This is a genomic window from Pseudokineococcus lusitanus (genome assembly GCF_003751265.1).
Taxonomy (GTDB): domain Bacteria; phylum Actinomycetota; class Actinomycetes; order Actinomycetales; family Quadrisphaeraceae; genus Pseudokineococcus; species Pseudokineococcus lusitanus.
The window spans coordinates 229,748-343,805 of sequence record NZ_RJKN01000005.1 but is presented as its reverse complement, the minus strand read 5'-3'; the positions used below and the strand labels follow the sequence as shown (position 1 = coordinate 343,805).

Below are 114,058 nucleotides of genomic sequence, written 5' to 3'. Positions count from 1 at the left end.
TGGCCGTGTGCCCGGCCGTGTCCGTCACCACGAGGGTCACCTCGTAGCTGCCCGCCGCGGCGTAGGTGTGCTGCGCCGTCGCCGTGCTCGCGGTCGCCCCGTCACCGAAGGACCACGCGTACGTCACCGCACCCTCGGCGTCCGAGGAGCCCGTGCCGTCGACCCGCACCTGCAGGTCCGTCGTCGCCGCCGTGAACGCCGCCGTCGGCGGGCCGTCCACCGGCGCCGGCGCCGTGACCTCCACGGTCCGCTTCGCCGTCGCCGTGTGCCCGGCCGTGTCCGTCACCACGAGGGTCACCTCGTAGCTGCCCGCCGCGGCGTAGGTGTGCTGCGCCGTCGCCGTGCTCGCGGTCGCCCCGTCACCGAAGGACCACGCGTACGTCACCGCACCCTCGGCGTCCGAGGAGCCCGTGCCGTCGACCCGCACCTGCAGGTCCGTCGTCGCCGCCGTGAACGCCGCCGTCGGCGGGCCGTCCACCGGCGCCGCGCCGGGCAGGCCCAGGCGGTGGTGCTCGGCGACCTGCTCGGCCGTGAGGACCGTCGGGTAGACGGCGACCTCGTCGACACGGCCCTCGACGTACTGGCTCGAGTGGCCGCCCCAGCCGGTGTCGCCGCCGACCCGCCAGTAGCCGCGGTAGGGCTCGGCCCCGGTCTGCTCGTTGGTGCCCACGAGGGTGCCGTCGACGTAGAGCTTCATGCCGTCGGCGCCCTGGGTGGCGACGAGGTGGTGCCAGGCGCCGTCGTTGTAGGAGGCCTGGCTCGTCGTCGTGTTCTCCTGGCCGGTCCACGTGCCGAAGCGCACCCGGCCGTCGTCGAGCAGCTCGACGTGGCGGTCGTAGTTGCTGCTCCCGCCGGACGGCGCGGCGCCGAAGCCGATGAGCTTCCCGCCACGGGTCGTCGTCGTGGAGAACCACAGCTCCTGCGAGTAGGTGCTGGGGCCGTCGACCGGGGTGGTCGACGCGACGCCGGCCTCGACGCCGTCGAGGGTGGCCGCCGCGCGGCTGCCGCGGACGCCGCCCGGGGCCTCCGTGCGCAGGCCCCCGAGGACCCGGCCCGGCTGCCGACCCTGCGGGGTGGCGTCCGGCGTCGTCCCGTCGGCGGCCTGGTCGAGCCGCCAGAAGAGGTCCGGCCCGGCGGCGACGACGGCGGCGCCGTAGGCGTCCGTCGGCGCCGGCGCGAGCGCCTGGACCGTCCGCGTGGTCCGCGCCCGCTGGCCCTCGGAGTCGGTGACGACGAGCGCCACCTCGTACGAGCCGCCGGAGCGGTAGGTGTGCGACGCGGTGACGCCCGTGGCCGTCGCCCCGTCGCCGAAGGTCCACGCGTACGTCACCGGGCCCTCGGGGTCGGAGGACGCCGCGGCGTCCACCGCGACGGCCAGGCCGTCGGCGCGGGCCGTGAAGGACGCCGTGGGGACGGCGTCGACAGGCCGGCGGCCGAGGTCGTGGTGCGCCCGGACCCGCTCGGCGGGCAGGACGGCGGCGTACACGGCGACCTCGTCGACGCGGCCCTCGAAGTAGGCGCTCTGGTGACCGCCCCAGCTCGAGTCGCCGCCGACGCGCCAGAAGCCGTCGTACTGCTGCTGGTCCGTCTGCGGGTTGGTGCCCACGAGCTCGCCGTCGACGTACAGCCTCATGCCGTCGCCGCCCTGCGTGGCGACGAGGTGGTGCCACCCGCCGTCGTTGTAGGACCGGTCGCTCGTCGTCGTGTTCTCCTGCCCGGTCCAGGTGCCGAAGCGCACCCGGCCGTCGTCGAGCATCTCGACGTGGCGGTCGTAGCCGCCGCTCCAGCCGGACTGCTCGTTGCCGAAGCCGATGATCTTGCCGCCGCGCGTGGTGGTCGTGGAGAACCAGACCTCCTGCGAGTACGTGCGGGGGCCCGGGACCCGGGTGCTCGAGCCGAGGCCGGCCCACTGGCCGTCGGTCGTGGCGGCCGCCGAGCTGCCGCGCACCCCGCCCGGACGCTCGACGCGCAGGTCGCCCTGCACGCGGCCCGGGTCGGAGCCGGTGGCCGAGGAGTCCGGCGTCACGCCGTCGGCCACCTCGTCGAGCCGCCAGAAGAGCACCGGGTCGTCGGCGCGGACGGCGGCGCCGTACGCGTCGGCCGGCACGGGCGCCGAGGCGGTGACGGTGCGCGTGGTGCGCGCCGTCTGCTTCCCGGAGTCGGTGACGACGAGCGCCACCTCGTAGCGGCCCGGACGGGCGTAGGTGTGGGACGCCGTCACGCCGGTGGCCGTGGCCCCGTCGCCGAAGTCCCACGCGTAGGTCAGCGGGCCCTCGGGGTCGGTGGACGTCGAGGCGTCCACCGCCACCGCGGTGCCGTCCGACGTCGCCGTGAAGGCCGCCGTCGGGGGCTCGTCGAAGGGCACCTTGCCGACCGCGTGGTGCGCGGCGACCCGGTCCGCGGGCAGCACGGTCGAGTAGACGGCCACCTCGTCGATGCGGCCCTCGAAGTACGCGCTCGAGTGGCCGCCCCAGCCGGAGTCGCCGCCGACCCGCCAGAAGCCGGCGTAGTCCTGGGCGCCCGTCTCGGGGTTGGTCCCGACGAGCGCGCCGTCGAGGTAGAGCTTCATGCCGTCCGCGCCCTGGCTGGCCACGAGGTGGTGCCAGCGGCGGTCGTTGTAGGCGCGCTCGGTGGTGATGGTGTTCTCGCGGCCGGTCCAGGTGCCGAAGCGCAGGCGGCCGTCGTCGAGCATCTCCACGTGGCGGTCGTAGCCGCCGCTCCAGCCCTGCTGCTCCGAGCCGAAGCCGATGAGCTTGCCGCCCCGCGTGGTGCCCGTGGAGAACCACAGCTCCTGGGAGTACGTCCGCGGGTTGGTGAAGCGGGTCGTCGACCCGAGGCCGGCCCACTGGCCGTCCGTCGTGGCCGCGGCCGGGCTGCCGAGGACGCCGCCGGGCTCGGCGACGCGCAGGTCGCCCTGCACCCGGCCGACCTCGCGGCCGCTCGCCGACGAGTCCGGCGTGGTGCCGTCGGCGGAGAGGCTGTCGAGGCGCCAGAACAGGTCGGGGTCGTCGGCCGCGACGGCGGCGCCGTAGGCGTCCGTCGGCGCCGGCTCGCCGCCGGCCGTGCGGCCGCTCGCCGCGTAGTGGGCCGCGACCGTCGCGGTGGACAGCTGCGTGCCGTAGACGGCGACCTCGTCGACGTCGCCGGCGAGGTTGCCGTCGCCGTCCGACGGCCAGCCGCCGAGGTTGTCCCCGCCGACGCGCCAGACCCCGGAGTAGGGCTGGCCCGACGTCGTGCCGCGGTCGCGGGCCACGCGACGGCCGTCGACGAAGAGGGTCTGGCCCTCGGCGCCGAGCGTGGCGACGACGTGGTGCCACTGGCCGTCGTTGTAGCCGGGCGCGCTCTGCTGGAGCCGGACGGCCCAGGGGTGCACGCCGAAGGACACGCGGCCGGCCCCGTCGAGGTACACGTGACGGTCGTAGTTGCCGCTGCGGGCGTCCGTGCGGTCGCCGAAGCCGACGACCTTGCCGCCCGTCGTGCTCGTGGTGCGGAACCACGCCTCCACGCTGAAGGTGTCCGGCGCGACCGTGACCGCGCGGCCCGCCGCGGGGACGGTGTCCGTGCCCGGGAAGGTCGTGGCACCGTCGCCGGCCACCGAGCCGTCGGTCGTGCGCGTCGTCGCGCCGCCGAGGACGAGGTCGTCGCCGCCGGCCCAGTCGTAGGCCGTGCCGCCCTCGGTCTCGCCGAGCCGCCAGAAGGAGGTGGCGCCGTCGGCCAGCACGCGCTGGGCGTAGGGGCCGGGGCCCTGCGGGCTCGTGGCCGGGACGGCGACGGTCGTCGTCGCGCTCGTCAGCGAGTTGCCGGCGGCGTCACGGACGCGGACGCGGTAGGTCTGCGTGGTCCCGGCCGGGGCGCTCGGGTCGCGCAGGGCGACGCGGGGACGCGACCACCAGGCCGACCGGACCGTCGTCGTCGCGACGACGGGCGCGGTCGCGGCGTTGCCGCCGCGCTGCAGCTCGTAGGTCAGGGTCGCGTCGTCGCGGTCCCACGAGGCGGTGAAGGAGGCGCGGACCCCGGGACCGGCCGCCGTGACGAGCTCCGGCTTGAGCTCGGGGTAGCCCTGCGGGCCCTCCTTGCGCGGGGCCAGCGCCGACGTCGCGAAGCGGACGAGACCCTGCTGGGCGACGCCGTTGACCCGCGGGAACTCGCCGCCGAGGACGACGTAGCGGCTGTCGCCGGTGACCGTCCAGGCGCCCTGGTACTGCTTGGTGTAGGTGCCCATGCCGATGGTCGGCTCCCAGTGCAGGAGCTCCGGGGCCGGGGCACCGCGGAAGGGGCCGTCGAGGTTGGTGCCGCGGACCGCCGTCGTCGTCGCCATGGCGCGCTGGAAGGTCCAGGGCTCCGTCTGCGGGTGGCCGCCGATGGTCGTGCAGTTGTGCGGGTGGCCCACCGTGTAGAGGACGTCGCCGACCGGCTGGCTGCCGTAGGTGTCGCCCATGCAGCCGGCGACCCAGTGCAGGGCGCCGTCGACGCCGGCCGCGAAGCTGCCCTCGAAGGGGCTGGGCCCGTAGTAGTCGTACCCGGTGCCGTAGACCTGGGTGCCGTCGGTCGACAGCGACCAGATCGCCGAGTCGGGCCCGTGGTTCTTGATGGTGTCGTTGGCCGCCCAGTCGAGGGTGGCGCCCGACGCCGCGTCGAGGGCCCCCATGCCGGGCTCGTCGCCGCCGTTGAGGGTGTCGAAGCGGCCCGACACGACGACGCGGCCGCTGCCGGCCGGGGCCACGAGGCCCATGACCTCGCGGTCGGCGGTGGGCGCCCACGCGAGGAGCCCGCCGGTGCTCGCGCTCACGGCGCCGAGCCGGGTGCGGGCCTGGTCGCCGAGGGTGGCGAAGTCGCCGCCGACGTAGAGCGTGTCCCCCGCGACCGCGAGCGCGCCGACCTTGCCGCGGGCCTGGGCGAAGGAGGTGACCGGGGCGCCCGTCGTCGCGTCGAAGGCGGCCAGCCGCGTGCGGGACGAGCCGTTGACGCGGCCGAAGTCGCCGCCCACGAAGATCCGGCGGCCGTCCGCCGAGGCCTCGATGGCGAGGCCCCGCGCGTCGAGCGACGGGGCCCAGCGGGTGTCGAGCTGGCCGGTGGTGATGTCGAAGGCGAGGAGGTGGTTGCGCACGACCTCGTTGACGCCCGGTGCGCTGCCGGCCGGCCGGGCGCGGGTGAACTCGCCGGTCACGTAGACCTTGTTGCCCACGACGACCTGGTCCCAGACGACGCCGTTGATCTGCACGGTCGGCAGGACGTCGGCCGTGACGGTGGACGGGGGCGGCGTCGTCGTCGACGCCGCCGTGCCCGCGTCGGCCGCCGTCGCGGCGGGCGCCGCCACGAGGAGGCCGACGGCGAGCAGCGCGGCGGTGGTCCCTGCCGCGAGGACGGAGCGGATCGTGCTGGTGGTCATCGTGCCCCCTGGGCGCGCGCGCCACCTCTGATGGTGACGGCCTCCGAGGAGGGTAGGCAGCAGGTGTGACGGCGCGTGACCATTTCCGGGGAAGCAGTGCCTCCGACACCCGGACGATGACGCCGCGTCACCCGCCCGGCCCAGATGTGATCGCACACCCGCGCCGTGACGACGAGCAGTCACCCTCCGCGTCGGGCCGAGTCGTCCGCTTCCGACCGTTCCCGAAGGCGGTGGGCGCTTCGTCCGACGCCCGGGTCCGCTCCCGGCCGGGGTCGCCGCGGGCGGCGGCCCCGGCGGGGACGACGACGCCCCCGGCGCCGGCGGCGTCGGGGGCGGTCGGACCGGTCGGGCGACCGGGCGGGAGGGGCCTCAGGCGGTACGGGCCTCGCGGTCGGCGGACCGGCGCAGGGCGCCGAGGGCGCCGCCGCGCCCCCGGGCCGACGCCCGCGCGTAGACGTAGCCGACGAGCGGCGTGCCGAGCGCGGCCCACCGGCGGAGCTCGTCGCGGGTGCCCCGGTCGTCCGCGCCGTGGGCGACGACGAGGAGGCCCGCGTCGGCCGCCGCCGCGAGGTCGGTGACGAGCTGGCCGCCGCCGAGGGCGGGCAGGTCCACGACGACGGCGTCGTGGTCGCGGCGCCAGCCGCGGACGAGCTCCTCGACGGAGCGGCCGCCGGGGGCGGCCGTGGCGTCCGGGGCGGCGCCCACGACCTGCAGCTCCCCGCCACCCGTCGTGCGCAGGAGCGTCGGGACGGGCGCGCGGCCGCCGTCGGCGAGGGCGGCGGTCCACGGCGTGCCGTCGAGCGCCAGCCGGCTCGTGAGGGCGTGGTGGTCGGTGTCGCCGTCGACGACGAGGACGCGGCGCCCGTCCCGGGCGAGGGAGGCCGCGAGGTTGAGCGCCGTCGCCGTCCGCAGCCGCTCGTCGGCCGAGGTGACGGCCAGCACGCCGCCGGAGGTCTCGCGGCCGACCACCGCGCCGACGAGCCGGTGCGACTGCGTCGGCATCTCGAGCGGCTCGCCGGGGGCGGGCACGTCGAGGTCGCCCGGGCGGCGGAGCTCGCCGAGGAAGGAGGCGTCCGGCTCGAGCTCGTCGGGCGAGGACAGCCGCCGGTGCCGGTCGGCCCGGACCCAGGCCAGCAGGCCGGCGGCGACGAGGCCGACGACGACGCCGAGGAACGCCTCCCGCAGGGGCAGCCCGCGCGTCACGACGGCGTCCAGCCGCGGCGCCTCGACGAAGGACACGCCGTCACCGAACAGCGCGCTGCTCGTGCGGATCTCGCTGGCCTGGAGCCTGAGGTCGGCGAGCGTGGCGGCGACGGAGCCCTGCTGCGCCTCCTCGACCGGCAGCACCACGTCGGTCGAGTCGATGACCTCCTGCTCGCTGGCGGCGAGGGAGTCGAGAGCCTCCTGCGTGAGCTGGTCCACCTGCGCCTGCGTCTGCTCGGCGTAGCTGTCGACGACGGCCGACGCGAGCGCCACGGCCTCCTCGGCATCGGACGACTCGACGGTCACGGTCACGGTGCTCGAGGTGAGGGCCGGCTCGGCGACCACCTCACGACGCAGCTCGGTCAGGTTGTCCCGACCCGTGCGGTCGGCGACCGCGGTCAGGACCGCGTCGCTCGTGACGAAGGCGGCCCGCTGCGCCGTGTAGCGGGCCGACGACGCGTCGCCCTGGGTGCCGGGGGCGAGGACGTTGTCGGGCCCGGGCGGCGTCAGCGAGATGCTCGCGGACACCGTGGCCGCGGGGCCCGAGACCGAGCCGGCGGCGACGCTGAGCGCCGCGACGAGCAGCACGAGCAGCGCCGACGACCAGCGGTAGCGCCAGAGCGCCCCGATCAGCGTCGGTGCGGTGGTGTCCATGCGGTAGGCCCCCCGGGGTGCGGGCCAGCACCTCCGCCGCCGGACGGGTGAGGCCGGGGGCTCGCTGGCCGTCGGTGACGCTACGCGAGCGTCACGACGGACGATGACGACCAGCGGAGGTCGTGCCCCGGACGGCGCAGCCGGACCACCCGCCCGCCCGCCGCCGGTGATCGCTCCGCGGACATATCGGTCGCCGTGCGCAGCAGCCGACCACCGACCGTCACGATCATGGACTAATCCGGTCCTCATTCACCATTCGGGCACGACTTCGGCCACTCTCTGCGGGCACCGATGACCGGACGAGACCCGTCCGTGACCCGGAGGACCTCTCCCGGCACCGCCCGCCCCCCGTCGACAGGACCCCCCATGCCCTTCCCCCCTGCCCTCCCCGGGCCCCGCTCACGCGGCCCCCGTCCCGACGGCGCCGCACCGCGGCGCCGGGCCGGCGCGCTCGGCCTCGCCCTGACCGCCGCCCTCGCGGGCACCCTCCTCGTCGCCCCCGGTGCCGTGGGGGCGGACCGGGTCGTCGCGCGCGACGCCATGGAGCGTGTCGTCGCCGGGGGGCTCGGCGACGCGCTCGTCGGCGGCTCGTGGTCGACGACGACACCGGGCGACCTGTCCGTGGGAGGGGGCGTCGGCACCATCACGCTCCCCGCGCCCGGGACGGCGCGCACGGCGACCCTCGCGTCGACCGGCGCCCGCGACGTCCTCGTCGGGGCGAGCTTCGCCGTCCCGGTGCACGCGCCCGCCGGTGGCGGCTACACGGTCGGCGTCGCGCTGCGGCGCACCGCGGCGGGCGACGCCTACCTCGCCCGCGTCCGGGTCGCGCCCGGCGGCGAGACCCGCGTGGGCCTCGTCCACCGCGCCGCGAACGGGGTGACGACGGACCTCGCGGCCGAGACGTCCCTCGGGCGGCTCGCGCCGGGCACCTGGTTCCGCGTCGAGGGCCGCGCCACGGGCTCCGACGCCGTCGACCTGGGTGCCCGCGCCTGGGTGCGCGGCGGGACGGCTCCCGCCTGGCAGCTCGCGGCCCGCGACACGAGCGCCCGCCGCCTCGCCGCGGCCGGCTCCGTCGGCCTCTTCGCCTACGCCTCCAGCAGCTCGCCCGCGGGCCGGGTGCTCGTCGACAACGTCGAGGCCTCGGAGACCACGGCGGCGACGACGCCCGTCACCCCGCCGCCCGTGACGCCGCCCCCGGTGACCCCGCCGCCCGTCACCCCGCCGCCCGTCACCCCGACCCCCACCACGCCGACGTCCGGTCGCGAGGCCACCCGCGCCGGCGCGACCGTGGGCTCGACCCGCTACGCGGTGCCCTCCGGCGCCGTCGTCGTGGCGCCGTCCGGGGACGACGGCGCCGCCGGCACGGCCGCCGCGCCGCTGCGCACGCTCGCCCGCGCGGTCGAGCGGGCGCCCGAGGGCGGCACCGTCGTCCTGCGGGGCGGCAGCTACCACGAGTCCCTCGTGCTCCGGAAGCGCCTGACGGTCCAGTCCTGGCCCGGCGAGGCCGTCTGGCTCGACGGCAGCTCGCGCGTGGACAGCTGGACGGCGTCCGGCGGCGCGTGGACGACGCGGTGGACCCTCGACTTCGACCCCTCCCCCACCTACACGTGGGGCGCCGGCGAGGCCGGTGCCGCCGCCGGCTGGCGCTTCGTCGACCCGGCGTACCCGATGGCCGCGCACCCGGACCAGGTCTGGGTGGACGGCGTCGCGCAGGTCCAGGTCGGCTCGCGCGACCAGCTGGCGCCCGGGCGCTTCTTCCTCGACCGCCGCGGCGACGTGCTCCACCTCGGCACCGACCCGCGGGGCCGCGAGGTGCGGGTCAGCGACCTCCAGCAGGCCGTCAACGTGCGCGTGGCCGGCGCGACCCTGCGCGGCCTGGGCGTCCGGCGCTACGCGCCGTCCGTGCCGCACATGGGGGCCGTCACGCTCGAGCAGCCGCGCGCCACGCTCGAGGAGGTCGCCGTCGTCGACTCGGCCACCACGGGCATCGCCGTCAGCGCCTCCGACGTCACGCTGCGGCACGTCACCTCCTCCCGCAGCGGCATGCTCGGCGTCACGGCGACGTACGCCGACCGCCTCCTCGTCGACGGCCTGCGGGCCGAGGGCAACAACGTCGAGCGCTTCAACCAGGCGCCCGTCTCCGGCGGCATCAAGGTCGCCCGCAGCCGCGACGTGACGGTGCGCCACAGCACGTCCGCGGGCAACCGCGGCCCGGGCGTCTGGTTCGACGAGTCGGCCTACGACATCGAGGTCGTCGGCAACGACCTGCGCGACAACGCCGGCCACGGCACCTCGCTCGAGCTGTCCGCCAGGGCCGTGTTCGCGGACAACCTCGTGTCGGGCAACGGCCGCGACGGCATCAAGGTCAACAACACGAGCGACGTGAAGATCTGGAACAACACCTTCACGGGCAACGGCCGGACGCTGAACGTCGTCCAGGACCCGCGCCGGGCGAGCGACCGGGGCACCCCCGGCCACGACCCGCGCCAGCCCTTCCCGGACCCGACGATGACGTGGCTGCTCGGCCCCGTGACGGTGCGCAACAACGTCGTGGCCGACACGGCCTCGGGCAACTGCCTGCTCTGCGTGGAGGACTACTCCAAGCAGCGCAGCGCGGAGCAGATCGGCGTGACCGCGGACGGCGACGTCTACCACCGGACGTCCCCCGGGACGCCGACGTGGGCGGTGGTGTGGTCGCGCGGCGCCGGCAACCCGGCCGTCTTCACCGACCTCGCCTCGTTCAGCCGGACGACCGGCCAGGAGGGGCGCGGCGTGCTCGTCACCGGCGCCGACGTCGTCGACGCCGCGGGCCGTCCCACGGGCGCCTTCCCGGGCCACGGCAGGGCCGTGGGCCTGCCCTCCGACGTCGCCGCGCTCGTCGGGCAGCCGGCCGGCACGGCACGGGTCGGCGCCTTCGGGCTCTGACCCCGCGTCCCGGGCGGCCCGCCCGGGAGGCCCCTCGCGGGCCGCACGGCACGGGCAGGGGCCCGCGCACCGACGTCGTCGACGTCCGGGCGCGGGCCCCTGCCGCGTCACCCCTACGTGCCCCCGCGGTGCGCGCGGGCGCCGGGGCCGGCGGCCGGTCAGCCCGCGCCGACGCGGGGCCGGCGGGCCGGGGGCGGGGCGGAGGCCGCGGCCTCGCGCTCGGCGGTGCCCACCCACGCGACGCACGCGACCAGCCACGTGACGGCGACGTTGGCCACGGACCCGGCCCCCTCGTAGACGACGCCGTCGACCATGAGGAAGGTGACGACGCCGAGGACGAGCGCCCGGTCGACCCCGAGGCCGGCGGCCGGCACCCGGGGCAGCGCCCGCGCCCGCAGGACGAGCACCACGACGAGGGCCACCCACACCGCGAGGCCCACCCCGCCCAGCTCGACGAGGACGTTGACGACGGCGTTGTGCCCGCCGCCGAGGCCCGTCTCGTCGTAGAAGATGCCGCGCGCCGCCGTCAGCCCGTAGCCCCACAGGGGCTGGTCGCGGACGGCGTCGAAGGCCACGGCCCAGAGCATCGTGCGGGAGTTGAGGGTGGCCAGCTGGGCCGGGTCCTCGCCGCGGGCGAGGTAGTCCGCGGCGACGGCGCTGCCCGCCACCACCGCCCCGGTCCCGACGACGGCCGCCGCCAGGACCGTGTCGACGAGGGTCCGGCCGCTCTGCAGCACGACGACGACGACGACCGAGCCGATGACGCCCGCGAGGACGGCGCCGCGCGTCTGGGTGGCGAGGAGCCCGCCGCCGGCGACGAGCACGAGCAGGACGTAGACCCCCGTCGGCCAGCGCGGACCGCCCCGAGGCCGCCGCCCCCCGCTGAGGTAGGTCACCGCCACGACGAGGGCGAGGCCCGTGAGGACGCCCGAGACGGTGGGGTGGATGGCCAACCAGGTGAAGCGGCCCTCCTGCAGCCGGTTGGCCGCCGGCGAGGGCACCACCACGCCGTAGGCGATCGACAGCGCGACGAGGACGACGAAGGCGTGCGCGAAGCGGTGGGCGTGCGCGGTCGTACCGCCGCGCACGAGGGCGAGCGCGAGGCCCACGAGGACGAGCATCTGGACGGCGCGGACCGCGGCGTAGACGACGTAGGGCGTGTACGTCACCGAGAGGACGAGCAGCAGGGCGTAGCAGAGGAGCAGCACGACGGGCAGCGGCAGGCGCACCGCCCGGGGCGGCCGCGCACGGGCGAGGACGAGGTACCCGCCGACCGCGCCGTAGACGGCGACCTCGAGGAGCACCGCGAGGTCGAGCGACCCGCTCGTGGCCTCGCCGGGCGGACGCGTCCTCCAGTCGTAGTCGCTGGCCACGACGAGGGCGACGGCGCAGACGGCGAACCACCAGCGCTCCCACCAGCCCTCCGCGGGCGCCGCACCGCGAGCGGCGGGGCCGCCGGGCACGGGGCTCACCGGGCGGTCCCGGCCACGGCCGGGGGGACGAGCGGGACGCCCCGCGCCACGAGCGGCACGAGGAGGCCGCGGCGGACGACGAGGGCGCACCCGAGCGGGCCGAGGCACAGGGCCAGCGGCACCCACGCCGCGCCGACGTCCAGCGCCAGGACGAGCGCGACGGCCCCCACGGAGACGCCGAGCTCGAGCAGGCGCACGAGGAGCACGGCCACGTGCCGGCCCCCGACGGCGGCGAGGCTGGCGTAGGGCGTCAGCGTGGCCGCGGCGGCGGCGTAGGCGCACCAGCCGACGACGGCCACGAGGTCGAGCCCGAAGCTCCCGCCCGTGAGCAGCGGCCCCAGCAGGGGGGCGCCCACGACGGCGACGACCCCGGTGAGCCCGGCGGCGAGGACGAGGACGACGGCGCCGCGGTCGGCGCTGGCGAGCAGCACCCGCATGCCGTCCGCACGGCGGGCGGCGTAGGAGGCGAAGAGGAACCCGGCCCCGCCGCTCAGCACGAGCATGGCGGGCGCGGCGTAGACCCGCGCCGCCTCCAGCTGGCCGAAGGCGACCGTGCCGACGGCGGCGACGACGAGGAGGCGCACGAGGACGAGGGTGCCCGGTCGCACGCCCTGCTGCGCGGCCCGCCACACGCCGTAGCGCAGGACGGCCGGCACGTCGGGCGAGCGCCACGCCGCGGCGCCGCGGCGCTCGGCCCGCGGGACGAGCGCGAGGGCCAGGAGCAGCCCGGCGAGCTGGCCGGCGAGGAGCGCGGCGAAGAGGTCCACGAGACCGAGGTCGGCGGACCGCAGGAGCAGCCAGCCGGCGGTCGCGAGCAGCGTGAGGACGTCGACGGCCAGCACCCGCCCGAAGCGGAGCGCGGCCATGAGCCAGCGCCGCACGAGGTCGCGCAGGAGGAACGAGGCCGTGGCGGCGGCCACGACGACCGCGCCCCCGTCCCCGAGCACCCCGGCGACGCGGACGGCCGCCCCGGCGCCCGCCGACCCGAGCAGGGCCACGACGACCGCGACGACGACGAGGCCGGCGCGCACGCGCGGCGACCGGCGGTCGAGGACGGTGAGCGAGTCGCCGACGAGGCCGCTGGACAGGGCCGTCAGGAGGACGAGCCCGCTGTAGACGAGCGCCAGCACGGCGAGGCCCTCGGCGCCCAGCGCCCGCAGGGCCACGACCTGCAGCAGGAGGCTCGCCCCCGCCTGGGCCAGCTGCGCCGCCACGGCCCCGCCCGCGGAGCCGGCCCGGCGCAGCAGCGGGCGCCGCGGGCGGCGGCCGCCCGGCGCCGGCGCACCCGCCGCGGGCACGTCCGGCGCCGGCGCCGCCGGCACGGCCGGGGCGGCCGCCGCGCGGGGGGCGGTCGAGGTGTCGCCGGCCACGGCCGCTCAGAGCGCCGCGGTGAGGGAGCGGCGCAGCAGGGTGCTGGAGGTCTGCGTCGTGTACGGGAAGTACACGACGCGGACGCCGAGGGCGGCCATGTCGGCCTCGAGGCGGTCGCCCTTGGGGGTGCCGCGCCAGTCGTCGCCCTTGAAGAGGACGTCGTACGGCTGCTTGCGCCACGCGACGGTCTTGTCGGCGGACGTGTCGGGGACGACCTCGTGGACGCCCGTCACGGCCTGGACGACCTCGACCCGCTCGTCGAGCGGCACGACGGGCGCCTTGCCCTTCGAGCTGACCATGACCTCGTCGGTGACGACGCCGACGACGAGGCGCGTGCAGTGCTCCTGCGCCCGTCGGATGATCCGCAGGTGCCCGACGTGGAACATGTCGAACGCGCCGGGCAGGTAGCCCACGACCTCGCGCACGGTGGTGCCTCCCTCGACCGCCGCGCGGTCCTCGGTGGTGACGGTGGGCCGGTCCCCGACGACGGCGCCGGCGCGGGAGCGGGGGACGCTCACTGCTGGACGACGACGACGTCGGGCTGCTCGTTCTGGACGACCTCGACCCGCAGCGACGCTCCCTCGGGCGCGGTGAAGGCGTAGGTGCCCGAGGCCGAGCCGCCCGGGGCCAGCTCGCCGCCGACCGGCTCGGTCGGGCTGCCCGAGACGGCGGGGGCCGGCGAGCCGTCGTCGACGGTCGCGGTGACGGCCACGCCGTCGAGGTCCACGGCGACGTCGGAGCCGTTCTCCAGCTCCAGCCGCACGAGGCGGCCGGGGCCCGAGACGCCGCCGGGCCCGCGGGCCTCGACGTCGACCGCGTCGACGCCCGTGACCCGGGCGACGAGCCCGCCCTCGAAGGGGGCGTCCTCCCCGACGGCGACCGGCTCGGCCGTCCGCACGGCGACCGGGGGCGCGGACGGCGCGGGGGCCGGGGCCTCCGCCGTGCCGTCCGCCGACGGCGTGGCCGCGGGGCCGGCCCCGTCCGTCACGGGGGCGCCGTCGGCGTCACCGCCGGCGGTGGTCGACGCGACGTCCGTCACGTCGGTGCCCGCGGGGGCCGCGGCGTCGTCGCCCGGCGAGGAGCAGGCCCCGAGCACGAGCGCCAGGCCGACGGCGGCGGCCGCCGCCGTCCCGCGCAGCCGCGGGGTCACCGGGCGCCCGCGCGGGCGCCGGCGCGGTGGGCGCGGCTGACGTCGGTGCGCTGCAGCCGGCGGCCGCTGGGACGCCGGGACGGGACGTCCCGCGCGGCGAGGCGCCGGCAGAGGTCCTCGTAGCCGTCGGCGACGTCGTCCCAGTCGTAGTCCAGCGCGCGCAGCCGGGCCGCTGCCCCGCGCGCCCGGGTCTCCTCCGGGTGCGCCTCGCTCTCCTTGAGCAGGCGGGCCAGGTCGCCCGCGTCCGCCCAGTACTCCCCCGCCTCGCCGAGGACCTCGCGGTTGAAGAACACGTCGAGGGCCGTCGTGGGGACGCCCGCGCCGATGGCCCGCAGCAGCGACGGGTTCGTGCCGCCCACCGAGTGCCCGTGGACGTAGCTGCAGGCGTTGGCGTACAGCTGGTCGAGGAGCTCCTGGTCCCACACGCCCCCGAGGAACCGGACGCGCTCGTCGGCGGCGGCGTGCACCGCGGCCGTGTACTCGTCCGCGTACGGCGCCGAGCCGACGACGACGAGGGGCAGGAGCGAGGAGCTGCTGACGTAGCCGCGGACGGCCGTCTCGACGTTGTTCTCCGGCTCGAAGCGCGCGACGACGAGGTGGTAGCCCTGCGGCCGGAGGCCGAGGGGCACGAGCAGGTCCGGCTTCCGCTCGTCGACGAGCGGCGCGCCGTAGGAGATGAGGGTCGTCGGGGCCGCGAACTCGGCGGCGTAGTAGTCGCTGATGCCCTGCGCGTCGGCGATGAGCGCGTCGGACCAGCGGACGGCGAGCGACTCGGCGCGGCGGTAGTACTCGCGGCCGACGCCGCCCCACTTGGCGCGCTGCCACTCCAGCCCGTCGACGTGGGTGGCCACGGGGACGCCCCGGGCCCGCAGCGCCGGCAGCAGCGGCGCGTTGGCGGCGTTGAAGACGAGCGCCGCGTCGGTGCCGCGGCCGAGCACGTGGGCGACGGACAGCGCGCTGTGGCTGAGGGTCTCGAGGCTGCGGCGGCGCAGGGCCGGCAGCGTCACGAGGCGCATGCCCTTGTGCTCGACCGGGTCGGGCCCCGAGGCGCCCTCGGGCCGCCGGCAGTAGACGGTGACGTCGTGGCCGCGGTCGGCCAGCCGCGAGCCGACCTCCTCGACGCAGGTCTCGAAGCCGCCGTACCGCGCCGGCACCCCGCGCGTGCCGATCATCGCGATGCGCACCACTACCACCTCCACCTCGAGGGCCGCCGTCGACCCGTGGAGCAGACAGTAAGCATTCACCCCGACGTCGTCCCGGGTTTCCGACGTCTCCTCACTGTCCGTCAACCGTCCGGCCCTGGGCCGTCACTCGATCGGTGCCTCATCACGCTCGGTGGTCACCTGGCCGGACGTCCCGTCTCCCGTCCCGGGCGGCACGGCCCCCCGCCCCGCCGCTCTGGGACGCTGGCCGTCGCACCCGTCCCGCGCCCGTCCGCCCCACCCCGGAGGACCACCCCGCATGAGCGACGCCCCGAGCACCCCCGGGCGGCCGGCCCGGCCCGGTGCGCCGTCCCTCGCCCCGGGCGGGGCCGTCCTCGCCGACCTCCGGCTCGTGGCGGCGGGCCTGCTCCCGCCGGGGGCCGTCCTCGGCGAGGAGCCCGGCGGGGAGGGCACCGCGACGGCGCTGCGCCCGGACGCGGGTGTGCTCGGCGCCGCGACGGCCGCCGGCGCGCTCGTGCTCACCGACGAGGAGGGCCTGCCCCTGGCGCGGCTCGACGACGTCGTCGCGGACGGCGACCTGGCCCGCGGCCGCCTCGTCGTCCTGCACCCGTCGCTGCGGGCCGACGCCGCCGGGGCCGCCGCGGGCGGCCGGTCCGTCCTCCTGCGCCGCCCGCCGACGCCCGCGGACCTCGACGCGCTGCGGGCGGGCGGCACCGGGCTGCGGCTGCTCGTGCCCACCGGCTCGGCCACGCCCGACGGCGTGCCCCCCGCCCTCCTCGAGGCCCTCGCGCGCGAGGCCGGGGCCACGCCCCCCGAGCTCGTGCCGCTGCCGCTGGCCTGGCGGGGCCCGGCGGGCGACGCCGCGCTGCTCCGGGCCGTCCTGCCCGCGCTCGGGGCGCGGGACGTCGTCGTGCTGCCGGCGGCGGGCGACGACGTCGGCGGGCTGCTGCCGGGGGCGGCCGACGGCGGCGCCGGGAGCTGGCCCGGGACGCTGGCCGCGCTGCGGCGGGGCGACGCCGACCTCCCGGGCGCCGCCCCCGGCGCGGCCGCGCTGCTCCGGCGGCGGTGGCCGCGCGCCGCGGACCGCGGCCTCGTCGTGCTGCTCACCGGGCTCTCCGGCTCGGGCAAGTCGACGCTGGCGCGAGGGCTGCACGCCCGGCTCGAGCGGGGCGGCGAGCGCACGACGAGCCTGCTCGACGGCGACGTCGTCCGCCGGCTGCTCTCCGCCGGGCTCGGCTTCGACGCCGCGGCACGGGACCTCAACGTCCGCCGCATCGGCTTCGTCGCCGCCGAGGTGGCGCGCCACGGCGGGGTGGCGGTCTGCGCACCCATCGCCCCCTACGCGCGCAGCCGCGCCGCGGTGCGGCGGATGGTCGAGGAGGTCGGCGACCTCGTGCTCGTCCACGTCAGCACGCCGCTCGCGGTCTGCGAGGCCCGCGACGTCAAGGGGCTCTACGCCCGGGCGCGCGCCGGGGAGCTCACGGGCATGACGGGCGTCGACGACCCCTACGAGGTGCCGGACGACGCCGACCTCGTCCTCGACACCTCGCGCGTCGCCGAGCACGAGGCCCTCGACCGGCTGGAGGACCACCTCGTCGCGGGCGGCTGGCTCGCCCGGCCGGCGCCCCGCGGCTGAGCGCCGCCCGCGACGGGGCCCGGGGACGCGCGGTCCCCGGGCCCCGTCGGGCGTGCTCGCGGTCGGGCGGCGGGGTCAGCCCCAGCGCCGGACGGGGGCGGGCAGCCCCGTCAGGTCCCAGACGTTGCCGGAGGCCTGCAGGTCCGTCCGGTGCGTCGCGAGGGACGAGCAGCCGAGGATCGACTGCAGGAGCCCGAACCGGTTGTCGCGCAGCTGGACCTGGGGCCCGCTGTCGCGCCCCTTGTGCGAGATCTTCACCGAGCAGGTGCCGCCGTCGAACCAGTTGCCGGAGATGTCCAGGTCCCGGACCTCGCGGAAGTCCTGGGTGACCTGCACCGCGCCGTTGCTCGCGCCGGTGATGCTGTTGCCGCGCAGGGTGATCCGGCTGCCGCCGAGGACCTGGACGCCGTCGTTGTGCGAGGGCCCCTTCTGGTTGGGGTCCCAGGCGAACCAGCGGCTGTCGTGCAGCCACGAGTCCTCGACGAGGACGTCGTCGCCGTGGACCTTGATGTTGTCGACCGTGCCCCAGACGTCGACGCGCCGGGCGGTGAAGTTGCTGCCCTTGATGCCGTCGTACCAGACCGACGCCGTGTCCGGACGGATCGTGCTGTCCTCGATGACGAAGCGCTTCGCGTCCGCGTGGTCGACCGTGACGAGGCCGCGGTTGCCGTCCTTGACCCCGCCCCGGATGAGCGACCGCGTGATGGTCACGTCGGGCGCACGGACGACGACGAAGCCGTGGACGTCGAGGGCGTCGTAGCGGGCGCCGGGCGTCGTGATGACGAGGTCGCCGTCGTGGCGCGTCAGCCGCGTGCCGTCCGGCACACCGGTGCCGGCGGCGCCCGGACGCCCGGCCGGCCGCGTCGGCGTCGTCGGCTCGACGGGCGGGGGCGGCGGCGTGGGGACGACCGGCGGCGGGGGCGGCGGGGTGGGGACGACCGGCGGCGGGGGCGGCGGGGTGGGCACCACCGGCGGCGGCGGGGCCGGCGTCGTCACGGGCGTCGTCCCCCTGCCGACGACGTCGCCCACGGCGACGTGGGCCGCGGCCCTGGCCGAGCCGGACAGGTAGGTCCAGCTGCGGTCGGCGAGCACCGCGCCCACCGGGGAGGTGCCGCCGTCGACCGTCCGGTGCTGCCAGTCGGGGCGGGTGCGGTCGGACGGCCACGCGCGGACGCGCACGACGCCGTCGGCCGCGTGGTGGAAGTCGCCCTCGAGGTTGACGACGTCGCCCGCCTCGACGACGAAGTCCGTCGTCGTGCTGCGGTAGTCGCCCTCGCGGCCGTCCTCGACGGTCGACGTCCCCACGACGAGGCGGCCGTCGGGCTCGACGCGCACGCGGGCGCGGTAGCCGCCCGTTCCGCCGGGGCTGGCGACGTCGACGGCGAGGTAGAGCGTCGCCGTGGGCAGCGCGTCGAGGGTGAAGCCCGCCGAGCGCTGGTCCGCCGTCGCGGCGTCGCCCCACTCGCCGACGACCGCGCGGCCGGGGGCGACGACGACGTCGCCCGCCGCGCCGTCGGCGCCCGTGGCGGACCCCCCGGTGGCCCCCGCCGGGGCGGCGGCGCCGGCCTCGTCGAAGCTGCGGGAGTCGTCCCAGGCGCCGTCCGGCGCGGCGGTGGCCGCGGCCCCGTCGGCGGCGACCGCCGGCACGAGGCCGCCGGCGGCGACGAGCCCGCAGACGAGAGCCGTCACCACCCCGGGCCGGTGGCGCGCGGGGCGCGTGCGCCCGTGCGTCGTGGTCCCTCGACCCATTGCTGCGTCTCCCTGCTGCCACCCGCCGCTCGGCGGTCGTCTCCGTCCGCGGTCGGGCCGCGGCGCCGCGGGAGTTTCGCACGACTTCTGCTTGAAAGGGGGCGCACCGTCACGACCCGGGCACCCGGCCCGGGCCCGGCCGCGCGCGTCGCCGCACGGCAGGGCGTCCCCGGGGGGCCGGGCGGCGTCGGGCGGGGCGTCAGACGGGCGGCGCGGACAGCTGCTCGAGCCGCGCGAGCGCCTGGCGCAGCAGCGTGCTCGAGGTGTGCCGGGTGTAGGGGAAGTAGACGACCTCGACGCCGACCGTGGCCATCTGGGCCTCGAGGAGGTCGCCCTTCGGCGTCCCCCGCCAGTCGTCGCCCTTGAAGATGACGTCGAAGCGGACGTCCTGCCAGGTGTCGACCTTGGCCGGGACGACCTCGGCGACGGCCCGGTCGACGTAGCGCACGCCGGCGACGATCTCGAGCCGCTCGTCGAGCGGGACGACGGGGCGCGCGCCCTTGGCGAGGAGCGCCATCTCGTCGGAGACGACCCCGGCGACGAGCTCGTCGCACAGCTCCGACGCGCGCCGCAGGACGTTGAGGTGGCCCACGTGGAAGAGGTCGTAGACCCCCGGCGCGTACCCGACCCGACCAGCCACCCGGCACCCCTCCCCGGCGCGCCGCGGTCGCGGCGGCCCGGGGGCCGACCCTAGGCCCGCGACCGGCCCGGCCGGCGGCCGCCGCCCCGACGTCACCCGGGTGCCGCGCGGGACGGCCCGCGGCGGGCCGGACGGCACGCCCGGGCGGGCGGCGGCCACGGCCCGACGGGGCTCCCGCCCTATCCTCCGAGCGGGTCCGGCGCCCGGGGCACCCGGCCCGCGGGCCGCGAGACGGCCCGAGGAGGTGCCGTGGACGTCCGCGAGGTGGCGCAGGCGCCACGCCGGCGGTGGGCCCTCGTGGCCCTCCTCGCGCTCCTCGGCGCGCTGGCGGGGGCGGGGTGGTCGCTGGCGTCGCCGGACCGCTACCGGACCACGACGACGCTGATCTTCTCGCTGCAGGGCGGGTCGTCGGTCAACGACCTGGCGCAGGGCGGCACGTACACCCGCGACCTGCTGGCGTCCTACAGCCGCCTCGTCGACCTGCCGGTCGTGCTGTCCCCCGTCGTCGAGCAGCTGGACCTCGGCGTCACGCCGACCGCCCTGGCCCGCCAGGTGGACGTCACGACGCCGTCCGACACCTCGCTCCTGCAGATCGCCGTGACCGACGGCTCGCCCGAGCGGGCCGTGGCGGTGGCGGACGCCGTCGCGGCGCAGCTGACGACGACGGTGGCCGGCCTCTCGCCCGACGAGGTGGGCGGCGAGACGGTCTCCGTGGACGTCACCGTCGTCGAGCCCGCCCAGGTGCCGGACGCCCCGACCGCACCGCCGCTGCCCGTCCTGGCGGCCGCGGGCGCCGTCGCCGGCCTCGTGCTCGGCGTGGCGCTGCTCGTGCTCCTCGCCCTGCTCGTGACGCCCGTGGCCGACCGCTCGACGGCCCGCCGCCTCACCGGTGCCCCGGTGCTGGCCGAGGTGCCGCGGGGCGGCCGGGTGGGCCGTCACCCGGCCCCGACCCGCAGCGAGCCGCGCGCGCCCCGCGCCGAGGCGGTGCGCGTCCTGCGCACCAACCTCCTCGCGCTCCAGCGCGAGCACGACGTCCGCACGGTCGTCGTCACGTCGCCGACGGCGGGCGGCGGCTCGACGACGACGGCGCTCGCGCTCGCGGCCGCCGCCGCCGAGCTGTCCCAGCGCGTGCTCCTCGTGGACGCCGACCTCCGCTCCCCCGACGCCGCGCGCCGCCTCGGCCTCGAGGGGACGCCGGGGCTCGCCGACGTGGTCCGCGGCCGGGTCGGGCTCGAGGAGGCCGTGCAGGCCTGGGGCAGCCCGGGCCTCGACGTCCTGCCCGCCGGCACGCCGCACGACCACCCGGCGGAGCTGCTCGGCGCCCCCCGGACGGCCGAGGTGCTGGCCCACCTCCGGCAGACCTACGACCTCGTCGTCCTCGACGCCCCGGCGCTGCTCGCCGTCACCGACGCCGCGGCCCTCGCGGCGCGGTGCGACGGGGCCCTGCTCGTCGTCGACGCCCGGTCCTCGCGCCAGCGGCTCGTCGTCGACGCCGCCGAGCGCCTGGGGCTGGCCGGGGCGTCGCTGCTGGGCGTCGTGCTCGGCCGGGTGACCGGCACCGGCGGCCCCCGCGGGGCGACGGACGAGCGGGCCGGCGCGGCGGACGTCGCCGTCCCGTGAGGGCGCGCCGCCCGGGCGTCCCGGCGCCGCGGACCTCAGCCGGCGTCGCGCCCCGCGAGCCGGCGGTAGACCTCGGCGTGCCGGGCGCCGCCCACCGACCAGTCGCGCGCGGACAGGTCCGGCGCCCCCTCGAGGTCGGCCGTCGCGGCGAGGGCCCGCGCCAGGTCCTCGGGCCGCAGGGGCCCCTCGTGGGTCAGCACCCAGCGCTCCCCCACCTCGGCCCGCAGCTCGCGGGTCGTCGCGGTGGCCGGCACGAGCACGGGCCGGCCGAGGGACAGGGCGAGCAGGAGCGCGCCCGAGCTGTGGAGGTCGCGGTAGGGCAGGACGACGAGCTGCGCCGCCGTGACCTCCCGGGCCAGGTCGTCGTCGTCGACGTGCTCGAGCCGCGCCCCCACCCGCGGGTCCGCGGCGGCGGCGGCCGCGACGGCGCCCCGCAGGGCGGGGTCGGGCGCGGCACCGACGACCCGCAGCCGCGCGCCGGGGTCGGCGAGGCCGGCGAAGGCCGCGAGCAGCGTGTCGACGCCCTTGTACGGCCGCAGCAGGCCGAAGAAGAGCAGCCGTCCGGGCACGACCTCGGCGCGCGGCGCCCCGGCGTACCAGTCGCCGTAGTGCCCGTGCGGCACGACGACGCCGCCGGCCGGCGAGGGCGTCGACGGCGAGAGCAGCACCCGCTCGCGGACGCGGCGCTCGAGGGCGGCGAGGAGCAGGCGCTCGACGACGTCGCCGCGCTCGTGGGTCGCGGTGTTGTGGACGGTGCGCAGCACCGGGGTGCGCGTGAGGCCGAGGCGCGCGACGAGGAGGGCCGCGCGGGCGCGGGCCACCCAGCGCGCGGGGCGTCCCGCGCGGCGCAGGAGCACCTCGGGCCAGTGGACGTGGAGCACGTCGTACCGGCCGAGCAGCCCACGGGTCCAGGTGAAGAAGCGCACGTCGACGTCCGACGGCTGCGAGCGGGCCAGCTGGACGACGTAGGGGTTGGTCGTCGGGGACGGCCCCCGCACCGAGAGCAGGACCCGCACCGGGCGGGTGCCGCCGCCGGGCGCCCCGCCGCTCGTGCCGCTCGTGCCGGTCACCGCCACCCCCGCCGTCGCCCGTCGTCCGCGCGCCCGAACCTAGCGGCCCGACCCCGGGGGGCCCGGCGTGCGGGCTGAGGCGGCGGAGGACCGCACCCGGGCGGCGGAGCGGCGCGACGCGCGGGACGCCGTCGTGCTCGTCGTCCTCGTGTGGGCCGCCGGGGTGCTCCCCCGGCTCGCGGCGGCCCTCACGGGCCCGCGCGGCTCCAGCGCGGTCGGCGAGCAGGCCGCCGCCGGGCCGCTGCCCGACCTGCTCGGCCAGGTGCTCGTCGTGGCCGTCGGGGTGTGGTGCGCCGCGGTCGTCCTCGTCCGCCGGCGCGAGCTCCCGCGCGACCGCCTCCTCCCGCTGCTGCTGCTGCTCCTGCCGTGGGGCTGGCTGCTCGGCCGGGACCTCTTCGTCGGGGACCGCCCCGACGCGCAGGGCCTGCTGCTGCCCGTCGTCGTCGTCGGCGTCTGGGTGCTGCGCCCGCGGCTGGAGCAGCTGCGGGTGCTCGGCCTGCTCGTCGTCGCGACGGCGGGCCTGGCCGTCGTGATGGGGCTCGCGCTGCCGGGGGTCGGCATCTACCGGACGGGGGCGGGCGACCCCGTCGACGCGGGCGAGTCCCTCGTGCCGCTGGGGATCCTCGCCGGGCCCTACACGAGCGGCAACAACCTCGGGCAGGTCCTCGTCCTCGGCGCCCCGGCCGTGCTCCTCCTGCGGGGGCGCGCGGCCCGGGTCGCCGGCGGCGCGCTCGTGGCCGCGGCGCTCGTGTGGACGTCGTCGCGCTCCTCCCTCGCGGCGCTCGTGGCCGGCGTCGTGGCCGCCGCCGTCCTCGCCGGCGGCGGGCGGGGCCGGGCGGTCCTCGCGGCCCTCGGCGTCGCGGGCGCGGCCGCCGGCTCCGCGCTGCTGCCGCTCGCCGTCCTCGGCGACCCCGAGGCCTTCACCAACCGCGGCCTCATCTGGGCGGGCAGCCTCGCGGCGTGGCGGCAGCACCCCGTCGTCGGGCAGGGCACCGGCTACTACACCGACATCGCCGGCACGACCGACGCCATCGCGGGCAGCGCCTTCCACGCCCACCACCAGGGCCTGCAGACGCTCGTGACCGGCGGCGCCGTCCTCGCGGTGCTCGTCGTGCTCCTGCTGCTGGCGGCCGGCGTCGAGGCCGTGCGCCGGGTGGCGCGGGGGCAGACCTACCCGGCCGTGCTCCTCGTCGTGCTGGCGGTCTCGTGCGCCCTCGAGGTGTCCGTCGGCTTCGTCGACCGCGACCTCTTCCTCGTCGTCACCGTGCTGCCGGTCGCCTGGTCCCTCCTGGGGCAGCGCCCGGCACGGCGCCCGGCCCGCCCGCGGGGACCGTCGGCACCGCCCGCCGCGACGGGCCCGGTGCGGCCGACCCGCCCGGCCCGGCCGGGCGCGACGGCTCCCGGAGCCCCCCGGTGACCCACGCCCGCGCCAGGGCGGCGACGACGGCGGCGAGCACCGCCCCGACGCCGGCGGCCCCGGCCGCGAGCGCCGTCGGCGGGCCCGAGGCGCCGAGGGGCGCCGTCGCCGGCGCGAGCTGACGGACCTCCGAGCGGACCTCGCCCCCGCGGGCCGTCGGCGCGACGGCGTCGACGGCGGCCGTGAGCGACGCCGCCACCGCGTCGGCGGTGGCGAGCGCCCGGTCCCGGTCGGTGTCGGTGACCGTGATGTCCAGGAGCACCCCGTCGGTGTCGTCGCCGCGCACCGTGACCCGCTCGGCCAGGCCGGCGACGTCGGTCGGGAGGTCGAGCTCGCGGACCACCGGGTCGAGGACGACGGCGAGCCGTGCGAGCCGCGCGTACGTCGTCAGCTGGTCGCTCGCGTGCTCGAGGGCGTTGGTCGACTGGCCGACCGACGCGCGCGAGGGCGTCACGACGACGACCACCTCCGTGCTCGCGCGCCACGTGGCGGGGAGCAGGACGAGCGCGACGCCGACGGGCACGAGGACGCAGAGCGCGGCGAGCACCGCCACCACGCGGTGCCGGACCACCAGGGCGAGGTGGTCGGCGAGGCTCACGCGGCGAGTGTGCCGCAGCGCGGCGGACGGGTGGACCTGCGGCGCGGTGCCCGGCGGGCCGGGCCGCCCCGGGCCACCCGGACGGCACCGGTGGCTAGGGTCCCCCGCGTGACGACGGCCACCGGCCTCGGTGACCAGGCCGCGCGGGGCGCGGGCGTCACCCTCGGCGCCCAGCTGCTGCGCGCCGGCCTGCAGGTCGTCGCGCTCGTCGTGCTGGCCCGGCTCCTCGAGCCCCGCGACTTCGGGCTCGTCGCCATGGTCACCGCCGTCATCGGGGTCGCCGAGGTCCTGCGCGACTTCGGGCTCTCGTCCGCCGCCATCGCCGCGCGGGACGTCACCCGCGCGGAGCGGGACAACCTCTTCTGGGTCAACACCGGGCTCGGGCTGGCGTGCGGCGTCCTCGCGACGGCCGCGACGCCGCTCGTCGTCGCGCTCTACGACGAGCCGCGGCTCGCGACCGTCGTCCCCGTGCTCGCGGCCGTCTTCCTCGTCAGCGGGGCCAACACCCAGTACCGGGCGGACCTCTCCCGGCGGCTGCGCTTCCGCGCCCTCGCGGTCGCGGACATCGCCTCGCAGGTGCTGGCGATGGGCGTCGCCATCGGGCTGGCCCTGGCCGGCGCCGGGCTGTGGGCTGTCGTCGGCCAGCAGGTGACGGCGGCGACGGTGCTGCTGCTCGTCAACGTCGTCAGCGCCCGGTGGCTCCCGGGCCGCTACCGCCGCGACGTCCCGCTGCGGCGCTTCTTCCGCTTCGGCGGGGCGCTGCTCGGGACGCAGTCGATCTCGTACCTCACGAAGAACGTCGACAACGTCGCGCTGGGCGCGGTGTGGGGGGCGTCCGTCCTGGGCGTCTACAGCCGGGCGTACCAGCTGCTGATGATGCCGCTCAACCAGGTCAACGCGCCGCTGACCCGGGTCGCGCTGCCCGTGCTGTCGAGGGTGCGGGACGACGGCCCCACCTACCGCCGGTACCTCTCCCGCGCCCAGCTGGTCGGCTGCTACGTCACGGCCACGGGCTTCGCCGTCGGCGCGGGGCTGGCCGAGCCGCTCGTGGCGCTGCTCTTCGGCCCGCGGTGGTCGGCGGTGGCGCCCGTCTTCGCCGTCCTCGCGCTCGGCGGCATCTTCCGCGCCGTCTCGCAGCTGGCGTACTGGATGTACCTCTCGCAGGACCTCACGGGCGCCCAGCTCAAGCAGTTCCTCGTGACCCGGCCGCTCATGGTGCTCGTCATCGTCGCGGGCACGCCGTGGGGCGCGGTGGGCGTGGCCGCCGGGCACTCGATCGCCTACGCCCTGTACTGGGTCGCGTCGCTCTGGCACGTCGGGAAGGTCTCCGGCGTCGACACCGGCCCGCTCCTCCGCAACGCGACGCGGGTCCTGCTGACGGTCAGCGCGCCGTGCGGCGTCCTGGCGCTGGCCGCCACGTGGCTGCCGGTGCCGGCGGCGGTGCAGGTCGTCGTCGGGCTGCTCGCCGCGGCGGCGTGGCTCGGCCTGCTCGTCGCGGTCGTCCCGGCGGTGCGGGCGGACGCGGTGACGGTGCGCTCCTTCGCGCTGCGGGCGGCGGGGCGGCGGCGTGCGGCCTGACGACGGGGTCCCCGGCCCGCTCGGGCGCGTCGTCCGGCTGGTGCGGGTGGTGCGCGGGCGCAAGCGCGAGGTCGTGCGACGGCTGGCTGACGGCACCGCGCCGCGCGCCGGGGGCTGGTGGCGCGTGGGCCTGGACGAGGCGCGGGTGCTGGCCCTGCCCCGCCCGGGCGGGCGTGACGCCGGTCCGGCGGCGGACCACGCCGCGGGGCCGGCCCGCTCCCGGCCGCTGCGGTGGGCCGTCCGGCTCGTCCCCCCGCTCGTCGTCCGCCGGCCGGGCCCGCGCGACGTCGGCGGCGTGCACCTGCTCGTGACGAAGAGCGGCGGCGCCGTGCTCCTCGACCCGGGCGCCGGCGTCGTCGTCCACGAGCGCGCCGTGCCCTTCGACGCCGCGTACGCGGGCCGGCGGGAGGCCGTCGCGGCGTACCTGCCCGTCCGGCCCGGGGCGCTGTCGGCCGACCGGCGGGTCCTGCGCGAGCCGCTCGTCGCCGGCCGGCCGCTGCACCGGGCCGACGTGGCCGCGCGGCGGGCCGTGCTGCGCGACGTCGCCGCCCGCAGCGCCAGCGCCGCGGGGAGCGGCCGGCCCGGCGGGGCCTCCGCGGCGGTGGCGGCCGCCGTCGACGCCGCCCTGGCCGCGGCGCCGCGGCTGCCCGCGGACCTCGTGGCGGCGCTGCGCGCCGACGCCCCCGCGCTGCGCGACGCCGCGGCGACGTGGCCGGCCGTCGTCGCGCACGGCGACCTCACGGGCGAGAACGTCCTGCTGGCCGACGACGGCGCCTGGGGCCTCGTGGACCTCGAGGACGCGCGGCCGCTGCCGTGGTTCGCCGACGCCCTGTCGCTGCTGCTGCGCGACCCCGACCTCGGGCCCTCGTGGGCGGCCGGTCGGGAGCCCGACCTCCTCGCCCCGCTGCACCTGCCCGGGGTGGCGCCGGACGAGCGCGCCTGGGGCCGGGCCGCGGCCCTGCTCGCCGCCGCCCACCACGCCGGGCAGCACGGCGGGGACGTCGCCAGGACGCTGCCGCCGCTCTGGCGGTGAGGGCGGCCGTCGGCGCCGCCGGGAGGCTGCACGAGGACGCGCTCTCCCGCGTGGACGTGCAGCCACCCCCTCGCGCCCACGACCGTCCGGTGACGGCGGACCCGGCGCGTGCGAGCGTCCGGCAGGGCTCTCGGGCGACTGCTCGCGTGCGTGAGGCTCACGGAGGACGAACGGGCGCCTGTTCGCGGCCGGCGAGGGTCCCCGACGACGAACGGGCGCCTGTTCGCGCGTTGCCACCGTCTCCGACGACGAACGGGCGCCTGTTCGCAGCCGGCCAGGGTCCCCGACGACGAACAGGCGCCTGTTCGCGCCGGGCGAGGGTCCCCGACGACGAACGGGCGCCTGTTCGCGCCCTGCGACCGTCTCCGACGACGAAACGGGCGCCTGTTCGCAGCCGGCGAGGGTCACCGACGACGAACGGGCGCCTGTTCGCGCCCTGCGACCGTCTCCAACGACGAACGGGCGCCTGTTCGCGGCGGGCGAGGGCTCTCGGACGACGACGAGGCACCCGTCCCTGTGCGCGCACCCACGGAGGCGTGGGGAGCCGCCTCGGAGATCCTGCCGGCGCACCGAGCGGTGGTCGCCGCGTCGACGGGTCGGCGGAGGTCCGCGGCCCTCGGCCCGCCTGCAGCAGGAGGTCCGTCCAGGCGCACGTCGCCACGCCCGCGTCGTTCGATCACCCGTTCGAGTCGCGTTCATCGCCCCAGGTCAGACGCCTGTGGACGACGCCCGCGGTGAGGTCCGTTGTCGGTGGTCGCCCCTAGCGTGAGCGCCATGACCACCGACGGCGCGGGCACGACGACCGGCGTCGTCACGCCCGTCGCCGTGACGGCACTGGTCCCGGCCGGCGCCCTCGCGGACGGGGTGACGGTGCTGACCGCGGCGGTCGACGTCCTGCTGGCCGTGCCGCTGTGGCAGACCCCCGACGCCGGGATCCGTGAGGCCGTCGTGGAGCTCGAGCGGCAGGCCGCCCGTCTCGAGGCGGTCCGGCTACGGGTCCTTGCGGCCGCCGACGAGCGGCGGGTCGGCACCGTCGCCGGAGCGCCCTCGACGGCGGACTGGTTGGTCGGCGCGACGACGACCCGCGCCGAGCACGCCCGCCGCCGCGTCGACCTCGCCGTCGCCCTGGAGGCCGACCTGGCGGCGACCGGGTCGGCGCTGGCCGACGGGAAGGTCACCGGTGACCAGGCCGGGGTCGTCCACACCGTCATGACCCGGCTGCCCGCGGCGCTGGACGCGGCGACGCGGGCCGACGCGGAGGCGTTCCTCCTGGAGCAGGCCGTCCACCTCGACCCCCGGCGCCTGGCGCAGGTCGGCCGGCGGCTGGCCCCCCGCCTGGACGTCGGCACCGGCGACGACCTCGCCTGGACCGAGGCCGGCCAGGAACGCCGCCGCCAGCTGCGCTGCACCCAGACCGACGACGGCACCTGGCTGCTGTCCGGACAGCTCGACCCCGTCGCCGGCACCACCCTCATGACCGCGCTCGAACCCCTCGCCGCACCCCGCCCCGCGAAGGACGGCGCCCCGGACCTGCGCCCGCACCCCCGCCGGCTGGCCGACGCCCTCCTGCAGCTGTGCGAGGGCCACCTGGCCGGAGCGACCGGCACGTCGGCGCCACGTGCTCGGCTGGTCGTGACCGTGCCGCTGGCGACGCTGCTCGACCCGGCCGCGCCCGGTGCGGACCCCGCGACGCTGCCCGGCGGGCACCCCCTGTCCGCCGAGCAGACCACCCTGCTGGCCTGCGACGCCCACCTCGTCCCCGTCCTCATGGACGACGACCGGCCGCTGGACGTCGGACGGTCGGTCTACTCCTGGCCCGACAAGGTCCGCACCGCCGTCCGCCTGCGCGACCGCACCTGCACCTGGGGCCGTTGCACCCGCCCCGCGGAGTGGGGCCACATCCACCACCTCACCCCCTGGTCGAAGGGCGGGACCACCGCCGAGCGCAACGCCGCCTGCCTGTGCGGCCACCACCACCGCCTCGTCCACCGCGAGGGCTGGCGAGGCGAGCTGATCGGCGCCCAGGTCGTCTGGCACCCACCCGACGGGGGACCGCCCCTACGACCACCACCACCCTGGACGAGAGCGCTCGACCGCGTCGTCGACCGCTGGCGTGCCCGCACGCGACCGCACGCCCGCCGGGCGGCCGCCTGACCCGATGACCGCCAGACCGTGGAGGGCGTCGGCTCGGCGGCGCGACGAGGTCGACGACATGGACGCGCGTGCACGTCTCGGCCCGGGACGCCCCAGCCCTTCTGCGACGAGGGACGGAGCCCTCACCGACGGAGCGGAGGCGTGCGAGCGGTCAGCTGCCGTCGACCGCCGACGGGGGCTTCGTCGTCGGGCGCCGGTACTCGGCGTAGGTCCACCCCAGCGCGCCGCCGAGCATCCCGGTGCCGCGGGCCAGGGCCTTGGCGCCGCGCGCCTGCATCGACGTGTCGCCGCGCACGGTGCCGGCCACCGTCCCGCCGGCGCCCGCGACGACGCGCAGGAGGCCACGCCCGGCGCAGGCGCTCCGCGCGAGGACGCGGGCGGGCGCGGAGGGTGCGACGACGACCTCGACGCGGGCGTGGGAGTTGCCGCTGCGGAGCTGGCGGCGCAGGACCCAGGAGCGGGTCGTGCGCGAGACGGGCACGACGTCGGTGACGACGGCCTCGTCGCACCACACGAGCTCGGCGCCCGAGGCGTGCAGGAGTCGCGTGAAGAGCGTGTCCGAGCCGCCCGAGACGCCGAAGCGCGCGTCGAAGCGCAGCCCGCCCGGCGCGGCCGCCCGGACCTGCGCGAGGTCGAGGAGGAGGTTGTTGGTCGCGGCGACGTCGACCCGGGTCCCCGTCGCGAGGCGCCGCCGGGTGAAGAAGCCCCCGGCGTGCACCCACGGCGCCGGCTCGCCCGGGAAGCGGGACACGACGGGCCCGACGACTGCGCCGCCCCCCTCCGCGCGCCAGGTGGAGAGCAGCAGGCCGAGCCACCCCTCGCAGGGCCGCTCGTCGTCGTCGAGGAAGACGAGGACGTCGTCCCCCGCCCCGTCCGCCGCGTCGAGCGCGCGGTTGCGGGCCGCGGCGATGCCGGGCTCCGGCTCGTGGACGACGTCCACGCCGGCGAGGCCGAGCGCCGCGACCTCGGGCAGCGCCGAGCCGTCCGGGTCGTTGTCGACGACGAGGACGCGCGACGGCGTCCCGGCCGCGGTCTGCGCCGCGCACTGGGCGGCGACCTCGGGCAGCACCTCCCGCAGGTCCTCGGGCCGGCGGTAGGTGAGGACGGCGACGACGACGCGGGGCGCCGCGGCGGTCACCGCGCGGCCCCGGCGGGCGCGACCGCCGCGAGGACGGCCCCGGCGACGGCCTCCCGGTACCCCCCGGGGGCGTGCCGGTCGGCGAGCAGGACGGCGTCGCGGGCGGCGGCCTCGACCGTGCGCGGGCCGCCGGCGAGGACGGCCTCGACGGCGTCGGCGACCGCGCCGGGCTCCCCCGGCGGCACGAGGCGGGAGGCGCCGCAGCCGGCCAGGGCCTCGGGCAGCCCGCCCGTCGAGGAGGCCACGACCGGGCGGCCGGCGAGGACCGCCTCGACCGCGGTGTTGCCGAAGGGCTCGGGCAGCAGCGACGGGACGAGGACGACGGTGGCCGCCGCCAGCCGCGGCCACACCGCCGGCACGAACCCGTGACGGTGCACGTGGCCGACGAGGGCGGGGTCCGCCAGCGCGGCGTCGAGGCGCTCGCCGAAGGCGGCGTGCTCGGCGAAGACGTCGCCGACGAGGTCGAGCGACGCGTCGACGCCGCGCCGCCGCAGCTCGGCGAGGGCCTCCACGGCGACGAGGACGCCCTTGCGCTCGGAGAGCCGGCCGACGTACACGAGCCGGACGGGGGCGCCCGGGGCGGGGACCTCGAGCGGCGTCGGGCCGTCGGGCGGGCCCGCGACGCCGTTGGGGACCACGACGGGCCGCCCGGCCAGCGCCGGCTCGGAGCCGACGAGGACGTCGCCCGCGTACCGGCTGTTGACGAGCACCGTGGCCGCGCCCCGCAGCGGGGAGGCGAGCGCCCGCCGCAGCAGGCGCGCCGCGGCGCCCTCGGCCTCGTGGACGTGCCCGACGACGGGCACCCCCGCGAGCCGCCCGGCGAGCAGCCACAGGGGCTGCACCTGGGTGCTGACGTAGACGGCGGCGGGTCGCCCCGCCCGCAGGAGCGCGAGCGCGCCGACGAGGCCGCGGACGCCGTCGACGGCCAGGCGCAGGGCGCCGGCGGGCCGGAGCGAGGACTTGCGCAGCACCGGCACCGACGTGCCGACCACGGTCGCGCCGGCGGCCTCGAGCAGCGGCACGAGCGGCCCCCGGGACGGCAGGGCCACGACGACGTCCGTGCCGGCGTCGACGAGCCCGTGCACGGACTCGGCGAGCATCCGGTCCGAGCCGTACAGCTCGGCCGAGGGGTGGGTGACGAGCACCCGCGGACGGGCCGCCCCTCCCCCGGGCCGCCCCGGCGTCGCGGGGGCGGACGCCCCCGCGACCGCCGGGCGCCCGGTCACCGCGTGGTCGCCGTCGTGGCCGAGAGGTCGTCGTGGCGGACGACGACCGGGGCCGTCGACGAGCCGGAGAGGTACGTCCACAGCCCGATGCTCCCAGGCGCCTGGCGTGCCGCGGTCGCGTCGGTCGCCGTGCGCTGCCACGTGGCGGGCTCGGCGGCGCCCTCGGCCCACACCCGCGCCCGCAGGGTCGTCGGGGAGGAGCCGACCGCCTCGACGCGCAGCCGGAGCCCGGTGGCGCCGGCGGCCGGGTCGACCGTCAGCCCCGCCACGGTCGTCGCGGCGGCCAGCGTGGTCTCGGTGGAGCCGTCGAGCCGGGTGAGCCCCAGCGTCACCGAGCCGTCGGCCAGCACCCGCACCTTGGCGCGGTACTCGCCGTCCGCGCCGGCCCGCACCGTGCCGGCGACGTAGGCGCCGCCGCCGGTGGGCAGGGCGGGGAAGCGGGCGGTCGTGGCGAGCGAGACGTCGCCCGCCGAGACGTCGGCGAGGCGGGCGGTGCCCGCGCGGCCGGCCCCGACGGTGACCGCACCGGCCGTGCCGTCGACGGCGGCGCTCGAGCCGGAGCCGGACGTCGTCCACGCACCGCCGACCTCGGCGGTGCCGAGCCCGCCCGTCACCGAGCGGGTGAAGGTGTCGGCGGCCACCGTGCCCGCCGGGACGGCGGGGGCGACCGGCGGGGCCGTCACCTCGACGGTGCGGGTGGCGGTCGCCGTGGCGCCCGCGTCGTCCGCGACGGTGAGGGTGACGGTGTAGCGGCCGGCCGCCGAGTAGGTGTGGCTCGTCGTCGCGCCGGTGGCGGTCTCCCCGTCGCCGAGGTCCCACGTCCACGAGACGACCCGGCCGTCGGCGTCAGCGGAGCCCGTGCCGTCGAGCTGCACGGACAGGTCGGACGTCGTCGCGGCGAGGGCCGCCGTCGGCGCCGTGTTGGCGGGTGCCGTGACCTCGACGACGCGGGTGGTGCTGGTGCTCGCGCCGCGGTCGTCGGTGACGGTGAGGGTGACGGTGTAGCGGCCGGCCGCGGCGTAGGTGTGCGTCGCGGTCGCGCCCGTCGTGGTCGTCCCGTCGCCGAGGGCCCAGGACCAGGAGGCGACCCGGCCGTCGGGGTCGCTCGAGGCGGTGCCGTCGAGCTGCACCGACAGGCCCGAGGTCGTGGCCGTCGCGGCGGCGACGGGCGCGTCGTTGGGGGCGGCCGCGCCGCCCGCGGCGGCGTGGGCGCGCACCTGCGCGGTCGTCAGCACGGTCGGGTACACGGCGACCTCGTCGACCGTGCCGGCGAGGGAGTCGGGCGTGCCCCGGCCCGGCCAGCCGCCCAGGGTGTCGCCGCCGACGTGCCACCAGCCGGTGTAGGCCTGGCCCGCGGTGGTGTCCGTCCGGGCGCCGACGAGGGTGCCGTCGACGTAGAGCTGCATGCCGCCCGCGCCGAGCGTGGCGACGACGTGGTGCCAGCGGCCGTCGTTGTAGGCGGCGGTGCTCTGCACGGTGCGGGCGGTGCCGGGGTAGACGCCGAAGACGAGCTGGCCGCCCGGCGTCATGTAGACGTGCCGGTCGTACGAGGTGGACCCGGCGGTCCGGCTGTTGCCGAAGCCGACGAGCTTGCCGCCCTGCGTCGAGGTGGTGCGCACCCACGACTCGACGGAGAAGGTGTTCGGGCCCGGCTGCGCGACGGTCGAGACGCCCTGCAGGGCGGCGGTGCCGGCGAAGGTCGTCGCCGTGTCGCCGGTCACGGCGCCGTCGGCGCCGCGGACGGCGCTCACGGGGAGCGTGAGGTCGTCGGCGCCGGCCGAGTCGAAGGCCGTCGGGCCGGAGGCCTCGCCCAGGCGCCACAGGGACGTGGCGCCGTCGGCGAGGACGGCGTCGGCGTAGGGGCTGGGCGTCGCGGTCGAGCCCGGGGCGGTCGCCGTCGTCGTCGCGCTGACCATGGTGTTGCCGTCGGGGTCGCTGACCCGCACGCGGTAGGTCTGCGTCGTCCCCGCGGGGGCGGTGCTGTCCGACAGCGCGAGCGTGGGCCGCGACCACCAGGCCGAGGGGGCCGTGCGGCGGCCGACGACCGTGGCGGTGCTCAGCTTCTCGCCACGGAGCAGCTCGTAGGTGAGGACGCGGTCGTCGCGGTCGAAGGCGGCGCGCCAGGCGAGCCGCAGCGTCCCCGGCGCGGTGGCCGTGGCCGTCGGCGCGAGCTCGGTGTAGCCGTTCGGGCCCTGCTTGCGCGGCGACGACGCCCGCGCGGCGAAGCGGACGAGGCCCTGCTGCGCCGTGCCGTTGACGGTGGGGAACTCGCCGCCGAGGACGACGTAGCCGCTCGTGGCGCTGACGGTCCAGGCGGCCTGCTGCTGGCCGGTGACCTTGCCCGAAGCCAGGTCCGGGGTCCAGGCGAGGAGGTCGGGACGGGCCCGGCCCGGGAAGGGGCCGCCGACGTTGGTCGAGCCGTCCGCGGCCGGCGCCGTCGTCGTCACCATGGCGCGCTGGAAGCTGCGCGGCGTCGTCTCGGGGTTGCCGCCGATGGCCGAGCAGTTGTGCGGGTGCCCGACGGAGTACAGGACGCCGCCGACCGGGGCGGTGTCGTAGGTGTCGCCGTAGCAGCCGGCGACCCACTGGAGGGTGCCCGTGGCCGCGTCCGCGGCGAAGGTGTTCTCGAAGTCGCTCGGCCCGTAGTAGTCGTAGCCGGAGCCGAAGACCTGGGAGCCGCTCGTCGACAGCGAGTAGATCGCCGAGTCGGCCCCGTAGTTCTGGATGGTGGCGTTCGCGGCCCAGGGACGGGAGGCGCCCGTGCCCCCGGCCTCGAGGGCGCCGCTGCCCCGGGCGGTCTGCCCGTTGAGCGTGGCGAAGCGGCCGGCGGCGACGACGGAGCCCGTGCCGGCGGGCACGGCGAGCGCCATGACCTCGGCGTCGGCGGTGGGCGCCCACGTCGTCAGGGCGCCGGTGACGGCCGAGACGGCCCCGAGCCGCGTGCGGGCCTGCCCGGCCAGCGTCGTGAAGATACCGCCGACGTAGAGGGTGTCGCCGCGGACGGCGAGGGCGCGGACGCGGGCGTTGGCGTTGGCCCGGAAGCCGGTGACGAGCGCGCCGGTGCGCGCGTCGAGCGCGGCCACCCGGGCGCGGGCGGTGCCGTTGACGGTGGCGAAGTCGCCGCCGACGAAGATCCGGCTGCCGTCCGCCGAGGCGGCGAGCGCGAGGCCCTGCCCGTCGAGCGAGGCGTTCCAGGTGGTGAGGAGGTTCCCCGTCGCGAGGTCGAAGGCGAGGATGTTCGACCGCGCCGTCAGCTGGGTGCCCGGGGCCGCGCCGGCCGGGCGCGCCTGGGCGAACTTGCCTGTGTCGTAGACGGTGCCGCCGACGACGAGCGTGTCCCAGACGACGCCGTCCACCTGGACGGTGGGCAGCACGTCGGCGCTCACGGCCGCCGGGGCCGTCGTGGTCGTCGTCGTGGCCGCCGTGGCGGGCGGCAGGCTCGCGAGGGGGGCGACGAGCAGCAGCGGCAGGACCGCCGCCCAGCGCGCGGCGCGCCGCCGGTGACCCGTGGTGCTCATGGCTTCTCCTCGCCGCCGGCTCGCCGGCCCGCCGTCCTCGGGCACCGGTCGGCCCGGTGCTCTGTCGAGAGTAGGTCGCCTCTCACGCTGCGTCATCGCACGCAGCGCAGAGCCACCCGGACGGCCGATGCCCTCACCGGCGGTGAGGTGGGTGCCCGTCCCCGGACCTCCGGGCCGGGTGGCCCGGACGTCGTCGTCGCGCAGCGCGGTGGCCGTCGGTGGCGGCCCGGGGCGCCGCACCGACGGGCCGACGGTGCCCGCCCCCGGGTCATCGGCGCGGACGGGGACCTCCTGGAGGCCCCTCCCCCGGCGCCCCGTCGGGTCACCGCCGGGCGACGCCGGTGCCCGCGGCGAGGTCGTCGACGCGCAGGGCGACCGGGGCCGTCGACGAGCCGGAGAGGTACGCCCACAGCCCGACGCCGCCGGGCCCCTGGCGGGACGCCGTGGCGTCGGTGGCCGTGCGCTGCCAGCCGTCCGGCTCCGCCGTGCCCTCGGCCCACGCCCGGGCCCGCAGCATCGTCGGGTCGGTGCCCACGGCCTCGAGGCGGAGCCGCAGGCCGGCGCCGGGCGCCACCACGAGCCCCGGCACGGCCACGGGCGCGGCCAGCGTCGTCTCGGCCGTGCCGTCGGTGCGGGCCAGCCCGAGGGTCACGGACCCGTCGGCGAGCACCCGCACCTTGGCGCGGTACTCGCCGTCGGTCCCCGCCCGCACCGCGCCCGCCACGAAGACGCCGCCGCCCGTGGGCAGGGCGTCGGGCCGCACGGTCGTCGTCAGCGAGACGTCCCCCGCGGCCACGGACGCCAGCCGGCCGCTGACGGCACGGCCGGCGGCCACGGAGAGCACCCCGGCGGCACCGTCGACGGAGGTCCCGCCCGCGGCCCCGGTCGTCGTCCACGCGCCGCCGAGCTCGGCCGTGCCGAGCCCGCCGGCGACGGTGCGGGCGAAGGTGTCCCAGGCGACGGTCCCCGCGGGGACCACCGGCGGCGCGACCACCTCGACGGTGCGGCTCGCGGTCGCGGTGGCGCCGTCGTCGTCGGTGGCCGTGAGGGTGACGACGTAGGTGCCGCCCGCGGCGTAGGTGTGCCGGACCCGCTCCCCCGCGGCCACCTGCCCGTCGCCGAGGTCCCAGGCCCACGCGACGACCCGGCCGTCGGCGTCCGTCGACCCGCTGCCGTCGAGGGAGACGTCCAGGCCGCCCGTGCTCGCGGCGACCGTCGCCGTGGGGGCCGTGTTGGGCGGCTCGACGACGTCGACGACCGCGGTCGTGCGGGCCGTGGCGCCACGGTCGTCGGTGACGACGAGGGTCACCGTGTACCGGCCGGCCGCCGCGTAGGTGTGGCGGGCCGTGGCCCCGGTCGTCGTCGACCCGTCGCCCAGGTCCCAGGCCCACGCGACGACCCGGCCGTCGGGGTCGCTCGAGGCGGTGCCGTCGAGCTGCACGGACGACCACGAGGGCGTGACCGTCGCGACCGCCGTGGGGACGTCGTTCGGGGCGGCGAGGCCGCCGGCCGCGGCGTGGGACCGCACCTGGCCCGTCGTCAGCACGGTCGGGTAGACCGCCACCTCGTCGACGGTCCCGGCGAGCGCGTCCGACGCCGGCCGCAGTGGCCAGCCGGACAGCGAGTCCCCGCCGACACGCCAGTAGCCCGTGAGGGACCGGGCGGACGTCACGTCGGCCCGACGCCCCACGAGGACGCCGTCGACGGACAGCTGCATCCCGTCCGCCCCGAGCGAGGCGACGAGGTGGTGCCACCGCCCGTCGTTGTAGGCGGCGGCGCTCTGGACGCCGCGCACCGTGCCGCCGGTGCTGACGGCGTGGACGAGCTGGCCCGAGCTCGTGAGGTAGACGTTGCGGTCCGTCGTGGCGCTGGCGCCGGTCCGGCTGCTCCCGACGCCGACGACCTTGCCGCCGCGGCGGCTCGTCGTGCGGAACCACGCCTCGACGGAGTACGTCTGCGGCGCGGCCTGCGCCGTCGTCGAGACGCCCTGCAGCGACCCGCTCCCCGCGAAGGTCGTCGCCGCGTCGCCGGCCAGGACGCCCGCGGCGCCGCGCGCGGCCGACGTCGGCAGCACGAGGTCGTCGGCGCCGACGAGGTCGAAGGCGCGTGTGCCCGACGGCTCGCCGAGCCGCCAGTACGCCGTGGCGCCGTCGGCGACCACCGCGTCGGCGGAGGGGCTCGGCGTGGCGGCGGTCGCCGGGCCGTCGACGGTCACCTTCGGGCCGACGAGGACGTTGCCGTCGGCGTCGGCCACCCGCACGCGGTAGGTCTGCGGGGCGCCGGCGGGGACGGTGGCGTCCGAGAGGGCCAGGGTCGGCCGGGACCACCAGGCCGTGGACGCCGTGCGGCGACCCACGACGGTCGCCGTGGACAGCTTCTCCCCCCGGAGCAGCTCGTACGTCAGGACGCGGTCGTCGCGGTCGTACGCCGCGCGCCACGACGCCCGCAGGACGCCCGGCGCCGTGGCCGTGACGGCCGGTGCCAGGTCGGTGTAGCCGTTGGGGCCCTCCCGGCGGGGGGAGGCGGCGCGGGGCACGAAGCGGACGAGCCCCTGCTGGGCCACGCCGTTGACGGTGGGGAACTCGCCGCCGAGGACGACGTAGCCGTCCGTCGCGCTGACCGTCCACGCACCCTGCTGCTGCCCGGTGACCGTGCCCGCGGCCAGCTCGGGCGTCCACGCGAGGAGCTCGGGGCGCGGCTGCCCGGGGAAGGGCCCGCCGACGTTCGTCGAGCCGTCCGCGGCCGGCGCCGTCGTCGTCACCATGGCGCGCTGCCACGAGCGCGGGCTCGTCTCGGGGTTGCCACCGATCGCCGAGCAGTTGTGCGGGTGGCCCACGGAGTAGAGGACGCCCCCCACGGGAGCCGTGTCGTAGGTGTCGCCGTAGCACCCGGCCACCCACTGCAGGGTCCCCGTGGCGGCGTCCGCGGCGAAGGTGTTCTCGAAGTCGCTGGGCCCGCCGAAGTCGTACCCCGAGCCGAAGACCTGGCCGCCGCTCGTCGTCAGCGAGTAGATCGCCGAGTCCGGGCCGTAGTTCTGGATCGTCGCGTTGACGGCCCACGGCCGGCTCGCGCCGGTGACGGCGTCGACCGCCCCGCTGCCGCGGGCGACCTGGTCGTCGAGCGTCGTGAAACGGCCCGCGACGACGACGGACCCGGTGCCCTCTGGCACGGCGAGCGCCGTCACCTCGGCGTCGGCGGTCGGCGCCCACGTCGTCGGCGCCCCCGTCGTGGCGGAGACCGCTCCCAGCCGGGTGCGGGCCTGGCCCGCGAGCGTCGTGAAGACGCCGCCGACGTAGAGGGTGTCGCCGCTCACGGCGAGCGCACGGACGCGGGCGCCGGCGTTGGCCTTCCACCCCGTCACGAGGTCACCCGTGCGGGCGTCCAGCGCGGCCAGGCGGTTGCGGGGCACCCCGTCCACGGCGGCGAAGTCACCGCCGACGAAGATGCGGCTGCCGTCGGCCGACGCCGCGAGCGCGAGGCCCTGGCCGTCGAGGACCGCGTCCCAGCCGGTGAGGAGCTCGCCCGTCGCGAGGTCGAAGGCCAGGACGTTCGACCGCGGCGTCAGCTGCGTGCCCGGCGCGGCGCCGGCGGGCCGCGCCTGCGCGAAGGAGCCGGTGGCGTACACCGTCCCGCCGAGGACGAGCGTGTCCCACACCACCCCGTCGACCTGCACCGTCGGCAGCACGTCGGCGCTCACCGGGGCCGGGGCCGCCGACGTCGACGACGACGACGCCGGGGCGGCCGTCACCGGCGGGGCGACGAGGAGCGGGGCGAGCAGGAGCAGCGGGAGCACCGCCGCCCGTCGTGCCGCGCGACGCACCCGCCGCCGGGGACCCGTGGTGCCCATGGCTCCTCCTCGCCGCCCGGCCTCCCGGCCGGGCGTCCCGAGGGGGCCGGCCGCTCCCGGCCCCGCGGCGCGAGGGTAGGTCGGCCGTCACGCTCGGTGCCGGGCTTCGGCGGAGAAGGGTCCGGACGGACTAGTCCGTCACGCCCGGCGACCGTCCCGGCGTCACGGGCGGACGGCCCGGACGTCGTCGTAGCGGAGCGCGGTGGCGGCGGTCGAGGAGCCGGAGGTGTACACGGACAGGCCCACCGCGCCCTCGCCCTGCACGTCGGCGGACGCGTCGGTCGCCTGCAGCGTCCACGCGGAGGGCTCGGCGCCGGCGGCGTCCCAGACCTTGGCGCGCAGCTGGGCGGGGGCCGTGCCGGTGACCTGCAGGCGCACCGCCACCGACCGGCCCGGCGCCGAGCCGACGCCGGGGACGACGACCTGGGTGCCGAGCGAGCGCTCCGTCGTGCCGGACCGCTGCTGGAGCAGCGCGGTCGTCGACCCGTCCGCCTGCAGGCGGAGCCGCACCCGGTAGTCCGCCGCGTCGGTGTGGCGCACGACGGGCGCGACGTACGCGCCCCCGCCGGTGGCGGCGGTGTCGAGCGCGACCGTCTGCACGAGGTCGACGTCGGCGGCCGAGACGCCGGGCAGGCGCAGCACCGCCGTCCGGGAGGGGTCGACGAGGACCCGGGCGGCGCCGCCGGACACCGAGGACCGGGTGGTCGAGCCGGACACGGTCCAGGCCCCGCCGGTCGGGGCGGTCCCGAGGCCGCTCGTCACCTGGCGCGAGAAGTCGTCCGCGGCCAGCGGCCCCGTCGCCGGCGGCGGCGTGACCGGGGCGGTGACGGTGACGTCGGTGCTCGTCGTCCCCGTGAGCCCCGTCGCGTCGGTGACGGTGAGGGTGACCCGGTACGTGCCGGCGGCCGCGTAGGTGTGCGTCGCGGTGCGGCCGGTGACGGTGCGGCCGTCCCCGGTGGCCCACGACCACGAGCGCACCTCGCCGTCGGGGTCGGAGGACGCCGAGCCGTCGAGCGCGACCGTGAGGCCGTCCGCGGTGACCCGCGCGCTCGCCACCGGCGCCACCGGGGCGGGCGGTGGGGCGGGCGTTCCCGTGCCGAGGGCGTGGTGGCGGGCGACCGTCGCGGCGTCGAGCACCTCGGCGTAGACGGCGACGTCGTCGACGTCCCCCGCCAGCGCCGTGCTGCTGGGCGTCCGCGGCCAGCCGGACAGGGTGTCCCCGCCGACGCGCCAGTAGCCGGCGACGCGGTCCCCGGAGGTGGTGTCGGCGCGGGAGGCGACCCGGGCGCCGTCGACGTAGAGGGTCATGCCCTCGTCGCCGAGCGTGCCGACGACGTGGTGCCACCGGCCGTCGGCGAGGCCGGGCCCGCTCTCCACCGTGCGGATCGCGCCCGGGTAGGCGCCGAAGACGACGCGGCCGTCGTCGGAGAGGTAGAGGTGCCGGTCGTAGCCGCCGGGGCTGCCGCCCGTCCGGCTCGTGCCGAAGCCGACGAGCTTGCCGCCGCGCGTCGACGTCGTCCGCACCCACGCCTCGACGCTGAGCTGCAGCGGGCCGCGCCGCTGGACGGTCGAGGCGCCGGGCACCGCCCCGGAGCCGGGCAGGCGGGTCGCGGTGCCCGTGCCCGGCGCCCCCGCGACGCCGCGGGTGGCGCCCGCGAGGGCGAGGTCGTCGACGCCCGCCTCGTCGCGGGCGACGGTGCCGGAGGGCTCGCCCATCGGCCAGTAGGCGACGACGTCGCGCTCGAGCACCGCGTCGCCGTAGGCGGTCCGCGCGGCGGCGGTGCCGGCGGGCACCTGCGCGACGACCGTGGGGCTGACCATCTCGTTGCCGTCCGCGTCCCGGACGCGGACGCGGTAGCTCTGCGAGCTGCCGGCGGGCGCGGTGCGGTCCGTGAGGGCCAGCACGGGCCGGTCCCACGAGGCCGACGATCGCTCGAGCCGCCCGACGACCACCGCGGAGGAGTACGCGGCGCCGCGGAGCAGCTCGTAGGTCAGCGTCGCGTCGTCGCGGTCCCAGGCGGCCTGCCAGCGCAGGCGCACGGCGCCGGGGCCCGCGGCGTCCGCGGTCGGCGTGAGCGGGGCGTAGCCGTTGGGGCCCTGGGCCCGCGGGGCGCGGTCGCGCGTCGTGAAGCGGACGAGCCCCGCCTGGCGGGTGCCGTTGACGGTGGGGAACTCGCCGCCCATGACGACGTAGCCGCTGCCCGTGTCGACCGTCCACGCCGCCTGGCGCTGGCCGGTGACCGAGCCGACGTCCATCGCGGGCAGCCAGTGGAGCGCCGAGGGGGCCGGGCGGCCGGAGTACGTCCCGTACGTGTTGAGCCGGGTGGCGGTCCGCGTCGTCGCGAGCGCCCGCAGGTGGGTGCGCGGCGTCTGCTCCGGCATCGAGCCGACCATCTCGCAGTCGTGCGGGTGGCCCGCGGTGTAGACGACGTCGCCCTCGACCGCGACGTCGTAGGTGTCGCCGCGGCAGCCGGCCACCCAGTCGAGCGCCCCGCCGTCCGCGCGCGCGGCGAAGGAGCCCTCGAAGTCGTAGGGCCCGTAGTAGTCGTAGCCGGTGCCGAAGACCTGGTCGCCGTCGGTCGTCAGCGACCAGATGGCCGCGTCGGCACCGCTGTTCTTCAGCAGTCCGTTGACGGCCCAGGGGCGGGGGGCGCCGCTGAGGGCGTCGAGGGCGCCGGAGCCCGGCGCCGCCTGCCCGCCGAGCGTCGTGAAGCGCCCGGCGGCCACGAGGGTGCCCGTCGTGGCCGGCGCGACGAGGTCCATGACCTCCGCGTCGGCGGAGGGCCGCCAGCCGCCGAGCCCGCCCGTGGAGGCCGCGACGGCCGCCAGGCGGGTGCGCGACTGGCCGTTCACGGTCGTGAAGATGCCGCCGAGGTAGAGGGTGCTGCCCTTGACCGCGAGCGCCCGGACCCGGGCGTTGGCGTCCGCGCGGAAGCCCGTGACGAGGGCGCCCGTGGCCGGGTCGAGGGCCGCGACGCGCGAGCGCGCGACGCCGTTGACGCGGGTGAAGTCGCCCGCCACGAAGATCCGCGAGCCGTCCGCGGAGGCCTCGAGCGCGAGGCCCTGCGCGTCGAGCGAGGCCGTGAAGCCGGGCAGGAGCGCCCCGGTGCGCACGTCGAAGGCGAGGATGTTGCTGCGGGGCGTCTGCTGGGTCCCCGGGGCGGCGCCGGCCGGGCGGGCGTTCTTGAAGGAGCCGGTGGCGTAGGCGCGGTCGCCGACGACGAGGACGTCCCAGACGACCCCGTCGACCTGCACCGTCGGCAGCGCGTCGGCCGTGACCGGCTGCGGCAGCTCGGCGGTCGTCGCCGAGGAGGCGGCCCCGGAGGTCGCCGACGCCGTGGCGGCGCCCGGGGCGGCGACGACGGGGGCCGTGCCCCCGGCGACGAGCGCGACGGCGGCGACGGCCACCGCGGCCGCCCGCCGTCGGGACCTGGCGGTCCTGCCGTCGCGCGTGGTCGTGGTGCGTCCGCGTGCGTCCACCGTTCCCCCGGTCCCTCGGCGCGCGCCGGCCCGAGCCGACGTCGAAGCACCACGGTAACGGTCAGTGACGACCGGTCCGCCCGCTTTCCCCAGGTCGTCCTCCGGCGGGGGTCAGGGCTCGACGCGCACCACGGTGCTCGAGGTGCCGGACGACACGTCGACGACGAGCGTCGAGAGGTCGCCGTCACCGAGGCCGAAGACGTAGGTCCCCTCGGCCGTGGCCCCGGGGGCGAGCGTCCCGCCCAGCAGCGACGCCTGCTCGACCGTGAGCGGCGGGGCGGGGGCACCGTCCACCGCCGCGGTGACCGCGAGCCCCGTGAGGTCGGCCTCGGCGTCGGACCCGTTGCGCGCGGTGAGGCGCACGAGGGCGGCCGGCCCGCCCACGTCGCCGGGCGCCGTGGCGGTCACCTCCTCCTGCCGCACGTCGAGGACGCGGACGACGACCCCGTCGGACAGGGCCGCGTCCTCCCCCGCCGGGACGGGCGGGAGCGTCTCCACGGCGGCGGTGGGGCGCGGGTCCGCGAGGGGCGGCCCGTCGGACGAGCCGCCCGTGCCGTCGTCCGTCGCGGGGTCCTCCGGCACGGGGGTCGACCCGTCGGTCGGGGGCGCCGCCGTCGGGTCGGCGGGCGTGGTCGTCGAGGACGCCGAGGGCCCTGCCGTGGGGACCGCGCCCGTCGGCGCGGCGGACGACGGGGGCGCCGGGGCGGCGTCGTCCCCGCTCGAGCACGCCGCCAGGGGCAGGGCGAGCAGGGCGGCGAGGGCGGCCGCCGCCGCGCGGCGTCCCACGAGGGCGGTCACGCGCGGCGGCCGAGCGCGTCCATCTCGCGGAACCACTTCACGAGGGCGAGGGCGAGGTAGCCGGCGCTGCCCGCGAGGAGCAGGCCGTAGCCGGCCGTGAAGAGGACGTCGCTGCCGAGCAGGACGAAGACCACGCAGAGCAGCCCGTAGTCGGTCGGCGTGGCGAGGAGGCTGCGCAGCGGCGAGGAGCCCTGGTCGAGGCGGGCCCGCTCGACGCCGTGCGCCCTGCGCAGCTGCTCGTTGAGGATCTGCGCGAAGAAGGAGACGGCGGCCACGACCGTGAAGGCCATCGGCAGGAGCGCCCAGCCGAGCGGCAGCCCGCCGTCCTCCGCCGCGCGCCAGGTGCTGACGAGCACGGCGAGGTGCAGCGAGCTGATCTTGGCGCAGTCGACCATGTGGTCGAGCCACTCCCCCGCCGGCGAGCCCCCGCCGCGCAGGCGGGCGAGCTGCCCGTCGGCGGCGTCGAGCGCGTACCCGAGGACGAGCAGCACGGCGACGAGGACGCCCACGGCCCACGAGCGGGGCGCGAGGGCCAGGACGGCGATGCCCGTGAAGGAGGCGAGCCCGCTGAGCGCCGTCACCTGGTTCGGCGTGCGGCCCAGCAGGTACGCCGCCGCGGCGAACCGGCGCCCCAGCGGGCGGTTGACGTAGCGGGACCAGGCGGGCGCGCCGCGGCCGCTCTTCTGGGCGACGGCGAGGCGGCGGACGACGTCGCCGTAGGACTCGCGGCCGGGGGCCGTCGTGCGGCCCGGGGCGCTCACGACCGGCCCCGGGGGTGGCGGAGGGCGGAGGCGCGGGGGGCGTCGACGGCGGCGTCGCCGGCGGTCCGGGGGGCGGGCACGCCGCGGACCTCGGCGACCGCGTGCTCGGCCGGGTCGCCGGTCACCTCGACGAGACGGCGGCCGCTGGGGCGGCGCCGCAGCGCGCCCCGGGCCGCGGTCTCCTGCGCGAGGCGCTCGTAGGCGTCGGCGACGTCGTCCCAGTCGTAGTCGAGCGCGCGGTCCCGCGTGTCGCGGCCCCGCGCCCGGGTGCCCTCGGGGTCCGCCTCGGCGGCCTCGACGAGGGCGGCGACGTCGGCCGGCGTCCGGAAGAAGCGGCCGTGGCCGCGCAGCACCTCGCGGTTGAAGGACACGTCGTAGGCGGACGTCGCGGCGGCGGCGCCCATGGCGCGCAGCAGGGACGGGTTCGTGCCGCCGACCGAGTGGCCGTGGAGGTACGTCAACGACCCGGCGTACAGCTGGTCGAGGAGGTCCTGGTCCCACACGCCGCCGAGGAAGCGCACGCGCGCGTCGGCGGCCGCGTGCACCGACCGCGTGTACTCGTCGGCGTAGGGCGCGGAGCCCACGACGACGAGCGGCCGGCGGGCGCCGCTGCGGACGTAGCCCTCGACGACCTCGCGGACGTGGTTCTCGGGCTCGAAGCGCGCGACGACGAGGTGGTAGCCGCCGGGCTCGAGCCCGGTGCCGTCGAGGCCGCCGGTGCGCGCGCCGACGAGCGGTGCGCCGTAGGAGATGAGCGTCGTGGGCGCCCCGAAGGAGGCGCGGTAGTAGTCGCGGATGCCCTCGGCGTCGGCGACGAGCGCGTCCGACCAGCGCACCGCGAGCTGCTCCGCGGCGCGGTAGTAGCGGCGACCGGCCCCTGCCCACTTGGCGCGCTGCCACTCCAGGCCGTCGACGTGGGTGACGACGGGGACGCCGCGGGCGCGCAGCACCGGCAGGAGCGGCGCGTTGGCGGCGTTGAAGACGAAGGCGACGTCGGGGACGTCCTGGAGGAGGTGGCCGACGGACAGGCCGGTGTGGCTCAGCGTCTCCAGCGAGCGACGGCGCAGCGCCGGCAGGTGGACGAGGCGCATGCCCAGGTGCTCGTCGGGCCGGTCGTCGGCCTCGGCGCCGCGGCAGTAGACGACGACGTCGTGGCCCTTCTCCACCAGGCGGCGGCCGACCTCCTCGACGCAGGTCTCGAAGCCGCCGTAGCGGGCGGGGACCCCGCGGGTCCCCATCATCGACAGGCGCACAGCCGTCCTCCTCCGTGGGTGCGTGACCACCCGTCCGTGCAGGACGCGCTGGCGCGGCCCACCTCTCGCGCTGCCCCGGCCCTCGAGGTGACCAGCAGGCTAACGACGGGTGACGGCGCCCGCAGCGGTTGCTCACGGACCGTCACCTGATCGCGACCACGCGCGCACCGGTGGTCACCCGTCCTGTCGGCAGGCGACGCCCGGGAGTTGAGCCCTCGGCACGGGTTCCGCCCGCCCGCGCCGGCCCGGGGTCAGGCGGAGGTGATCATCCCGGCGCCCACCGTCCGGTTGGTCGCCTCGTCGACGAGGACGAAGCCGCCGGTCGTGCGGTTGCGGCGGTACTCGTCGGCCAGCAGGGGCGTCGTCGTCCGCAGCCGGACCCGGCCGATGTCGTTGAGGCCCAGGCGGTCGGCGGACTCGTCGCGGTGGAGCGTGTCCGTGTCCAGGCGGTACTGCACCTCCTTGACGACGGCGCGCGCGCTCCGCGTCGTGTGCTTGACGGCGTACTTGCGACCCGGTGCGAGAGGGGCGCTCTCGTCCATCCAGCAGACCATCGCGTCGACGTCCTGCGTCGGCGTCGGGGCGTTGTGCGGTCGGCAGACCATGTCGCCGCGGCTCACGTCGAGCTCGTCCTCGAGCCGCACGACGACCGACATCGGCGGGAAGGCCTCCGCCACGGGCCCGTCCGCGGTGTCGATGCCGGCGATCCGCGTGGTGAGGCCGGACGGCAGCACCATCACCTCGTCGCCGGGCCTGAGGACGCCGCCCGCCACCTGGCCGGCGTACCCGCGGTAGTCGCGGTGCCGCCCGGACTGGGGGCGGATGACGTACTGCACCGGGAAGCGGGTGTCGACGAGGTTCCGGTCCCCCGCCACGTGGACGTTCTCGAGGTGGTGCAGGAGGCTCGGGCCCTCGTACCAGGGGGTCCGCGCGGACCGGCTCACGACGTTGTCGCCCTCGAGCGCCGAGACGGGGACCACCTGGACGTCGTGGACCTCCAGGCGCGCGGCGAAGTCGGTGAACTCGTCGCGGATGCGGCGGAACACCTCCTCGTCGAAGTCGACGAGGTCCATCTTGTTGACGACGAGCACGAGGTGCGGGACCTGGAGCAGCGTCGCGAGGAAGGCGTGCCGCCGCGACTGCTCGACGAGGCCCTTGCGCGCGTCGACGAGGACGAGCGCGAGGTCGGCCGTCGAGGCCCCGGTGACCATGTTCCGCGTGTACTGCACGTGCCCCGGCGTGTCGGCGATGATGAACTTCCGCCGCGGCGTCGCGAAGTAGCGGTAGGCCACGTCGATGGTGATGCCCTGCTCCCGCTCGGCCCGCAGGCCGTCGGTGAGCAGCGCGAGGTTCGTGTACTCGTCCCCGCGGTCGCGGCTCGCGCGCTCGACCGAGGCCAGCTGGTCCTCGAAGACGGTCTTGCTGTCGAGGAGCAGGCGCCCGATGAGGGTGCTCTTCCCGTCGTCGACGGAGCCGGCCGTCGCGAACCTCAGCAGGTCCGCGCCGCGGTGGACGAGGGCTGCCTCGTCGTCGGTGCCCGTGGTGCCCGTGGTGCTCATCAGAAGTACCCCTCGCGCTTGCGGTCCTCCATGGCGGCCTCGCTGAACCGGTCGTCGCCCCGGGTCGCGCCGCGCTCGGTGACCCGGGTGGTCGCCACCTCCGCGACGATCTCCGCGGCGGTGGCCGCGTCGGAGCGGACCGCGGCGGTGAGGCTGGCGTCGCCGACCGTGCGGTAGCGCACGCGGGCGGTGAAGACCTCCTCGCCTTCGCGGGGGCGGCAGACGTCGTGGACGGCGAAGAGCATGCCGCCGCGCTCGAAGACCTCGCGCTCGTGGGCGTAGTAGATGCTCGGCAGCTCGAGGCCCTCGGCGGCGATGTAGCTCCAGATGTCCAGCTCGGTCCAGTTGGACAGCGGGAAGACCCGGATGCTCTCGCCGGGGTGGATCCGGCCGTTGTAGAGCGACCAGAGCTCCGGCCGCTGGTTCTTCGGGTCCCACTGGCCGAAGTCGTCGCGGAAGCTGAAGACCCGCTCCTTGGCCCGGGCCTTGTCCTCGTCGCGCCGGGCGCCGCCGAAGATCGCCGTGTAGCCGCCCTTCTCGAGCGCCTCGAGGAGCACCGGCGTCTGGATGCGGTTGCGGGTGCCGTCCGGCGGCTCGCTGACGAGCCCGCGGTCCAGCGCGTCCTGGACGCTCGCGACGACGAGCTGGACGCCCAGCTCGGCGGCGCGGCGGTCGCGGGTCTCGAGCACCTCGGCGAAGTTGTGGCCGGTGTCGACGTGGAGCACGGGGAAGGGCACCGGCGCCGGCGCGAAGGCCTTCTCGGCCAGCCGCAGCATGACGAGGGAGTCCTTGCCGCCGGAGAACAGCAGGACGGGCCGCTCGAGCTCGGCGACGACCTCGCGGATGACGAAGATCGCCTCCGACTCCAGGGCCGCGAGCTGGCTGAGCTGGTAGCGCCCGGCCGTCGTCGTGGACGTCATCGCGGTGCCTCCGCGGGGTGCTCGGGGGCGGCGGCCGCAGCGGCCCCCGCCCGGGGGGCGAGGCGGGCCAGCGCCGCGAGCACGACGTCGGCCACCTCCGGGCGTGCCACCACGAGGTCGGGCAGCAGCGGGTCGGGTCGGTTGTAGCGCAGCGGGGAGCCGTCGACGCGGCTCGTCCGCAGCCCGGCGGCCCGGGCGACGGCGACCGGGGCCGCCGAGTCCCACTCGTACTGGCCGCCGGCGTGGACGTACGCGTCGACCTCGTCGCGCAGGACGGCGGTCGCCTTGACGCCGGCGGACCCCATGGGCACGAGCTCGGCGCCCAGCTCGTCGGCGAGCCGCGTGACGAAGGCGGGCGGGCGGGAGCGGCTGACGGCGAGCCGGAGGACCGGCGGGTCGCCCGAGGGCCGGGCGGGCGCGGGGTCGCTCGTGTGGACGAGCCCCCGGGCGGGCAGCGCGACGGCCCCGGCGACGAGGTCGCCGTCCTCCCACAGGGCCACGTGCACGGCCCAGTCGGTGCGCCCCGCCGGCGCGTCCGCGGACGGCGCCGCCTCGCCGTACTCCCGCGTGCCGTCGAGCGGGTCGACGACCCAGACGCGGCGGGCGGTCAGCCGGGCCGGGTCGTCGGCCGCCTCCTCGGACAGGACGGCGTCGTCGGGGCGCTCGGCGGCGAGCCGGGCCGCGATGACCTCCTGCGACCGGCGGTCGCCCGCGGCCCGCAGCGCGGCCGGCTCGGCGCCGGCGGCGAGCATCTCCGCGCGCAGGGCCAGCAGCGCGGCGCCGGCCTCCTCGGCGACGGCGCGGGCCAGGGCGGCGTCGGGACTGCCGGGCATGGGGCTCCTCGGGCGCACGGCCGGACGACCCGGCGGACGGCTGCTGCTGCCCGGACCCTACTCACCCGACCGGGACGGTCGGGAGTCGAGCGGGCGACCGGGGGCGCGCTCGCGCCCGGGGGCACCCTGCCAGTACCGCGCGCCGCCGCGGCGCGCCCGTCCACGGCCGCGCCGGCGCGGCACCGCCCGGGTCAGTAGGCGCCCGAGCGCCCCAGCACGGCCCGGCCGGTCTTCCAGAGGATCTGGAGGTCCATGGCGATCGACCAGTTGTCGACGTAGCGCAGGTCCAGCCGCATCGACTCCTCCCACGACAGGTCCGCGCGGCCGCTGACCTGCCACAGGCCCGTGATGCCGGGGCGCACGCGCAGGCGCAGGTGCACGGAGTCGTGGTAGCCGTCGTACTCGCGCGGCAGCGGGGGCCGCGGCCCGACGAGCGACATGTCGCCGCGGACGACGTTCCACAGCTGGGGCAGCTCGTCGAGGGAGAGCCGGCGCAGGACCTTGCCCACCGGGGTCACCCGGGGGTCGGAGCGCATCTTGAACATGAGGCCGTCGCGGTCGCTGAGCGCCACGAGGTCGTCGACCATCGAGTCGGCGCCCACGACCATGGTGCGCAGCTTGTACATCGTGAAGGTGCTGCCGTCGACGCCGACGCGCTCCTGGGCGTAGAAGGCGGGACCACGGGTCGTCACCCGCACGGCCAGGGCGGCCCCGAGCAGGACCGGCGAGGCGGCGAGCAGCAGCGCGCTGCCGAGGACCCGGTCCAGCACGGTCTTGCCGAGCATGCGGCCGGAGCGCGCCGAGGGGCGCTCGACGTGGAGGAGCGACAGGCCGGCGGCCGGCCGCAGCTGCAGCGCGGGGCCCGTCACCTCGACGAGGCCCGGGGCGACGACGAGGTCGGCCCCCGTGCTCTCGAGGGCCCACGACAGGCGCCGGAGCGCCCCGCCGGACAGGTGGGACCCGACCACGACGACGACGTCGACGTCGTGGTCGACGACCGCCTGCGGCACGGTGGCCACGGCGCCGACGGCGGCCGGGCCGGAGCCGTCGGCCCCGCCCTCCCAGGAGGCGGGGTCCGGCGTGCAGACGCCGACGACGGACATGGCGTGGCCCTGGCTGCGCCGCAGGTCGCCGAGCATCTCCGTGACGCTCGAGGCGTCGCCGACGACGAGGGTGCGCAGCGCGGGCACGTCGCCCCGGGCCCGCGAGGTCCGCAGGTGGTGGCGCAGGCGGTAGCGGTGCCAGCAGGTGAGCAGCGCGACGAGCGGGACCGCCACGAGGACGAGCCGGCGCGGGAGCAGGAGCTGGAGGCTGAAGGCGACGACGCCGAGCCCCGCCACGACCGCCACGGCGGCGCGCAGGACGCTGGAGAACTCCTCGACCCCGTCGCCGAGGCGCCTCCACTCGTAGCCGCGCAGCGCGCCGAGCGCCCCGACCCAGACGGCCGCGGCGAGCAGCCCCGCGAGGGCCACGGCGTGCGCCTCCACGTCGGTGCCGACGGCACGCAGGGACACGACGGTGGCCGCGACGACGACGCCGGCGACGAGGCCGTCGCCGAGCAGCGCGCGGCGCACGAGGGGGGTGGTCCAGGCGGACCGCCGGCGGGCCGCCGCGCGGGCGACCTCGTCGGGGCAGGAGCCGTCGCGCTCGAAGGGCGTGCGGTCGGTCCAGGGTCGGCGGTCGACGGCGGCGTGGCCGCGGCGCTCCGCGGCGACCTCGTCGTCGCCGGCGACGCGGGCGCCGGGGACGCGCAGCGCGCCCGGGGCGGCCTCGGGGACCACGTCGGCAGAGGTGCTGCCCGGCAGGCCGATCCCCGCGAGGGCCCCGTCCTCGGTCGCTGCGCTCATCCGTCCCTCTCCCACGTCCCTCACCGGCCCGCCGACCGTACGCGGCGGTGACGGGCGGTGGGCAGGGTTCCGGGAGACCACCACCCGCTCGGGCCAGCGCCGGACCGTCCCGGTGACGCGGGCCCCGGGGCGGGAGCGGGACCTTCCGCCCGAGCCGGACATAGGTCCCGCGACGTCGGTCGCGGGTCACCGTGCGTGACACCGGCCCCGCGGTGCGGGGCCGGTGCCGCGTCAGCGCGGGGCGTGCACCTGCTGCTGCGCCGCCTCGAGCCCGTGGAGGACGAGGAGCTCGACGGCGTCGGCCGCCTCCTCGAGCAGCACCGGCAGGTCCCGGCGCTCGGCCGTGCCGAAGGGCCGCAGCACGTAGTCGGCCGGGTCCTGGCGGCCGGGCGGGCGGTCGATGCCGACGCGGACCCGGACGTAGTCGCGCGTGCCGAGCGCCTTGGAGATGTCGCGCAGGCCGTTGTGGCCGCCCTCGCCACCGCCCCGCTTGAGGCGGACGACGTCGCCGGGGAGGTCCAGCTCGTCGTGGACGACGGCCACGCGCCCCGGCGGCACCGAGTGGAAGCGCGCCAGGGCGGCGACGGGACCGCCGGACAGGTTCATGTAGGACGACGGCTTGCCGAGGACGACGGCGGGGCCGGGCCGGCCGCCCGGGAGCACGCCGAGCCGGACCTGCGCCACGGCGGCCTTCGCCCCGCCGGCGCCGCGCGCCGAGCGGAAGGTGGCGCCGCCGCGCGCCGCGAGGACGTCGAGGACCATCTGGCCGACGTTGTGCCGGGTCGCGGCGTACTCGGGACCGGGGTTGCCGAGCCCGACGACGAGCCAGGGCCCCTCCGCCGCGGCGGAGGGGCCCTGGCTGTCGGGCACGGGCCCCGGTGCGCTCGCGCGCACCGCGGGCCTCAGGACTCGTCGGCGGCGGGGGCCGCCGGGGCGTCCTCCGCGGCGGCCTCGGCGTCGGCGTCGGACTCGTCGCGCTCGATGCCGAGCTCGCTCTCGGCCTCGGCGAGGTCGGCCTCGAGGTCCTCGGCCGTGCGGGCCGCGGCCACGTTGACGACGAGCGTCTCGGGGTCGGTGACGAGGGTCGCGCCCCGGGGCAGGGACACCTGGCCGGCGAGGACCTGGGTGCCGGGCTCGGCGCCCTCGACGGACACGGTGACGCCCTCGGGGATGCGCAGGGCGTCGACCTCGAGGGTGAGCGTCTGGTACTCGACGGTGACGACGGTCTCCGGCGCGGGCTCGCCGTCGACGTGGACGGCGATCTCCACCTCGACCTTCTCGCCGCGGCGCACGAGGACGAGGTCCACGTGCTCGATCTCGCGGCGGCGGGGCTCGCGCTGCACGTCCTTGACGAGGGCGAGGACCTCGGTGCCCTCGACGTCCAGCGTGAGGACGGCGTTCTCGCGCTTGACGGCGAGCATCGTCTGGTGGCCGGGGAGGGTGACGTGGCGCGGGTCCTCGCCGTGGCCGTAGACGACGGCGGGGATCTTGCTGGCCCGGCGGATGCGGCGGGCGGCGCCCTTGCCGAACTCGGTGCGCGTCTCGGCGCTGAGGTGGATCTCGTCGGCCATGGGGGTGCTCCTGTGTCGCTCGGGGTGGCTCTGCTGCGGTGGTCGGCCCTCGGCCGGGCCTGCGACGACCCGCGCGGACGGCCCGCGGGCGCCGGGGCGCCGCGACCACCGCGTCGAGTGCGGGGGCGTCCGGCACGGCCGGCACGCCTCCCTCGCCGAGGCAACCGCAGGAGCATAGCCGCCCCGCGGCCACGGCCCCACCGGGCCGACCACGCGGCCGGCGCCCGCCCGGTGGCGCGCCGACGGGCCGGTCCCCCGGGGGACCGGCCCGTCGGTCGTGCGCCCCGGGCGGGGCGGGTGTCAGCGCGCGGCGGGCTCGAGCTCGCGCTCGTCCTCCGGCGCGGCCTTCCAGCCGTCGACGCCGGCGGCCTTCTCGCGGCGGTGGCGCCGCACCGTGTAGACGATCGCGGCCACCCACAGGAGGGCGAGCAGCGGGTAGACGACCGGGCCGGCCGTCGCCTCGACGTCGAAGGTGCGCAGGAGCGTCCGCGAGTTGGTGAGGATGATGAGGCCGCCCACCGCGGCGCCGAGCACGCGGGCGGGCATGTACCGGACGATGAAGGCGGCCACCGGGGCGGCGATGACGCCGCCCACGAGCAGGGCCGAGACGATCATCGGGTCGAGCGCCTCGGAGCCGAGGCCGAGCAGGAAGCCGACGCTGGCCGAGACGGCCACGACGAACTCCGAGGTGTCGACGGTGCCGACGACCTTGCGCGGCTCGACCTTGCCGGTGGTGAGGAGGGCGGGCGTGGCCACGGGGCCCCAGCCGCCACCGCCGCTGGCGTCGAGGAAGCCGCCGAAGAGGCCGACGGGCAGCAGGAAGCGCGAGCGGACCTTGCCCGGGCGCCGCTGCAGCGAGCCGGTGGAGAAGCGGATCGCCACGTAGACGCCGAGCGCCAGCAGCACGCCCGCCATGTAGGGGGCCGCGGACTCCGTCGACAGCCGCGACAGGACGGTGGCCCCGAGGAAGGCGCCCACGCCGCCGGGGATCGCCAGCCGGCCGACGATCTTCCAGTCGACGTTGCCGAACTTCCAGTGCGAGGCGCCCGACGCGAGCGTCGTCCCGATCTCGGCGAGGTGCACCGACGCCGAGGCGAGGGCCGGCGAGGTGCCGGTCGCGATGAGCAGCGTCGTCGAGGTGACGCCGTAGGCCATGCCGAGGCTGCCGTCGACCAGCTGCGCCGCGAGGCCCACGAGGGCCAGGACGATCCATCCGCGCACGTCGTCACTCCACTTTGTCGACCAGAACACTCGGGAACGAGACGTACCTCACTCCCCCGACGGGGTGGTGCACAAGGGGAAGGGCCCGCCGTCCCGGCATGCGGGACGACGGGCCCTCGGGGTCCCGGTGCGGCAGGTCAGATGTCGAGGCCGATCTCGTACGGCGGACGCCGCTCCGGCAGGCGGTCGAGGACGACCTCGGGCAGCTCGTCGCGCACGACCATGGCGACGGTCGTCGCCTCGAGGATCGCCCGCTCGCCCGCCCGCAGCGCCACCCAGACGTCCTGCAGGGCCGTCGAGGCTCCGCGGTAGTCGAGCTGCTCGGGGCGCAGGTTGCGCACGAGCGCGAGCGGACCGTCGATGGCGCGGATGACGTCCGCGACGGTGAGCGTCTCGGCGTCGACGGCGAGCGCGTGCCCGCCGTCGGGGCCGCGCCGGCTCGTCACGAGCCCGGCGCGCCGCAGGTCCCGCAGGATCGCCTCGAGGAAGCGCTGCGGGATGCCCTCCGCCTCGGAGATGCGGTCGCTCGTGGCCCCGCCGGGGCGGGACGCGAGCTGGCACACCGCCCTCAGGGCGTAGTCGGTCTTGGCGGTCAGCCGCACTGCTGCTCCGCCCCGCTCAGCTGTTGCCGTCGAAGAGGCTCGTGACCGAGCCCTCGTCGAAGACCGCGCGGATGGCGCGGGCCAGCAGCGGCGCGATGGACAGCTCGGTGAGCTGGGGGAAGCGGCGCTCGTCGGGGATCGGCAGCGTGTTCGTCGTCACGAGCTCGGCGACCGGGCTGTCGCGCAGCCGCTCCGCCGCGGGCCCCGAGAGGACGGCGTGCGTCGCCGCCACGAGGACCTGCGCGGCGCCGTTCTCGACGAGGGCCTCGGCGGCCTGCACGATCGTCCCGCCGGTGTCGATCATGTCGTCGACGAGCACGCAGGTGCGGCCCTCGACCTCGCCGACGAGCTCGTGCACCTTGACCTGGTTCGGCACCGTGGGGTCGCGCCGCTTGTGGATGATGGCCAGCGGGGCGCCGAGGCGGTCCGACCACTGGTCGGCCAGGCGCACGCGGCCGGCGTCGGGCGAGACGACGGTGAGCTGCTCGCGGTCGACCCGCGAGGCGATGTGGTCGGCCAGCAGCGGCATGGCCCAGAGGTGGTCGACGGGCCCGTCGAAGAAGCCCTGGATCTGGGCCGTGTGCAGGTCGACGCTCATGAGGCGGTTGGCGCCCGCCGTCTTGAACATGTCCGAGACGAGGCGCGAGGAGATCGGCTCGCGGCCGCGGTGCTTCTTGTCCTGCCGGGCGTACGGGAAGAACGGCGCCACGACGGTCGTGCGCTTGGCCGAGGCGCGCTTGAGGGCGTCGACCATGAGCAGCTGCTCCATGAGCCACTGGTTGATCGGCGCCGTGTGGCTCTGGAGGACGAAGGCGTCCGCCCCGCGCACCGACTCCCCGAAGCGCACGTAGATCTCGCCGTTGGCGAAGTCGTACGCCGACGTCGGGACGAGCTCGACGCCCAGGTGCTCGGCCACCTCCTCCGCCAGCGCCGGGTGCGCCCGTCCGCTGACGAGGACCAGACGCTTCTCGCCGGTCGCCCTGATGCCCGTCATGAGTGCGCTCCTGGTGTGCCGTGGGTGTCGTCCCGGCCCGCGGGGGGCCGGGTGGTCTCGGTGCCGTCGGTGCTGCCGGCCGCCCCGTCGTCGTCCGGGGCGTCCCCGGCGGTCCTGGCGCGGGCGGCGGCGAGCGCGGAGGGGCTCCCGGCCCGGCGGCGCTCGACCCAGCCCTCGACGACGCGCTGGCGGGCGCGCGCGACGCCGATGGCGCCCGGGGGCACGTCCGCGTCGATGACGGAGCCCGCCGCGGTGTAGGCGCCGTCGCCCACCGCGACCGGCGCGACGAGCATGGTGTCGCTGCCGATGCGGACGTGGTCGCCGATGCGGGTCCGGTGCTTGCGGACCCCGTCGTAGTTGACGGTGACCGTGGCCGCGCCGACGTTGGTGCCGACGCCGATCTCGGCGTCGCCGACGTAGGACAGGTGCGGCACCTTCGAGCCGGCGCCGATGACGGCGTCCTTCGTCTCGACGTAGGCGCCGATCTTGCCGTCGGCGCCGAGGCGGGTGCCGGGCCGCAGGTAGCTGAAGGGGCCGACGCTGGCGCCCTCCCCCACCTCCGCGCCCGTGCCGTGCGTCCGGACGACGGTGGCGCCGGCGCGGACGACGCAGCGGTCGAGCGTGGTCGACGGCCCGACGACGGCCCCGGTCTCCACGCGCGTCCCGCCGCGCAGCTGCACCTCGGGCTCGAGGCGGACGTCCGGCGCGAGCTCGACGTCGACGTCGACCCAGGTGCTCGCGGGGTCCACGACGGTGACGCCCGCCCGCATCCACCCCTCGAGCAGGCGGCGGTTGAGCTCGGCGCCCGCGCGGGCCAGCTGCACCCGGTCGTTGACGCCCTCGGTCTGGGCGACGTCGTCGACCGGCAGCCCGGCGACGGCACGGCCGTCCGCGCGGGCGATGCCGACGACGTCGGTGAGGTAGACCTCGCCCTGGGCGTTGTCGCGGCCGACGCGGCCGAGGGCGTCGACGAGGACGGCGGCGTCGAAGGCGTAGACGCCGCTGTTGACCTCGCGGACCGCGCGCTCGTCGTCCGTCGCGTCCTTGTGCTCGACGACGCGCTCCACGCCCCCGTCGGCGCCGCGCAGCACCCGGCCGTAGCCGGTGGCGTCGGGCAGGACGGCGGTGAGCAGCGTCACGGCGCTGCCGGTCCGCACGTGCTCGTCGACGAGGCCCTCGAGGGTCGCGGCGCCCAGCAGCGGCGTGTCCCCGCACGTGACGACGACGACGCCGGACGGCTCGCCCGCGACGGCCCGGAGGGCGTCGAGCGCGCAGACGACGGCGCGGCCCGTGCCGGGGACGTCGTCCTGGTCGGCGACGACGACGTCCGGGTCCGCCGCCCGGGCCGCCTCGACGACCTGCTCGCGCGCGTGCCGCACGACGACGACGACGCGCTCCGGGTGCGCGCCGCGGGCCGTGGCGAGCGCGTGCCCCAGCAGGGTGCGGCCGGCGAGCGGGTGCAGGACCTTGGGGGTGGCCGATCGCATCCGGGTGCCCTCGCCCGCGGCGAGGACGACGACGGCGCTGGGCCGGGTGCTGCTCACGCGAGCGGGCTCCTTGCGCGGGGGTCGGGGACTCACCGGCCCTCGGGGCCGTGGTCGCGGCGTCGGACCGCGGCGACCCTACCGCCCGCGGACGGCGCGGTCCGCTGCCCGGGTGGCTCCCCCGCGAGGACTCGAACCTCGATCTCACGCTTCCAAAGAGCGGCGTCCTGCCGTTGGACCACGGGGGACCGCCCGCGCCGCCGACGCTACCGGGCTGGTCCCGGGCCCCCACGGGACGGCCGGGGCGGGCCGCACGGCCAGGCCCTTGCCAGGGAGCTCCCAGGCGTCGCGGTCGCTCGGACGGGCGAGGCTACGGATGCGTAGGTTACGGTTCCGTAGGTGACCACCACCACGCACAGCCCGGACGCCGAGGCGGAGCTCCAGTCCCGCCTCCTGCGCGACCTCGAGCCGGTCGTCGCCGAGAACCTCGAGCGCCACCTCAAGGTGACGACGGCCTGGAACCCCCACGACTACGTGCCGTGGAGCGAGGGGCAGAACTTCGCCTACCTCGGCGGGACGGACTGGGAGCCCGGCGACTCGCGCCTCGACCCGGTCGCGCGGACGTCGATGGTCGTCAACCTCCTCACCGAGGACAACCTCCCCAGCTACCACCGCGAGATCGCGACGAGCTTCGGCCGCGACGGCGCGTGGGGGCAGTGGGTCGGCCTCTGGACCGCCGAGGAGGGCCGCCACGGCATCGCCCTGCGCGACTACCTCGTGGTCACCCGCGGCTCCGACCCCGTCGAGCTCGAGAAGCTCCGCATGGAGCACATGACGGCCGGCTACGACAACGGCGACAAGGGCATGCTCCAGACCATCGCCTACGTGTCGTTCCAGGAGCTCGCCACCCGCGTGAGCCACCGGAACACCGGCCGTGCCACCGGCTGCCCCGTCGCCGAGCAGCTGCTCGCCCGCGTGGCCAAGGACGAGAACCTCCACATGGTCTTCTACCGGAACCTCATGGCCGCGGCCTTCGAGCGCGCGCCCGACGAGACGATGGAGGCCATCCGCGACGAGGTCATGACCTTCGCGATGCCGGGCGCCGGCATGACCGGCTTCGCCCGGTCGTCGATGATGATCGCCAAGGCCGGCATCTACGACCTCAAGCTCCACCACGACGACGTCCTCATGCCGGTCCTGCGCTTCTGGAAGGTGTTCGAGCGCACCGACCTCGGCCCGCGCGGCGAGAAGGCGCGGCTCGAGCTGGCGGAGTTCATGGGGAAGCTGGACGAGACGGCCACCCGCTTCGTCACCCGGCGCGAGGAGGCGGCCGCGCGCCGCGCCGCCCGCACGGGCGAGCAGGCCTGAGCGCCGGGACGCGGGCCGCGGCCGTCCCCCGGGGCGCCGCGGCCCGCCCGGCCCGCCGCCCCGCGCGCGAGGATGGGGCCGTGACCGTCGGCGCCCCGCTCCCCCGCCGCGCCCGCATGACGGGCGCGGAGCGGCGGGAGCAGCTGCTCGACGTCGGCCGCACGCTCTTCGCCGAGCGCGGCGTCGACGGCGCCAGCGTCGAGGAGGTGGCGGCCCGCGCCGGCGTCTCCAAGCCCGTCGTCTACGAGCACTTCGGCGGCAAGGAGGGCCTGTACCGCACGGTCGTCGAGCGGGAGACGGCGGTCCTCCTGGGCACGATGACCGACGCCCTCGACGTCTCGGGCCTCCACCCGCGGGCGGTGCTCGAGCGGGCGGCGCTGAGCCTGCTCGACTACGTCGAGGAGAACGCCGAGGGCTTCCGGATCCTCGTGCGGGACGCCCCCGTCGCGTCGACGGGCGGCACCTTCGCCACCCTCATCTCCGACATCGCCCGCCAGGTCGAGCACCTCATGGTGCGCGAGATGGCCAAGCAGGGGCTGCCGGCCGACGCCGCGCCCATGTACGCGCAGATGCTCGTCGGCATGGTGGCGCTGACCGGCCAGTGGTGGCTCGACACGCGCGAGCCGCCGAAGGCCGTCGTGGCCGCGCACCTCGTCAACCTCTCGTGGAACGGCCTGTCCCACCTCGAGGCGACGCCGCGCGAGGTCACGGGCGAGGTCCCGCTCGTCCGGCCCGCCGGCGGCGTGCGGCCTCAGCGCTCGAGGAGCGCCACGACCCCCTGACCGCCCGCGGCGCAGACCGACACGAGCGCACGCCCGCCGCCGCGCACGGCGAGGGCCTTGGCCGCCGAGGCCAGGACCCGGGCGCCGGTCGCGGCGAAGGGGTGCCCGGCGGCCAGCGAGCCGCCGTGGGGGTTGAGGCGCGCCCGGTCGACCTCGCCGAAGGGCTCGGCGCGGCCGAGCCGCACGCGGCAGTACGCCGGGTCCGCGAGGGCCGCCAGCGTCGTCAGCACCTGGCCCGCGAAGGCCTCGTGCACCTCGAGGACGTCGAGGTCGTCGAGCCCGAGGCCGTGGCGGTCGAGGAGGCGGGCCACCGCGCCGACGGGGGCCATGAGCAGCCCCTCGGCGCCCGAGACGTGGTCGACCGCCGTCGTCTCGGTGTCGACGAGGTGCGCCAGCGGCTCCAGGCCCCGGTCCGCGGCCCACGCGTCGGAGGCGAGCAGGACGACGGCCGCGCCGTCCGTGAGCGGCGTGGCGTTGCCGGCCGTCGTCGTCGCCGTCTCCCCGCGCCCGAAGACCGGGCGCAGGCGGGCCAGCTGCTCGGCCGTGAGCCCGGGCCGCAGGACGTCGTCGCGCTCGAGGCCGCGGTGCGGCACGACGAGGTCGTCGAGGAAGCCGCTCGCGTACGCCGCCTCGAGCCGGTGGTGGCTCGCGAGCGCCAGCTCGTCCTGCGCCTCGCGGGTGATGCCCCACTCCAGCGTGGTCCGGGCCTGGTGCTCGCCCATCGACAGCCCGGTGCGGGCCTCGGTGGTGCGCGGCGCCACGGGGAGCAGGTCGCGGGGCCGCACGCCCGCGAAGGCCTGCAGCCGCGCCGCCGCCGACCGCGCCCCGCGCGCCCGCAGGAGCGCCCGGCGCAGCGGCTCGGAGACGACGACGGGCGCGTCCGACACCGTGTCGCTGCCGCCGGCGACGCCCACCTCGTAGCGCCCCAGGGCGATCCCGTCCGCCACCGTGACCGCGGCCTGCAGACCGGTCCCGCAGGCCTGGCCGACGTCCCACGCCGGGGTGGTCGGGTCGAGCACCGAGCCGAGCACGGCCTCGCGCGTCAGCACGAGGTCGCGGCTGTGGCGGACGACGGCGCCCGCGACGACGGCGTCGAGGCGCTCGCCGACGAGCCCGGCCCGGCGTGCGAGGCCGTCGAGGGAGGCGGTGAGCATCTCCTCGGCGGACGCGGCGGCGTAGGCGCGGCCCGCCTTCGAGAAGGGGATCCGGGTGCCGGCGACGACGGCGACGGGGCGCGGCGCGGCGACGCGGCCGAAGGCCGCCGGGCGCGAAGGGGCTGCCATGGCGTCACTGTGCCACGACCGCGGCCGCGGTGTTACTCACGGGTAACTTCCCAGCCCGGACAGGGGTAGCGTCGTGGCATGCAGCGAGGCAGCGGACCCCTGACCGGCGCCCTGCGCGGCGTCCTCCCCGGCCGGACCGGCGCGGCCGCGTCCTCCGGGCCGTCCGGCGACGACGACGCCCCCGCCGACCGCTACGCCGACTTCGCGCGGTCCGCCCTGGGGCGCAAGGTCGTCCCCGGGCTCGGCCTGCCGGACCCGGCGCCGCTGCGGCGCGACGCGCCGGGCGCCCCGCTCGCGCCCGGCCCGGTGCTCGTCACGGGTCTCGTCCCGGTGGGCGGCGGGGACGCGGCACCCCGTGACGCCGGTGCGGCGGCCGCCGCCGCGGTGGCCGCCGCCGGCGCCCGGGTCCTGCTCCCCGGGGACGACGACGGCACCGAGCGCCTCGGCGGCGTCGTCGTCGACGCGACGGCGGCCCGCTCCCCCGCCGACCTCGTCGGCCTCGTCGGCGCCCTCGCCCCCCGGCTCCGCCGCCTGGCGCGCGGCGCCCACGTCGTCGTCCTCGGGCTCGACCCCGACCGGCTCCCCGACGGCGCGGACGCCGCGACGCGGGTGGCGCAGCGGGCCCTCGAGGGCTTCACCCGCTCGCTCGGCAAGGAGGTCGGCGGCGGACGCACGGTTCAGCTCGTGCTGCTGTCCGGCGGCGGCGCGGCGGGCCTCGGCGGCGCGCTGCGCTTCCTCCTGTCCGGGCGCTCGGCCTTCGTCAGCGGGCAGGTCGTCCGGCTCGCCGACCCGGTCGGCGACCTCCCGGACGACGACCTCGCCCGCGGCTCCCGCCCGCTCGAGGGCCGCACGGCGCTCGTCACCGGCGCGGCGCGCGGGATCGGCGCGGCGACGGCGCAGCTGCTCGCGGCCCGCGGCGCCCGCGTCGTCCTCGCCGACGTGCCGGCCGCGGCCGACGTCCTCGCGGCGACGGCGCGCGAGGTCGGCGGCGAGCCCTTCGTCCTCGACGTGACGTCGGACCTGGCGCCCGACCGGCTCGGGGAGCGGGCCGACGCCGTCGGCGGCCTCGACGTCGTCGTCCACAACGCCGGCATCACGCGCGACCGCCGCCTGCGCAACATGCGGCCGGACGCCTTCGCGTCCGTCCTCGAGGTCAACGTGGCCGCGCCGCTGCGGCTGACCGAGCACCTGCTCGCCACCGGGCGCCTGCACCGCGGCGGCCGCGTGGTCGGGGTCTCGTCCCTGGCCGGGATCGCCGGCAACGACGGGCAGACGAGCTACGCCGCCTCGAAGGCCGGCGTCATCGGCCTCGTCGACGCCCTCGCGCCGCGGGCGGCCGAGGTCGGCGCCACGGTCAACGCGGTGGCGCCCGGCTTCGTCGAGACCCGGATGACGGCCGCCGTCCCCGCGCTCAACCGGCAGCTCGGCCGGCGGCTGTCGTCGCTGGGGCAGGGCGGCCTGCCCGTCGACGTCGCCGAGGTGGTGGCCTGGTTCGCGGAGCCCGCGTCCGCGGCGGTCAACGGCCAGGTGCTCCGCGTGTGCGGGCAGAACCTCCTCGGCGCATGAGCGGGCCCGTCCCCGGTGCCGGGCCGGGGCCGCTGCCCCTCGCGCCGACGCGCCGGACGCTCGCGGCCGCCGTCCTGCGGCGGGGCCGCGGTCGGGCGCTGCCGGCGGGCCCGGTGCTCGTGCCGGACGTCCGCGTGGACCCCGCGCACCTCGACGCCTGGGGGCGGGTGTGCCACGTGCGCCCGGGCGCCGCGCTGCCCGCCTGCTACCTCCACGTCCTCACGTGGGGCGCCCAGGCGCGGCTGCTGCTCGGGCCGGGCTTCCCGCTCGCGCCCGTGGGCCTCGTCCACCTCGCGCAGCGGCTCGAGGTGCTGCGTCCCGTCGACCCGCGCGAGGTGCTGGCGCTGCGCGTCGCGGCCCGCGACCTCCGCCCCCACCGCCGGGGTCGGCAGGTGGACCTCGTGGCGACCGCGGAGGCCGGGGGCGAGGTCGTCTGGCGCGGGACGAGCACCTACCTGCGCCGCGAGCCGGGGGCGGGCGGCGGGCCGCCGTCGACGAGCCGCCAGGCGCCGGACGGCGGGGCGCCGTCGACGACGGACGGCGGGGCGCCGTCGACGACGGACGGCGGGGTCGACGCGGCGCTCCGCGGGCCGCTGCCGGACGGCGTCGTCCGGTGGGACGTCCCCGCCGGCACCGGCCGCGCGTACGCCGCGGTGGCGGGCGACCCCAACCCGCTGCACACCTCGGCGCTCGCGGCGCGGGCGCTCGGCTTCCCCCGGCCGCTGGCCCACGGCATGTGGACGCTGGCCCGCGCGCTCGGCGACCTGCAGGGCCGCGCCCCGGTGACGGGCGTCGTCGACGCCCGCTTCCGCAAGCCCCTCCTCGTCCCCGGCCGCGCCGTCCACGGCTGGCACCGCCGCGAGGACGGCTCGCTGCTGCTCGCCGTCCGGCGCGAGCGCGACGGCGAGCCGCACCTCGTCGCCGACGTCGTGCCCGGCGCCTGAGCGGCCCCGTCCGCCGCATCGTCCGCTCTCACGCCGCGTCCGCCCCGCCCCTCCTTCCCTCGACTCGACCCACCGCGCCCGCCCGCCCCTCGTCCTCTCCGCCGCGTCCCCTCCCCCGCCACGTCCCCCCTGTCGACCACGTCCCCCCTCCCGACGTGCGACCTCGTCGGGCCGGGTGAGCGCTCCCGCGGCCCGACGAGGTCGCACGTCGGGAGAGGGGCGGGGTGGCGGGGGCCGCCGCGGACCGGGGCGGAGGCGGAGGCGGAGGGCGTCGAGAATCTCGACGTCGAGACACCGCGGCTAGCATCGACGGCGTGGCGGACGAGGCGGGGGGCGGCGGGCCCGACGAGGTCGACCGCATCGTCGCGGCCTGGCGGCGCGAGCGGCCGGACCTGGACGTCTCTCCGCTGCAGGTGCTCTCGCGCGTCAGCCGGCTCTCCCGCCAGCTCGACCTCGCCCGCCGGGCGGCCTTCGCCGAGCACGACCTCGAGGCGTGGTCCTTCGACGTCCTGTCCGCGCTGCGCCGGGCCGGCCACCCGCACCAGCTGACGCCGGGGCGGCTCGTCGCCTCGACGCTCGTGACGAGCGGGACGATGACCAACCGGGTCGACCGGCTCGTCGCCGCCGGCCTCGTCGAGCGTCACCCCGACCCGGGCGACCGCCGCGGCGTCCTCGTGCGGTTGACGCCCGCAGGCGCGTCCAGAGTCGACGCCGCCATGGCCGACCTCCTCGTGCGGGAGCGGCAGCTGCTCGCGGGGCTCGACGCGCCGCAGCAGCAGGCGCTGGCCGACGTCCTGCGCCGCATCTCCCGCGGCCTCGACGAGGGCTGAGCCCCAGGTCAGGCGCCCGGTCCCCGGCACCGTCCCGCATGCCGGACACTGGGCGCGTGCCGCACGCCGACCGCCCCGACGACGTCGTCCCGCCCGCGACGACGCCCGAGCCCGTCACCGTCGCGACGACGCGCGTCGCCGACCCCGGCCAGCGCCTCGAGATGATGACGTGGGTCAGCGCCGGGGCCCGCCTCGCCGAGAGCGCGCCGGGCTTCCTCGGCGCCGGGTGGGTCCGCGGCGCCGTGGACTCCCGCGAGTGGCACATGCTCTACCGCTTCGCCGACGAGGACGCGCTCGCGCGGTGGGAGGGCTCCCCTGAGCGGCTCTGGTGGCTCGCCGGCGCCCCCGGCACCGTCCGGCCCACGCGCACCGAGCGCCGCACCGGCATCGAGGGATGGTTCGACGCCGCGGACGGCGTCGTCGTCGGGGCCGAGGGCCTCGCGGACCGCCCGCGCCGCCCCCCGCGCTGGCGCCAGGCCCTCGTCATCTACTCGGTCTTCCTGCCCCTGTCCCTGCTCGTCAACCTCACGCTCGGCGCCGCGATCGCCGACCACGTCCCGCTGTGGCTCCGCGTGGTCGTGACGACGACGCTCATGACCCCGGTGATGACGTACCTCGCCCTCCCCTGGGCCACCCGCCGCCTGCAGTGGTTCCTCGACGCCGAGCCGCCGCCCTGGCGCCGTCGCCGCCCCTCCTGACCCACCTGCCCCCGCGGCCCCCTCGTCGCGGAGGGGGGCGTGGAGGGGGTCAGCCGGCGGTCTCGGCGGCCTCGAGCCAGGCCTCCTCGACCTGCTCGCGCTCGGCGACGACGGCGCGGAGCTCGGCGTCGAGGGCCGTGACGGCGGCGTGGTCGGCGGCCGCGTCGGCCATCCGGGCCAGCAGGCCCGCCTCGCTCGTCTGCAGCTTCTCCAGGCGGCGCTCGAGCCGGGAGACCTCCTTGCGCGCGGCGCGGACGTCGGCGGCGGAGGGGCCGCCCGCGGCCGCCGTCGCGGCCGCGGCGTCGCCCGCCGTCGCCACGCCCGGCAGCACCCCGCCGACCGGGGCGGCGTGGACGCCGGCCCTCAGGGCCAGGTACTCCTCGACGCCGCCGGGCAGGTCGCGCAGGTGGCCGTCGCCGAGGAGGGCGACCTGGTGGTCGGTGGTGCGCTCGAGCAAGTACCGGTCGTGCGACACGACGACGAGGGTCCCGCGGAAGCCGTCGAGGACGTCCTCGACCGAGGCCAGGACGTCCGTGTCGAGGTCGTTCGTCGGCTCGTCGAGGAGCAGCACGTTCGGCTCGTGCACGAGCAGCCGCAGCAGCTGGAGCCGGCGCCGCTCGCCGCCGGAGAGCTCGCCGACCGGCGTCCACGCGCGGTCGCGGGTGAAGCCGAGGCGCTCGACGAGGGAGCTCGCGCTCACCGGCTTGCCGTCGACGAGGATCTCGCGCCGCTCCCGCTCGACCGCCTCGAGCGCCCGCAGGTCGGCCACCTCGGCCAGCTCGTGCAGCGACTGCGACAGGACGGCGACGCGCACCGTCTTCCCCCGGCGCACGCGGCCCGCGTCGGGCTCCAGCTCGCCGGTCAGCAGGCGCAGCACGGTGGTCTTGCCCGCGCCGTTGACGCCGACGACCCCGACCCGCTCCCCCGGCGCCAGCCGCCACGTCACGCCGTCGAGCAGCGTCCGGGGCGCCCCGCCGTCGGGCGAGGGCACGCGCAGGACGACGTCCTCGAGGTCGAGGACGTCCTTGCCCAGCCGGGCGCTCGCCGTGGAGGTGAGGTCGGCGGTCTCGCGGGGCGGCGGCTCGGACGCGACGAGCGCGGCCGCGGCGTCGAGGCGGAACTTCGGCTTGCTCGTCCGGGCGGGCGCGCCCCGCCGCAGCCACGCGAGCTCCTTGCGGAGGAGGTTGGCCTGCCGGTCCGCCGTCACCTGGGCCACCCGCGCCCGCTCGGCGCGGGCGAGGACGTAGGCGGCGTACCCGCCGTCGTACCGCTCGACCCCGCCGCCGGTGACCTCCCACGTCTCGTCGCAGACGGCGTCGAGGAACCACCGGTCGTGCGTGACGACGAGGAGCGCACCGCGGCCCGCGGGCCAGCGGCGTCGCAGGTGCTCGGCGAGCCAGGCCACGCCCTCGACGTCGAGGTGGTTGGTCGGCTCGTCGAGGACGACGAGGTCGTGGTCGCCCACGAGCACCGCCGCGAGGGCGGCACGGCGGCGCTGCCCGCCGGACAGCGTCGACAGGGGCGCGTCGAGGCCGCCGGGCACGCTGACCTGGATGTCGTCGAGGAGGCCGGAGACGACGTCGCGGACCCGGGCGTCCCCCGCCCACGCGTGGTCCTCGGCGTCGCCGACGACGAGGTGCCGGACGGTGCCGGTGGCGTCCGGGTCGTCCGCCTGCGGCAGGACGCCGACCCGCACGCCGCGGGTGCGGGTCACGCGGCCGCCGTCCGGCGTGTGCTCCCCGGTGAGGACGCGCAGGAGCGTCGACTTCCCGTCGCCGTTGCGGCCGACGACGCCGACGCGGTCGCCGTCGTCGAGGCCGAGGGAGACGCCCGCGAGCACGTCGCGGGCGCCGAGGACGACGGAGACCTGCTCCGCGTTGATGAGGTGCGCCACGGGCTCCAGTCTCCCGCACGCCCCGGGGCCCGCCGTACCGCCGCGGGGCGGCCCGCCCGGCGACCGGTCAGCGCGCGACGTCGACGAGCCGCGCGCCGGGCGCGGGCCCGTGCACGCGCCGCACGTCGGCCGCGGCGCCGGAGGCGGTGAGCGCGACGGCGACGTCGAGCCCCTGCTCCCGGTCGGCGACGAGGAAGGCCGTCGTCGGCCCGGAGCCGGACACGAGCGCGGCCAGGGCGCCGGCCTCCCGGCCCACCTCGAGCGTCCGGGCGAGGGCGGGCGCGAGGGACAGCGCCGGCGCCTCGAGGTCGTTGACGAGCGCCGCGCCGACGGCGGCGGGATCGCCGGCGGCGAGCGCCACGAGGAGGTCGCGGACGTCCTCCTCCCCCACCGCGGGGTCGCCGTCCCCGGCCGCGGCGCGCTGCCGGTCGAGCTCGCCGAACACCGCGGGCGTGGACAGCCCCTGCCCGGCGAGGGCGAGGACCCACGAGCGGGTGCCGCGGGCGAGGGCCGGCACGACCCGCTCCCCGCGCCCCGTCCCGACCGCCGTGCCGCCGACGAGCGCGAAGGGCACGTCGGCGCCCAGCTCGGCCCCGAGCGCGAGGAGGTCGTCGCGACCGAGACCGGTGCCCCACAGCGCGTCGCACGCCACGAGGGCCGCCGCGGCGTCGGCGCTGCCGCCGGCCATGCCGCCCGCCACCGGGACCTGCTTGGTGATCTCCAGCCGCACCCGCGGCGGGACGCCGGCGCGCTCGGCCAGCAGCAGCGCGGCGCGGACGGCGAGGTTGCGCTCGTCGGTCGGCAGCCCCTCCGCGCCCTCGCCGGCGACGGCGCACTCGAGGCGGGCGCACGGCACGGCGCGCACGTCCTCGTGCAGCGCCACGGCCTCGAAGACCGTGACCAGCTCGTGCGAGCGGTCCGGCCGCAGCCCGCCGACGCGCAGCGCGAGGTTGACCTTGCCGGGCGCGCGGGCCGTGACCGGCGTGCCGGGCGGGACGCGACGGGGCCGGTCGTCGCCGTCGACGACCTCGGCCGGGCCCGCGCCCGCGGGGTCGCCGCCGTCGTCCGGCTCACCACCGGGCAGCACGCGCAGACCGTCCCCCACGCGCGTGACCCTAGGCGAGCCCCGGACGCCCGGCACGGCCCTGCCGCGAGGTGGCACCCGCCGCCGTGCGGGCGTCAGCCGGGCAGGACGTCGCGCCCGGCGGGCGCGGCGAGGCCCAGCACGTCGTGGCCCGCGTCGGCCACGGCCACGAAGCCGGCGACGTCGAGGCGCTCGCCCCGGAGCCCCGGGTCGACGCCGGCCGCCCGCAGGGCCTCCTCGGCCCGGGCGGCGCTGCCCGCCCAGCCGGCGAGCGCCGCGCGCAGCGTCTTGCGCCGCTGCGCGAAGGCGGCGTCGACGACGGCGAAGACGGCCTCGCGACCGGCGGTGCTCGCCGGGGGCTCACGACGCCGCAGCGCCACGAGCCCCGAGTCGACGTTGGGGGCCGGCCAGAAGACCGTGCGCCCCACAGCCCCGGCGCGCTCGACGTCGCCGTACCAGGCCGCCTTGACGGACGGGACGCCGTAGGCGCGGCTCCCCGGCTCGGCGGCCAGCCGCTCGGCCACCTCCGCCTGGACCATGACGAGCGCCGACCGCAGCGACGGCAGGCGCTGCAGCAGCACGAGCAGCACGGGGACGGCGACGTTGTAGGGGAGGTTGGCCACGAGCGCCGTCGGCGTCCCCGCCCCGGCGCCGAGCACGTCCTCGGGGCCGACGCGGAGGGCGTCGGCGCCGAGCACCGCGAGGCGCGGCGGGACCGCCTCGTCGGCGCCGCGCCGGGCGGCGACGGTGCGGGGCAGCTCGGCGGCCAGCACCGGGTCGACCTCGACGGCGACGACGCCGGCGGCCTCCTCGAGCAGCGCCAGCGTGAGCGACCCGAGCCCCGGGCCGACCTCCAGGACGACGTCCTCGGGGCCGACGCCGGCACGCCGGACGATGCGGCGCACCGTCCCGGCGTCGGTGACGAAGTTCTGGCCGAGCGTCTTCGTGGGCCGCACGCCGAGGCGTCCGGCGAGGGCACGGACGTCGACGGGCCCCAGGAGCGCGGTGCGCTCCCGGGGCCCGTCGACGAGCTCTCCGCTCAGCGGGTCGTCCCGCCGGTCCGGAGGGCGGTGCGGTGCGGCACGGCGGAGGTCACAGCCCCAGCTTGCGCGAGCAGGACGGCCAGTCGCCGTAGCCGCCGCGCGCGGCGCGGACCTTCTCCGCGACGGCGATCTGCTGCTCGCGGCTGTTCTCGTGCGGGAGGCCCGAGCCGCCGTAGGCGCGCCACGTCTGGGCGCTGAACTGCAGGCCGCCGTAGTAGCCGTTGCCGGTGTTGATGGACCAGTTGCCGCCGGACTCGCACTGCGCGAGGCGGTCCCAGGCGCTGCCGCTCGGGGTCGAGGAGGACGGCGTCGACGGGCGCTGCTCGCTCTCCTCCTCGTCGTCGTCCGAGGAGGACGAGGACGAGCCCGAGGACGACGAGCCGGAGGAGGACGACGAGGACGAGGACGACGAGGAGCTCGAGGAGGACTGGCGCGCGGGCTCCGGCTCGGGCTCCGGCGCGGGGCGCTCCTTGGTGCCGACGAGGACGACGCGCGTCTCCGGCTCCTCGGTGACGACGTCGGAGACGACGGCCTTGGAGACGACCTGGCCGTCGTGCGTCGTCTGGCGGAAGGTCACGCGGTGCGTGCCCTCGTCGCCGGCGGCGTCGACCCGGGTCTGCCCCTCGAAGAGGTCGTCGGTCTCGCGGCGCACCGTCTCGAAGGCGATGGCGCCCTCCTCGGCGACCTCGGTCGTCAGGACGCGGACGACCGTGACCGTGAGGCCGTTCTCGAGCGGCGCCGCGGTGTCGGCGGAGACGGTGTCCGTCCCGCCGACGACGACGCCGGCCTCGTCGAGGAGGTCGCCGACGGTGGCGGCGGTGCTCGTGTACTCGGTGGCCTCGCCGTCGGCGACGACGCGGACGCCCTTCGGCGTGATCATCGAGACGGACCCGCCGTCGCGGCCGAGCGCCATCGAGCGGGACGCGGTGAGGGCGGCGCCCTCGGAGCGGACGCCGAGGTCGTCGAGCGCCTCGTCGAGCGTCAGCGCCGTCGTCCAGTGCGTCGTCGTGCGGCCGTCGACCGTGAGCTCGAGCTCGCGGGCGTGGCGGACGACGACGGTGCCGCCGTCCTCGACCCGGCCGTCGACGGCGGGGGCGACGACGTCGCGCGGCCCCAGCTCGACGCCGCCCTCGGCGAGGACGTCCTCGACGTCACCGCCGAAGAGGCGCACCTCCTGGCTGACGCCGTCGACGTCGAGCTCGACCGTGGTCGAGCCGGCGGCGTAGACCGCGGCACCGCCGAGCAGCGCGACCAGCGCGGCGCCCTGGACGGTGCGGACGGCGACCCGGCGGCCGCGACGGGTCGGCAGCGCCGCGTCCGTCGGCTCGGCGGGCGAGGAGGGCGGGGTGGCGGAGGAGGTCATGAGGTCCTGACGTCGCGCTGTCCGGACGCTCGCGAGGAGGAGGGCGCACCCGGGCGCGCGGCAGCGGACCCTGCGTGCCACCCCCACGGGGTGGGTACGGCAGGGTCGCGTCGTCGCGGGAGGTGCAGCCCGGAGCCTTCCCCAGCCCCGGCTGACCGAGGGACCGTAACCGATCCGAGACCTGATGTCACACCCCTGCCCGCCGCGCAAGCCGACGCGCGGGGGCGTCACCCGCCCGGCCCGCGGCCCGGGGAGCCGGTCACCAGGGCCCGTAGAGCTCCTCCGCGGTGGCGGAGACGGTCTCGCACAGGCGCTCCAGCGGGACGTCGAGCACCTCGGCGACGACCCGGGCGGTGTGCGGCAGGAGGTAGCTCGCGTTGGGCCGTCCGCGGTACGGCGCCGGCGTGAGGAAGGGCGCGTCCGTCTCGAGGAGCACCCGCTCCGGCGGCACGACGGCGAGCGCGCTGCGGAGGCCCCCCGCGTTGCCGAAGGTCACGGTCCCGGCGAAGGAGAGCCAGTAGCCCCGCCGCACGCACTCGCGGGCCATGTCGACGTCGCCGGAGAAGCAGTGGAGGACGACCCGCTCGGCCCGCTCCTCCGCGAGCACCCGCAGGACGTCGGCGTGGGCGTCCCGGTCGTGCACCTGCACGGGCAGCCCGAGGTCGTTCGCCAGCCGCACGTGCGCCCGGAACGACTCCTCCTGCGCGGCGAGCGCGGCGGCGTCCCCGGCGTCCGTGCGGAAGGTGTCCATGCCGGTCTCGCCGACGACGCGGACGCGGTCGGCGCGCGCGAGCCGCCCGATCTCCTCGAGCGCCGCGTCGAGCTCGCCGCGGGCGGCGAGCAGCGGGGCCTCGTTGGGGTGGAGGGCGACGCCGCCGAGCAGCTGCGGGTGGCGCTGCACGACCTCGACGGTCCAGCGCGCGGCCGGGAGGTCGCAGCCGATCTGGACGGCGCGGGGCACGCCGGCGGCGGCGGCCAGCGCGAGCAGCTCCTCGACGCCGCGGTGGCCCTCGGCCCCCGCGTCCGCGCCGGGCCCGTCGGCGATGTCGAGGTGGGTGTGGTCGTCGACGACGGGCACGGGCAGCGGCTCGGGGGCGGGCGGCCACGAGCGGTCGCGACGGCGGCCGTCGGGCCCCGTGCCCGAGCGGGCGCGGGGCGGGGCGGTCGCGGCGCCGGCGGGCCCGGGGACGGCGTCCTCCGCGGCGCAGCCGCCGGGCCCCGTGCCGCCGGCCTCAGCCACCGGCGGCCTCGCCGCGCAGCCGCTCGAGCTCGGCCTCGACGTCCTCGTCCTCGATCTTGCGGAACACGGGCGAGGGCTTGCCGACGGGCGTGCCCGGGACGACGGGGACCGAGCCCCACGCCGGCGTGCCCGCGCCGCCGTCCGCCGCGGGGGTCCGCAGCACGGGGTACGGCGTGCCGCCGTCGAGGTCCTCGACGTCGACGAGCTCGGGCATCGGCGAGACGACGCCGGTGCCGCCCATGACCTCGTGGACGGCCTGCGCGCTGTGCGGCAGGTACGGCCCCAGCAGGGTGCGGCAGTCCGAGATGCCCTGCGCCGCGACGTGCAGGACCGTCCGCATCCGCTCGGGGTCGCTCGTCCGCAGCGCCCACGGCGCCTGGTCCGAGAGGTACTTGTTGACCTCGCCCACCGTCCGCATGGCCTCGGCGAGCCCCTGCTTCTGGCGGTGCGTGGCCACGAGGTCGCCGACGACGTCGAAGGCGCCGGACGTCGCCGCGAGCAGCGTGCGGTCCTCCGGCGTCAGCTCCCCCGCCTCCGGGACCGCCCCGACGTTCTTGTGGATGAGGTTGGCGGTGCGGTTGACGAGGTTGCCCCAGCCCGCGACGAGCTCGTCGTTGGTCCGACGGCGCAGCTCGCGCCACGTGAAGTCGGTGTCGGCGTTCTCCGGCCCGGCGGCGGACAGGAAGTAGCGCAGCGCGTCCGGCTGGTACCGCGCGAGGACGTCGCGGACGTAGATGACGACGCCGCGGCTGGAGGAGAACTGCTTGCCCTCCATCGTGAGGAACTCGCTGGCGACCACCTCCGACGGCAGCGCGAGGTCGCCGTAGACGCCGGGCTCCCCGCCGCGGGAGCCCTTGCCGGCGTAGCCGAGCAGCTCGGCCGGCCAGACGAGCGAGTGGAAGACGATGTTGTCCTTGCCCATGAAGTAGGCGCCGCGCGCCTCGGGCCCCCAGAAGGGTCGCCACGCCTCGGGGTCGCCGCTGCGGCGCGCCCACTCGATGCTCGCCGACAGGTAGCCGACGACGGCGTCGAACCACACGTAGAGCCGCTTCGTCGGGTTCTCCTGCCACCCGGGCAGCGGGACGGGGATGCCCCAGTCGATGTCGCGCGTGATGGCGCGGGGCCGGATCTCCTCGAGGAGGTTGCGGCTGAAGCCGAGGACGTTGGGCCGCCAGGACGCCGAGCCCGTCTTCGTCCCGAGCCACTCCCCCACCGCCTCGGCCAGCGCGGGCAGGTCGAGCATGAAGTGCTGGCTCTCGACGAAGCGCGGCGTCTCGCCGTTGATGCGGCTGACGGGGTTCTTCAGCTCGACGGGGTCGAGCTGGTTGCCGCAGTTGTCGCACTGGTCGCCGCGGGCGCCGTCGTACCCGCAGATCGGGCAGGTGCCCTCGATGTAGCGGTCCGGCAGCGTGCGGCCGGTCGACGGCGAGACGGCGCCCATCGTCGTCGTCTCGACGAGGTAGCCGTTGCGGTGGACGGTGCGGAACATCTCCTGGACGACGGCGTGGTGGTTGCGCGTCGTCGTCCGGGTGAAGAGGTCGTAGGACAGGCCCAGGGCCTGGAGGTCCTCGGCGATGACCCGGTTGTAGCGGTCGGCGAGCGCCTGCGGGGTGACGCCCTCGCGCTCGGCCTGCACGAGGATCGGCGTCCCGTGCTCGTCGGTGCCGGACACCATGAGGACGTCGTGCCCCGCCATCCGCTGCTGCCGCGCGAAGACGTCGGAGGGGACGCCGAACCCGGCGACGTGGCCGATGTGGCGGGGACCGTTGGCGTAGGGCCAGGCCACCGCAGCGAGGACGTGGGTCATGGTCGCCAGGGTAGTGACGCGCGACGGCCCGTCCCGCCGCGCCCGCCGGCGCCCGGCGGTGGGCGCTCAGGCGGTGCGGACCTCGTCGACGGCGACCTGCGTGCCCGCGCACCCGGTCGCGCGCTCGGTGGGCCGCGGGGTGCCCCGCACGACGAGCCGGTCGCCGACGGCCACCTCGGTGCCCTCGGGCAGCAGGAGGGTGAACCGCTGCCCGCCGACCTCCATCTCGACGCACCCGGGCGCCGACGGCTCGACGACGGCGCCCTCGTACCGCGTCGGCCGCGGCACGTCGGTGGGCGCGGTCGGCGGGGCGGTGGGCCGCGGGAGGAGCGGCAGGGACGGCGAGGCGCCGCGGCTCGGCGGCGGGGTCGTCGGCGGCGGGGTCGTCGGGTCGGTCGGGGGCTGGTCGGTCGCCACGTCACCATCCTGCGTCCCCGGGGCGTCGGTCGTCGGCGAGGGCGCCGACGTCGTCACGGACGGCGCCGCCGGGGCGGGGGCGGGGGCGCCGCACCCGGCGCCGAGGGCGGCCAGCACGGCGACGACGGCGAGGGCGGCGGGGGTCCGGGGGGTGGTGCGCACGGCGGTCGGACGCCGCCCGACCCGCCGCGGTTCCGCACCTGTGGTGGGCTCGCCGGGTGAGCACGGGCGAGCAGGTGGACGGGCGGCGGCTGGCGGCGCGGACGACGGGCGGGGCGGGCCCGCGGGTCGCGCTCGTGCACGGCCTCTTCGGGCAGGGCAAGAACTGGAGCGCGGTCGCGCGCCGGCTCGCCGCCCGCCCACGGCGCGTGACGACGCTCGACCTGCCGGACCACGGGACGTCGCCGTGGACGGAGGAGGTCGACTACGTCGCCATGGCCGCGACGCTGGGCGCCGAGCTCGAGGCCCTCGGCGCCCCGGACGACCCCGTCGTCCTCGTGGGCCACTCCATGGGCGGCAAGGTCGCCATGCAGCTCGCGCTGCGCCGGCCGGACCTCCTGCGGGCGCTCGTCGTCGTCGACGTCGCCCCCGTCACCTACCCCTCCAGCGGCGGCCGGACCGACGACCCGGACGAGGAGGCGACGCCCTTCCGCGACTTCGTCCGGGCGATGCGGGGCCTCGACCTCGCCGCGCTGACGAGCCGGGAGGACGCGCACGACGCGCTGCGCGCCGCCGTCCCGTCCGACGCCGTCCGCGGCTTCCTCCTCCAGAGCCTGCTGCGCGTGCCCTCCCCCGCCCCCGGGGCGCCCGGCTGGCGCTGGGCGCTCAACCTCCCCGTCATCGAGGAGGGGCTCGAGGCGCTGCGCGGCTTCCCCGACCCGCCGCCGGGTGCGCGCTACGACGGCCCGGTGCTGTGGGTGTCGGGCGCCACCTCGACCTACGTCATGGACGCCGACCGGCCGCGGATGGAGGAGCTCTTCCCCCGCGTCCGGCTGCTGCGGGTCAAGGGGGCGGGGCACTGGGTGCACTCCGAGCAGCCGGAGGTCTTCGCCGACGCGCTCGACCGGTTCTGCGCGCACGTCGAGGGCTGAGCGCAGCCCCCGGCGGGCACGGCCCGGGACGCGGGAGGGCCCCGGCGACGTCGTCGCCGGGGCCCTCCGTCCGTGCGGTGGTGCGGTGGTGCGGTGGTGCGGTGGTGCGGTGGTGCGGCGTCCTCAGTCCGTGACGGTCGGGCCGGTGACGCGGATCTTCATCGACGTGCCGTCCTCGGACGCGACACGGATCTTCGTGCCGGTCGCCGGGAGCTTGGTGCCGCCCGCGGGGAACTCGTCGTAGAAGTACTTCTTCGTGTCGTCGAACGTCCGCGCCGCGGCCTGGCCGCGGACGTAGCTCGGCTTCCCGTCGACGTGGAGGGTGAAGCTGTCGGCCTTCCGCGTCGAGAAGGGCGCGTCGTAGGACTGGATGCGCGTCCGCCAGTAGTCGCCCTCGATGTTGGCCATCGGCCGCGCGTGGGCGTCGACGATGAGGTTGCGGCCCTCACCGGGGTGCTGGCTGACGTTGTTGTCGACCTGCGAGGTGTCCCAGTACGTGACGAGCAGGCCCGTCTGGTACGGGAAGTGCTCGACCCAGTCCGGGCGGGTGGAGGCCCAGCCGAAGTTGTACGGGCCCGTCCGCAGGTACTGGTCGTAGGAGACGTAGCTGCGGTGGCCGGCGACGTAGAAGTTGTCGTACTCCTCCGTCGACGTGGCGCCCACGGACGTGAAGCCGTCGAGCTCGAGGACCGAGGCGTCGGGGTCCTCCGCGCCGTCCGCGAGGACGACCTCCCCGTCGACGGTCAGCGTGATGTCGTCGGCGAAGAAGCCGGGCAGCGCCAGGCCGCCGTCGGTGCGGTACAGCAGCCGGAGCTCGACGGGCGCGCCGACGTAGGCGTCGAGGGGCACCTCGACGTCGACCCACTCCTCCTGCTCGCCGTCGATGGCGGGCGAGCCGGAGGCGTCCGTGCCGAAGTCCTCGCCGTCGGCCGTGCCGGCCAGCGACGTCCAGTTGCGGCCGCCGTCGGTCGAGGCCTGGACGTAGAGGTAGTCGTACTCCTCCTCGATGGACCACCGGGACTGCATCGACAGCGTCGCCGACGTCGCACCGGTGAGGTCGGCCGTCGCGCCGAGGGTGTTGGCCAGGTCGTCGCCCGAGCCGGACCACCACTGGCGGTCGCCGGCGGCGGGCTCGCCCAGCTCGGTGGTGACCTCCTTGTCGGGCAGCACGACGACGACGCCCTGGGCGTCCTCGGTGTTGTACTCCTGCGGCCCGAGGGTCATGGAGCGCTTCTCGCCGGCGGTGACGGTCTCGTAGTCGAGCCAGCCGAGCTGCAGCTTCTCCCAGGCGCCGAGGTCGCCGGCGCGCGAGCCGATGGGCTCGTCCGCCCCCGAGAGACGGCTCTGGCCCATGAGCGACCAGTACTCGACGTTGTTGTTGCCGCCCGCCGTGTCGTAGTTGTCCGGCAGGCCGAGGTCGTGGCCGTACTCGTGCGCGAAGACCGAGTAGCCGCCGTTCTCCGGCTGGATCGTGTAGTCGCCGACCCACACGCCGGTGTCGCCGATCTGGGCGCCGCCGAGCTTGTTCTCCTCCGGACCGGTCTTGCCCTGGTCGGTGCCGAAGGCGTACCAGCGGTGCGACCAGATGGCGTCCTCGCCGTAGGTCGGGTCGCCGTCCTCCTCGCCGCCGCCCGCGTGGACGATCTGGAAGTGGTCGATGTAGCCGTCGGGCTCGTTGAAGTCGCCGTCGCCGTCGTAGTCGTAGCGGTCCTGCTGGTCGTACTCGGCGAGCTGCGCGGCGATGTCCGCGTCGCTGACGCCCGCGGCCTCCTGGTCGGCCACCCACTGGTTGACGGCGTCCTGGATGAGGTTCCACGTCGAGGCGTCCTCGCGGCCGTAGCGCGCGGCGTTGTACTTGACACGCACCCAGTCGCTGACCGTGCCGTCGACGCTGTAGCGGCCCGAGGACTGGGTCTCGTAGTACGTCTTGAGCGACTCGTCGCCCTCGTCGTCCGCGAAGTAGATGTCCTCGTAGTGGGCCTTGTCGAAGTCGGCCTGCCAGATCGTCGAGTTGTCGACGCTGCGGTCGGGCTCGGGGATCTCGTTGTGCCGCGGTCCGTCGAAGCGCGTCGGGCCGGCGGTGTCCGGGTCGGTGTCGGCGTCCGGGTAGTCCGGGTGCCGCTCGTCGCCGAACTCGGCGAGGATCACGAAGATCTTGTCGGTGCTCTCGCGCGCGAGCTCGACGTACTGGCCCTGGGCGGCGGCCGCGCGCTCGCCGCGGCGCTGGGTGGTCGTGGCGGCGGCCGCCGGGGCGGCCTCGTCGCCGACCTTGACGACGGTGCTGCCGCCGATGCGCTGGGGGGTGAGCTCGCCCTCGAGCACACCGGTGATGGCGGTCTCGCGCAGCGCGCGGCGCTTCTCCTCCAGGGGGTGGGGCCGGTCGTCGAGCGGCGCGGCGGACGGGGTGGCCGTCGCGGCCGTCGTGCCGAGGCCGGTGTCCGGGGCGGCGGTGGCCGGGACGGCGGCGGTGGCCAGCAGGCCGGCGCCGAGCGCCATCCCCACCGCTCCACAGGTCAGCTTGCGCATGGGTCTCCTCAGGTCGGCGTCCGGGTCGGGCGCGCCGTCGGTGACCATAAGCACCCAAGTGCCCGTTGCGGGAGGGTCACGACCGGATCAATCTCACCGATCCGCGGAACCGACGGTCCGTCGGAGGCGTTGAGCGCCAGCGCTCCGTGACGACGAGTCATCGCCCATCACGCAGGGCGAGCACCGCCGGACCGTCGGCCCTGGCGGTGCTCGGGAGGTGGCGCGGCCCGGCGGGCTCAGCCCAGCTTGACGAGCCCCTTGCGCAGCTGCCGGGCGGCCTGCGCGATCCGCTGCTCGTTCTCGATGAGCGCGAAGCGCACGTAGTCGTCGCCCTCGGGGCCGAAGCCGACGCCCGGCGAGACCGCCACGTCGCACTCGGTGATGATGTGCTTGGCGAACTCGATGGACCCCATCTCCGCGTACGGCTCGGGGATCCGCGCCCAGGCGAACATGGTCCCCCGCGGCGCCGGCAGCGGCCAGCCCGCCCGGTTGAGGCCCTCGACGAGCGCGTTGCGCCGGGACTCGTAGACCGCGTTGACCTCGCGGGGGTAGTCCTGGGCCTCGTTGAGCGTGACGGTGGCCGCGATCTGGATGGGCTGGAAGGTGCCGTAGTCCAGGTAGCTCTTGAGCTTGGCCAGCGCGCCGACGACCTCGCGGTTGCCCACGAGGAAGGCCACGCGCCAGCCGGCCATGGAGAAGGACTTCGTCATCGAGTACAGCTCGACGGCGCACTCCTTGGCGCCCTCGCACTGGAGGATCGACGGCGGCGTCCAGCCGTCGAAGGCCGTGTCGGAGTAGGCGAAGTCGTGGACGAGGACGACGTCGCGCTCCCGCGCCCAGTCGACGAGGCGCTGGAGGTCGGGCAGGTCGATCGTCGCCGTCGTCGGGTTGTGCGGGAAGGACAGGACGACGACGCGCGGCTTGGGCCAGCCCAGCTCCCACGCCTCCATGACGTTGTCGACGTAGGCCTTGCCGCTGGGGCCCTCGGGGCCGTTGAGGGACACCTGGCGGGCGTCGGCGCCCGCGAAGTAGGGCCCCCAGATGTGGATGGGGTAGCTCGGCGAGGGCACGAGCGCGGCGTCGCCGGCCTGCAGCAGCACCCACATGAGGTGGCTGAAGCCCTCCTTGGCGCCGATGGTGTTGAGCACCTCGGTGTCCGGGTCCAGCTCGACGTCGAACTTGCGCCGGTAGAGGTCGGCGACGGCCTGCCGGAGCTTCGGGAGGCCGCGCGAGGACGAGTACCGGTGGTTGCGGGTGTTGTGCGCCGCCTCCGCGAGCTTCTCGACCGTCAGCTCGGGCGAGGGGATGTCGGGGTTGCCGAAGCCGAGGTCCACCACGTCGCGACCGGCTCGCCGGGCCTCGATCTTCAGCGAGTCGATGATCGTGAAGACGTACGGCGGCAGGCCCGGGATGCGGCGGAACTCCATGGCGGGAGGGTAGTCCTGCCCGTGCCGACGGGCCGGTGAGGCTCACCGCGCGGACGGGCCGGCGGCCTCCTTGCGCGCGGCCACGGCGGCGGCGTACAGCTCGCGGCCGGCCGCGCCGTGCTCGGCGGCGACGGCGCGGGCGGCGTCCTTGGTCCGCTCCCCCGCCGACACCCGGTCGAGGACGAGCGCGAGCAGCTCCTCCGGCGACCGGGTCCGACGAGGCGCCCCGCCGACGACGAGGGTGATCTCGCCGAGGAGGGTGCGGTCGGACCAGGCGACGAGGCCGTCGAGGTCGTCGCGGACGACCTCCTCGTAGGTCTTCGTCAGCTCGCGGCACACCGCGGCGGGGCGGTCACCGCCGAAGAGCTCGGCCAGGACGGCGAGCGAGGCCCCGAGGCGGTGCGGGGACTCGAAGAAGACCATCGTCCGGCGCTCGTCCACGAGGTCGCCGAGGACGCGGCGGCGGTCGCCGTCCTTGCGCGGCAGGAAGCCCTCGAAGGTGAAGCGGTCGGTCGGCAGCCCGGAGACGGCGAGGGCGGTGAGCACCGCCGACGGCCCCGGCACGGCGCTGACCGCGAGGTCGGCCGCGACGAGCGCCTGGACGAGCCGGAAGCCCGGGTCGCTGACGGCCGGCATGCCGGCGTCGCTGACGAGGACGGCGGTGCCGCCGGCGCGGACGACCGCGACGACGTCGTCGGCCCGCTCCGCCTCGTTGTGCTCGTGGCAGGAGACGACGCGGCCGCGGGGCTCGACGCCGAGGGCCCGCAGCAGCCGCCGCAGCCGGCGGGTGTCCTCGGCGAGCACGAGCTCGGCGGTGCCCAGCACGTGCGCGAGGCGGGGCGGCGCGTCGCGGGCGTCGCCGATGGGCGTCGCCGCGAGGAGGAGCCGGCCCCCGGCCCGGGGCGCGACGGGGGCGAGGTGCGCCTCGAGGTCGTCCTCCGTCGCGGCGGCGTCGGGGTCGTCGGCGGCGCCCCCCGCCGCCAGGTCCGGCTCGTCGTCGCGCACGCCCGCATCCTCGCAGCCGCCGCGCGGGTGGTCGCCCGGGCCGGCGCGGCGGAGCACGCCCGCGCGCGCGGGTCGCCCACCTAGGCTGCGCCGGGTGACGACGAGCACGGCCGCGCCGACGGCGGCGGGGCCGCCGGGGCCCGACCCGGACGGGGCGCCGCGACGGGCCGCCGTCGTCGCCCGGGCCGCCGTGCTCCGCGAGCGCCTCGTCGGCCGCACGCCCACCGACGTCGTGTGGGGCTGGGTGGGTCCGCTCCTCGTCACCGCCCTCGCGGCCGTCCTCCGGCTGTGGGACCTGGGCCGCCCGACGACGCTCGTCTTCGACGAGACGTACTACGTCAAGCAGGCCTACTCCTACCTCGTCGCCGGCTACGAGCTGCGGTGGCCGGAGGGGGCCGACGCGGCCTTCGCCGCCGGCAGCCCCGCCCCCCTCGACGAGGCCGAGTTCCCCGTGCACCCGCCCGTCGGCAAGTGGGTGCTGGCGCTGGGGCAGCTCCTGCTCGGCTCGGACGACCCGGCCGGCTGGCGCCTCGGCGCCGCCGTGACCGGCACGCTGTCGGTGCTCCTCGTCGCCCGGCTGGGTCGCCGCCTCTTCTCCTCCACGCTGCTCGGCTCGACGGCCGGCCTGCTCCTGGCCGTCGACGGCCAGCACCTCGTCCTCTCGCGGACGGGGCTGCTCGACGTCGCCCTGTCCTTCTTCGTCCTCGCCGCCGTCGCCGCCCTCGTGCTCGACCGCGACGCCTCCCGGGCCCGGCTGGCGCGGCGCGTCGCCGGCCTGCCGGAGAGGGCGCTGGTGGGGGCGGGCCCGTGGCTGCTCGCCCGGCCCTGGCGGCTCGTCGCGGCCGTGTGCCTCGGGCTGGCGGTCGGCACGAAGTGGTCCGGGCTCTACGCCTTCGCCGCCCTCGGCCTCGCGAGCGTCCTGTGGGACTGCGGCGCGCGGCGGGCCGCCGGCGTCCGGCACTGGGCGGTGGGCGGCGTCGTCAAGGACGGGGTGCCCGCGGCCGTCGGGATGCTCGCCGTGGCGGGGGCCACCTACCTCGCCTCGTGGGCCGGCTGGTTCGCGAGCACGGGCGCCCACCTGCGGCAGTACGCGGCCGAGAACCCCGGCTACCTGCCGTGGCTCCCCGACCCGCTGGCGTCGCTGTGGAAGTTCCACGTCGACATGTACACGTTCCACGTCGGCCTCGGCAGCCCGCACCCCTACGAGTCGAGCCCGGAGTCGTGGCTCGTGCAGGGCCGGCCGACGTCCTTCTACTACGAGGCCCCCGGCCTCGGCGTCGACGGCTGCGACGTCCAGTCCTGCTCGCAGGCGGTCACCGCGCTGGGCAACCCGGTCGTGTGGTGGGGCGGCGCCGCCGCGCTCGTCGTCCTCGTCGGCGTGTGGGCCCTGGGGCGGGACTGGCGCGCGGGCGCCGTCCTCGCGCCCGTCGCGGGGCTGTACCTGCCGTGGTTCCTCTACCCCGAGCGGACGACCTACACCTTCTACACGGTGGCCCTGTCCCCGTACGTCGCCCTCGCCCTGACGATGGTGCTGGGGATGGTGCTCGGGTCGTCGACGGCCTCCCCCCGGCGTCGGCGGGCGGGCGCACTCGTGGCGGGCGCCGTCGTCGTCGCCGCGGTGCTGGCGGCGGCCTTCTTCTGGCCGGTCTGGACGGCGCAGACCATCCCGCTGGAGCACTGGCGCTGGCGGATGTGGCTGCCGAGCTGGATCTGAGCCCTGCCCCGACGCGCCCCACCACCCGACGCGAGCAGGCGCCTGCCCTCGCCCCTGGCCCCCTCCGGGACGAGAGCAGGCGCCCGTCCGCGTCCCCGAGGGCGTCGGGGGCCGGAGCAGGCGCCTGCTGTCGTCGGACGACGGGTCAGGCGGGGGCGATGCCGTCCACGCGGCGCACCTCGTCGGGCGTGAGGGCGAAGCCGAAGACGTCCGCGTTCGCCTCGATGCGCTCGGGCGTCACCGACTTGGGGATGACGACGACGCCGTGCTCGAGGTGCCAGCGCAGGACGACCTGCTGCGGCGTGACGCCGTGGCCGCGGGCGATCTCCCGGAGGACGGCGTCGCTCATGTCCGTCTTCTTGAAGGGGCTGTAGCCCTCGACGACGACGCCGCGCTCGCGGGACTCGGCGAGGAACTGCGCGTCGTGGAGCGCGGGCGCCCACGGCACCTGGTTGACGGCCGGCGCCGTCCCCGTGGCGCTCACGAGCTCGTCGACCTGCGCGGTGCTGTAGTTGCTGACGCCGGCGTCCCGCGTCTGCCCCTCGGCGCGGGCGGCGAGCACGTGCTCCCAGACGTCGGGACGGGCCTCGCCGTTCGGCGGCCAGTGGATGAGCCAGAGGTCGACGTAGGACGTGCCGAGGAGGTCGAGCGAGCGGGCGAGCACGGCGCGGGCGTCGTCGACCTGGTCCGGCGGCAGCTTCGTCGTGACGAAGACGTCCTCGCGCGGCACCCCGGAGTCGGCGAGGGCGCGCCCCACCTGGTCCTCGTTGCCGTAGCCGGTGGCCGTGTCGATGTGGCGGTAGCCCACCTGCAGCGCGTGGAGGACCGAGCGGTAGCAGTCGTCGCCCTCGGACTGCCACGTGCCGAGGCCGAGCAGCGGGATGGATCCCCCGCCGGGCAGCGTCGCGGTGGGGCCGGGCAGGCCGGTGGGGTCGGACGTCGGTGTCGTCATGCGACCACCCTCGCCGCCGGGGCCGCCCGGCGCGAGGCGACGACGGCCGCCCGACCCCCGGACGCACGAGAGCCCCTGCCGTGGCAGGGGCTCTCGGTGCTGCGGGCGGGCCCGCGGTGGGGTGGAGCTGAGGGGACTCGAACCCCTGACCCCCTCGTTGCGAACGAGGTGCGCTACCAGCTGCGCCACAGCCCCGGTGCCCCGGAGGGCGTGCCAGACACTACCAGCGCCGGACGGCCCGTCGCGCACCGTGGCCGGGCGTCGGCTCAGGCCGAGCGGCGGCGCCGCCGGGCCGGACGCGCGGGGCGGGCGGGCTCCTCGACCGGCGCCGGGCGCGGGGCCGTGGCGGGCCCGCGCAGGCCCGGGGCGGCGTCGGCCGCGGCGGCGGCGCGGAGGTCGGCGAGCGAGGGCAGGAGCCCGGTGACGGCGCCGGTCCGGGGGGCCGGCGCCGCGGCGGGGGCGGGGGCGGGCGCGGCGACGTCGGCGACCGCCGCGGGCGGCGCGGCCGACCGGGCGCGACGGGCCCGCTCGCGGGCGGCGGCCCGGGTGCGGACGGCGCGGCGGCGGAGCACGACGACGTCGGCGGCGAGGAGCAGCGGCAGCAGCGCGGCGGCCGGGGCGGGGACGACACCGAGCACGGCGAGGACGCCCACGAGGAGGGCGGCGGCCGCGGTGGTGCCGAGCCGCACGAGGTGGCGGACGGGCCCGTCGACGCGGCCGACGGGCCGGGCGCCGCCCGCCGGGGCCGCGGTGCGCGACGACGGCGCACGACGCGGGGCGGGGACGCCGGGGGCCGTCCCCGCGGGGCGGGCGGGGACGACGTCGGACGCGCGGACGTCGTCGACGGCCGGCACGGCGGCGACGGTGGTCGCGACCGGCGCCTCGAACGGGGCCTCGAGGGGGGTCTCGACGGCCGTGCCGGCGACGACGATGAGGTCCGACGAGCCCTCGAGCGGCGTCGCCGGGCGGCCCGCGAGGACGGGGCGGCTGCTCGAGCCGGGCGCGCACCGGGGGCGCGGGACGGCGGAGCGCCGGACGAGCACCCGCGCGCCGGGCGTCGCGCGCCGCAGGCCCGTCCCCGGGGCGAGGACCGTCGCCCCGGCCACGGCCGGCGTCGCCACCTCGCGCGCGGCGGTGTCCCGGCGGCCGGGGAGGGCACGCCGCAGGGGGGTGCGGGAGGCGAGGGGGACGGCGCGCGGGGCCGTCTCGGCGTCGCCGCGGCCGGCGGCGTGCCAGCTGCCGAGCTCCGCGCGGCGGCGGCTCATGCGCGGCACGCCGACGAGGAGGACCGCCAGGACCAGCAGCGCCGCCGTCGCCCCGCCGTCCATGTCACGGACGGTAGGCGGGCGCTCCCCCGCGCCCCGGGAGGCGCGCCGCCGCGCCCGGGCGCGGCGGTGACAGGCCCCACCACCCACCTCCCCCGCGGCGGTCTTCGGCGACGAAGTGCCGGCAGGGAGCGTCCCCGGCCGGTCTTCGGCGACGAACTGCCGACCCAGCGCGCCCCACGGCGCACTTCGGCGACGAACTGCCGACACAGTGCGCCCCAGGGCGCACTTCGGCGACGAACTGCCGACACAGCGCGCCTCACAGCGCACTTCGGCGACGGACTGCCTACACAGGGCGCCCGAAGGCGCACTTCGGCGACGAAGTGCCGACAGGGTGCGTCGCGAGGCGCTCCCCTGCGACGACAGGCCACGACGACCCGCTCGGGGGCCGCCCGGGTCGACGGGAGGCTACGAGGACCGGTGCGGGGGGCGGGCCGCGAGCCAGCGGGCGAGCAGGCCCTCCGGCACCTCCTCGGCCACGAGGGCGAAGGTGCGGTGGTCGCGCCACGCGCCGTCGATGTGGAGGTACGCGCGGCGCAGGCCCTCGTCGCGGAAGCCGAGCTTCTCGACGACGCGCAGGCTCGGCGCGTTCTCCGGGCGGATGTTGACCTCGACGCGGTGGAGGCCGAGCGAGCGGAAGCAGTGGTCGGTGACGAGCGCGACGGCGGTCGGCATGATCCCGCGGCCCGCGACGCGGCGGTCCACCCAGTACCCGACCGTGCCGGACCGCAGCGAGCCCCACGTGATCCCGGCGACGGTGAGCTGGCCGACCATCCGGCCGTGGTGCTCGACGACGAAGGGCAGCGCGTGGCCCTGGCGCGCCTGCGTCCGCAGCTCGCGGACCATCGCCGGGAAGGACGGCGGCGCGCTCGACCCGGCGGGCGGCGTCGCCTCCCACCGCTCCAGCCACCCGGCGTTGGCCGAGCGCAGCCGCGCCCACGCCGTCCGGTCCCCGCGGCGCAGCGGCCGCAGCGTGACGTCGCCGCTGCGGAGCTCGACCGGCCAGCCGCTCACCGGCCCGGCCCCGACGTGCTCACGCCGCCGGGCCCCCCGACGTCGCGGCGGCCCGGTCGTGGTCGCCGCCCGCCACCTGGTCGAGGGCGTGGGGCAGCACCTCGGCCAGCACGGCGAGGCCGTCGCGGCACCCGCCCGGCGAGCCGGGGAGGTTGACGACGAGCGCACGGCCCGCCGTCCCGGCCAGCCCCCGCGACAGCGACGACGTCGGGACGCCCGTCTCGCGCCCCCGCGCCCGCAGGGCCTCGGCGAGGCCGGGCAGCTCGCGGTCGAGCAGGGGCGCGGTCTGCTCGGGGGTGAGGTCGCGCGGCGTCAGGCCGGTGCCGCCGGTCGTGAGGACGACGTCGGCGCCCGCGGCGAGCGCGGCCCGCAGGGCCTCCCCCACGGCGTCGCCGTCCTCGACGACGACGGCGTCGCCCACGGCCAGGCCCATCGCCCGCAGGCCCTCGACGAGCAGGGGCCCCGTCTCGTCGGCGTAGAGGCCGCGCGCCGCCCGGGTCGAGGCGACGACGACGGCGCCGGCGCGCTGCTCAGCCACGCGTCCACGACCCGGAGCGCCCGCCGGACTTGGCGGTGACCCGCACGTCCGTGATGACGGCGCCGCGGTCGAGCGCCTTGACCATGTCGACGAGCGCCAGCCCCGCGACGGCGACGCACGTCAGCGCCTCCATCTCGACGCCGGTGCGGTCGGCCGTCCGGACGGTCGCGGTGATCTCGACGCCCTCGTCGGTGACCTCGACGTCGACCTCGACGGCGTGGACGGCGACGGGGTGGGCGAGCGGCACGAGGTCCGGCGTCCGCTTGGCGGCCTGGAGGCCGGCGAGCCGGGCGACGGCGAGCGCGTCGCCCTTGGGCACGCCCTCGCCCCGCAGCGCGGCGACGACCTCGGGCGCGCACAGCACCCGGCCGGCGGCGCTGGCGGTGCGGACGGTGACGTCCTTGGCGGAGACATCGACCATGCGGGCCTGCCCGCGGTCGTCGAGGTGGGTGAGGCCGCTCACGCGACGGGCCCCCCGGGCTCCGTGGTCGTGGGCCGCGGCGGCCCCGTGACGGCGGTCGACCCGCGCTCCAGCAGCATGCAGGCCAGCGTGTCACCGGGCCGCACGTCCGTCACCTCCTCGGGGACGACGGCGAGCGCCGTCGCCGTCACGAGGTCGGCGACGAGGTGGCTGCCCGGCCCGCCGATGGCGCCGACGTGGGCGACGCCGTCGTGGTCCCGCTCCAGCCGCACCCGGTAGAGCTGCCGCTTGCCCTCGACCGAGCGCCAGCCGCGGTCGACGACCGCCTCGACCAGGGGGCGCTGCAGCTCCACCTCGCCGAGGACGCGACGCAGCCACGGCCGCACGAAGGCCTCGAAGGAGACGTACGCGCTGACCGGGTTCCCCGGCAGCGTCAGCACGCGGACCCGGCGGCCGTCGGGCGCGGCGAGCCAGCCGGAGCCCTGCGGCCCGCCCGGCTGCATCGCCACCCGGACGAAGTCGACCGCGGGGCCGTCGGCGCCGCCCGCCCCGCCCGGCAGCGGCCGGGACAGCGCCTCCTTGACGACCTCGTACGCCCCGGCGCTCACGCCGCCGGTCGTGAGGACGAGGTCCGCGCCGGCCAGCTCCGGCGCGAGGGCCGCGAGCAGGCGCTCGGGCTCGTCCTCGACGGCGCGCACGCGGCGGGCGTCCGCCCCGGCCTCACGGCAGGCCGCGACGAGCACGGTGGAGTTGGAGTCGTGGATCTGCCCGGGGCCCAGCGGCTCCCCGGGCTCGACGACCTCGGTGCCCGTGGACAGCACGAGGACGCGCGGCCGCGGGTGGACGAGGACCGCGGGGCGGCCGAGCGACGCCAGCAGCCCGAGGTGGCGCGGCGAGAGCCGCTCCCCCGCCCGCAGGACCGTCTCGCCCTCCTCGACGTCCTCGCCGGCCCGCCGCACGTTGCGGCCGGGCCCGACGGGTCGGCGCACCGCCACGCGCGCGGGGGCGGGCCCGGTCTGGGCGGCGTCGGTCCACTCGACCTGGACGACGGCGACGTCGGCCGCGGCGGCGCCCTCCGCCACCGGCACGGTGGCGCCGGTCATGACGCGGACGGCGCGCCCGGGCGCGAGCGGCGGCACGTCCGCCGCCCCCGCCGGGACGTCGCCCGTGACGTCGAGGACGACCGGCGCGTCGTCGCTCGCCCCCGCCACGTCGGCCGCGAGCACGGCGTAGCCGTCCATCGACGAGCCGTCGAAGCGCGGCAGCGACATCCCGGCGACGACGTCCTCGGCGAGGACGAGGTCGAGGGCCTCGAGCAGCGGCAGCCGCCGGGGCGGCAGCGGGTCCGCGCCCTCGAGGACGACCGCCAGGTGGTCCTCGAGGCGCCGCGGGCCGCTCAGGAGCCCGAGGGGGCGGAGGTCAGCTCGTCGACGTTGTCGCGCAGCCACTCCCGCAGGTCCGGCCCGAGGTCCTCGCGCTCGCAGGCGAGCCGGACGACGGCCTTGATGTAGTCGAGCTTGTCGCCCGTGTCGTAGCGGCGGCCGCGGAAGACGACGCCGTGGACGCCGCCGCCGTCCTCCGCCGGCATGCCGGCGAGGGTCTGCAGCGCGTCGGTGAGCTGGATCTCGCCGCCCTTGCCGGGCTCCGTCCGCTCGAGGACGTCGAAGACGGCGGGGTGCAGCACGTAGCGGCCGATGATGGCGAGGTTCGAGGGGGCGTCCTCGACGGCCGGCTTCTCGACGAGGCCGGTGACCTTGACGACGTCGTCCTCGAGGGCGTCGGTGGCCGCCTCGTCGAGCGACGCGCAGCCGTAGAGGTAGACCTGCTCGCGCGGCACCTCCATGAGGGCGACGACGCTGCCGCCGAGGCGCTCCTGCACCTCGACCATGGTCTGCAGCAGCGGGTCCCGGGGGTCGATGAGGTCGTCGCCGAGGAGCACCGCGAAGGCCTCCCGCCCCACGTGCGCCTTCGCGACGAGCACCGCGTGGCCGAGGCCCTTCGGGTCGCCCTGGCGGACGTAGTGGACCTGCGCGAGGTCCGTGGAGTCGCGGACCTTGGCGAGCTTGGAGTCGTCGCCCTTGGCCTCGAGGCCGGCCTCGAGCTCGACGTTGCGGTCGAAGTGGTCCTCGAGGGCGCGCTTGCCGCGGCCGGTGACCATGAGGACGTCCTCGAGCCCGGCGGCGACGGCCTCGCGGACGACGTACTCGATGGCGGGCACGTCGACGACCGGGAGCATCTCCTTGGGCGACGCCTTGGTCGCGGGCAGGAACCGGGTCCCCTGCCCCGCAGCGGGGATGACGGCCTTGTGGATGCTCATGCGGCGCAGGCTAGCCGCGGCACCGCCCCCGGGGCTGGCGGGAGCCACGGCCGGGCGAGCAGACTGCCGCCCGTGGAGACCGCGGCGGCCACCGGGCGGACGAAGGACGGCCTCCGGCGCGCCGTCCTCGGGCGCCGGCGGGAGCGCCCGGACGCCGAGCGCGCCGCGGTGGCGGCCGCCCTCCCCGACGTCCTGCTCGGCAGCGGCCTGCTGCCCGACGGCGGCGTCGTCGCCTGCTACGCCTCGCTCGGCTCCGAGCCCGGCACCGGCCCGCTGCTGGCGCTGCTCGCCGAGCGCGGCTGCACGGTGCTCCTGCCCGTCACCCACGACGGCCGCGACGGCGGCGGTGTCCGCCTCGGCTGGGGGGCGGCCCGCGTCCCGGCCGCGGGCGGGCCGGTGCCGCCCGGGGCGGCGGCGTCCCCCGGCCCGGACCTCGGCCCGGGCGCCCTGGCCGCCGTCGAGCTGGTCGTCGTCCCGGCCCTCGCCGTCGACACCGCCGGCCGGCGCCTCGGCCGCGGGGGCGGCTACTACGACCGCGCGCTCGACGACCTGCGCCGCCGCCGCGGCTGGCTGCCGCCCACCGTGGCCCTCCTCCACGACGACGAGGTGCTCGACGCGGCGGTGGAGCCGGTCCCCGCCGAGCCGCACGACGTCCGGGTCGCGCACGTGGCGACGCCGACCCGGCTGCTCCACCTCGACCGCTCCTGACGGCGGCTCAGCCCGCCGGCCCGCCCCGCAGCTCGAGCGCCACCTGCTCGGCGTCGACGGCGTCCAGCACCGCGCCGAGCACCTCGGCGTCGTGCACCCCGAGGTCGCGGGCGTCGAGCAGCGCCACGCGCGAGGCCCGCAGCTGGCGCAGCCGGTGCTGCTTCGCGGGCTCGTCCGGCCGCGCCGCGACGCCCTCGGCCACCCCGCGCACGAGGCGCAGGACGGCGGCCCTCTCCTCGGCCGCGGACGCCGGGTCCTCCGCCGCCGGCCGCAGCCACCGCAGCGCCGTGCCGAGCGTGCCGCCCTGGACCACGAGCGACAGGGCGGCGACGCCGAAGGCCACGAGCAGCAGCAGCGAGCGGTCCTCGGGGCCGTCCGCGCCCGTGGGCAGCGTCTGCGCGGCCGCCACCGTCACCGCGCCGCGCATGCCCGCCCACACGACGACCGCGCCCTCCCGGGGCCCGAGCGGGTACGCGGCGAGGTAGTCGATCCCGGCGAGCACCGACTGCAGGCGCCGGCCGAGCCGCGCGGGGTCGACCGGGCGGTCGTCGCCGCGGCGGCGCAGCTGCAGCTCGACCTCCTCGCCCTCGAGGAGCCGCCGGTGCAGGTCCTCCACCCGGCCGCGGGCGCGCAGCACCCGCCGCGTCCCCAGGTGCATGCCGCCGAGCAACGGGACGACGACGGCCGCCCGCACCGCGAGCACGACGACGAGGACGACGGCGGCGATGCCGAGCGCCCGCCCGACGACCCCGACGCCGCCCGCGGCGTCGACGATGCCGGCGATCTCCAGGCCCATGAGGAGGAAGACGGCGCCCTCGAGCACGAGGGAGACGGTGGCCCAGTTCTCCGTCTCGCTCCGCCGGTGCTGGGGGCCCAGGAGGCGCGGCGCGTTCCGCCCGACGACGAGCCCCGCCACGACGGCGGCGACGAGACCGGACCCGCCGACGGCCTCGGCCGGCAGCGCGGCGACGAAGGGCGTCGTGAAGGAGACGGCCGTCGTCACCGTCGGGTCGTCCAGCCGGGCGCGCAGGCGCAGCGAGCCGTGCCCGGCGAGGAGCCCGACCGCCACCGCGGCCACGACGGTCCAGACGAACTGCCCGGCGACGCCCCAGAAGGACACGGCCCCGGCCGCCGCGGCGACGGCCGCACGGACGAGCACGAGCGCCGAAGCGTCGTTGAGGAGGCTCTCGCCCTCCATGATCGCGGTGACCCGGTGGGAGACGCCCGAGCGTCGGACGACCGCGGTGGCGACGGCGTCCGTCGGGCTGACGACGGCCCCGACGGCGACGCCCCAGGCGTAGGGCAGCCCGGGGACCAGGAGCGTCAGGACCGCCCCGACGACGAGCGCGGACACGAGGACGAGGACGACGGACAGCGCGCTGACGGCCGCGGCGTCGCGCCTCAGGTCCATGGCCGGCACGGACACGGCGGCCGCGTAGAGGAGCGCGGGCAGGATCCCGGTGAGGACGAGCTCCGGCGGCACGCTGACGACGGGCACGAAGGGCAGGACGCTGACGACGACGCCCAGCGCCAGGAGGACGAGCGGCGCCGGCAGGCCGAGCCGGGGGGCGGCCGCGGCGGCGAGGGCCACGGCGAGCGTGCCCGCGGCGACGACGGCGACCGCGACCTCCACGGCGCGCATCCTGCTCCCCGCGGCCGTCGCGCGGCGCGACGACGCGCGCCGCCGGGGTCAGCCCTGGGGCCGCGGCACCAGCGTCAGCTCGTCCCGCGCCGCCGCGGCCACGCCCTCGGGCGTGAAGGCCCACGGGAAGGAGCCTCCCTCGGCGTAGGTCTCCAGCTGGTCGGTGCGGTGCCCGCTCCAGGGGTGCTCGCTGACGCCCGCGACGTCGACCCACCGGCCGGCGTCGGCGTCGCCCATGTCCACGACCATCCGCAGCGAGGGCAGCGCCACGACGTCGTACCCGCGCCGCGCGTCCCACGACGTCGCGTCCACGACCGAGCCGCTGCCGCCCAGCTCGACGGGGCCCGCGGTGAACAGCGAGCGGACGGGCGCGGGGACGCCGTCGGTGCCGAGGACCTGGTTGCGCAGGGTGAGGCGGTGCAGCCGGCCCCACTGCCACTCCTGCGGGTCCGCCCCGAGCTTCGCGGTCAGCTCCAGGCGCGCGTCGACGAGGGCGCGGCCGAGGACCTGGTCGCGCGTCTCCACGACGGCCGGCGTCGTCGCGTCGTCCCACCACGGGCTGTCGGGGTCCTCGAGCAGCCGTCCGACGACCGTGTACCAGCGGCTGCCGCCGGAGGGCTGCGCCACGTCCGGGAGCTGGTCGGCGAAGGTGAGGCGCAGGACGTTGGACCAGACGGCGTAGTAGTAGGCCGCCGCCGCCGAGTCCGGGGGCGTGCTGCCGTCCCAGCCGCGCAGCAGCGCGGTCGCCTCGCGGGTGAAGTCGCGCTGCTCCGCCGTCGTGCCGTCGCCGCTGGGCAGCGGCGCGGACAGCAGCGCGGGCACGAGCACCTCGGCGAAGGGGTCGACGTCGTCGCCCTGCAGCGCCGCCATGTCCTCGACGGTGATCGGCCGGCCCTCGGAGACCTGGGCCTCGAGCGCGGCCCGGATGCGCGCCGCCCGGTAGCCCTGGTCGAGGTCCTGCGAGAGGGCCGGCCCGTCGGCCGTGGCCTGCTGGTTGGCGCTGACGACGAGCCCGTCGGCGGGGTCGACGGCGGAGGGGAGGTCCTCGAAGGGGACCGTGCCGGCCCAGTCGTAGGCCGGGTCCCAGCCCGGTCGCGGCCACGTGCCGTCCTGCTGGCCGAGCCCGGTGCCGCGCTGGCGGACGGGGACGCTGCCGGTGACCTGGTAGCCCACCCGCGTCGTGTCCGCGTAGACGAGGGTCTGCCCCGGCACCTCGAGCAGCGAGGCCGCCTCGCGGAAGTCCTCCCAGCCCGTGACCGCGCCGAGCGCGAAGACGGCGTCCATCGAGCGGCCGGGCGTCAGGGCGGTCCACCGCAGCGCGACGGCGTAGCCGGCGTCGCCCGCGGCGGGCGCGGTCTCCGGCACCGGCGCGCGGCGGCCGGCGGCCGCGAGGGCCGGGACGGCGTCGGACAGCAGCGGGCCGTGCCCGCTGCTCCGGACGGTGATGGCGACGGGGTCGGCGCCCGCGACCTCGATGGTCTCGGTGCGCGTCTCGAGCGGGACCTCCTCCCCCGCGACGAGGGCGCTGCCGTCGCGCACCCGCTCGAGGAAGAGGTCGGAGACGTCGGCGCCGGTGTTGGTGAGGCTCCAGGCCACCTCGGGCGTGCGGCCGACGACGACGCCGGGCATCCCGGCGAAGGAGAAGCCGGCGACGTCGAAGGGGCACGCCGCGCTGCGCTCGCGGCACCGCAGGTGCACCTGCGACCACGTCGAGGGGAAGGAGACGGCGAGGTGCGGGTCGCCCGCCAGCATCGGCGCCCCGCTCTCGGTGTGGGTGCCGGCCACGGCCCAGGCGTTGGAGCCCAGCCCGTCGGCGCCCCCGGCGCCGAGCCCGGCGTAGCGGTCGAGGACCGCCGTGACGCTCGCGGCGGCCCGCCCCGTCGCCGCCACCGGGGCGGACGGGTCCGCGAGCGCGGCCGCGACGGCGGCCTCGGGGTCCGCCGCGGGCAGCGGGCCGTCGGCCGGGCGGGTGGCCGCGGCCGGCGTGGTGTCGCCCGGGCCGAGGACGACCGGCGGGGCGTCCGCGGCGGTCGGGGACGGGAAGAGCTGCTCGACGAGGGCGACGTCGCCGACCGCGCCGTACGCCGCGGCCCGCGCCAGCTCCTCGTCGTAGTTGGCGCGCAGCGACCACGCCATGGCCTTGAGCCAGGCGAGGGAGTCCACCGGCGTCCACGCCTCGACGGGCGGCAGGTCGCCGCGCACGCCGAGCGCCGTGTACGCCGCCGACAGCTCGCCGGGCGAGCGGCCGTCGACGTAGGCGTTGACGCCGTCGGCGTACGCCTGGAGGTACGTCCGGGTCTCGGGCGCGAGGAGCGGCAGCTCCTCCTCGGCGACGCGGCGCCAGCCGAGGGTGCGGACGACGACGTCCGCCTCGACCGCCTCGGGGGCGTCCCCGACGAGCTCGGCGAGGCGGCCGGCGGTGACGTGGCGGCGCAGGTCCATCTGGAAGAAGCGGTCCTGGGCGTGGACGAAGCCCTGGGCCCGGAAGAGGTCCTCCGGGTCGTCGGCGACCACCGTCGGCACGCCGCGGTCGTCGCGCAGCACCTGGACCGGCCCGGACAGGCCCGCGAGCACGAGCTCGCCGGACGTCTGCGGCAGCGGCCGGCGCACGAGGACCACGACGGCCGCCGTCGCCACCAGCGCGACCACGAGCAGGGCGACGAGGGCGACGAGACCGGCGGAACGGGTGCGCGACACGGCGCGAGGGTAGCCGTGCGGCCCCCTCGGACCCGGGTGCCGAGGGGCGCCCCGGCGGGTCGGCGGGGCTCGCGCGCGGGGCTATCATTGGCACTCGCGGAGGGCGAGTGCCAGCCGCCGACGCCCGGGCCGCCGCCGGGCGCCCCGCCCCGACCGCGCCGGGCCGCACCCCGCCCGGCGCTCCACCGCTGGAGGCCCTCGTGCCCACCTACGCCTACCGCTGCCGGGACTGCGACACGCCCCTGGAGGCGCAGCAGTCGTTCAGCGACCCGAGCCTCACCGAGTGCCCCACCTGCGGCGGACGGCTGCGCAAGGTCTTCAGCAGCGTCGGCGTCGTCTTCAAGGGGTCGGGCTTCTACCGCAACGACTCCCGCACCGGCTCGGGCTCGGGCTCGGGCTCCTCGTCCGGCGGTTCCGGGACGTCGTCGTCCGGGGGCGCGGGCGAGACGTCCTCCTCCGGGGGCGGCTCGAGCTCCGGGAGCAGCTCCTCGGGCGAGGGCTCGTCGTCGGGCGGCTCGTCGTCGGGCGGCTCCTCCGGCAGCAGCTCCTCCGGCGGGGGGTCGGCGTCGACGTCCTCGTCGTCCTCCGGCAACGGGTCCTCCTCCACCTCCTGACCGCACGCGCGGCGCGCACCGCCCGCGCCGTGGCGCCGCCGTCCACAGGGCTGCCCGCCACCGGCCCGGGGGCGGCCGCGGCGACCTAGCGTCGCGGCGTGGACGAGGGGGGACGGCGGGGACGGCGCCGCGGGACCGGCGGCGGCGCGGCGGACGTCGTGGCCGCGGTCGGGGGCGCCCCCACCCGCTCGCCCGCCGTCTGGTCGCCGCCCTGCTGCTCGCCGCCGCGGCCGGCGTCGCCGTCCACGCCGTGCGCCCGACGCCGCCCGCGGCCCCGCTGCTCCTCGCCGCGGCCGCCGACCTGCCGGCCGGCCACGTGCTCGCCGCGGCCGACCTCGTCCGCGTGCCCGTGCCGGCGGCCGTCGCGCCCGCGGGGGCCCTCGGGCCCGCCGACGACGGCGCCGTCCTCGGCGCCCGGCTGACCTCGGCGGTCCGGTCCGGCGAGCTCCTCACCGACGCCCGCCTCGGCGGCCCCGGCCTCCTCGTCGGCGCCCCGGCCGGGCAGGTGGCCCTCGCCGTCCCCGTCGGCGGCGCCACCGGGGCGCTCGTCCGTGCCGGGGACGCCGTCGACGTCCTCGCCCCGCCGGCGGCCCCCGCCTGGGACGCGGGCGGGTCGGTCGACGGGATCGCCGCAGCGGGCGCCGCCGTCGTCGTGGCCCGGGGCGCCGTCGTCCTCGACGTGCCGGCGGCGGCCGGGGGCACCGGGCTGCTGCCCGCGGGCGGGGGCACGCCCGGCGTCGTGGTGCTCGCCGTCGCCCGGGGCGAGGCGGCGGAGGTCGCCGCCGTCACGGCGACGGGCGGCTCGCTCGTCCTGGCGCTGCTGCCGCCCGCGGCGCCGCCCTGAGCGGCCCGGCCGGCGCGGGGGTCCGGGGAGGTCGTCCGGAGGTCGTCGCCGGAGGGCCCCACCGGCGCCCGCGGGGTCCTAGCCTCCCGACGGCCCGTGCGGACGCCGGGCCCACCCGAGCACTGGAGTGGGCATGATCAAGGGGTTCAAGGACTTCCTGCTGCGCGGCAACGTCATCGACCTGGCCATCGCCGTCGTCATCGGCGCGGCGTTCACCGCGGTCGTCACGGCGCTGGCCACCGACGTCATCGGCGGCTTCATCGCCGCCATCTTCCAGCAGCCCGACATGAGCGGGTTGGGCTTCGACATCGGCGACGGCCGCGTCGTCCTGGGGACGACCGTCGCAGCGCTCATCAACTTCGTCATCGTCGCGGCGGTCATCTACTTCCTCATCGTCGTCCCGATGAACCGCCTGCTGGCCCTCCGCAAGCAGGGGGTCGAGCCCGAGGTCGCGGCGCCCAGCGAGGACATCCTCCTGCTGCAGGAGATCCGCGACCTGCTCCGCGCGCAGGCGGAGCAGCAGCGCCGGGAGCCCTGAGCCCCCTCCCCCGCCGGGGCGGGGCGTCCGCCCGCGGGCGGCCGGCGCACCTCACCAGTGCGGCGGCCGCTCGCGGAGGAAGCGCTCGTCGTCGTCGCCGCGCTCGTCGTCGCCCCAGGCGCGGGCGCTGTCCTCCCCCGCCGAGCGCGGGAGGACGGGCGCGTCGTCGTCGTCCCGGGGCGCCCGCGGCGCCGCCGGGGCGGGCCCCGACGGCCCGTGGCCGGCGCGCCGGCCGTCCGCGGCCCCCGGCGCGGCCCCCGGCTCCGGGGCGCCCGTGCCGTCGCCGCTCACGCCGCCGCCCACGGCGCCCGCGCGGCCGCGACGACCCGGGCCGCGACGGCGGCCGGGTCGACGAGGAGCTCGCTCGCGGCCACGTGCACGACCGACCAGCCGGCCGCCCGCAGGGCGTCCGCCTCCGCCAGCCGCCGCAGCGGGTCCGCCGCGGCGACGCGGACGGCCGCGGCGCCGTCGCCCGCGGGGACGGGCCGCGCGTCCGGCAGGACGGCGACGGAGCGCCCGTCCGCGAGCACCGCGGCGAGGTCGGGGTCCCCGGGTGCCCGCGCCGGCACGACGGCGGCCCCCGCGGCCCGCAGGTGGCGCACGAGCGCGGCGAGCAGCGGGTCCGCCGCGTCGGGGTCGCCGTCCGCGTGGGCGGCCAGCGCCGTGGCGGCGTCGTCGCCCGGCGCCGGCACGGCGGGCGCCGCCGGGAGCGCGTCCGCGGGCGGCACCTCGGGCCGGTCGTCCGTGGCCGTGGCCTCCGCCGCGGCGACGAGGAGGGCGCGCAGCGCCCGGGCGCCGGGGGTCCGCAGCCGCTCGGCCTCCAGCGCCGCCGGGTCGAGGCACGACACGACGACCAGCCGGCGGCGGGCGCCCGCGGCGGCGTCGGCCAGCGCCGCCGCCCCCGCGGCCGCGTCGAGCGGGCCGAAGGAGCTGAGCACGCGGCCCCGCTCCGTGGGGGCGAAGGCCGTCGACAGCACGAGGACGTCGCGGACGCAGCCCTGCGCGCGGCCCACGTCGGTGACGACGAGCGGCTCGCTCCGGGGCGCGGCGGCGAGGGCCCGCGTCACGGCGGGGTCCTCGGCGACCGCGCGGCGCAGCGCGTCGGCGGTGCGGCGGGCGTGCTCGCGGGTCACCGCCACGACACCGAGCGAGCGCGAGGGGTCCTCGAGCAGCGCGGCGAGGACGACGTCGACGACGGCGGAGACCTCCGCGTCGACGCTGTGCACCACGCCGTCGTCGCCGGCGCGGCCGCGGCCGTCCACGGACCGCAGCTCGACCGGGCGGGCGCCGGGCGGGGTCGGGACGCCCCGCGGCGGCACGCCCTGGGTCGACGCGTCCCCGGCACGGTCGGTCCCGGCGTCGTCGCCCTGCTCGGCACGGACGGCGGCGAGGACGGGCAGGAGCTGGCGCGGCAGGCGGTGCCGCCCGCCCAGCGCCCGCTCGTCGAGCGCGCCGGCCAGCGCGGACCAAGCGCCCGCGCGCGCCCCGGCGCCCGGGTGCTCGGCGGCGGGCGAGCCGACGACGCCCGCGCCCGGCGGGGGCCCGGCGGGGTCGCCGACGACGAGGACCTGCGTCCCCCGGGCCAGCGCGAGGGCCGCCTCGGGGAGGCCGACCGCGTGGGCGTCGAGGAGGACGACGAGGTCCACCGCGCCGTCGGGGCCGTCGAGGGCGCCCGCCCGCCGCGGCAGGGCGAGCGCGGAGGCGCCGCGGACGTCGGGCGGCGGGGCGGCGTCGGAGGGCGCCGCGAGGGCGGCCACGAGACCGGCGGCGGCCCGGGCACGGGCGTCCGCGGTCCCGGCGACGAGGAGGGCGCGGGCGTCGTCCGCCCGTCCGGGCAGCACGTCGTCGAGGACGCCGCGCGAGCGTGCCAGCTCGAGCGCCGACGCCCGCACCGCGAGGCGCACCTCGTCGGCCGCCGCCCCGCCGTCGAGCGCCCGGGCCCGCAGGTCCGCCACGAGGGCGCCGAGCCCCAGCCCCCCGAGGTGCACGAGCACGTCGACCCGGGCGGGGAGGTCGCCCCGGGCGTCCTCGTCGGTCGCGAGGGCGGTGAGCCGGGCCGAGAGCGCGTCGAGGTCGGCACCGCGGAGGCTGCCGTCGCGCGTCGGGACGACGACCGGCTCGAGCAGGGTCAGCTCGGCGCGGACCTCGGCGAGCGCGCGCTGGGCGCCGCCGATGCCGCGGGGGGTGCGGGGGCGGCCGCCGTCCTCGGCCGCTGCCGCCCACGCCCGCCGTTCGGCGTCGGCACGGCGCAGGTCGGCGCGGAGGTCGGCGGGACGCGCGCCCGGGCGGACGAGCTCGGCGACGACCTTCCCGGCCGTGCGGCGCGCGCGCCACGTCGCGTCCTGCCCGAGCGAGCGGACCAGCTCGCCGAGCGGGCGCTGGTAGACGCCGGGCAGGAAGCACTCGAGGGTCCCGCGGACGTCGACGAGCAGCTGCAGCCGCTTCTCGACCTCCTCGACGGTGCGGGGCGCCCGCAGGCCGGTCTGCTCCCCGAGCCGCGCCGTCTCGGCGGCGAGGCGCGGCAGCAGCTCGTCGGCGAGCCGGGCCGCCCGGTCGCGGGCGGCGACGACCTCGCCGGAGGAGCGCACCGCGGCGTCCTCCCACGGCCCGTCGGCCAGCTCGGGGCGCAGGGCCCCCAGCCGGGCGGCGTCGACCACCCGCGCGACGACGACGTCGAGGCCCTCCGCCGCCACGGCCCGCACGGCGGGCTCCGGCAGGCGGACCGCCGTCCGCGGGGGGCGCGGGAGGGCGGCCAGGTGCGCCAGCTCGTGGAGGAGCCGGAGCACGCCGACGTCGAGGCCGTCGCCGGCCGGGACGTCGAGGGCCCGGGCCCCCGCCCGCAGCCGCGCGGTGGCGCTCGCCACGGCCGCGGCGCCGTCGGCCCCCGCGCCGCGGGCGTCGTCGTCCCCCTCGGGCGCGGCCGGGACGGCGCCGACGACGGCGTGCTCCCCCGTGCGGGCGGACGGCGAGCGGCCGGCGGCCGCGGCGCCCAGGGCGCCCGCCACCACGGGGGCGAGCCCGGTCCCGTGCAGCCGGCGGACGACGTCCTCCACCTCGGGCAGCGCGGGGGCGACGAGCAGGACCCGGCGACGGGCGCCGAGGGCGGACGCCACCACCTGGGCGACGAGCTGGGTCGCCCCGGCGCCGGGCGGCGCCACGAGCCGCAGCGACCGGCCCGCCGCCAGGGCGTCGTGCGCGGAGCGCTGGTCCTCGTCGAGGGGCAGCACCCAGCGCCGCCCGGCGTCGTCCCAGGGGGCGGCCGCGGGCACGGGGCCCGACGGGCCGGAGGGCAGGTCGACGGGCCCGTCGACCTCCGCCGCGGCGAGCGCCGCCACGACGGGCGGCACGGGCCGGCGTCGACCGAGGGCGGCGACGTCGCGCACGAGCGCCCCGGCGAGGTCCGGGTAGACGCCGACGAGGGTGCGCTCCGCCAGCTCGAGGCCGGGCACGTCGGCCGTGCGGGCCCTCATCTCGCCCAGCGCGCGCCGGTGCGCGTCGCCCCGGCCGTCGGCGAAGGGGGCGAGGACGGCCTGCTCGTCGACCTCGTGGCCCCGCTCGCGCAGCAGGCGCAGCACCTCCGGGTTGACGACGACGACGGGGTCGAGGTCCAGCTCCTCGTCCAGGGCCGCGGCCCCGCGGGGGTGGACGGCGAGCAGCTGCAGCAGGGCGGGGGCGTGGACGTCGACGGCCCCCGTCCCCGCGCTGCCGTCGCCCGCCAGGGCCGGTGCCGCCCAGCGCACGAGGCCGACGGCCAGCGCGCAGGGGCGGACGCCGTGGGCGTCGTCGACCTCCTGCGCCGCCGTGCGCAGGGCCCGGACCCGGGTGCGCGCGACCGCGTGGGCGCCGCGCTCGCGGAAGAGGGACGAGAGCCGGGTCGGCCGCCCGGCCCAGAAGGCCGCGAGGCCCGAGGGGTGGGCACCGCCGAGGTCGAGCGGCTCGACGAGCTCGCCGGCCGCGGTGCGGTCGTCGAGGAGGACGCCACGGCCGCCCGTCGTCGCGAGCTCGGCGGCCCACGCGTCGAGGACCGCGGCCAGGGGCACGGGGGCCGGGCCCGGGTCGACCGCCGCGGGGGCGGGCTCGGGCGCCGCGGTGGCGGCGGGCCGCTCGGCGGCCGCCGCGGGGGCGGACGGCCGGGGGGCGGCGGGGCTCTCGTCGGCCGGCGCGGCGGCCGTGCCGAGGCCGAGCAGCGAGCGCCAGCGGGAGCGCGGCCGCGTCGGGGGTCGGTCGGCGTCGGGCACCCGCGCACGCTAGCCGAGCCCCCGGGGCCGCCCGGGCGGCGCGCAGGGCGGCCCCGGACGCACGACGACCCCGTCGCCGGGGGGCGACGGGGTCGTCGTCGGCTCGCGGGAGCCTCACGTGGAGGCAGTGCGCACCGCACAGGGGGGGCTAGCGGTGCGCACTGCTGCGGAGGAGTGTGCGTCGCGGTCGTTCGAGCGTCAACTTCCCCCGGCGGCGCGTCGGCCGTCTCGTCCGGCTCGCCCCGCCGCGCCCGGGACGTCCCGCCCCGCCGGGTGACGCGCGGGTCCCCCGGCCGGGCGGCCCGGGCGACCCGGGGCGGCCCGGCCGGTCGCCGTCAGGCCCCGACGTCGCGCAGCCGCGAGCCGTCCCCCGACATCGAGGCCGCGCCGGTGCCGGGCGTGCCCGCGTCGGACCAGCGCAGGACCGCGCCGACGCCGCCGGCGAGCTCGACGCCCGGGTCGGCGGGCGGCTCCACGCCGTCCTCGTCCGCCTCCGCGTCCGCGGCCGACCGGGCGTCCGGCACGAGCACGAGGCCCGCCCCGCCGCCGACCGCGGCCCGCACGAGCGCGGCGTCCGCCCGCACCTGCACGGGCTCCTCGACGCCCATCTCGAGGAGGTCCTCGCGGGTCGCGGCGACCTGCAGGGCCTCGGGCCCGACCCAGAGCGTCGTCGTCGAGGTGGGGTCGTCGTGGAGGAGGACGTCCTGGACCTGGCCGCGCTGGAGCATCGCCACCGTGTCCTCGAGGCCGTCCGCCGCGTCGGCGTCCTGGCCCCGCGCCTGGCGGAAGCTGTCGGCCGTGGCGACGAGGGCGCGCGTGCGCACCTCGGCGAGCGCCTCGCCGAGCGCCCGCCCGAAGGCGTCGTCGCGGATGCCGTCCGCCCGGCCGCCGCCGCCCACGACGACGGCGAGCCCGGACGCGCGGCCGCCCAGGCGCTCGCGGACCAGCGAGACGGCCGTCTGGTCGCCCGTGAGGACGACGACCTCCGGGTGGTGACGGGTCACGAGGTCGTCGACGTCCGAGGCCACCGCCGCGGCGTCGCGCTCCCACGAGTCCTCGACGCGGCGCTCGTGGCTGTGCTCGCCGATGCCGCCGACGGGCACCTTGTGGATGACGTCGTCGTCGGAGCCGGACGTCCGCGTCTCGGTCACCTGGCTCGACGTGCCGACGACCGCGTCCCCGCCGTCGGCCAGGGCGGTCGTCACGCCGTTGCCGACGGCGACCGTGAGGTCGGCGCCCTGGCGGTCGGCCGCCACGAGCAGGTAGCGGGTGGAGCCGGCGGCGGCCCGCAGCGCGGGCAGGACGTCCGGGAGCGGGCCGAAGAGGGCGCTGTCGGACGCCGGGGCGCTCGGCAGGACGACGTCGAGGACGACCCCGCCCTCCCCCGCCACGACGGTGCGGCCGGAGCCGCCCTCGCCGTCGGAGCGCCCGCTCGGGGCGGTCGCCCGCTCGCCGACGACGTCGAGGACGTCCGACGGCGCGCCCTGCTCCTCGAGGGAGCGGCGCAGCTCGCGCCAGCGCAGCGCCACCTCGTGCTCGCCGCTCTCGTCGCCGCGGGAGACGTCGAGCGTGACGCTGACCAGCGGCCCCTGCGCCTCGAAGGTCGGTGCCAGCCACTGCAGGTCCATCGGGGAGCCCTCCGTCGGGTCGGTGCGCGCCGGCGGTCGCCGGCCGTCACCCCACCGTGCGCGCCACCCCGCCCGCCCGCGACCCGAGCACGCCCCGGCGCGACCCGAGTACGCTCGGGCCCGCCCGACCGCGGGCTCCCTGGCCCCCGTAGCTCAGGGGATAGAGCATCGGTTTCCTAAACCGTGTGTCGGAGGTTCGAATCCTCTCGGGGGCACCCCGCCGGACCGACCCCGAGGGGCGGCGCACCGGCTTCCTCCACCGTGTGTCGGACGTTCGAACCCCCTCGGGGCACCGCCGGACGCACGACGCGGCGGCCCGGCCGCGCCTCCGGTCCCGCCTATCCTCCGGACCATGGAGACCAGGCGCCTCGGGCGCACGGGCAAGGACGTCGGCGTCGTAGGGCTCGGGACCTGGCAGCTGGGTGCCGACTGGGGCGACGTCACCGAGGACGAGGCGCTCGCGGTGCTGCGGGCCGCGCACGACGAGGGCGTGACCCTCCTCGACACCGCCGACGTCTACGGCGACGGGCGCAGCGAGCGCGTCATCCGCCGCTTCGTCGCCGACCTGCCGGAGGCCGAGCGCCCGTTCGTGGCCACCAAGGCCGGCCGTCGCGCCGACCCCTTCACGGCCGAGCAGTACACGCCGGAGAACCTGCGCGCGTGGGTGGGCCGCAGCCGCGAGAACCTCGGCGTCGAGCGGCTCGACCTCGTCCAGCTCCACTGCCCGCCGACCGCGGTCTACTCCGACGACGCCGTCTACGACGCGCTCGACGCCATGGTCGCCGAGGGGCTCCTCGCCGCCTACGGCGTCTCCGTCGAGACCGTCGACGAGGGGCTCACGGCGATCGCCCGCCCCGGGGTCGCCTCGGTCCAGGTCATCCTCAACGCCTTCCGGCGCAAGCCCCTCGAGCGCCTGCTGCCCGCGGCGGCCGAGGCCGGCGTCGGCGTCCTCGCGCGCGTCCCGCTGGCGAGCGGCCTGCTCACCGGGAAGTACGACGAGAGCACGACGTTCGCGGCGGACGACCACCGCACGTACAACCGCAACGGCGAGGCCTTCGACGTGGGCGAGACCTTCTCCGGCGTGCCCTTCGACGTCGGCGTCGCCGCCGCGCGCGAGGTGGCCGAGGTGGCCGCCGCGCGCGGCGTGCCCACGTCCGCGCTCGCCCTGCGCTGGGTGCTCGACCAGCCGGGCGTCACGGCCGTCATCCCGGGCGCCCGCAACGCCGAGCAGGCGCGCGGCAACGCCGCCGCCGCGGCGCTCGACCCGCTGACCGCGGACGAGCAGGCCGCGCTGGAGCGCGTCTACGACGAGCGCCTGCGCGAGCTCGTGCACCCCCGCTGGTGAGTGACCGCCGCTGACGGGCGGCCGGCGGGGACCTCCCCCGCCGGCCGCCCCGGTCCCGTCGCGTGAGGGCTCCGCGGGGCGCCCGGCGCGTGGGCAGCTCGCTGCGCGGGCACCTCCTCGACACCCGCCCGCTGCGCATCCCGGCGTACCGGCGGCTGCTCGGCTCCTCCGCCGTCTCGACCGTCGGCAGCCAGCTGACCGCCGTGGCCGTCCCCGTCGAGGTCTTCCGCATCACGGGGTCGTCGGCGTGGGTCGGCCTGGCCTCCGGCGCGGCCCTCGTGCCGCTCGTGCTGTTCTCCCTCTACGGCGGCAGCGTCGCGGACGTCGTCGACCGGCGGAGGCTCATGCTCGTCGCCGTCCTCGGGATCGCGGCCACGTCGCTGGGCCTCGCCGTCCACGCGGCCTCGGGCCGGGAGTCGGTGGCGGCGCTGCTCGTGCTCGTCGTCGTGCAGCAGTCCTTCTTCGGCCTCTACGCGCCCGCCCGCGGCGCCGCCGTCCCCCGCGTGGTGCCCGTGGCGCTGCTGCCGTCAGCCATGGCGCTGTCCACCACCGTCTTCGGCGTCGGCGCCGTGGCGGGGCCGCTCGCCGCCGGCGTGCTCATCCCCGTCACCGGGCTCCCGCTGCTCTACGCCGTCGACGGCGTGGCGCTGCTCGGGGCCGCGGCGCTCGTCGCGACGCTGCCCGCGATGCCGCCCACCGGGGAGCCGGGCCGCCGGGCCGGGGTCCGCAGCGTCGTCGAGGGCCTGCGCCACGTCGGCACCTCGCAGGTGCTCCTCGTGTCGATGGTCGCCGACGTCGTCGCGATGGTCCTCGGCATGCCGCGCGCCCTCTTCCCGCAGATGGCCACCGAGGTCTACGGCGGGCCGCCCGACGGCGGGCTCCCGCTCGGCGTCCTCTACGCCGCGATCCCGCTCGGCTCGCTGCTCATGGCGCTGCTGTCCGGGCGGCTCGTCCGGCTGCGGCAGCACGGCCTGCTGACGCTCGTCGCCGTGGCGGTGTGGGGCCTGGCCGTCGCCGGCGTGGGGCTCACGACGTCCCTGTGGGTGGCCGCCGCCCTGCTCGTCGTCGGCGGCGCCGCCGACCTCACGAGCATGGTCTTCCGCGGGGCCGTCCTGCAGACCGCGACCACCGACGAGCTGCGCGGCCGCGTCCAGGGCGTCTTCACCGTCGTCGTCGTGGGCGGCCCGCGCCTCGCGGACCTCCTCCACGGCGTCGGCGGCGAGCTCCTCGGCCCGCGCGCGGCGACGTCGCTGGGCGGCGTGCTCGTCGTCGTCGCGACGGCGCTGCTCGCCTGGCGCGCACCCGCCTTCCGGCGCTACCGCGCCCCGGCCTGAGCCGGGGCGCGGGGCGGCGCGCCGGGAGGGTCAGCCCAGCGGCGTGTGGTCCGCCGGGACCTCCTCGCCCGCCGCGACCGGGCCGGGGGCCGTGCCGGCCCCGAAGGGGCTGCCCCCCATCTCCTCGCGGCCGTGCGGGGTCAGCCAGCCCGCCAGGTCCGGGCCCTTCGGGACGACGCCCGTCGGGTTGATGTCCTCGTGGACGACGTAGTAGTGCGCCTTGATGTGGGCGAAGTCCGTCGTGTCGCCGAAGCCCGGCGTCTGGAACAGGTCGCGGGCGTAGGCCCACAGCACCGGCATCTCGGTGAGCTTCTGCCGGTTGCACTTGAAGTGCCCGTGGTAGACGGGGTCGAAGCGCACGAGCGTCGTGTAGAGCCGCACGTCGGCCTCGGTGATGGTGTCGCCCATGAGGTAGCGCCGGGTCCCCAGCCGCTCCGAGACGACGTCGAGGGCGGCGAAGAGCCGGTCGTAGGCCTTCTCGTACGACTCCTGCGAGCCGGCGAAGCCGCAGCGGTACACCCCGTTGTTGATCTCCGTGTAGACGTGCCGCATCACGGCGTCCATCTCCTCGCGGAGGGCCTCGGGGTAGAGGTCCGGCGCCCCGGGGCGGTGGTGCTCCCGCCACTGCGTCGACAGGTCGAGGGTGATCTGCGGGAAGTCGTTGGTGACGACCTTCCCGCTGCTCTCCTCGACGACGGCGGGCACGGTGATGCCCTTGGGGTAGTCGGGGAAGCGGGCGAGGTAGGCCTCCTGCAGCCGCTCGTACCCGAGGACCGGGTCCCGGCCGCCCTCGTCGAGGTCGAAGGTCCAGCTGCGGCGGTCGTGCGTGGGGCCGGTGATGCCCTGGGAGATGACGCCCTCGAGGCCGAGCAGCCGCCGCACGATGATCGAGCGGTGCGCCCAGGGGCAGGCCCGCGCCGCGACGAGCCGGTAGCGGCCGGGCTCGACCGGCCACCCGTGTCGGCCGTCGGTGGTGATGCGGTCCTCGATGTACGCGGTGTCGCGGGTGAACTCCTCGCCGGAGGTCACGTAGGCGCCCTTGGTCGAGGTGTCGCCGTCCGTCGTCGTCGTCCCGCTCGCCGTGCTCATCGCTGCGCTCCCTGGTCGCCGTGCCCGCCGGGGTCCTCCCGGCCCGACGGACGCTAGCCCGCGCGGCCGCGCGCCGCCGCGCCGGCCGCCGGACGGGCGACGTCGCTCAGCGCCCGCCGAAGGCGGACGAGGGCAGGTCGCGCTCGCCCTCCTCGACCGCCCGCAGCACCCGCTCGGCGACGTCCTCGGGCGCGAGGCCCTGCGGCATCCGCGGGGCCGTCCCGGCCACCGGGCGCGTGGCGAGCCCGGTCTCGGTGTGCGGCGGGCGGACGTCCAGCACCCGCACCCCCTCGCGGCGCAGCTCCTTGGCGGCGGCCGCGTCGAAGGCCGTGAGCGCCGCCTTGGCGGCGGAGTAGGCCGCCATGCCCGCCACCGGCTGCTCCGCGACGACGGCGCTGAGCATGACGGCGACGGCGTCGCCCTCCCGCTGCCCCCCGGCGGTGCGCAGGTGCGGCAGCGCGGCCCGCAGCAGGCGCACCGGGCCGAGGTAGGCGGTGAGCAGCAGCTCGTCGAGCAGGTCGTCGTCGGCGTCCGCCACCGGCCCGAAGGCGACGACCCCGGCGGCGGAGACGAGGACGTCGAGGCCCTCCAGCGCCTCCACGGCCGCCCCGACCACCTCGGCGGGCGCCCCCGGGAGGGTGAGGTCGGCGGCCAGGTGGGCGACGGCGTCGGGATGGGCCTCGCGCAGGCGGCCCTCGTCGCGCGCCGAGACGGCCACGCGGGCCCCGCGGCGGGCCGCCCCGGCCACGAGGAGGCGGCCGAGGCCGCCGGTCGCTCCGGTCACGAGCACGCGTGCGCCGTCGAGGCGGGTCCCGGTCATGCGCGGGACCGTAGGTCGGCGCGGGGGCCGCCGCGCGCCGAGCCGCGGCCCGGCGGGATGACGCCGGGGCCCCTGCGCGTTGCCCCGGGCAGCAGCACGGCGCCGGCAGGGCGTGACGAGAACGACACCCCGATGTCACCCGGGAGGGTGGCGCCGCGGGGCGATGGAGGGGACCGTTGACCATGGCACTCGGACGAGCGGCGCGCGCGGGGCGCCACGGCACCACCGGACCGCCGGGCGGCCCCCTCCCGCAGGGCCCCGGCGACCCCGCGGGCGCGGACGGGCCCGAGCCGTTCGACGACTACGCCGACGCCGGGGGCGACGAGCGCGAGGACCTCTTCCGGGCGCTCGTGCGCTCGGTGGACGGCGAGCGCGTCGGCCGCGTCACGAGCGTCGTCCGCGACGACGACGGCCGGCCCACGTGGCTCGTCGTCAGCACCGGCTGGCTCCGCGGCGCCGACGTCCCGGTCCCCTACGACGAGGGCTGCCGCCGCCGTGGCGGCACCGTCGTCGTCCCCTACCCCAAGGACGTCGTCCGCGGTGCCCCGCCGCTGGACCCGGACCTCGCCGTGGACCCCCAGCTCGAGACCGGCGTGCGCCTGCACTACGCCGCCGCCCGCGCCTCGCTCCTGGCCGGCCGGCGCGACCCGGTCGACGCCGCCCGCGAGACGCCGTGGCCGTGCTGCACCGAGGACATGTGGGACGACGAGCTGGGCGACGCCCTCGTCGACGAGCTGCGCGGCGCGCTCCCCGCGCAGGCCACGGCGACGACCCCGCGGACCCTCGCCGCCGGAGCCACGCCGGCCGTCCCCGCCGCCTGAGGCGCCGCCGGCGGCGTCAGCCGCGGACGGCGGCGTACCGGTCGAGCGCCACCTGGCGCTCGGCCTTGTGGTCCACGACCCGCTCGGGGTAGCCCTCGGGCAGCCCGTCCGGCAGGTCCCAGGGCTCGTGGACCGCCGAGCCCTCGACCCCGCGCAGCTCGGGCACCCAGCGGCGGACGTAGTCGCCGTGCGGGTCGAACTTGTGCCCCTGCGTGACGGGGTTGAACACGCGGAAGTACGGCGAGGCGTCCGTCCCCGTGCCCGCCACCCACTGCCACCCGTGGTTGTTCGAGGCGAGGTCGCCGTCGACGAGGTGGCGCAGGAAGTGGCGCGCCCCGACCTGCCAGCGCTGGTGCAGGTCCTTGACGAGGAACGACGCGGTGAGCATCCGCATCCGGTTGTGCATCCAGCCCTGGGCCAGCAGCTGGCGCAGGGCCGCGTCGACGACGGGGAAGCCGGTCCGCCCCTCGCGCCAGGCGTCGACCCTCCGCTCCGCCGCGGCGCCCGTGTCGTGCTCCATGCCCGCGAGGTCCGGCTTGTAGGCCTCCCAGGCGGAGTCGGGCCGGTGCCAGAGCACGTCCGCGTAGAAGTCGCGGAAGCAGAGCTCGCGGACGTAGGCCTCGGCGCCCTCCCCGCCGTGCGCACGGGCCTCCTCGACGAGCGTGCGCGGGTGCACGCACCCGAGGTGGAGGTAGGCCGACATGCGGCTCGTGGAGTCGAGGTCCGGACGGTCGCGCTCCTCGGCGTAGCCGTCGAGCCGCTCGTCGCGGAAGGTGCGCCACGCCGCGAGGGCCGCCTCCTCGCCCGCCGGCAGCAGGTCGTAGTCGACCTCGGGGGCCGCGGGGAGGTCGTCCGCGCCGCCCGCCGCGACCCACGGCACCGACCGCGGCCGGCTCGCCGGGTCGGGCACGCCGTGCTGCGCCCACCCCTTGGAGAAGGGCGTGAAGACCTGGAACGGGGAGCCGTCGCCCTTGAGGACCCGGCCCGGCCCCACGGCGTAGGCGGTCCCGTCCTCCTCGAGGGGCACGTCCCCCTCCGCCCCGAGGGCCGCGCGGACGTCCTCGTCACGCCGCCGCCCGTACGGCCCGGTGTCCCGGGCCACGTGCACCGAGCCCGCCCCCGTCTCCCGGACGACGGCCGGGACGACCTCGCGCGGGTCGCCGCGGCGGACGAGGAGGGCACCGTCGGTCTGCTCGCGCAGCGCCTCGAGGCACCCGACGAGGAAGGCCCGGCGGGCCGGCCCGGCCGCGTCCCAGACCCGCGGGTCGAGGACGAAGAGCGGGACGACGCCGCCGCCCGCCCCGCGTGCCGCGAGGAGGGCCGGGTTGTCGCCGACGCGCAGGTCGCGCCGGAACCACATGACCGCGGGACCGCTCATGCGGGCGACCCTCGCCGGACGACGACGGGCGCGCCAGCCGGGGCCGGCGCGCCCGTCGGGGCTGCCACCGGCGCACCGGTGGCGGGAGGTCAGGCGCCGGGGGGCGAGGTGTCCTCGTCGAGGACGACGTCGAGCGCCTCGCGCACCGACTGGCGGGTCGCCAGGCGCACGGAGGCGGCCTGCTGCTCCTCGTTCGTCGAGGCGTCGGCGATCCGCTGCCGCTCCGTCTTCTCCGCCTCGAGGGCGAAGTCGCGGGCCTTGCGGATGCGGTCCCAGATGTCTGCGTCAGCCATGGCCACAGCACAGCACGGCGGGCGCGCGCGCGCCCGTCCACCGCGGCGCCACCCGTCCGGCGCGTCGGATCGCGGGACCGGCCGACCTCCCCCACCCTGGACGGCGCGGGCCCCGGCCCGTCGACCGGTGCTCCGAGGCGCCGGGCGAACGACGCCGCACGGAAGAGCGACCATGGCCCTGCTCCTGCCCCTGGCCCTCCTGACCCCGCTGCTCGTCCTGCCGCTCCTGCTCGCGGTGGCCTCCTTCGAGGACCGCTGCAGCGACGGCAGCCCCCTCCTGCGGCGCCGACGGCGCACCGAGGACCCCGTCCCCGCCGACGCGCCCGTGCCGGTGGGGGCCGGCAGCCCGCGCTGACGCCACCACCGTCCCCCGGGGACGACGCAGGGCCCGCAGGACGACGCCGTGGCGTCGCCCTGCGGGCCCTGCGTCGTCGGTCGTCCGGTCGAGGGCGCGGCGGGCCTAGAGCAGGCCGCCCTGCCGCAGCAGCCGGGCCAGCCCCGCCCCGTCGGGCGCCGAGACCCAGGCGTGCGGCCCCTCGGCCCGCGCCGGCGCGCCGGAGGGAGCCGGGAGGCCCTGCGCCAGCACCGACTCCGTCGGCGAGAGGTGCCGGATCGCCACCGCGGCGACGTTGTCCGGGTGCGCGCGGGCGAACTCCTCGTAGATGGCCTCGTCGTGCTGGCCGTCGTCGCCGACGAGGAGCCACCGCACGTGCGGGAACTCCTCGGCCAGGCGGCGCAGGCTCCGCTCCTTGTGCGCGCGGCCGCTCCGGAACCACCGGTCCGGCGTCGGGCCCCAGTCCGTCAGCAGGAGCGGTCCGCGCGGGTAGAGGTGGCGGTGGAGGAAGCGGGTGAGCGTCGGCGCGACGTTCCAGGCCCCCGTCGAGAGGTAGACGACGGGCGCGTCGGCCCAGCGCCGGGTGATGCGCTCGTAGAGGACCGCCATGCCCGGCACGGGGTTCCGTGCGTGCTCGTCGAGGACGAAGGTGTTCCAGGCGGCGAGGAAGGGGCGCGGCAGCGCCGTCACCATCACCGTGTCGTCGATGTCGCTGACGAGCCCGACCTCGACGTCGTCCCCGATGACCCGCACCGGCGCGGGCACGGGCTCGGCGCCCTCGGCGTGGACGACCACCTGCTGCCAGCCGGGCTCGAGCGACGCCGGCAGGACGACGTCGACGAAGCCGCCGCGGTCGGTCACCGCCTCGTGCAGCTCGCCGCCCACCTCGACCTGCACGCGCGCCTCGCGCACGGGCACCGTGAGGAAGGACCGCCAGCCGCGCACGACCTCGGGACGCTCGGTGGGCGTGCGCCCGTCCGGCGCCGTGAGCAGCAGGCGTCCCAGCACGCGCACGCTGCGCGGCGAGCCGTAGCCGGCGTAGACCGTGATGGACGGCTGCCACCCCTGCTCCAGGGCCCGCCGGCTCGCACGCCGGTGCATCGCGTCGCCGAGGGCGACGGCCCTCCCGTGCAGGGGGCGCAGGCGGGGGACGGGGCCGACGTCGTCGGGGGCAGCCACGTCGGCACCCTGCCACAGCGGCCGGGCGCGGGCCCGTCGCTCCCCCACCACCGCCCCGGTCGGGCCGGGACGGCGAGGTCGGCTGCGCCGGACGGGTGACGGCGTCGCCCGCAGCGGCGACGCCCTCCTCGCCCGCGCCCGACCTGCCCCGGTCCGTCACCCTCCCGGCGCACCGTCGGGGCCTCCCAGGGCACGGTCGGGTCACGACCTCGTCCAAATCCCTCCCGTCCAGCGCCGTCCTCGCGCACCATCGCCCGGTGCGCGACGACGGGCTCCCGCGGGAGAGGACCGGCGACCGGTCCCGCCGCCCCCGCCGGCGGCCGGGCCGGCGCGTCGCGCTGACCGCCGTCGCGGCGCTCGCCCTCGCCGCGCTCCCCGTCACCGGGCTCGTCCCCGACCTGCCGTGGGGCGCCCTCGACGGCGCGGTCGCCGGCCCCTCCGACGGCGCCCCGCCGCCCGCGCCGGTGCCCGACCCGCTCGTCGACCCTGTCGACCCGGCCGACCGGCCCCTGCTCGTGCTCGACGCCTCGGGCGGCCGACCGGTCCGGCAGGGGGACGCCCTGCCGGCCCGCGTGGTGGGCGACGCCGTCGTCGTCCTCCACGGCTACACGAGCAACGCCGCGCAGATCGCCGAGCGCCTCGAGGTGCCCGCCCTCGTCGAGCGCCTCGGCGCCGTCGCCGTCCTGCCCACCGGCCTCGGCCACCGGCCCAGCTGGGACGCCGGGACGTGCTGCGGCTCCGCGGCCCGCTCGGACGTCGACGACGTCGGCTTCGTCGCGGGGCTGCTCGACGAGCTCCGGGCCCGCGGGGCGCGGCACGCCTACGTCGTCGGCTACTCCAACGGCGGGATGCTCGCCTACCGGCTGGCCTGCGAGCGGCCCGAGGAGGTCGACGCCGTCGCCGTCGTCAACGCCACCATCGCCGTGGACCGGTGCGACGGCGCCTTCACGGCCCTGCACCTCGCCGGGGCGGAGGACCGGGCGGTCCCCGTGGAGGGCGTGGACCTCGTGCCCTACCTCTTCACCGGCTTCCCCGCGCTGGCCGACCTGCCGGCCCTGGCGCCCGCCGCGGACCTCGACCTGCGCGTCGTGCCCGGCGCGGGCCACGAGGTGCCGGAGGGGGCGCCGACGACCGTGCGCGAGTGGCTCGCCACGCGCCCCGGCCCGCCGACCACCGACCGCGCCGCCGTCCCGGTGGTCGCGGGCGGCGCGGCCGGCGCGGCCGGCGCGGTCGGCGCGGTCGGCGCGGTCGGCGCGGTCGGCGGCTAGGCCGACTTCTTCCGCGTCCGGCGCGCCGGGGTCTCCTCCGGGGCCTCGTCCTTCGCGGCGACCTTCGACCGCGACGCGCGCTTCCGCGGCGCCGGGGCCTCCTCCGGCTCCTCGTCCTTCGCGACGGCCTTCGACCGCGACGCCCGCTTCCGCGGCGCCGGGGCCTCCTCCGGCTCCTCGTCCTTCGCGACGGCCTTCGACCGCGACGCCCGCTTCCGCGGCGCCGGGGCCTCCTCCGGCTCCTCGTCCTTCGCGACGGCCTTCGACCGCGACGCCCGCTTCCGCGGCGCCGGGGCCTCCTCCGGCTCCTCCTCCGCCGCCGCCTTCGACCGCGACGCCCGCTTCCGGGGCGCCGGGGCCTCCTCCGGCTCCTCCTCCGCCGCAGCCGCCTTCGACCGCGACGCCCGCGCCGGGCGCGCGGGGGCCTGCTCGGCGTCGCCCCCGCCCTCACCGCGCTCGCCCCGGGCGCGGGACACGCTGCGCTGCAGCGCCGCCAGGAGGTCGACGACCTGCGCGCCCTCGCCGTCGCCGTCCGCGTCGCCCTCGGCGGGCGGGCGGCGCACCTCCCCGGCGCTGACCTTGGCCTCGACGAGCTCGACGACCGCCGCCGCGTAGCCGTCGGTGAACTGCGAGGGGTCGAAGTCGCCCGCCAGCGACTCGACGAGCGAGGCGGCCATGGCCGTCTCCTGCGGCCGCAGCTGCACGTCGCCGGCGAGCACGTCGAAGGACGCCTCGCGCACCTCGTCCGGCCACAGCAGCGTCTGCAGCACGATGACGTCGTCGCGCACGCGGAGCACGGCGAGCGCCTCCCGCTGCCGCAGCGCGACCTTCACGACGGCGACCCGGTCGGTGGCGGCCAGCGCCTCCCGCAGGAGCGTGTACGGCTTGAGCGCCACCCGGTCCGGCTCGAGGTAGTACGCCTTCGACAGCATCACCGGGTCGACCTGGTCGGCCGGGACGAACTCGACGACGTCGATCTCGCGGCTCGACGTCAGCGGCAGCTTGTCCATGTCCTCGTCGGTGAGGACGACCTGCTCCCCGTCCTCGGTCTCGTACGCCTTCGCGATCTCCGGGTACGGGACCTCCTCGCCGTCGACGCTGCACACGCGCCGGTAGCGGATGCGCCCGCCGTCGGTCTCGTGGACCTGGTGGAAGCGGACGTCGTTGGTGCCCGTGGCGGCGTACACCTTGACGGGCACCGAGACGAGGCCGAAGGAGACCGCGCCCTTCCAGATGGCCCTCATGGCTCGCCCTCCCCCGGCGCCCCGCCCGGCAGCCCGGGACGCTCGCCCGGCGCGCGTCCGCACCTGCCGCCATGATCGTCCGGTGCGGCCCATGCTCGCCACCCCCACGGCCGCCCCGGGCACGCTGCCCGGCGGTGCGCCGTCGCCTGCCCGCGGGGACGACGCGGCGCACCACCCCCGCTGGGCCTACGAGGTCAAGTGGGACGGCATGCGCCTGCTCGCCGACGTCCGGCCCGCCGCGGGCCGCGCCGCCGCCCGCGCCGTCCTCACGAGCCGGACCGAGCGCGACGTCACCGCCGCCTTCCCCGACCTCGCCGGGCTGGCCGCGGCCGCGACGGGCGCCGGCGGCGACCTCCTCCTCGACGGCGAGGTCGTGGCGCTCGACGGAGCGGGGCGACCGTCGTTCGGCGTCCTCGCGCCGCGGCTCGGCCTGTCCGGCAGCCGGGCCCGGGCGGCCGCGCGCGCGGTGCCGGTCGTCTACGTCGTCTTCGACGTCCTGCGGGCGGACGGGCGCGACCTCACCGGCGATCCCCTGCGACGGCGGCGGGAGGTGCTCGAGGAGCTGGGCGAGGGCTGGCTCGCCGAGCCGCCCTCCGTCGGCTCCGAGGGCGTGCGCGGGGCCGCGCTGCAGGTCTCCCCCGTCTTCGCGTCCGGCGCCGACGTCCTCGCCGCCACCCGGGCGCAGGGCCTCGAGGGCGGCGTCGCCAAGCGGTGGGACTCCACCTACCGCCCCGGCGAGCGCAGCACCGCGTGGGTGAAGGCGGCGCACCGGCTCGCGCGCACGGTCGTCGTCGGCGGCTGGCGCCCGCAGGAGGGCACGCGCGACCGCGTCGGCGCGCTCCTCGTGGGCGCGCCCGACGGCGACGGCGGGCTCGTCTACCTCGGGCGGGTCGGCAGCGGCATCGGCCCGCGGGCGGCGGCGGGCCTCGCGCCGCGCCTCGCCGGGCTCGACCGGCCGGCGTCGCCCTTCACGACCGACGTGCCCGCCGTCGACGCCCGCGGGGCCACCTGGCTCGACCCGGTCCTCGTCGCCGAGGTCCGCTCGCTGGGCTCGACGCCGGGCGGGCGCCTGCGCCAGCCGTCGTTCGTCGGGCTGCGCGACGACGCCGGGCCGGACGTCGTCGAGCCCGACGCCGCGGCGGTCCCCGAGGACGGCCCCGCGTGAGCCCGCACCAGGCGACGGAGCAGGTGGTCGAGGTCGGCGGGCACCGCCTGCGGCTCACCTCGCTCGAGAAGGTGCTGTACCCCGCCACCGGCACGACGAAGGCCGAGGTGCTCGACTACGTCGTCCGCGCCGCCGAGCCGCTGCTGCGCCAGCTGGCGGGCCGCCCGGTCACCCGGGTCCGGTGGCCCCACGGCGTCGCCGACACGTCCTTCTTCGAGAAGAACGCGCCGCCGGGGACCCCGTCGTGGGTGCGGACGGCGGCGGTGCCCCTGCGCTCCGGCGAGCGGGACGGCGCGGACGACGGGGACGAGGGGGTCGAGACGGTCCGCTACCCGCTGCTCGACGACGTCGCCGGGCTCGCGTGGGTCACCAACCTCTCGGCCATCGAGCTGCACACGCCGCAGTGGCGCGTCTGCGACGGCGGTGCCCCGGGCGGCCGCGGGCGCCCCGCGCGGACGGCGCACCCGGACCGGCTCGTCGTCGACCTGGACCCGGGCCCCGGCACGGGCCTGGCCGAGTGCGCCGCCCTCGCCCACGTCGTCGCCGACCGGCTGCTCGAGGACGGCCTCGACCCCCGCCCCGTGACGAGCGGCAGCAAGGGGCTGCAGCTCTACGCCGCCGTCTCGGGCGAGCAGGACGCCGACGTCGTCCGCGCCTACGTCCGCCGGCTCGCCGAGGACCTGGCCCGCGACCGCCCGCGCGAGGTCGTCGCGACGATGACCAAGGCCCGCCGCACCGGTCGCGTGCTCCTCGACTGGTCGCAGAACACGTGGTCGAAGACGACCGTCACGCCGTACTCGCTCCGGGGGCGCGAGCAGCCGCGGGTGGCCGCGCCCCGGCTGTGGGACGAGCTCGACGACGACCTGCAGCAGCTCTCGCCGCAGGAGGTCCTCGACCGGCTCGACGCCGACGGCGACCTGCTCGACGACGTGACCGGCCCCGGCCCGCGGCTGCCCGAGCCGTGAGGCGCCCGGGACGGCCGCGCGCTCAGGCCATCTCGGGCGCGGCGAGCCCCGGCAGGTAGGCCGCCCACCCCGCGGGCCGGGCCTCGACGCCCTGGACCACCCAGGCCGGGCCGCTCGGGACGGCCGGCCGGACGCGCAGCGACCAGCCCATCTCCTCCGGCGTGCGGTCGCCCTTCTGCCCGTTGCACCGCAGGCAGCAGGCCACGAGGTTCTCCCACGTGTCGCGCCCGCCCCGGCTGCGCGGCAGCACGTGGTCGACCGTCGTGGCGGTGCGCCGGCAGTAGGCGCACCGGGCGCCGTCGCGCCGCAGCACCCCGCGGCGGGAGACGGCCACCGAGCGCTGGTGCGGCACCTTGACGTAGCGGGTGAGGAGGATGACGGACGGGCGCGGCAGGCTCAGCGACGTCGCGACGACGGGGACGTCGTCGGCCGCCAGGACGACCGCCTTCCCGGCGAGGACGAGGACGAGGGCCCGCCGGAAGGGCACGACGCCGAGCGGCTCGTAGCCGGCGTTGAGGACGAGGGTGCGCACGCGATGACCCCGATCTGGCCGCGCCCGCGTGCGTGGCAGGCACGCCGGCGTCGGACCGTCGTCCCGCGGGAGGCACGCCCGCGGGGGGTGGGAGACGCACGACGGCGCCGACCCGGAGGGGTCGACGCCGTGGGGTGCGTTGGTGCCTGGGGGTGCGGGGCGGGGGCCGACCGTCGTGGTCGGGCCCGCCCTGTCCCTCGCGAGACCGTGGCGGCGGCACGGCGGCGCGAGCCGGCCCTGGAGCGGGCTGGACGCGCCGGTGCAGGCGTCAACGGGACCTCCTCGCGAGGTGCCGGGACCGACCCGGCGCCATCACGGTACGTCGCCGCGCCGCCCGCGTCACCGGGGTTGTGGTGACGCCGCGCCGCCGACGTCCTCCCGTCGGCCGTCCGCCACGGCCCCGTCACGCCCGCGACGCCGGTCCGTCACCGCCCGCGCACCCCGGGACGACGACGGCCGCCGCCCCTCGCGGGGACGGCGGCCGTCGGGGGCCGGCCGCGCGCGGGGCGCGCTCGGCGGGTGCGTCAGTAGCGGACGAAGTAGACGTCCGAGGTCCAGATGTCGCGCTTGGACACCGACTTGCCCGGGCGGGGCGAGTCGTACCACTGGTTGTCGCCGGCGTAGATGCCGATGTGCGAGCCGTCGGAGACGACCGCGAGGTCGCCCGGGCGGGCCTCGCTGCGGGAGATCCGCTGGCCCTGGGCGCCCTGCTGGGCGGCCGTGCGGGGCAGCGAGATGCCGGCCTGCGCGAAGACGTACTGCGTGAAGCCGGAGCAGTCGAAGCCCGACGGCGAGGTGCCGCCGTAGACGTACGGGGTGCCGACGTACTGCGCGGCGATGTCGAGGACCGAGGAGCCGG

Annotated in this window: 85 protein-coding genes and 3 tRNA genes (1 of these 88 only partly in view); 27 read left to right on the top strand and 61 right to left on the bottom strand. The window is 78.0% G+C overall.

Translation table 11 applies throughout. The annotated features are described in order from the left end of the window. Both EDC03_RS11520 and EDC03_RS17375 read right to left on the bottom strand, forming a co-directional pair. A partial coding sequence (locus tag EDC03_RS11520; protein WP_123380363.1) for a LamG-like jellyroll fold domain-containing protein occupies positions 1-5,389 on the bottom strand: 5,389 nt, incomplete at its 3' end. A gap of 369 nt (positions 5,390-5,758) precedes the next feature. Next, a complete protein-coding gene (locus tag EDC03_RS17375) occupies positions 5,759-7,246 on the bottom strand; it encodes a P-loop NTPase family protein (protein ID WP_148058069.1) in 1,488 nt (495 codons plus the stop codon). A gap of 366 nt (positions 7,247-7,612) precedes the next feature. Between EDC03_RS17375 and EDC03_RS11510 the strand changes: the two genes are divergently transcribed. Next, positions 7,613-10,171: a right-handed parallel beta-helix repeat-containing protein gene (locus EDC03_RS11510; RefSeq protein WP_123380361.1), complete on the top strand. Its 2,559-nt coding sequence runs from the start codon at positions 7,613-7,615 to the stop codon at positions 10,169-10,171. A 158-nt stretch (positions 10,172-10,329) separates the two neighbouring features. Here EDC03_RS11510 and EDC03_RS11505 read toward each other — a convergent pair whose 3' ends face one another. From EDC03_RS11505 to EDC03_RS11485, 5 genes are all read right to left on the bottom strand, one after another. Then, positions 10,330-11,643 (bottom strand): O-antigen ligase family protein, encoded by a 1,314-nt coding sequence (locus EDC03_RS11505; protein ID WP_123380360.1) that lies wholly within the window; start codon positions 11,641-11,643, stop codon positions 10,330-10,332. Next, complete coding sequence (locus tag EDC03_RS11500; RefSeq protein WP_123380359.1) at positions 11,640-13,013, bottom strand: hypothetical protein; 1,374 nt, start codon at positions 13,011-13,013, stop codon at positions 11,640-11,642. Before EDC03_RS11500 ends, EDC03_RS11505 begins: the two co-directional genes overlap by 4 nt. A 6-nt stretch (positions 13,014-13,019) precedes the next feature. Continuing rightward, positions 13,020-13,439, bottom strand: a complete 420-nt coding sequence (locus tag EDC03_RS11495; RefSeq protein ID WP_123380423.1) for an FAD synthase family protein — start codon at positions 13,437-13,439, stop codon at positions 13,020-13,022. A gap of 89 nt (positions 13,440-13,528) precedes the next feature. After that, positions 13,529-14,164 carry a hypothetical protein gene (locus tag EDC03_RS11490; RefSeq protein ID WP_123380358.1) on the bottom strand — a complete coding sequence of 212 codons (636 nt, stop codon included), beginning with the start codon at positions 14,162-14,164 and terminating at the stop codon, positions 13,529-13,531. Then, complete coding sequence (locus tag EDC03_RS11485) at positions 14,161-15,408, bottom strand: DUF1972 domain-containing protein (RefSeq protein ID WP_199720177.1); 1,248 nt, start codon at positions 15,406-15,408, stop codon at positions 14,161-14,163. Before EDC03_RS11485 ends, EDC03_RS11490 begins: the two co-directional genes overlap by 4 nt. Positions 15,409-15,625: 217 nt before the next feature. On the opposite strand from EDC03_RS11485, the gene cysC reads away from it, so the two are divergent. After that, positions 15,626-16,963, top strand: a complete 1,338-nt coding sequence (cysC, locus tag EDC03_RS17885) for an adenylyl-sulfate kinase (protein WP_199720176.1) — start codon at positions 15,626-15,628, stop codon at positions 16,961-16,963. 75 nt (positions 16,964-17,038) lie between these two features. Here cysC and EDC03_RS17625 read toward each other — a convergent pair whose 3' ends face one another. Beyond that, entirely contained in the window at positions 17,039-18,655 is a 1,617-nt protein-coding gene (locus tag EDC03_RS17625; RefSeq protein WP_158674278.1) for a right-handed parallel beta-helix repeat-containing protein, read from the bottom strand. 256 nt (positions 18,656-18,911) lie between these two features. Beyond that, entirely contained in the window at positions 18,912-19,352 is a 441-nt protein-coding gene (locus tag EDC03_RS11470) for an FAD synthase family protein (RefSeq protein ID WP_123380420.1), read from the bottom strand. Positions 19,353-19,601: 249 nt separating this feature from the next. Between EDC03_RS11470 and EDC03_RS11465 the strand changes: the two genes are divergently transcribed. After that, complete coding sequence (locus tag EDC03_RS11465; protein WP_123380357.1) at positions 19,602-20,972, top strand: tyrosine-protein kinase domain-containing protein; 1,371 nt, start codon at positions 19,602-19,604, stop codon at positions 20,970-20,972. A gap of 35 nt (positions 20,973-21,007) precedes the next feature. Here the strand turns inward: EDC03_RS11465 and EDC03_RS11460 are convergent, their stop codons facing one another. Then, the gene (locus tag EDC03_RS11460; RefSeq protein WP_148058067.1) at positions 21,008-22,042 is read right to left on the bottom strand and encodes a glycosyltransferase; all 1,035 of its coding nucleotides are present in this window, start codon (positions 22,040-22,042) and stop codon (positions 21,008-21,010) included. A gap of 67 nt (positions 22,043-22,109) precedes the next feature. Here EDC03_RS11460 and EDC03_RS11455 point away from each other — a divergent pair, with 67 nt between their 5' ends. The 4 genes from EDC03_RS11455 to EDC03_RS11440 all read left to right on the top strand — a co-directional run bounded on the left by EDC03_RS11455 (position 22,110) and on the right by EDC03_RS11440 (position 28,822). After that, entirely contained in the window at positions 22,110-23,459 is a 1,350-nt protein-coding gene (locus tag EDC03_RS11455; protein ID WP_123380355.1) for an O-antigen ligase family protein, read from the top strand. 706 nt (positions 23,460-24,165) lie between these two features. Beyond that, complete coding sequence (locus tag EDC03_RS11450) at positions 24,166-25,635, top strand: lipopolysaccharide biosynthesis protein (RefSeq protein ID WP_148058066.1); 1,470 nt, start codon at positions 24,166-24,168, stop codon at positions 25,633-25,635. Beyond that, the gene (locus EDC03_RS11445) at positions 25,625-26,668 is read left to right on the top strand and encodes an aminoglycoside phosphotransferase/kinase family protein (protein ID WP_123380353.1); all 1,044 of its coding nucleotides are present in this window, start codon (positions 25,625-25,627) and stop codon (positions 26,666-26,668) included. Before EDC03_RS11450 ends, EDC03_RS11445 begins: the two co-directional genes overlap by 11 nt. A gap of 774 nt (positions 26,669-27,442) precedes the next feature. After that, positions 27,443-28,822 carry an HNH endonuclease signature motif containing protein gene (locus EDC03_RS11440; RefSeq protein WP_123380352.1) on the top strand — a complete coding sequence of 460 codons (1,380 nt, stop codon included), beginning with the start codon at positions 27,443-27,445 and terminating at the stop codon, positions 28,820-28,822. Between the two features lie 151 nt (positions 28,823-28,973). Here EDC03_RS11440 and EDC03_RS11435 read toward each other — a convergent pair whose 3' ends face one another. The 19 genes from EDC03_RS11435 to EDC03_RS11345 form a co-directional block, all read right to left on the bottom strand. Further along, on the bottom strand, positions 28,974-29,960 hold the full coding sequence (locus tag EDC03_RS11435; protein WP_123380351.1) for a glycosyltransferase family 2 protein: 987 nt from the start codon (positions 29,958-29,960) through the stop codon (positions 28,974-28,976). Next, the gene (locus tag EDC03_RS11430; protein WP_199720175.1) at positions 29,957-31,105 is read right to left on the bottom strand and encodes a glycosyltransferase family 4 protein; all 1,149 of its coding nucleotides are present in this window, start codon (positions 31,103-31,105) and stop codon (positions 29,957-29,959) included. Before EDC03_RS11430 ends, EDC03_RS11435 begins: the two co-directional genes overlap by 4 nt. A gap of 77 nt (positions 31,106-31,182) precedes the next feature. Beyond that, the gene (locus EDC03_RS11425) at positions 31,183-34,704 is read right to left on the bottom strand and encodes a PKD domain-containing protein (RefSeq protein WP_123380350.1); all 3,522 of its coding nucleotides are present in this window, start codon (positions 34,702-34,704) and stop codon (positions 31,183-31,185) included. A 322-nt stretch (positions 34,705-35,026) separates the two neighbouring features. Next, the gene (locus tag EDC03_RS11420) at positions 35,027-38,551 is read right to left on the bottom strand and encodes a PKD domain-containing protein (RefSeq protein ID WP_148058065.1); all 3,525 of its coding nucleotides are present in this window, start codon (positions 38,549-38,551) and stop codon (positions 35,027-35,029) included. A 162-nt stretch (positions 38,552-38,713) separates the two neighbouring features. Beyond that, positions 38,714-41,959 (bottom strand): PKD domain-containing protein, encoded by a 3,246-nt coding sequence (locus EDC03_RS18430; protein ID WP_123380348.1) that lies wholly within the window; start codon positions 41,957-41,959, stop codon positions 38,714-38,716. Positions 41,960-42,142: 183 nt separating this feature from the next. After that, a complete protein-coding gene (locus tag EDC03_RS11410; protein WP_123380347.1) occupies positions 42,143-42,829 on the bottom strand; it encodes a hypothetical protein in 687 nt (228 codons plus the stop codon). Beyond that, positions 42,826-43,590: a CDP-alcohol phosphatidyltransferase family protein gene (locus EDC03_RS11405; protein ID WP_123380346.1), complete on the bottom strand. Its 765-nt coding sequence runs from the start codon at positions 43,588-43,590 to the stop codon at positions 42,826-42,828. The genes EDC03_RS11410 and EDC03_RS11405 overlap by 4 nt, the downstream gene beginning before the upstream one ends. Further along, positions 43,587-44,831 (bottom strand): glycosyltransferase, encoded by a 1,245-nt coding sequence (locus tag EDC03_RS11400; RefSeq protein WP_123380418.1) that lies wholly within the window; start codon positions 44,829-44,831, stop codon positions 43,587-43,589. Before EDC03_RS11400 ends, EDC03_RS11405 begins: the two co-directional genes overlap by 4 nt. 263 nt (positions 44,832-45,094) lie before the next feature. Continuing rightward, positions 45,095-46,402 carry a sulfate adenylyltransferase subunit 1 gene (locus tag EDC03_RS11395; RefSeq protein WP_123380345.1) on the bottom strand — a complete coding sequence of 436 codons (1,308 nt, stop codon included), beginning with the start codon at positions 46,400-46,402 and terminating at the stop codon, positions 45,095-45,097. Beyond that, positions 46,402-47,322, bottom strand: a complete 921-nt coding sequence (cysD, locus tag EDC03_RS11390; RefSeq protein WP_123380344.1) for a sulfate adenylyltransferase subunit CysD — start codon at positions 47,320-47,322, stop codon at positions 46,402-46,404. Before cysD ends, EDC03_RS11395 begins: the two co-directional genes overlap by 1 nt. Then, positions 47,319-48,155 (bottom strand): 3'(2'),5'-bisphosphate nucleotidase CysQ, encoded by an 837-nt coding sequence (locus tag EDC03_RS11385; RefSeq protein WP_123380343.1) that lies wholly within the window; start codon positions 48,153-48,155, stop codon positions 47,319-47,321. Before EDC03_RS11385 ends, cysD begins: the two co-directional genes overlap by 4 nt. Positions 48,156-48,346: 191 nt before the next feature. Then, positions 48,347-50,002, bottom strand: coding sequence for a sugar transferase (locus EDC03_RS11380; RefSeq protein ID WP_123380342.1), 1,656 nt, complete (start codon positions 50,000-50,002; stop codon positions 48,347-48,349). Between the two features lie 231 nt (positions 50,003-50,233). Further along, a complete protein-coding gene (pth, locus tag EDC03_RS11375; RefSeq protein ID WP_123380417.1) occupies positions 50,234-50,872 on the bottom strand; it encodes an aminoacyl-tRNA hydrolase in 639 nt (212 codons plus the stop codon). A 32-nt stretch (positions 50,873-50,904) separates the two neighbouring features. Beyond that, a complete protein-coding gene (locus tag EDC03_RS11370) occupies positions 50,905-51,573 on the bottom strand; it encodes a 50S ribosomal protein L25/general stress protein Ctc (RefSeq protein WP_123380341.1) in 669 nt (222 codons plus the stop codon). 300 nt (positions 51,574-51,873) lie between these two features. Next, positions 51,874-52,794 (bottom strand): sulfite exporter TauE/SafE family protein, encoded by a 921-nt coding sequence (locus EDC03_RS11365; RefSeq protein WP_123380340.1) that lies wholly within the window; start codon positions 52,792-52,794, stop codon positions 51,874-51,876. A 137-nt stretch (positions 52,795-52,931) separates the two neighbouring features. After that, positions 52,932-53,396 (bottom strand): RrF2 family transcriptional regulator, encoded by a 465-nt coding sequence (locus EDC03_RS11360; protein ID WP_123380339.1) that lies wholly within the window; start codon positions 53,394-53,396, stop codon positions 52,932-52,934. Between the two features lie 16 nt (positions 53,397-53,412). Then, on the bottom strand, positions 53,413-54,390 hold the full coding sequence (locus EDC03_RS11355; protein WP_123380338.1) for a ribose-phosphate diphosphokinase: 978 nt from the start codon (positions 54,388-54,390) through the stop codon (positions 53,413-53,415). Beyond that, a complete protein-coding gene (gene glmU, locus EDC03_RS11350; RefSeq protein WP_422393823.1) occupies positions 54,387-55,877 on the bottom strand; it encodes a bifunctional UDP-N-acetylglucosamine diphosphorylase/glucosamine-1-phosphate N-acetyltransferase GlmU in 1,491 nt (496 codons plus the stop codon). Before glmU ends, EDC03_RS11355 begins: the two co-directional genes overlap by 4 nt. A 170-nt stretch (positions 55,878-56,047) precedes the next feature. After that, positions 56,048-56,122, bottom strand: a tRNA-Gln gene (locus EDC03_RS11345). A 151-nt stretch (positions 56,123-56,273) separates the two neighbouring features. Here EDC03_RS11345 and EDC03_RS11340 point away from each other — a divergent pair. Both EDC03_RS11340 and EDC03_RS11335 read left to right on the top strand, forming a co-directional pair. After that, positions 56,274-57,242, top strand: coding sequence for an acyl-ACP desaturase (locus EDC03_RS11340; protein WP_123380336.1), 969 nt, complete (start codon positions 56,274-56,276; stop codon positions 57,240-57,242). 116 nt (positions 57,243-57,358) lie between these two features. Further along, positions 57,359-58,024: a TetR family transcriptional regulator gene (locus tag EDC03_RS11335; protein WP_123380416.1), complete on the top strand. Its 666-nt coding sequence runs from the start codon at positions 57,359-57,361 to the stop codon at positions 58,022-58,024. Here the strand turns inward: EDC03_RS11335 and EDC03_RS11330 are convergent. Beyond that, positions 57,994-59,307 carry an acetyl-CoA C-acetyltransferase gene (locus EDC03_RS11330; protein ID WP_123380335.1) on the bottom strand — a complete coding sequence of 438 codons (1,314 nt, stop codon included), beginning with the start codon at positions 59,305-59,307 and terminating at the stop codon, positions 57,994-57,996. The two genes, EDC03_RS11335 and EDC03_RS11330, sit on opposite strands and share 31 nt — an antisense overlap. A gap of 78 nt (positions 59,308-59,385) precedes the next feature. On the opposite strand from EDC03_RS11330, the gene EDC03_RS11325 reads away from it, so the two are divergent. From EDC03_RS11325 to EDC03_RS11310, 4 genes are all read left to right on the top strand, one after another. Beyond that, positions 59,386-60,873 (top strand): 3-oxoacyl-ACP reductase, encoded by a 1,488-nt coding sequence (locus EDC03_RS11325; protein ID WP_123380334.1) that lies wholly within the window; start codon positions 59,386-59,388, stop codon positions 60,871-60,873. Then, complete coding sequence (locus EDC03_RS11320) at positions 60,870-61,817, top strand: MaoC/PaaZ C-terminal domain-containing protein (protein ID WP_123380333.1); 948 nt, start codon at positions 60,870-60,872, stop codon at positions 61,815-61,817. The genes EDC03_RS11325 and EDC03_RS11320 overlap by 4 nt, the downstream gene beginning before the upstream one ends. Positions 61,818-62,131: 314 nt before the next feature. Further along, complete coding sequence (locus EDC03_RS11315; RefSeq protein WP_123380332.1) at positions 62,132-62,647, top strand: MarR family winged helix-turn-helix transcriptional regulator; 516 nt, start codon at positions 62,132-62,134, stop codon at positions 62,645-62,647. A 38-nt stretch (positions 62,648-62,685) separates the two neighbouring features. Continuing rightward, entirely contained in the window at positions 62,686-63,345 is a 660-nt protein-coding gene (locus EDC03_RS11310) for an antibiotic biosynthesis monooxygenase (RefSeq protein ID WP_123380331.1), read from the top strand. Positions 63,346-63,394: 49 nt separating this feature from the next. On the opposite strand, the gene EDC03_RS11305 is transcribed toward EDC03_RS11310, so the two are convergent. The 7 genes from EDC03_RS11305 to EDC03_RS11275 form a co-directional block, all read right to left on the bottom strand. Then, positions 63,395-65,239: an ABC-F family ATP-binding cassette domain-containing protein gene (locus EDC03_RS11305; RefSeq protein ID WP_123380330.1), complete on the bottom strand. Its 1,845-nt coding sequence runs from the start codon at positions 65,237-65,239 to the stop codon at positions 63,395-63,397. A gap of 67 nt (positions 65,240-65,306) precedes the next feature. Beyond that, a complete protein-coding gene (locus EDC03_RS11300; protein ID WP_241967152.1) occupies positions 65,307-66,344 on the bottom strand; it encodes a 4-(cytidine 5'-diphospho)-2-C-methyl-D-erythritol kinase in 1,038 nt (345 codons plus the stop codon). Positions 66,345-66,418: 74 nt separating this feature from the next. Then, positions 66,419-67,366 carry a 16S rRNA (adenine(1518)-N(6)/adenine(1519)-N(6))-dimethyltransferase RsmA gene (gene rsmA / locus EDC03_RS11295; RefSeq protein ID WP_123380329.1) on the bottom strand — a complete coding sequence of 316 codons (948 nt, stop codon included), beginning with the start codon at positions 67,364-67,366 and terminating at the stop codon, positions 66,419-66,421. Between the two features lie 49 nt (positions 67,367-67,415). Continuing rightward, complete coding sequence (locus tag EDC03_RS18425) at positions 67,416-68,729, bottom strand: resuscitation-promoting factor (protein WP_123380328.1); 1,314 nt, start codon at positions 68,727-68,729, stop codon at positions 67,416-67,418. A gap of 259 nt (positions 68,730-68,988) precedes the next feature. After that, positions 68,989-69,969, bottom strand: coding sequence for a TatD family hydrolase (locus EDC03_RS11285; protein WP_123380327.1), 981 nt, complete (start codon positions 69,967-69,969; stop codon positions 68,989-68,991). Next, on the bottom strand, positions 69,962-71,776 hold the full coding sequence (gene metG, locus EDC03_RS11280) for a methionine--tRNA ligase (RefSeq protein WP_123380326.1): 1,815 nt from the start codon (positions 71,774-71,776) through the stop codon (positions 69,962-69,964). The genes EDC03_RS11285 and metG overlap by 8 nt, the downstream gene beginning before the upstream one ends. A 66-nt stretch (positions 71,777-71,842) precedes the next feature. Then, the gene (locus tag EDC03_RS11275) at positions 71,843-72,355 is read right to left on the bottom strand and encodes a hypothetical protein (RefSeq protein ID WP_158674277.1); all 513 of its coding nucleotides are present in this window, start codon (positions 72,353-72,355) and stop codon (positions 71,843-71,845) included. Positions 72,356-72,411: 56 nt separating this feature from the next. On the opposite strand from EDC03_RS11275, the gene EDC03_RS11265 reads away from it, so the two are divergent. Beyond that, positions 72,412-73,284, top strand: a complete 873-nt coding sequence (locus EDC03_RS11265) for an alpha/beta fold hydrolase (protein WP_123380323.1) — start codon at positions 72,412-72,414, stop codon at positions 73,282-73,284. Positions 73,285-73,407: 123 nt separating this feature from the next. On the opposite strand, the gene EDC03_RS11260 is transcribed toward EDC03_RS11265, so the two are convergent. The 3 genes from EDC03_RS11260 to rsmI form a co-directional block, all read right to left on the bottom strand. Next, a complete protein-coding gene (locus EDC03_RS11260) occupies positions 73,408-75,810 on the bottom strand; it encodes an immune inhibitor A domain-containing protein (protein ID WP_123380322.1) in 2,403 nt (800 codons plus the stop codon). A 236-nt stretch (positions 75,811-76,046) separates the two neighbouring features. Continuing rightward, a complete protein-coding gene (locus EDC03_RS11255; protein ID WP_123380321.1) occupies positions 76,047-77,237 on the bottom strand; it encodes an aminotransferase class I/II-fold pyridoxal phosphate-dependent enzyme in 1,191 nt (396 codons plus the stop codon). A 42-nt stretch (positions 77,238-77,279) separates the two neighbouring features. Beyond that, positions 77,280-78,242, bottom strand: a complete 963-nt coding sequence (gene rsmI, locus EDC03_RS11250; protein ID WP_241967150.1) for a 16S rRNA (cytidine(1402)-2'-O)-methyltransferase — start codon at positions 78,240-78,242, stop codon at positions 77,280-77,282. Between the two features lie 94 nt (positions 78,243-78,336). On the opposite strand from rsmI, the gene EDC03_RS11245 reads away from it, so the two are divergent. After that, complete coding sequence (locus tag EDC03_RS11245; RefSeq protein ID WP_199720191.1) at positions 78,337-79,956, top strand: dolichyl-phosphate-mannose--protein mannosyltransferase; 1,620 nt, start codon at positions 78,337-78,339, stop codon at positions 79,954-79,956. A gap of 145 nt (positions 79,957-80,101) precedes the next feature. On the opposite strand, the gene EDC03_RS11240 is transcribed toward EDC03_RS11245, so the two are convergent. From EDC03_RS11240 to galU, 8 genes are all read right to left on the bottom strand, one after another. Further along, positions 80,102-80,908: an aldo/keto reductase gene (locus tag EDC03_RS11240; protein WP_123380320.1), complete on the bottom strand. Its 807-nt coding sequence runs from the start codon at positions 80,906-80,908 to the stop codon at positions 80,102-80,104. A gap of 122 nt (positions 80,909-81,030) precedes the next feature. Next, positions 81,031-81,103 (bottom strand) — tRNA-Ala (locus tag EDC03_RS11235). A 71-nt stretch (positions 81,104-81,174) separates the two neighbouring features. After that, on the bottom strand, positions 81,175-82,236 hold the full coding sequence (locus tag EDC03_RS11230) for a hypothetical protein (protein WP_123380319.1): 1,062 nt from the start codon (positions 82,234-82,236) through the stop codon (positions 81,175-81,177). A 405-nt stretch (positions 82,237-82,641) separates the two neighbouring features. After that, positions 82,642-83,247: a GNAT family N-acetyltransferase gene (locus EDC03_RS11225; RefSeq protein WP_123380318.1), complete on the bottom strand. Its 606-nt coding sequence runs from the start codon at positions 83,245-83,247 to the stop codon at positions 82,642-82,644. A gap of 19 nt (positions 83,248-83,266) precedes the next feature. After that, positions 83,267-83,785, bottom strand: coding sequence for a MogA/MoaB family molybdenum cofactor biosynthesis protein (locus EDC03_RS11220; protein ID WP_123380317.1), 519 nt, complete (start codon positions 83,783-83,785; stop codon positions 83,267-83,269). Then, positions 83,778-84,206 (bottom strand): cyclic pyranopterin monophosphate synthase MoaC, encoded by a 429-nt coding sequence (moaC, locus tag EDC03_RS11215; protein ID WP_422393822.1) that lies wholly within the window; start codon positions 84,204-84,206, stop codon positions 83,778-83,780. Before moaC ends, EDC03_RS11220 begins: the two co-directional genes overlap by 8 nt. 38 nt (positions 84,207-84,244) lie before the next feature. Further along, positions 84,245-85,654 (bottom strand): molybdopterin molybdotransferase MoeA, encoded by a 1,410-nt coding sequence (locus EDC03_RS11210; protein ID WP_241967149.1) that lies wholly within the window; start codon positions 85,652-85,654, stop codon positions 84,245-84,247. Then, complete coding sequence (gene galU, locus EDC03_RS11205; RefSeq protein WP_123380411.1) at positions 85,603-86,523, bottom strand: UTP--glucose-1-phosphate uridylyltransferase GalU; 921 nt, start codon at positions 86,521-86,523, stop codon at positions 85,603-85,605. The genes EDC03_RS11210 and galU overlap by 52 nt, the downstream gene beginning before the upstream one ends. Before the next feature lie 72 nt (positions 86,524-86,595). On the opposite strand from galU, the gene EDC03_RS11200 reads away from it, so the two are divergent. Then, entirely contained in the window at positions 86,596-87,231 is a 636-nt protein-coding gene (locus EDC03_RS11200) for a 5-formyltetrahydrofolate cyclo-ligase (RefSeq protein WP_158674276.1), read from the top strand. A 7-nt stretch (positions 87,232-87,238) separates the two neighbouring features. On the opposite strand, the gene EDC03_RS11195 is transcribed toward EDC03_RS11200, so the two are convergent. Further along, the gene (locus tag EDC03_RS11195; protein ID WP_123380315.1) at positions 87,239-88,873 is read right to left on the bottom strand and encodes a cation:proton antiporter domain-containing protein; all 1,635 of its coding nucleotides are present in this window, start codon (positions 88,871-88,873) and stop codon (positions 87,239-87,241) included. 48 nt (positions 88,874-88,921) lie between these two features. Then, entirely contained in the window at positions 88,922-91,570 is a 2,649-nt protein-coding gene (locus EDC03_RS11190) for a penicillin acylase family protein (protein ID WP_123380314.1), read from the bottom strand. Between the two features lie 200 nt (positions 91,571-91,770). On the opposite strand from EDC03_RS11190, the gene EDC03_RS11185 reads away from it, so the two are divergent. From EDC03_RS11185 to mscL, 3 genes are all read left to right on the top strand, one after another. Continuing rightward, positions 91,771-92,184 (top strand): FmdB family zinc ribbon protein, encoded by a 414-nt coding sequence (locus EDC03_RS11185; protein ID WP_123380409.1) that lies wholly within the window; start codon positions 91,771-91,773, stop codon positions 92,182-92,184. 250 nt (positions 92,185-92,434) lie between these two features. Beyond that, positions 92,435-93,028, top strand: coding sequence for an SAF domain-containing protein (locus tag EDC03_RS11180; RefSeq protein ID WP_158674275.1), 594 nt, complete (start codon positions 92,435-92,437; stop codon positions 93,026-93,028). A gap of 133 nt (positions 93,029-93,161) precedes the next feature. After that, the gene (gene mscL / locus EDC03_RS11175; RefSeq protein WP_123380407.1) at positions 93,162-93,566 is read left to right on the top strand and encodes a large conductance mechanosensitive channel protein MscL; all 405 of its coding nucleotides are present in this window, start codon (positions 93,162-93,164) and stop codon (positions 93,564-93,566) included. A 51-nt stretch (positions 93,567-93,617) separates the two neighbouring features. Here mscL and EDC03_RS11170 read toward each other — a convergent pair whose 3' ends face one another. The 3 genes from EDC03_RS11170 to EDC03_RS11160 all read right to left on the bottom strand — a co-directional run bounded on the left by EDC03_RS11170 (position 93,618) and on the right by EDC03_RS11160 (position 99,432). Further along, positions 93,618-93,857: a hypothetical protein gene (locus EDC03_RS11170; protein ID WP_148058063.1), complete on the bottom strand. Its 240-nt coding sequence runs from the start codon at positions 93,855-93,857 to the stop codon at positions 93,618-93,620. Then, positions 93,854-97,804 (bottom strand): hypothetical protein, encoded by a 3,951-nt coding sequence (locus EDC03_RS11165; RefSeq protein WP_123380312.1) that lies wholly within the window; start codon positions 97,802-97,804, stop codon positions 93,854-93,856. The genes EDC03_RS11170 and EDC03_RS11165 overlap by 4 nt, the downstream gene beginning before the upstream one ends. A 335-nt stretch (positions 97,805-98,139) precedes the next feature. Continuing rightward, complete coding sequence (locus EDC03_RS11160; RefSeq protein ID WP_123380311.1) at positions 98,140-99,432, bottom strand: baeRF2 domain-containing protein; 1,293 nt, start codon at positions 99,430-99,432, stop codon at positions 98,140-98,142. 142 nt (positions 99,433-99,574) lie between these two features. On the opposite strand from EDC03_RS11160, the gene EDC03_RS11155 reads away from it, so the two are divergent. From EDC03_RS11155 to EDC03_RS11145, 3 genes are all read left to right on the top strand, one after another. Further along, positions 99,575-99,647: transfer RNA gene (locus EDC03_RS11155), tRNA-Arg, on the top strand. Positions 99,648-99,784: 137 nt separating this feature from the next. Then, complete coding sequence (locus tag EDC03_RS11150; protein ID WP_123380310.1) at positions 99,785-100,777, top strand: aldo/keto reductase; 993 nt, start codon at positions 99,785-99,787, stop codon at positions 100,775-100,777. Between the two features lie 62 nt (positions 100,778-100,839). Then, on the top strand, positions 100,840-102,111 hold the full coding sequence (locus EDC03_RS11145) for an MFS transporter (RefSeq protein WP_199720171.1): 1,272 nt from the start codon (positions 100,840-100,842) through the stop codon (positions 102,109-102,111). A 30-nt stretch (positions 102,112-102,141) separates the two neighbouring features. On the opposite strand, the gene EDC03_RS11140 is transcribed toward EDC03_RS11145, so the two are convergent. Both EDC03_RS11140 and EDC03_RS11135 read right to left on the bottom strand, forming a co-directional pair. Then, positions 102,142-103,200, bottom strand: a complete 1,059-nt coding sequence (locus EDC03_RS11140; RefSeq protein WP_123380309.1) for a glutathione S-transferase family protein — start codon at positions 103,198-103,200, stop codon at positions 102,142-102,144. A 106-nt stretch (positions 103,201-103,306) separates the two neighbouring features. Further along, positions 103,307-104,020: an SDR family NAD(P)-dependent oxidoreductase gene (locus EDC03_RS11135; RefSeq protein WP_241967148.1), complete on the bottom strand. Its 714-nt coding sequence runs from the start codon at positions 104,018-104,020 to the stop codon at positions 103,307-103,309. 182 nt (positions 104,021-104,202) lie between these two features. Between EDC03_RS11135 and EDC03_RS11130 the strand changes: the two genes are divergently transcribed. Further along, on the top strand, positions 104,203-104,841 hold the full coding sequence (locus EDC03_RS11130) for a PRC-barrel domain-containing protein (protein WP_123380308.1): 639 nt from the start codon (positions 104,203-104,205) through the stop codon (positions 104,839-104,841). Positions 104,842-104,857: 16 nt separating this feature from the next. On the opposite strand, the gene EDC03_RS11125 is transcribed toward EDC03_RS11130, so the two are convergent. Then, on the bottom strand, positions 104,858-106,219 hold the full coding sequence (locus EDC03_RS11125; protein ID WP_123380307.1) for a cryptochrome/photolyase family protein: 1,362 nt from the start codon (positions 106,217-106,219) through the stop codon (positions 104,858-104,860). Between the two features lie 89 nt (positions 106,220-106,308). Next, positions 106,309-106,512 carry a hypothetical protein gene (locus EDC03_RS11120; RefSeq protein ID WP_123380404.1) on the bottom strand — a complete coding sequence of 68 codons (204 nt, stop codon included), beginning with the start codon at positions 106,510-106,512 and terminating at the stop codon, positions 106,309-106,311. Positions 106,513-106,684: 172 nt separating this feature from the next. Here EDC03_RS11120 and EDC03_RS11115 point away from each other — a divergent pair, with 172 nt between their 5' ends. Then, positions 106,685-106,867 (top strand): hypothetical protein, encoded by a 183-nt coding sequence (locus EDC03_RS11115; protein ID WP_123380306.1) that lies wholly within the window; start codon positions 106,685-106,687, stop codon positions 106,865-106,867. 105 nt (positions 106,868-106,972) lie between these two features. Here EDC03_RS11115 and EDC03_RS11110 read toward each other — a convergent pair whose 3' ends face one another. Continuing rightward, a complete protein-coding gene (locus tag EDC03_RS11110; RefSeq protein WP_123380403.1) occupies positions 106,973-107,947 on the bottom strand; it encodes an App1 family protein in 975 nt (324 codons plus the stop codon). A gap of 335 nt (positions 107,948-108,282) precedes the next feature. On the opposite strand from EDC03_RS11110, the gene EDC03_RS11105 reads away from it, so the two are divergent. Then, the gene (locus EDC03_RS11105; RefSeq protein ID WP_123380305.1) at positions 108,283-109,293 is read left to right on the top strand and encodes a CE1 family esterase; all 1,011 of its coding nucleotides are present in this window, start codon (positions 108,283-108,285) and stop codon (positions 109,291-109,293) included. On the opposite strand, the gene ku is transcribed toward EDC03_RS11105, so the two are convergent. After that, on the bottom strand, positions 109,290-110,537 hold the full coding sequence (gene ku, locus EDC03_RS11100; RefSeq protein WP_123380304.1) for a non-homologous end joining protein Ku: 1,248 nt from the start codon (positions 110,535-110,537) through the stop codon (positions 109,290-109,292). The genes EDC03_RS11105 and ku overlap by 4 nt on opposite strands. A 91-nt stretch (positions 110,538-110,628) precedes the next feature. On the opposite strand from ku, the gene ligD (EDC03_RS11095) reads away from it, so the two are divergent. Continuing rightward, positions 110,629-111,702, top strand: coding sequence for a non-homologous end-joining DNA ligase (gene ligD / locus EDC03_RS11095; protein ID WP_123380402.1), 1,074 nt, complete (start codon positions 110,629-110,631; stop codon positions 111,700-111,702). Then, complete coding sequence (gene ligD, locus EDC03_RS11090) at positions 111,699-112,667, top strand: non-homologous end-joining DNA ligase (protein WP_123380303.1); 969 nt, start codon at positions 111,699-111,701, stop codon at positions 112,665-112,667. The genes ligD (EDC03_RS11095) and ligD (EDC03_RS11090) overlap by 4 nt, the downstream gene beginning before the upstream one ends. Before the next feature lie 22 nt (positions 112,668-112,689). On the opposite strand, the gene EDC03_RS11085 is transcribed toward ligD (EDC03_RS11090), so the two are convergent. Then, positions 112,690-113,199 carry an HNH endonuclease gene (locus EDC03_RS11085; RefSeq protein WP_123380302.1) on the bottom strand — a complete coding sequence of 170 codons (510 nt, stop codon included), beginning with the start codon at positions 113,197-113,199 and terminating at the stop codon, positions 112,690-112,692. 524 nt (positions 113,200-113,723) lie between these two features. After that, positions 113,724-114,058: the 3' portion of a C40 family peptidase gene (locus EDC03_RS17880; RefSeq protein ID WP_199720169.1), read on the bottom strand. The gene runs 616 nt beyond the window's last position; only the last 335 of its 951 coding nucleotides appear in the window; its start codon lies off the right edge, out of view; it ends in the stop codon at positions 113,724-113,726.

Excerpts from the sequence above, each read along its gene's own strand:
- EDC03_RS17375 (WP_148058069.1), bottom strand. The coding sequence starts at position 7,246 with ATGGACACCACCGCACCGACGCTGATCGGGGCGCTCTGGCGCTACCGC.
- EDC03_RS11510 (WP_123380361.1), top strand. The coding sequence starts at position 7,613 with ATGCCCTTCCCCCCTGCCCTCCCCGGGCCCCGCTCACGCGGCCCCCGT.
- cysC (WP_199720176.1), top strand. The coding sequence starts at position 15,626 with ATGAGCGACGCCCCGAGCACCCCCGGGCGGCCGGCCCGGCCCGGTGCG.
- EDC03_RS11440 (WP_123380352.1), top strand. The coding sequence starts at position 27,443 with ATGACCACCGACGGCGCGGGCACGACGACCGGCGTCGTCACGCCCGTC.
- EDC03_RS11425 (WP_123380350.1), bottom strand. The coding sequence starts at position 34,704 with ATGAGCACCACGGGTCACCGGCGGCGCGCCGCGCGCTGGGCGGCGGTC.
- EDC03_RS11420 (WP_148058065.1), bottom strand. The coding sequence starts at position 38,551 with ATGGGCACCACGGGTCCCCGGCGGCGGGTGCGTCGCGCGGCACGACGG.
- EDC03_RS11400 (WP_123380418.1), bottom strand. The coding sequence starts at position 44,831 with ATGATGGGGACCCGCGGGGTCCCCGCCCGCTACGGCGGCTTCGAGACC.
- EDC03_RS11395 (WP_123380345.1), bottom strand. The coding sequence starts at position 46,402 with ATGAGCACCACGGGCACCACGGGCACCGACGACGAGGCAGCCCTCGTC.
- cysD (WP_123380344.1), bottom strand. The coding sequence starts at position 47,322 with ATGACGTCCACGACGACGGCCGGGCGCTACCAGCTCAGCCAGCTCGCG.
- EDC03_RS11385 (WP_123380343.1), bottom strand. The coding sequence starts at position 48,155 with ATGCCCGGCAGTCCCGACGCCGCCCTGGCCCGCGCCGTCGCCGAGGAG.
- EDC03_RS11380 (WP_123380342.1), bottom strand. The coding sequence starts at position 50,002 with ATGAGCGCAGCGACCGAGGACGGGGCCCTCGCGGGGATCGGCCTGCCG.
- EDC03_RS11370 (WP_123380341.1), bottom strand. The coding sequence starts at position 51,573 with ATGGCCGACGAGATCCACCTCAGCGCCGAGACGCGCACCGAGTTCGGC.
- EDC03_RS11355 (WP_123380338.1), bottom strand. The coding sequence starts at position 54,390 with ATGACGGGCATCAGGGCGACCGGCGAGAAGCGTCTGGTCCTCGTCAGC.
- glmU (WP_422393823.1), bottom strand. The coding sequence starts at position 55,877 with ATGCGATCGGCCACCCCCAAGGTCCTGCACCCGCTCGCCGGCCGCACC.
- EDC03_RS11335 (WP_123380416.1), top strand. The coding sequence starts at position 57,359 with ATGACGGGCGCGGAGCGGCGGGAGCAGCTGCTCGACGTCGGCCGCACG.
- EDC03_RS11330 (WP_123380335.1), bottom strand. The coding sequence starts at position 59,307 with ATGGCAGCCCCTTCGCGCCCGGCGGCCTTCGGCCGCGTCGCCGCGCCG.
- EDC03_RS11325 (WP_123380334.1), top strand. The coding sequence starts at position 59,386 with ATGCAGCGAGGCAGCGGACCCCTGACCGGCGCCCTGCGCGGCGTCCTC.
- EDC03_RS11320 (WP_123380333.1), top strand. The coding sequence starts at position 60,870 with ATGAGCGGGCCCGTCCCCGGTGCCGGGCCGGGGCCGCTGCCCCTCGCG.
- EDC03_RS11310 (WP_123380331.1), top strand. The coding sequence starts at position 62,686 with ATGCCGGACACTGGGCGCGTGCCGCACGCCGACCGCCCCGACGACGTC.
- EDC03_RS18425 (WP_123380328.1), bottom strand. The coding sequence starts at position 68,729 with ATGACCTCCTCCGCCACCCCGCCCTCCTCGCCCGCCGAGCCGACGGAC.
- metG (WP_123380326.1), bottom strand. The coding sequence starts at position 71,776 with ATGACCCACGTCCTCGCTGCGGTGGCCTGGCCCTACGCCAACGGTCCC.
- EDC03_RS11260 (WP_123380322.1), bottom strand. The coding sequence starts at position 75,810 with ATGCGCAAGCTGACCTGTGGAGCGGTGGGGATGGCGCTCGGCGCCGGC.
- EDC03_RS11255 (WP_123380321.1), bottom strand. The coding sequence starts at position 77,237 with ATGGAGTTCCGCCGCATCCCGGGCCTGCCGCCGTACGTCTTCACGATC.
- EDC03_RS11240 (WP_123380320.1), bottom strand. The coding sequence starts at position 80,908 with ATGACGACACCGACGTCCGACCCCACCGGCCTGCCCGGCCCCACCGCG.
- EDC03_RS11230 (WP_123380319.1), bottom strand. The coding sequence starts at position 82,236 with ATGGACGGCGGGGCGACGGCGGCGCTGCTGGTCCTGGCGGTCCTCCTC.
- moaC (WP_422393822.1), bottom strand. The coding sequence starts at position 84,206 with ATGGTCGATGTCTCCGCCAAGGACGTCACCGTCCGCACCGCCAGCGCC.
- galU (WP_123380411.1), bottom strand. The coding sequence starts at position 86,523 with ATGAGCATCCACAAGGCCGTCATCCCCGCTGCGGGGCAGGGGACCCGG.
- EDC03_RS11195 (WP_123380315.1), bottom strand. The coding sequence starts at position 88,873 with ATGCGCGCCGTGGAGGTCGCGGTCGCCGTCGTCGCCGCGGGCACGCTC.
- mscL (WP_123380407.1), top strand. The coding sequence starts at position 93,162 with ATGATCAAGGGGTTCAAGGACTTCCTGCTGCGCGGCAACGTCATCGAC.
- EDC03_RS11160 (WP_123380311.1), bottom strand. The coding sequence starts at position 99,432 with ATGGACCTGCAGTGGCTGGCACCGACCTTCGAGGCGCAGGGGCCGCTG.
- EDC03_RS11150 (WP_123380310.1), top strand. The coding sequence starts at position 99,785 with ATGGAGACCAGGCGCCTCGGGCGCACGGGCAAGGACGTCGGCGTCGTA.
- EDC03_RS11140 (WP_123380309.1), bottom strand. The coding sequence starts at position 103,200 with ATGAGCACGGCGAGCGGGACGACGACGACGGACGGCGACACCTCGACC.
- EDC03_RS11135 (WP_241967148.1), bottom strand. The coding sequence starts at position 104,020 with ATGACCGGGACCCGCCTCGACGGCGCACGCGTGCTCGTGACCGGAGCG.
- EDC03_RS11130 (WP_123380308.1), top strand. The coding sequence starts at position 104,203 with ATGGCACTCGGACGAGCGGCGCGCGCGGGGCGCCACGGCACCACCGGA.
- EDC03_RS11125 (WP_123380307.1), bottom strand. The coding sequence starts at position 106,219 with ATGAGCGGTCCCGCGGTCATGTGGTTCCGGCGCGACCTGCGCGTCGGC.
- EDC03_RS11120 (WP_123380404.1), bottom strand. The coding sequence starts at position 106,512 with ATGGCTGACGCAGACATCTGGGACCGCATCCGCAAGGCCCGCGACTTC.
- EDC03_RS11115 (WP_123380306.1), top strand. The coding sequence starts at position 106,685 with ATGGCCCTGCTCCTGCCCCTGGCCCTCCTGACCCCGCTGCTCGTCCTG.
- EDC03_RS11110 (WP_123380403.1), bottom strand. The coding sequence starts at position 107,947 with ATGCACCGGCGTGCGAGCCGGCGGGCCCTGGAGCAGGGGTGGCAGCCG.
- ku (WP_123380304.1), bottom strand. The coding sequence starts at position 110,537 with ATGAGGGCCATCTGGAAGGGCGCGGTCTCCTTCGGCCTCGTCTCGGTG.
- ligD (WP_123380402.1), top strand. The coding sequence starts at position 110,629 with ATGCTCGCCACCCCCACGGCCGCCCCGGGCACGCTGCCCGGCGGTGCG.